Raw genomic sequence first — 115,343 nt, 5'->3', positions numbered from 1 at the left:
AACAACTCCACTGGATCGGCCGCACCGAATCCTTCGCCCCCATGGAGTACTCCAAACTCGGCCTGGAGCACTTCACCCCCGACTACACCCGCTACTTCCACGCCCTCGACCAGCCCACCCGCGACCGGCTCGTCGCCTCCCAGTGGCAACTCCACAAGGGCATCGACACCGACACCATGGCCCACATCCACGACGAGCTCTACCGGCGCACCCTGCACGGCGGCTGGCCCGACACCGTCCTCACCCCCGGCGTCCACGTCCGCACCGCCGGACGCATCGCCACCTCCAAGATCGAACTCCACCTCGAACACGTCCAGCAGGGCACCCGCTCACGCCTCACCACCGACGCCGTCGTCCTCGCCACCGGCTACCGCGAACGCCCCCTCGACCGCCTCCTCGCCGGCCTCGACCCCTACCTGCGCCGCGACAACGGCGAACGCCCCCGCGTCGACGAACACTTCCGGATGATCCTCGACCCCCGCGTCACCGGAACCGTCTACGTACAGAACGCCGAACTCCACACCCACGGCGTCGGCACCCCCGACCTCGGCCTCGCCGCCTGGCGCAGCGCCACCATCCTCAACACCCTCACCGGCAAGGACCCCTACCCCCTGCCCGCCCGCACCGCCTTCACCACCTTCGGCCTCGACCAGCCACCCCACGTCCCCGACACCCGCCGCCCCCTCACCACCCTCACCCCCCTCATCGACGGCCGCTAGGGACCCCCGGGCCGGCAGGAACCCCCGCCGACGACGGGGATCCCCAGCCCACGACACCTCCAGCGCACCACTAGAAGACAGGTGTGCCGTTCCGCGTCAGCTTCCAGTCCACCGACGCGAAGTCCTGCGGATCCAGCACACCCTTCGCGGTCACCCACTCCGCGATCCGGGTCCGGATCTCCGTCGACTCCGACCACAACTCCTTCGCCGAGGCCACGAACGGGAACGCACCACCGCCATTGGCCCGGTAGTTGTTCACCGCCAGCACGAACTGCTGCGCGTCGTCCAGAGCAGCACCACCGAAGGTCAGGTTCCTGATCCGGGAGCCCGCGGGCTGCGCGATGTCGATCTCGTACCGGAAACCCGAGACATAGTCGTAGTTGTAGTCCGGGCGCCCGTTCGCATTCGTCAGCTTCTCCACATCGACCACCGCGTCCGCGGCCGTCTGCACGAAGTACTCCGCCGAGTACTCCAGGTACGCCCGCAGCTGCGCCCCCGTCATCAACTTCGCGACCAGCGTGTTGTCGTACACGTACAGGCTGGAGAGATCCCGGATCGTCACCTCGCCGGCCGGGACCTCCGAGGTCCGCGAGAACGGCGAGGCCTGCGCGACCACCGGTAGCGAGGCGTATTCCGTGCCCGCCAGCGCCGCCTTCACCACGTCCTCCTGGACCTTGGTGATCAGGTCGATGATCGGGGCGTCCTTGACGCGGGCCTCGACCGTCGTCAGCGTCGCGGTGGCGGTACCGACGACCTGGTTGACGTACTCGACGACCTTCGCGTGCTCGTCCGTCAGCAGCTTGGTGATCTTCGGGTCGTCGGCGACCGAGCCGGAGTCCAGCAGCGAGGCGCCGACCGACTCCACCTCCCACCTGCCCTTGCTGAACACCAGCTCGATGTCGAACAGCGTGAGCCGCTCCGCGAAGCACAACGGCTCCGACAGCACGACCGTCCTGCCGGTGGCCTCGTTGGTGACCTTCAGCTCCGGGATCTCCACATGCGCGTGCCCGACCAGGATCGCGTCGATGCCCGGCACCTGCCGGGCGACGTTGGCGGCCGCGTTCTCCACGTACGGCACCTGGTCACCGTACGACGACGTGCCCGAGGTACCGCTGTGCGCCGACACCACCACCACGTCCGCACCCATCGAACGCAGCTTCGGCACCCACTTCGCCGCCTGCTCCTCCAGACCCGGGAAGGTCAGCTTCCCCTGCACGAACGCCTTGTCCCAGATCGCGATACCCGGATTGGTCAGACCGAGCACGGCGACCTTCACCGGCGGGGCGCCCGGCACATGGAACTTCTTCATGAAGTACGGCGGGAACGCCGGCCGCTGCGTCTTCGCGTCCAGCGCGTTCGCCCCCAGCAGCGGGAAGTGCAGCTGCTGCTCGAACCTCCGCAGCGTCTCGATACCGTAGTTGAACTCGTGGTTGCCCAGGGCCGCCGCGTCATAGCCGATCGCGTTCATCGCCTGCGCCATCGGATGCACCGGCCCGCCCTTGGCGGTGATCGGATCCACCTTCGCGTAGTAGTACGTCAGCGGAGTGCCCTGGATCGTGTCGCCCGCGTCCAGCAGCAGCGTGTTGCAGCGGCCCCGCTCCTCACGCACCCGGTTCACCAGGGTCGAGATCCGCGCCAGGCCCACCGCGTTGCCCGCCTTGTCGGCGTACTCCGCGTCCTTGAAGTAGTCCCAGTTGAAGACGTGCCCGTGCAGGTCCGTCGTACCCATCACGGTCAGCGCGTACCGCTTCGGCCGCTTCGCGGGCTTCCCCGCCCGCGCCGCCTCGGCCGCCTGCGCCGCCGGAGCCGACGCCGCACCGGCGACCGCCACCCCCGCCCCGGTCACGGCGGACTTCTTCAGGAACTTCCGGCGGTTCAACGGCATGTCTCTTCTCCTCGGGAAACGGGCAACAACGCGCGTAGATTCTGACCCGTTCATGACGTACCGCAACAGATACGGCAGGTTTCGATCTGATGACCTAAGCGGTCAACTCCCGCCCCACAACCAGAAAAGACCTGACACAGTAGGACGTATGACCACCCCTCACACCCCCCACGGCACCCCCGAAGCCCCCCTCCTCACCGTCCGCGGCGAAGCCGAACTCGAAACCGAACCCGAAATCGCCCGCATCACCGTCACCCTCACCGCCCGCGGCCGCGACCGCCGCACCACCCTCGACGACCTCACCCGCCGCAACACCACCGCCCTCGACCTCATCAAGTCCTACGGCGACACCGTCGAACGCCTCACCACCGGCACCCTCTCCCTCACCCCCGAACTCAGCGAACGCGGCCGCGGCGAACGCGTCCACGCCTACCACGGCCGCGTCCACCTCACCGCCGACCTCACCGACTTCACCCACCTCGCCGAACTCACCACCCGCCTCGCCGACCTCGAACTCACCCGCGTCGACGGACCCTGGTGGCTCCTGCGCCCCGACTCACCCGTATACCGCCAAGCCCGACAACACGCCGTACGAGAAGCCGTCCAGCGCGCCCACGAATACGCCGCCGCCCTCGGCACCACCGTCACCGCACTGACCGAACTCGCCGACACCGGCACCGACCGCCCCCAGCCCACCCGAGCCCCCCTCACCCGCGGCCTCCACCGCGCCACCCTCACCGGCGCCGCCGAACCCCCCGAACCCCTCGACCTGGAACCCGAACGCCTCCACGTCAGCGCACAGGTCAGCGCGCATTTCACCATGGCACCACCGACACTGTGACCACGAAACCGAAAAATGCTCGTCGGAGCACCCGGCCGCACCATTCAATACTTGTCAACAAGCCTTCACCCAAAGAACGTTGAGCAGACACGCCCCGCCAAGCCCCTACCCACGGGTAAGGCCTAGGCTCGAAACATGCGCCGAGCAAAAATCGTCTGCACCCTAGGGCCCGCCACCGACACATACGACCAGATCAAGGCGCTGGTCGACGCCGGAATGGACGTCGCCCGCTTCAACCTCAGCCACGGCGGCCACGCCGAGCACGAGGAGCGCTACCACCACGTACGCAAGGCCGCCGACGAAACCGGCCGCAGCATCGGAACCCTCGCCGACCTTCAGGGACCGAAGATCCGACTCGGCCACTTCACCGAAGGCCCCGTACTCCTCGAACGCGGCGACACCTTCACCATCACCGTCGAACCAGGCGCCGAAGGCGACCAACACCAGAGCGGAACCACCTACCCCGGCCTCGCCGACGACGTCACCCCCGGCGAACGCATCCTCGTCGACGACGGAAAAGTCTGCCTCGAAGTCACCGCCGTCGACGGCCCCCGCATCCACACCACCGTCCGCGAAGGCGGCATCGTCTCCGACCACAAAGGCCTCAACCTCCCCGGCGTCGCTGTCTCCGTCCCCGCCCTCTCCGAAAAGGACGAAGCCGACCTGCGCTGGGCGCTGCGCACCGGCTTCGACGTCATCGCCCTCTCCTTCGTCCGCAGCGGCAAGGACATCGAGGACGTCCACCGGATCATGGACGAGGAGGGCCGCCACCTCCCGGTCATCGCCAAAGTGGAGAAACCGCAGGCCGTCGACTCCATCGAGGACATCGTCGCCGCCTTCGACGGCGTCATGGTCGCCCGCGGCGACCTCGGCGTCGAGATGCCGCTCGAACAGGTCCCGATCGTCCAGAAGCACGCGATCAAACTGGCCAAGCGCAACGCCAAGCCGGTGATCGTCGCCACCCAGATGCTGGACTCCATGATCGACAACTCCCGTCCCACCCGCGCGGAGGCCTCCGACGTCGCCAACGCGGTCATCGACGGCACCGACGCCGTGATGCTGTCCGGCGAGACCAGCGTCGGAAAACACCCCGTCGACACGGTCCGTACCATGTCCAGGATCGTCGAGGCCGCCGAGGAAGACCTCCTGGCCAGGGGCCTCCCGCCGCTCACCGGGAACAACAAGCCCCGCACCCGGCCGGGCGCCGTCGCCCGCGCGGCCGCCGAGATGGGCGACTTCCTCGGCGCCAGGTTCCTCGTCGCCTTCACCCAGTCCGGCGACACGGCTCGCCGCCTCTCCCGCTACCGCTCGCCGATCCCCCTCCTGGCCTTCACCCCGGAACCGGCGACCCGCTCCCAGCTCAGCGTCACCTGGGGTACGGAGACCTTCCTCGTCCCGGACGTCGGCTCCACCGACGCGATGGTCGCCCAGGTGGACGAACTGCTCCTGCGGTACGGCCGCTGCCGGCCGGGCGACGTCGTGGTCATCACGGCCGGCTCACCGCCCGGCGTCTCCGGCTCGACGAACATGGTGCGGGTGCACCACATCGGCGAGGACGACTGCTGAGCTTGCGGTCCCCTCGGTCAGTGCTTGGGTCCCACGTGGGCGTCCATGAGGGCTACGGAGGCTTTGCGGGCTACGGAGATGTTGAAGGGGTCGCTGCCGCGAGCCAGGGTGGTCCACTGGACGCCCACTTTGTCGAGGCTGTCCTTGAAGAGCTTCCGGATGTCGTCGGACTTGTTGGAGAAGAAGTACCGGGGGTACTCATAGCGCTTCCGCTCGCCGGCGATGATCTTCTCGGTCCAGTTGGTGTGCGGCAGCCGTCGGAGTGGCTGCCTCACAGTCGTCCATGAGCCCCGGCCACGACTCCGTGCAGGTGATCATGAGGTTAGGTACGCGGTGTTCGGAGTAGTGACTGATGTGGCCGTCGCCCAGGTAAAGCCCCAACAGGTAGCTGTAAGCGGGGGCGTCGAGTTCCCGCCCGTCGCACCTAGGGCATCTCGGGTCATGCTTGTCGGGACACTCTCCGCGTTTCGCACGGTCCACGTGCTTCCAGTGGCTGATCGTTCCCGGCGGCACCTCGAGCTTGCGAGCTACATCCGCGTTTCTGGCGCCGCCTCGCAGGAGGGACAGCGCACGCATTCGCACTTCAGTGCTGTGGTAGTACATGTAGCCACTCTGCGTCACCTGTCGTGACGCCGTGCGCAAAAAGCGGAGGACCACGCGAACGTGATCCTCCGTTTCCGCGGTGCCGGGTGCGGGACTCGAACCCGCAAGCCCTCTCGGGCAGATGTGTTTGAGACATCCGTGTATGCCATTCCACCAACCCGGCAGGACTGGCTGCTCGGAAGCATACCGGGTCAACACAGCGCCCCGCCCCTAGGTAGGCTGCATAGGCAGCAGCACCTGCCCGGCCCGTACCAAGGAGCCCCCGTGACCGCCCCCGAGTCGCCCCAGCCCGTAGACGTGCCCGATGACGACAAGTCGCACGTGCCTCCGCTGACGACCCGTGTCGTCATCGCCGAGGACGAGGCCCTGATCCGGCTCGATCTCAAAGAGATGCTGGAGGAGGAGGGCTACACCGTCGTAGGCGAGGCCGGTGACGGGGAGCAGGCCGTGGAGCTGGCCCGTGAGCACCGGCCGGACCTGGTGATCCTGGACGTGAAGATGCCGAAGCTGGACGGTATCTCCGCGGCGGAGCGGATCGCCGAGGAGTCGATCGCGCCGGTGCTGATGCTGACGGCGTTCTCGCAGCGGGATCTCGTGGAGCGGGCCCGGGACGCGGGTGCGATGGCGTATCTGGTGAAGCCGTTCAGCAAGAGCGATGTCGTGCCGGCGATCGAGATGGCCGTTTCGCGTTTCAATGAGTTGCGGCAGTTGGAGAAGGAGGTCGCGGACCTCACGCAGCGGCTGGAGACGCGCAAGCTGGTGGACCGGGCGAAGTCGGTGCTCCAGACGGAGTACGGGTTGACGGAGCCGGCGGCGTTCCGGTGGATTCAGAAGACGTCGATGGACCGTCGGATGTCGATGCAGCAGGTGGCGGAGGCGGTCATCGCGGACAGCGAGGAGAAGAAGTCGGCCAAGGGCTGACCCTGACCGGCTGCCTCAGGCATGCGGCGAGGCCCGCGCCCCGGAGAAGCGGGCGCGGGCCTCGTCGTGTGAGTACGCACGTGGGGTGTGCGTGGCTCGGTGGGTCAGTCTTCGCCGAGGTAGGCCTTGCGTACGGATTCGTCGTGGAGGAGGTCCTGTCCGCTGCCGGAGAGGACGATCTTGCCGACTTCCATGACGTGGCCGTGGTCGGCGAGGGAGAGTGCGGCCTGGGCGTTCTGCTCGATGAGCAGGATGGTGGTGCCGGCGGCCTTGAGTTCCTGGATGGTGGCCATGATCTTCTGCATCATGATCGGGGAGAGGCCCATGGAGGGTTCGTCGAGCATGAGCAGTTTGGGACGGGACATGAGGGCGCGTCCCATGGCGAGCATCTGCTGTTCGCCGCCCGAGAGGGTGCCTGCGGGCTGTTTGCGCCGTTCTCCGAGGATGGGGAAGAGGTCGTAGGCGCGCTGGATGTCCTTTTCGATGCCGTCCTTGTCGGTGCGGAGGAAGGCGCCGAGGCGGAGGTTGTCCTCGATGGTCATGCGGGGGAAGATGTGCCGGCCTTCGGGGGAGTGGGCCAGTCCCAGCGAGACGATCTTGTGGGCGGGGATTTTGTTGAGTGTCTTGCCGTCGAATTTGATCTGTCCGGCGAGGGGCTGGAGGAGGCCGGAGAGTGTCCGCAGGGTGGTGGTCTTACCGGCGCCGTTGGTGCCGATGAGGGTGACGACTTCGCCGGCTTCGACCTTGAACGAGATGCCTTTGACGGCCTCGATCTTGCCGTAGGCGACCCTGAGGTCTTCGACCTCGAGCAGTGCGGTCACTTGGCGTCTCCTTCTGCGGTGCTGCTCTCTGCCTCGGCGGTCGCGGTGTGGGCTTCCGCTTCGGCGGCCTCGACCTCGGCGGCTTCGTCGGTGCCGGGGGCGCCTTCGAAGGGTGTGCCGAGGTAGGCGGCGATGACGCGTTCGTCGGCCTGGACGACTTCGGCGGTGTCTTCGACGATCTTCTCGCCTTGGACGAGCACGGCGACGCGGTCGCAGAGGTTCATGATGAACCGGATGTCGTGCTCGATGACGAGGATGGCGGTGCCCTGGTCGCGGATGGCGAAGACGAGTTCCTCGGTGGCCCGGGTTTCCTGGGGGTTCATGCCCGCGGTGGGTTCGTCGAGGAGCAGCAGGCCGGGTTCGCTGGCGAGTGCGCGGGCGATTTCCAGCTTGCGCTGTTCGCCGTAGGGCAGGTTGCGGGCGAGGTGGTCGGCTTTGGCTGCGAGGCCGGTGAACTCGAGGAGTTCCATGGCGCGTTCGCGTGATTCGGCTTCGGCTTTCTTGAAGGCGGGGAGGCGCAGGAGCGCCGACCAGAGGCCTTCGTTGGTTCTGGTGTGGCGTCCGACGAGGACGTTTTCCAGGACGGTCATGTTGGCGAAGAGCCGGATGTTCTGGAAGGTGCGGGCGATGCCGGCCTGGGTGACGAGGTGCGGTTTGGGCGGCAGGACGGTGCCTTTGTAGGTCACTGTGCCGCTGGTGGGGACGTAGAGGCCGGTGAGGCAGTTGAAGAAGGTGGTTTTGCCTGCGCCGTTGGGTCCGATGAGGCCGACGATCTCTCCGCTGTTGACGGTGAGGTCGACGGAGCGTACGGCGGTGAGGCCGCCGAAGCGCATGGTGACGTCGTTGGCGTCGAGGACGGCGGTGGTGGTGGCGGTTGTGGTGGTGGTCATGGTGGTCACGCACCTGCCTTGGCGACGCCGGTGGCACCTTCGGGCAGTGCTGTGTCGTCGGGTACGTCGAGTTGTCCGGTTTCGTGGAATTCGAGCTGTTTCCTGCGGTCGGCGACGAGGCCTTCGGGCCTGAAACGCATGAGGAGCATGAGTGCGATGCCGAAGAGGAGCAGCTGGTAGTCGGCCATGAACTGGAGTTTGGCCGGGATGAGGTAGAGGAGGGCGGCGCCGATGAGGGGTCCGCTGATGGTGCCCATGCCGCCGAGGATGACGGCGGCGAGGAGGAAGGCGGAGTTGGGGGGTACGGAGCCGGCGAACTGGTATTGCTCGGGGGTGACGCTGTAGGAGACGTGGGCCTGGACGGTGCCGGCGAAGCCGGCGAGGGAGGCGCCGAGGGCGAAGGCGAGGAGTTTGAGGCGGAAGCCGTTGATGCCCATGGCGGTGGCGGCGGTCTCGTCTTCGCGGATGGCGACCCAGGCGCGGCCGATGCGGGATTCCGCGGAGCGGCGGAAGACGGTCACGACGACGGCCGTGAACAGGAGCATCAGCAGGTAGTAGTTGGCTGAGCGGGTGAGCTGGTGGCCGAGGACGTCGTGGGGCAGTCCGAGGTTGAATCCGAAGATCTCCAGGTCGGGGATGTTCGGGATGCCGTTGGAGCCGTTGGTGACGTCGGGTCCGCTGTTTCCGTTCAGGTTGTTCATGGTGATGCGGAAGATCTCACCGAAGCCGAGGGTGACGATGGCGAGGTAGTCGCCGCGCAGCCGCAGGGTGGGGGCGCCGATGACGACGCCGAAGATGAGTGAGGCGGCGGCGCCGGTGAGGACGGCGGCCCAGAAGGGGAAGTGGACGCCGATGGTGGACTGGGGGGAGCCGGAGACGAGGGCGGCGGCGTAGGCGCCGACGCCGAGGAAGGCGACGTATCCCAGGTCGAGGAGGCCGGCGAGGCCGACGACGACGTTGAGGCCGAGGGCGACGGTGGCGAAGATGAGGATGTTGGCGCCGATGAGGGCGAACTGGTCGTTGGTCTGGGTGAAGGGGAAGCAGATCGCGGCGGCGAAGGCGGCGCCGATGGTGACCTGGCGGTGTTTGGCGGTGAGGGCGGAGAGTCGTTTGAGGAGGCCGGCGCGGGTGACGGCGGTGAATCCGAAGGCGGCGATGATGAGGAAGCCGACGAACAGTTCGGAGTATTCGGTGCCGATGCCGTAGGCGAAGACCCAGAGGCCGGTGCCGAAGCCGGCGGCGATGATGAGGATCTCGGCCCAGGAGGGGAGTTCCTTGGCGCGGCCGGGTTCGGGGGCGGTGAGGGTGTGCCGGAGTCTGCCCCAGAGGCCGGGGTTGGGTTCGCTGTCGTCGTAGGGCTGGTCGACGGGGAGGCCGAGGGCGGCGATGGCTGCGATGAGGGAGCCGATGCCGGAGACCCAGGCGCCGGGTTCGAGGTTGACGAGGCCGCCGAGTTCGTCGCTGATGGCGCCCATGGCGTAGCCGGTGGTACCGAAGGTGCCGAGGGCGAGGAGGGCGACGGGGCTGTTGGTGCCGCCGGGGGTGAGCCAGCGCAGTCCTCGGATGCCGTAGCCGGAAAGGGCGAAGAGCAGGGTGAGGAGCGAGCCGATGAGGGTGAGGACCTGGAGGCCGCCGGGGTAGCCGGTGACGGTGAGGTCGCCGGGGAATTCCGCGGTCCAGGTCCAGGCGAGGAAGGTGCCCACGAGTGCGACGGCGGAGCCGGCGAGGGTGGTGATGCGGGCGGCGGCCGGGGGCAGCGGGACCAGCGGGGTCGCCCTGGTGGGCGACTGGGTGCTGTCGGTGGTCTCGGTCGGGGTTTTGGTGGTCATGGGTATCACGCCCGATCCGCGACGCGCTCGCCGAGGAGGCCTTGGGGTCGGAAGAGGAGGACGAGGATGAGGAGGGCGAAGGCCCAGACGTCCTTCCAGGCGCCGCCGCCGAAGAGGTCCATGCCGGGGATGTCGCCGATGTAGCCGGTGGCGAGGGATTCGGCGACGCCGAGGACGAGGCCGCCGAGCATGGCGCCGTAGATGTTGCCGATGCCGCCGAGGACGGCTGCGGTGAAGGCTTTGAGGCCCATGATGAAGCCCATGCGGAAGCCGACCTGGCCGTTGTGGAGGCCGTAGCCGACGGCGGCGACGGCGGCGAACGCGGCGCCGATGGCGAAGGCCATGACGATGATGCGGTCGGTGTTGATGCCCATGAGTTTGGCGGTGTCCGGGTCCTGGGCGGTGGCTTGCATGCCGCGTCCGGAGCGGGTCTTGGTGACGAAGAGGCCGAGGGCGATCATGCAGAGGGGGGCGGCGATGATGACGAAGAGGTCGCCGCGCTGGATGTTGGCGCCGAAGACGTCGAAGGGGCCGCCGTCGAACTGGGGGAAGGGGCGGTCCTTCTTGGCGTCGGGGTACCACTTCCAGACGATCTGCTGGAGGACGATGGACAGTCCGATGGCGGTGATGAGGGGTGCCAGGCGGGGTGCGTTGCGCAGGGGGCGGTAGGCGAAGCGTTCCGCCGCGGTGGCGACGCCGACGGAGACGATGACGCCGCCGAGGATCATGAGGGGGATGGCGATGCCGAGGGCGAAGTCCTTGGGCAGCCAGAGCCAGACGGTGAGGGCCCCGAAGCCCCCGACCATGAAGATCTCGCCGTGGGCGAAGTTGATGAGCTGGACGATGCCGTAGACCATCGTGTAGCCGATCGCGATGAGTCCGTACATCGCGCCGAGGATGAGTCCATTGGCCAGCTGTTGCGGCAGTTCGTGCACCGCAGGGCCTCCGTGGAGTGGTTCGGATACGGCGCCGCGCGGGAGGGCTGGTGGGCACTCCCGCGCGGCCTGATCAATGCGTGCAGTGGTGAGGAACGGGTGTTGTTTCCTCGCTCAGCCGATCTTGGGCACCCCGCTGTATTCCGGCGTCCACGCGTTGCTCTTGACCTTGTAGGCGGTCATGGTGTGGTTGGTGGTGTCGCCGTACTGGTCGAAGGAGATGGTGCCGGTGACGCCGTCGAACTTGACCTTGCTCATGGCGTCGAGGACCGCCTTGCGGCCGTCGGAGGGGAGCTTGCCGTCGTTGTTCTCGACGGCGAGCTTCACGGCCTCGATGATGGACCAGGCGGCGTCGTAGGTGAGGCCGCCGTAGGCCTCGTAGGCGTCCTTGTAGCCGGCGTTCTTGTAGTTCTCGATGAACGTCTTGGCGGAGGGAAGCTGCTCGACGGGCTTGCCGACGGAGGTGGCGAGGTCGCCCTCGGCCTTCTTGTTGAGCTTGGGGAAGTCGCCGGAGTAGATGCCGTCGCCGCCCATGAGCGGGATCTTCTGGCCGCTGTCCTTGAGCTGCTGGCTCAGGGGGGCGGCGGCGGGGTACTCGCCGCCGTAGTAGAGGGCCTGGGCGCCGGTCTTCTTGATCTTGGCGACGACGGCGTTGAAGTCGCGGTCGTCGGGGTTGACGTGGTCGCTGCCGACTATCTTGCCGCCGAGCTTGGTGAAGTTGGTCTTGAAGGAGGCGGCGAGGCCGGCGCCGTAGGTCTTCTGGTCGTCGATCAGGTAGGCCTTCTTGACCTTGGCCCGGTTGTAGAGGTAGTCGGCGGCGAAGGCGCCCTGGATCTCGTCCGTGGTGGCGGTACGGAAGAAGGTCTTGAACTGGCGGACCCGGTTGCCGGTCTTCCAGCCGTCGCCCTGGGTGAGTTCGGTGCCGGTGTTGGCGGGGGAGACCTGGGTGAGGCCGGCGTCGTTGAACGGCTTCTGCATCTGCTGGGAGACGCTGGAGTTCAGCGGGCCGACGACGCCGAGGACGTCTTTCTCGCTGATGAACTTCTGGGCGTTCTGCTGGCCGACGGAGGGCTGGGCCTGGTCGTCGAGGGCCTCGACCTTGAACTCGACGCCCTTGACGAATCCCTGCTTGTTGGCCGTCTTGGCGGCCAGGTCGGCGGAGTTCTTGATGCCGAGGCCGAGGGCCGAGAGGTCGCCGGTGAGCGGGGCGTCGACACCGATCACAACCGTGGTCTTGTCGCCGCTGCTGCTGCCGCCCTTGTCGTCGCGCGACCCACAGGCGGTGAGTGTCAGCGATCCCGCCGCGAGCGCGGCGGTGATAGCGATGATCGAACGTTGACGCACGAATCAGGTCCTTTCCCTGGCGCGGCGGCTCCCCGTGGAACGCACCGAGTCCGGCGCCGTGGTGGTGTGGCTGGCTGTGAATTCCATGGCGCGGTGACTGGCCGTGACTCTAAGCGTGTGCGGGGAAGGTGGAGGAGTGTCTGGCCAAGGCTGTGACGCTCTTGTTATGACACGACGTAATGCAGAGCGGTACTGGGTGGGGGGATGTGTGGAATTCCAGCCGATTCGCCCCGTCCGCATTGTGAGAACCCGCAGGACGCGCGCTCGGCTTTTCAGCAGCGTCCCACTGTTTTGGTGATGACCATATTTTGTTGCCGCAGGCGACCGGAGTGCTCTCCGAGGGGGGTGGGGACGGCGTGCGCACCGCGGTGGGGACGGGCGGCTTGCATTGCGTGCGTATTACGCAGAGTTACGTTTGGGAAAGGGAGGCGGTCGTCGGCCGGTGCTTTCCCGCATTCCGTGCCGAGGGCGGCGCTCAGTGCCATGGGCCTTTGCCCGGGCCGCCCGTCCGGTACCACTGCGCGCAGCCCTCGCGGGCCTTGCGGTCGATGAGCCGGTCGGCCGCGCCGCGGTGGCCGCGTCCGAGTTCGGCGCGGGCGGCGTGCACGACGTCCCTGAGGATGTCGTACTGGCCGTCGGACAGGCCCATTTCCTGGTAGTCGCCCACGGTGTCGTCCTTGAGCTGTCTGCGCGACCAGTACGCGACGACCCGCGTGCACAGTTCCCCGGGCGAGGTGGTGCGGGGTGAGGGGGCGCCGGTGTGGGTCGCCGGGCTGCTCCGGGCCGCCGTCCCGCCCGTGGTGCCGGAGCCCGCGCATCCGGCGGCCAGCGGGCCCGTCAGGAGGGCGAGCCCGAGTCCGCATGCGAGTGCCGCCCCCGGCGCGGAGGCCCGTCCCGTAGCCATGCCCCGACGCTATGTGGCCGGGTGCGGGACATCAACTGCCGGGGGACTGCGCCCCGTTGGCGGCGAGCCGGCCGGTGGCGAGCCGGCCGGTGGCGGGTCGGCCGGTGGCGGGTCAGCCGGCCGTGCGCACGTGGTCCCCGTCGGTGGGCCGCACGTCGCGGAGCAGACAGGTCAGCCGCGCGGTGCACACCCGCCGGCCCTCCTCGTCGCTGATCACGATCTCGTACGTCGCCGTCGACCGGCCCTGGTGCACGGGGGTGGCCACGCCGGTGACGAGGCCGGAGCGCACTCCGCGGTGGTGGGTGCAGTTCAGGTCGACGCCGACCGCGATCTTCTTGCTGCCGCCGTGCAGCATCGAGCCCACCGAGCCCAGGGTCTCCGCCAGCACCGCGGAGGCGCCCCCGTGCAGCAGCCCGTACGGCTGGGTGTTGCCCTCCACCGGCATGGTGCCGACGACCCGGTCCGCCGATGCCTCCGTGATCTGCACGCCCATCCGGGTGCCGAGGTGCCCGGCGGAGAACAGCGCCTGGAGGTCGACGCCGAGCGCGGCGTACTCGTCGATGACCTCCTGCGGGAACTTCACGTGCTGCTGCTCGCCCATCGGCCCGGCTCCGTCCGTCGTACCTGTGTCTGTCGGCTGAGCAAACGCTCAGTCGGTCGCCGATTGTTCCAGACGCACGACGACGGACTTGCTGGCCGGGGTGTTGCTGATGTCCGCCGTGGCGTCCAGCGGGACCAGGACGTTGGTCTCCGGGTAGTACGCCGCCGCACAGCCCCGCGCGGTCGGGTAGTGCACGACCCGGAAGCCGGGTGCCCGCCGCTCCACGCCGTCCCGCCACTCGCCGACGAGGTCGACGTACGCCCCGTCGGCCACGCCGAGCCTGCGCGCGTCCTCGGGGTTGACGAGGACGACCCGGCGGCCGTTCCTGATGCCCCGGTAGCGGTCGTCCAGGCCGTAGACCGTGGTGTTGTACTGGTCGTGCGAGCGCAGGGTCTGGAGCAGCAGGCGGCCCTCGGGCAGGTCGGGGTACTCCACCGGGGCCGGGGTGAAGTTCGCCCTGCCCGTCGCCGTCGGGAAGCGGCGCTCGTCGCGCGGGGCGTGCGGCAGGGCGAAGCCGCCGGGGCGGGCCACGCGGGTGTTGAAGTCCTCGAAGCCGGGGATCACGCGCGCGATGCGGTCGCGGACGGTGGCGTAGTCCTTCTCGAACTCCTCCCACGGCACCTTGCTGTCCGCGCCGAGCACACGGCGTGCCAGGCGGCAGACGATCGCCGGCTCGGACAGCAGGTGCGGGCTCGCCGGCTCCAGACGGCCGCGCGAGGCGTGCACCATGCCCATGGAGTCCTCGACCGTGACGAACTGCTCGCCGCCGCCCTGCTCGTCCCGTTCGGTGCGGCCCAGTGTCGGCAGGATCAGGGCCCGCGCGCCCGTGACCACGTGCGAGCGGTTGAGCTTCGTGGACACGTGCACGGTCAGCCGGGCCCGCCGCATGGCCGCCTCGGTGACCTCGGTGTCGGGGGAGGCGGAGACGAAGTTGCCGCCCATGGCGAAGAAGACCTTCGCCTCGCCGTCGCGCAGCGCGCGGATGGCCCGCACGACGTCGAAGCCGTGCTCGCGCGGCGGCGCGAAGCCGAACTCCTTCTCCAGGGCGTCCAGGAAGGCCGGGGCGGGGCGTTCGAAGATGCCCATCGTGCGGTCGCCCTGCACGTTCGAGTGACCGCGCACCGGGCACACGCCCGCCCCCGGGCGGCCGATGTTGCCGCGCAGCAGCAGGAAGTTGACCACCTCGCGGATGGTCGGCACGGAGTGCTTGTGCTGGGTGAGGCCCATGGCCCAGCAGACGATGGTGCGCCGGGAGGCCAGGACCATGCCGAGGGCCTTGTCGATCTCCGCGCGGGTGAGGCCGGTCGCGGTGAGGGTCTCGTCCCAGTCGGCGGCGCGGGCGGCCTCGGCGAACTCCTCGAAGCCATGGGTGTGTTCGCGGACGAACTGCTCGTCGACCGCGCCCTCCGTCTGGAGGATCAGCTTGTTGAGGAGGCGGAAGAGGGCCTGGTCGCCGCCGATGCGGATCTGCAGGAACAGGTCGGTGAGGGCGGCGCCCTGGAGCACGCCCTGCGGGGTCTGCGGGTTCTTGAAACGCTCCAGGCCCGCCTCGGGCAGCGGGTTCACGCTGATGATCTTCGCGCCGCCGGCCTTGGCCTTCTCCAGGGCGGAGAGCATGCGGGGGTGGTTCGTGCCGGGGTTCTGCCCGGCGACGATGATCAGGTCGGCCGTGTGGAGGTCCTCCAGCAGGACGCTGCCCTTGCCGATGCCGATGGTCTCGTTCAGCGCCGAGCCCGACGACTCGTGGCACATGTTCGAGCAGTCGGGCAGGTTGTTCGTGCCCAGCTCGCGGGCGAACAGCTGGTAGAGGAACGCGGCCTCGTTGCTCGTCCGGCCCGAGGTGTAGAAGACCGCCTCGTCGGGGGAGGCGAGGGCGGTGACCTCCTCGGCGATGATGTCGAAGGCGCGCTCCCAGCTGACCGGCTCGTAGTGCTCGCCGCCCTCGGGCAGGTACATGGGATGCGTGAGCCGCCCCTGCTGGCCGAGCCAGTAACCGCTGCGGCCGGCGAGGTCGGCGACCGGGTGCGCGGCGAAGAACTCGGGGGTGACCCGGCGCAGGGTGGCCTCCTCGGCCACCGCCTTCGCGCCGTTCTCGCAGAACTCCGCCTTGTGCCGGTGGTCCGGCTCGGGCCAGGCGCAGCCCGGGCAGTCGAAGCCGTCCTTCTGGTTGACCCGCAGCAGTGTCAGCGCGGTGCGCCGCACACCCATCTGCTGCTGGGCGATGCGCAGCGTGTGCCCCACGGCCGACAGACCCGCCGCCGCGTGCTTCGGCCCCGTGACCTGCGGCGCGTCCTGGACCGGATCCCCCATGGGCGGCTTCGTCGCCATCGCGCGCTCCTCTTCACCCGCGTGTGTGCCGTGCGGGACCGATCCTCGCACGGCACGGTGACAATGCCTCCGGCCGGGCGGAAGACAGGACGCCGGCCGTACCCCGGGGTGAATGTGCCGACCCCGTCACGCCGCGCTCGGCGGGCGGCCTGCACGGCGGTGCCTTCGGCCCTGCTCGGCGGGTGGTCCGGGCGGCGGTGGCATCGGCCGTGCTCGGCGTGTGGTCCCTCGGCGGTGTCTGCGGGTTCGATGGTCCGGAGCTCCCGGAGCTCCCGGAGCGCTCGGCACGCTGCGGCCGGGGAGTGCGCGGCGGCTCGGCGCGGTAGCCACCGTGCCGGGAGGGGCAGCCGCAGGCCGGCCGCGCCTACCAGGTACGCCCCGGGCCGTCGAGCGGGTGGCCCGGCGGGTGAGGGTGTGGGTGAGGGCGGCAAGGGTGCACGGTGTCGGCGGTGGCGGCCTCCGTGGTGCTCGGAGGGGCCGTCCCCCGCGGTGACGGCGGATCCCGGGGCCGGTAGCCGGCTCCGCGGGGCGCTTCCTTCGCCACTCGCCGCCGTCGCGCCTCCTGATCCCCGGCCGCCTGATCCCCGGCCCTGCTTCGTCCCCGGCCGAAGCAGGCGCGGCGCTCTCGCTGTCAGTGGGGCGTGGCAGGATCAGGGGCGTGGCAGAAACAGCATCGAAGACGACCGACAAGACCCCCGGCGGCACCCGTCCCCGGCTGATGCTCATGGACGGGCACTCGCTGGCCTACCGCGCGTTCTTCGCGCTGCCCGCGGAGAACTTCACCACCGCGACGGGCCAGCCGACGAACGCGATCTACGGCTTCGCCTCGATGCTGGCCAACACCCTGCGTGACGAGGCGCCCACGCACTTCGCGGTGGCGTTCGACGTGTCCCGCAAGACCTGGCGGTCGGAGGAGTTCACCGAGTACAAGGCGAACCGCTCCAAGACGCCGGACGAGTTCAAGGGCCAGGTCGAGCTGATCGGTGAGCTGCTCGACGCGATGCACGCGCAGCGCTTCGCCGTCGAGGGCTTCGAGGCGGACGACGTCATCGCCACCCTCGCCACGCAGGCCGAGGCCGAGGGCTTCGAGGTGCTGATCGTCACCGGCGACCGTGACTCCTTCCAACTGGTCTCCGAGCACACGACGGTGCTGTACCCGACGAAGGGCGTCTCGGAGCTCACCCGGTTCACTCCGGAGAAGGTTGCCGAGAAGTACGGGTTGACGCCTGCCCAGTACCCCGACTTCGCGGCGCTGCGCGGCGACCCGTCCGACAACCTGCCCGGCATCCCCGGCGTCGGCGAGAAGACCGCCGCGAAGTGGATCAACCAGTTCGGCTCCTTCGCGGAGCTGGTCGAGCGCGTCGACGAGGTCAAGGGCAAGGCCGGGCAGAACCTCCGCGACCACCTGGAGGCGGTCAAGCTGAACCGCCGGCTCACCGAGCTGGAGCGCCGGGTCGAGCTGCCCAAGGCGGTCGCCGACCTGGAGCGGGCCGCGTACGACCGCAAGGCCGTCGCGATGGTCCTGGACACCTTGGAGATCCGCAACCCGTCCCTGCGTGAGCGGCTCTTCGCCGTCGACCCGGGCGCGGAGGAGGCCGAGGTCACCCCGATCACGACGGACGGCGTGCAGGTGGACGGCACGGTCCTCGGCACGGGCGAGCTGGCCCCGTGGCTCGCCGCGCACGGCACGGAGCGGCTCGGCGTCGCCACCGTCGACGCCTGGGCGCTGGGTGCCGGCTCGGTCGCCGAGGTCGCGCTCGCCGACGCCGACGGTGCCGCCGCCTGGTTCGACCCCGCCGAGCTGGACGAGGCCGACGAGCAGGCGTTCGCGGCCTGGCTCGCCGACGCGGACCGGCCCAAGGTCCTGCACAACGCCAAGGGCGCCATGCGCGTCCTCGCCGAGCACGGCTGGTCCGTCGAGGGCGTGACCATGGACACCGCGCTCGCCGCCTACCTGGTCAAGCCGGGCCGCCGCTCCTTCGACCTGGACGCGCTGTCCATGGAGTACCTGCACCGCGAGCTGGCCCCCGCCGCGGCCGCCGACGGCCAGCTGGCCTTCGGCGCGGACGACGGCGCCGAGGCCGAGGCCCTGATGGTCCAGGCCCGTGCGGTCCTGGACCTGGGCCAGGCCTTCGAGGCCCGCCTGGAGGAAGTGGGTGCGGCGGACCTCCTGCGGGACGTGGAGCTGCCCACCTCCGTGCTGCTGGCCCGCATGGAGCGGCACGGCATCGCGGCCGACCGTGCGCATCTCGAAGCAATGGAACAGATGTTCGCTGGTGCGGTGCAGCAGGCGGTGAAGGAGGCGCACGCGGCGGCGGGTCACGAGTTCAACCTGGGCTCGCCCAAGCAGCTCCAGGAGGTCCTCTTCGGCGAGCTGGCCCTGCCGAAGACGAAGAAGACCAAGACCGGCTACACCACGGACGCCGACGCCCTGGCCTGGCTCGCCACCCAGACCGACAACGAACTCCCGGTGATCATGCTCCGGCACCGTGAGCAGGCAAAGCTCCGGGTCACGGTCGAGGGCCTGATCAAGACGATCGCGGGCGACGGCCGCATCCACACCACCTTCAACCAGACGGTGGCCGCGACCGGCCGCCTGTCCTCCACGGACCCCAACCTCCAGAACATCCCGGTCCGCACGGACGAGGGCCGGGCGATCCGCCGCGGCTTCGTCGTCGGTGACGGCTTCGAGGCCCTGATGACCGCGGACTACAGCCAGATCGAACTGCGCGTGATGGCACACCTCTCCGAGGACGCGGGCCTCATCGAGGCGTTCACCTCCGGCGAGGACCTGCACACGACGGCGGCGGCCCAGGTGTTCGCGGTGGACCCCTCGGCGGTGGACGCGGAGATGCGCCGCAAGATCAAGGCGATGTCGTACGGCCTGGCGTACGGGCTGTCGGCCTTCGGCCTGTCCCAGCAGCTCAACATCGAGGCGGCCGAGGCCCGCGCCCTGATGGACGCGTACTTCGAACGCTTCGGCGGCGTGCGGGACTATCTGCGCCGGGCGGTCGACGAGGCGCGGGCGACGGGCTACACGGCGACGCTCTTCGGGCGCCGCCGCTACCTCCCCGACCTCAACAGCGACAACCGTCAGCGCCGCGAGGCGGCCGAACGCATGGCCCTCAACGCGCCCATCCAGGGCACGGCGGCGGACATCGTCAAGATCGCCATGCTGAAGGTGGACGGCGCGCTGCGGGCGGCGGACCTGCGGTCCCGCATGCTCCTCCAGGTCCACGACGAAATCGTCCTGGAGATCGCCCCCGGCGAGCGCGAGGCCGTGGAGGAGATCGTCCGCCGCGAGATGGCGGGCGCGGTCCACCTCAGGGCCCCCCTCGACGTCTCCGTCGGCGTCGGCCCCGACTGGGAATCCGCCGCGCACTGACCTCCGACGGTCCGCCAAGAGACGGGGCTCGGCCAACAGGGCCGAGCCCCGAGCCCCCGGCGGTCGCGCAACCACAACGGCGCATGCCGGCGGTGCCGAACCAGCCGATCCTGTTCACCGGGCCCACCCGCATCACCCGGCCCGCCGGAGCCCCGCCGAAGGCTCGCCGCAGCCCCGCCGAAGCCCGCAGGGCCCCGCACGGGGCCGTCACTCACGTGGCCCCCGCCAGAACGCCTCCGCCGCCCCCGCCCGTAAAGATGCGGACATGGGTATACGCACGCTCCACCGCCGGACGGCCCACGCACGGCCCCCGAGCCGGCCGGGCACCCCCGAGGCGCCGGACACGTCGCCCCCGCCGGTTCCGGCCCTCTCGGCCGAGGCAAGCACCGCCCGCATCCCCGCCGACCCGGCCGGAGCCGTCCGCAGGACGGCGGCAGACCTCGGGCGCAGACTCACCGGCCGGCTCACCCGGGCGAGAAATGCGGCCGCAGGCCTCGGCCGCGGCTACTTCGCGCTGCTCCTCGCGCGGCTCCCGAGAACCCGCCCCGCACGCACGATCACCGTCTTCGTGGCACCCCTCACCGAGCGGCCGACGGGGTCCGCCGCGCATCGGCCCCGCCCGGACCGGCGGCATCCGGGGCCGGACGCCACACCCTGACCCCGAGGGCGTACGCGAGCAGCCCCGGCACCAGTCCCGCGCCCAGCCCGAAGCACAGTGTCGGCACCAGCTCCCACGGCTTCGCGGCGGCATTCCCGTACGCCCACCGCAGCGCCCGCTGCGCGGCTCCGGCGACCGCGCAGCCGCCGATCACCGCGGCGGCCCACCACCGGTCCCGCGCCGACAGCGGCGGAACCCCCACCGGCCCGCTCGACGGCATCCGCCGTACCGCCCGCCCCACCCACGCCGCGGTCACCAGGGCGGCCACGAGCGAGCTGCCGTACTGGAGGTACCAGTGCACCGGCACCCCCGCCGCGGACCGGCCGAGAACCGGGAACAGCCGTACCCCCCAGCGGTCGTGATGCGTGAACGCGTCCCACACCACGTGCGTCGACGCGCCGAGCACCGCGGAGACGTACCACAGGCCGACCGAGGCGGGCCGCACGCGCGCGCGTGGCGTCCCGCACCGCAGCAGGGCCGCCCACCGGCCCTGGCGGTCCCGCGGCAGCTGCGCCACCAGCGGTTCGCGCAGTACCAGCCACAACCCCACCAGGCCCCAGGACACCAGTACGTCGACGCTCAGCACACCGGCGAAGGAGTGGGTGACGTTCCCGAACCGCATCGCCCCGGGCAGCAGACCGGCCGCGTAGTAGGTCATGTCGGGCGAGAAGGAACCCGCCACGAGCACCGCCGGTACCAGTCGGCCCCGGCCGGACCCGTCCCCGCGGACCGCGGGCAGCACCGCCGCCGCGTGGCTGAGAGTGAACGGCAACTCGGCTCCCTTCACCGGACGTTACGGGGTGGATGGCCCGTGATCGCGTGGCCCAGTATGCGGGAGCGCGCCCCGGACCAACGGGACGTGGCCGACTGGTGAAAACCGGGCGGCACCGGGTGCCCCCGCAAAGGAAGTTGTCGTAGGGTCACCTGGGTCACAGTGCCGGGGCACCGGTCGCACACATCGACGTTTCAGTGGAAAAGCGCAACGGGGGCAACCACAGCCACAGGTCATCCGTCACAACAGGGCGAGCGGGAAGAGCGGAAAGACTTGAGACGGGCGCTCGGGCGTCCATGGGAGGGGTTCACTCTATGGCGGCGCATTTCGGCAGTCGGCTGCGCAAAGGGGCGGCGACCACCGCCGTGGCCGCGGCGGCGGTGGCGGCTCTCTCCGGGTCCCAGGCACCGGGAGTGACGGCCGACGACCCGGGCAGACAGGCCGCCGCCGGCGCCACCGCCGCGCCGGAGGCGATGTCCGACGACAACGCCACCGGCAACTCGCCTTACTACACGGACCTGCCGCCGCTGAACAGCCCCGAACCCAGCGCCAGTCCGTCGCCGACCATCGGCGCGCCCGCCTCGGTGGGAACGGCCGAGGCGGGCATACCCGCGACCGTCCTCGACGCCTACAAGAAGGCCGCGGCCGAACTGCGCGACTCCAAGCCCGGCTGCAACCTGCCCTGGCAGCTCCTCGCCGCCATCGGCAAGGTCGAGTCCGGTCAGGCGCGCGGCGGGCGCGTCGACGCGAACGGCACGACCATCGGCCGCATTCTCGGCCCGCAGCTCGACGGCAACGGCTTCGCGCTCATCAAGGACACCGACAACGGCGAGTACGACGGCAACAGCTCCTACGACCAGGCCGTCGGACCCATGCAGTTCATCCCGTCCACCTGGGCCTGGGCCGGGCGCGACGGCAACGGCGACGGCGTGAAGGACCCCAACAACGTCTACGACGCCGCCCTCGCCGCCGGCCACTACCTGTGCCGCAACGACTGGGACCTGTCCCAGCAGAGCGGCCTGCACAGCGCCATCCTCAGCTACAACAACTCGCAGGACTACCTGAACCTGGTCCTGTCGTGGCTGGAGTACTACCGCAAGGGCACCCACTCCGTCCCCGACGGCACCGGTTCGGTGCCCTCGCACCGCAGCGACGACCACACGAGCGGGGCCGGCCCCACCCCGAAGCCGTCGACGCCGTCGACGCCGCACACGTCCACGCCGAGCCCGAAGCCGACCGAACCGGGCGACGGCCACACCGCCGGCCCCAGCCCCGAGCCGGGCACCCCGACACCGTCGCAGACACCCACCGACACGGTGGACCACCTCGAGGACGCGGGCACCGCCAAACTCACCACGATGGCCGGGGACGCCTTCACCAAGCGGATCAGCACGCGCGCCGAGACCAAGGCCGGCAAGGCCGTCGGCAAGGTCAGGATCCGGTTCACGATCACCGGTGACACGGACGCCGTCTTCACCGGCGGTGAGAAGGTCGCCACCGTGGCCACCGACAGCACCGGCACCGCCGTCGCGCCCATGCTCCAGGCGGGCGAGAAGACCGGCGACTTCACCGTCCACGCGGCCGTCGCGGGCCGCCCGGTCACCGGCGTCGACTACCGGGCGACCGTCACGGCACGGGCCGCCGACACCCTCGCCCGCACCAGTGACACCGCGCTGACCTGCACGCCGGGCGGCGAGTTCGCCGACCAGGTGGAGGTGAAGGCCACCTACAAGGGCGCCGTCGCCGACAAGGTCGCGGCCACCGCGACCCTGATCAAGTCCGCCGACGACCCGACCGTGGACGACAAGGGCCCCTACTTCAAGGACGCCGACGGCAAGGCCGTCCGCACCCTGACGGGCCTGGAGACGGACGCCAAGGGCCTGCTGAAGCTGCCGAAGCTGTACGCGGACGACACCACCGGCACGTTCCTGCTCCAGGTCACCACCACCGGTGGTGCGACGCTGACCGTCGAACTCGAGGTCGCCGCGGCGGACTCGTCGGCGAGCCCGTCACCCAGCGGCACCGAGAGCCCCTCCGCGTCCCCGAGCCCCTCCGCGTAGGGACCGGCCGCACCCGACGAGGGCGCCCCTCCGCTCCGGCGGAAGGGCGCCCTCGTTCCGTGTGCGCGACGTGTTCTCATCTCGCGCCGCCGTTGCTACCGTGCCCGGACCTGACGATGTATCAGTTCCGTACGGCCCGGGGGAGGTCCCGCATGCGAGCCCTGATCGCCGCCGCGACCGGTTTCGCCCTCGCGTTCGTCCTCGTCCTCGCGATCACGGCGATGGGCTCCCCGGCCGGCAGCACGTCCCCCAGACCGCTGCTCACCACGGTGCCCCCGCACCCGTGACCGCCCGCCCGGGAGGGAGGCCGAGATGCGCCGCAAGGCCAGTCTGATCCTGCTCGCCCTCGCCGTGTTCTTCGCGGCGCTGTCCCCGCTGCTGCGCTGGTACGCCTTCCCTCGCCTGGCCAAGATCCCCGCGAACCAGTACCAGGACATGGTCCTCGAGGCGAGGAACGCCACCCTCCTCGACTACGGCACGATGAAGGCGAGGAAGGTCTCCAAAATCACCATCGTGCAGACCCTCAAGGGCGACGTGGCGGCCGCCCGGCGGATCGAGAGGACGGCGGGGCGGGACGTGGTCGTCTGGGACGGACTGTCCTACGTGCAGGGCCCCGACGGCAAGATGGTCTCCAAGGTCCCCGAGCGCTACATCTTCGACGCCCACTCCCAGGAACCCGTCCACGCCACCGGCGAGATGGTCGACGGCGATCCCGTCAGGCGGGACGGCATCGAGTTCAAGTGGCCCTTCCTCACGCAGAAGCGGGACTACGAGTACTTCGACGCGCAGACCCGCACCACCAGCCCGATCCACTACGAGGGCACCCGGACGTTCCGTGGCGTGAAGGTCTACTACTTCGAGCAGACCGTCCCGTGGACCAAGGTGAAGATGCCCCGGACCATGCCGGTCAAGGGCATCACACCCGAGTCGGTCGCCAGGACCGGCACGACCCGCTGGTACACCACCGTCCGCAGGTTCTGGGTCGAACCCGTCACCGGCGCCCCCGTCTACGGCGAGGAACTCCACAAGGAGGAACTGCGCGGCGGCACCCTGCTCGGCGGACGGGCCAGGGTGACGGCGTTCGCCGGGGACGTGAAGATGCGCGAGGACTACATCCAGCACACCGTGGCCCTGGTGAAGCACAACCGCACGATCATCCTGCTGCTGACGTCGTACCTGCCGTGGGGCTTCCTCGTCCTGGGCACCCTGCTCCTGGCACTGTCCCTGTACCTGGAGGCACACGGCCGCGAACCATCGCCCCCAAAACCCTCGAAGCCCACCGCCCCGCAGCCGGCCACCGCCTGACGTGCCGCGCCGCAGTGGGGCCGCGCGGGCGCCGGACGGCGTTCGTCAGCGGCTGGGGCGGGCGTTGGTGTGACGGGTCGGTTCGGCGGTGAGCGGGTCCTCGGGCCACGGGTGCTTCGGGTACCGCCCGCGCAGTTCGGCCCGTACGCCCTTGTAGCCGTCCTTCCAGAAGGACGCGAGGTCCGCGGTGACGGCGGCGGGCCGCCCGGCGGGGGAGAGGAGGTGGACCAGCAGCGGCACGCCCGCCACGACGGGCGAGACCCGCAGTCCGAACATCTCCTGGAGCTTCACGGCGAGGACGGGCCGTTCCGGGTCGCCGTAGTCGATCCGGATCCTGGACCCACTCGGTACGGTGATCCGCTCGGGGGCGAGTTCGTCGAGCCGCGCGGCTTCCCCCGAGGCCCAGGGCAACAGCCGCCCGAGCGCCGCCCCGGCGTCGATCCGCGCCAGGTCCGCGCGTCGCCGGGCCCGGCCCAGCTCGGGCTCCAGCCACTCGTCCACGCGCGCGTACAGCGCCTCGTCGGACACGTCCGGCCAGGGCTCGCCGGCCCGCAGCCGCAGGAAGGCCAGCCGCTGCCGCAGCCCGACGGCCTCCGCCGGCCACCGCAGCAGCCCGAACCCCTCCTGCCGCAGCCCCTCGAGCAGCGCCTGGCGTACGAGGCCGGGATCGGCGTCCCTCAGCGGGCGCACCGCCAGCTCGACGGCCCCCAGCCGTTCCACCCGGCGCGCGACGACGTCGCCGTCCGCCCAGCGCACCTCGTCCCGCTCCTCGTACAGCGCCCGCGCCGCGAACCGCGCCAGTTCCTCGTCGACCACCGCCCCGAGCCGCACGCGCGCGTGCCCCTTGCCGAGCGCCCGGCCGGCCGAGGCGACGGCGATCCAGGGCGCCCCGTGCAGCGGGGACCCCTCGGCAAGCTCGGCCCGCGTCCCGGAGACCATGAGGTAGGACCCGCCCTCGAGCCTGGCCACCCGCTCCGGGAACGCGAGAGCGGCGACGAGCCCGGCGATCCGGTCGTCGCCGGCGTCCGTCCCGATCCCGGCGTCCACGTGAGACCGGGAGTCACGGCCGGCCGGGCGGGAAACCCCCTCCGGAACGACCGCCCGCAGCCGCCGGACCTCAGCGGCCCACCGCTTGGCGTAGACGTCACCCCCGCGCCGCGCGACACGCACGGCCGACGCCAGGTCGTCCCCGTACTCCCTCGGCGCCTCCTCGCTCAGCAGCGCGACGACCTCGGCGCCCGCGCCGGAGGTGTCCAGCAACGCCCTCCCCAGCCGGGGATGCAGGCCCAGCCGGGACAGCCGTACCCCCCGCTCCGTGGCCGAACCGGCGGAGTCCACCGCCCCCACGGCCGCCAGCGCGGAGCGCGCCGTCGCCATCGCCCCGCCCGGCGGAGCGTCGAGCAGCGCCAGCCCCGAGGCGTCCGGATCCCCCCAGCAGGCCACCTGGAGGGCGAACGCGGTCAGGTCGGCCACCTTGATCTCCGGCGACGGGAAACGCGGCAGGCGCCCCTCCTCGGCCTCCGCCCAGCAGCGGTACACCGTCCCCGGCGCCTCACGCCCGGCCCGCCCGGCCCGCTGCCGTCCGGCCGCGTGCGACGCCCGTACCGTCGTCAGCGCGCTCAGCCCGCGGGCGTGGTCCACCCGCGGTTCCCGGGCCAGCCCCGAGTCGACGACCACCCGCACCCCGGGCACCGTCAGCGACGACTCCGCCACGGAGGTGGCCAGCACCACCCGGGGCCGCTGCCCGGGCACCAGCACGGCGTCCTGCGCCGCGGCCGGTGCCCGCCCGTGCACCTGGAGCACGTCCACGTCGCCCAGGTCCCCCAGCAGCCCGGCGACCCGCCGGATCTCGCCCGTGCCCGGCAGGAAGCACAGCACGTCCCCGGCGCACTCCGCCAGCGCCCGCCGCACCACCGACGCCACGTGCGCGAGCAGGACCGGATCCACCCACATGCCGTGCGACGGCCGTACCGTACGCGCCGGGGGCGCGTAGACGACGCCGACCGCGTGCGCGGAGCCCCGGGCCTCGACGACGGGCGCCCCGCCGAGCAGCCGTGACCACTCCTCCGGGTCCGTGGTCGCCGACGCGGCCACCAGGCCCAGCTCCGGCCGCAGGTTCTCCCGCACGTCCCACAGGAACGCGGCCACCGTGTCCGCGTCCAGGTGCCGCTCGTGGCACTCGTCGAGCAGGACCACGTCGACACCGGTCAGCTCCTGGTCCCGCTGGAGCCTCTGCAGCAGTACACCGGTCGTGACGACCTCCACGCGCGCGTGCCGGCCCACGACCCGCTCGCCGCGCACGGTGTAACCGACGCTGCCGCCGGTCTTCTCGCCCAGCAGCCAGGCCATCCGTCGGGCGGCGGCCCGGGCCGCGATCCGCCGTGGCTCGGCCACGACGACCCGCCGCGCGGGCCCGTCCCCGAGCAGCCCGGCCAGCGCGAGCGGCACCAGCGTCGTCTTGCCGGTGCCGGGCGGCGCTCCGAGGACGGCGGTGCCGTGCTCCTCCAGGGCGTCGTTCAGCGCGGGCAGCGCGCCGCGTACGGGCAGGGCGTCCAGGGCGTCGTAACGGATCACACGCTCAGTCTCGTACGCACACGAAGATCGCCGTCCCCGGGATGAGGCTGCCCCGCAGCGGCGACCACCCGCCCCACTCCGAGGTGTTCCAGGCCGGCCACTCCGGCTCGACCAGGTCCACCAGCCGGAAGCCCGACGCCGCGACGTCCCGGACCCGGTCGCCGAGCGTCCGGTGGTGTTCGACGTACACCGCCCGGCCCTCGTCGTCCTGCTCGACGTACGGCGTGCGGTCGAAGTAGGAGGCGGCCACGGACAGGCCCTCGGGGCCGGGCTCGTCCGGGAACGCCCAGCGCAGGGGGTGCGTCACCGAGAACACGAACCGGCCGCCCGGCCGCAGCACCCGGCACACCTCGCGCAGCACCAGCCGCGGGTCGGCGACGAACGGCAGCGCCCCGTACGCCGAGCACGCCAGGTCGAAGGAGCCTTCGGCGAAGGGCAGCGCGCAGGCGTCGGCGCACACCAGCGGAAACGAGCCGCCGATGCGCAGGGCGTGCTGGAGCTGGCGGTGCGAGAGGTCCAGGGCCACCGGGCGGGCTCCCTGGGCGGCCAGCCAGCGCGAGCACTGGGCGGCGCCCGCGCCGATCTCCAGGACGTCCCGGCCCTTGAGGTCCTCGGGCGGCCCGAGCAGCTCGGCCTCCACCTCGTCCAGGCCCTCGGGGCCCCACACGAAGCGGTCGTCGCCGAGGAACGTGCCGTGTTCGACCTGGTAGTCGTCCGCGTTCCGGTCCCACCAGCCCCGGTTGGCCCGGGAGCTCTCCGTCACCCCGGCGTCACGCCGGGTGGCTTCCGGTTCGAACGGTTCGGGCTCTTGGATGATCGGCTCCCTCGTCGTAATCTTCCGTGCAACCCGTTCGGGCCGTGTCGTCACGGGAGAGGTCCCCCGGGCCTGCGTGGCCTCGTGGGACGGTTCTTGTGCCGGTTATGCGGCGATCCGCCCCGGGTGTGCGGCTTCGCGCATTGACCCTGCCCGGCTGCCCCCGTATGCTACAAGTTGCGCTGCGGGCCTGCGCACCTCAGACGGAGCAGGCTGCGCTCGCATCTGTTGTATGTCCCCTCGGTTGTCGAGGCGTCATCACCCATATCGGTGGGGCGCTTCCTTGGCTGTCCGGCTTCTGCAGAGCGAAACGGGCTCCCGGCGTAAGCAGTGCCTACGACTTCAATGTCCGTACCGGAGCCCTTTCCCACATGACGAGCAGCACCGAGACCACCGCCACCACCCCGCAGGTAGCGGTCAACGACATCGGTAACGAGGAAGCCTTCCTCGCCGCGATCGACGAGACGATCAAGTACTTCAACGACGGCGACATCGTCGACGGCGTCATCGTGAAGGTCGACCGGGACGAGGTCCTGCTCGACATCGGTTACAAGACCGAAGGTGTCATCCCGAGCCGCGAGCTCTCGATCAAGCACGACGTCGACCCGAACGAGGTCGTCGCCGTCGGCGACGAGATCGAGGCCCTGGTCCTCCAGAAGGAGGACAAGGAAGGCCGCCTGATCCTCTCGAAGAAGCGCGCCCAGTACGAGCGTGCCTGGGGCACCATCGAGAAGATCAAGGAAGAGGACGGCATCGTCACCGGTACCGTCATCGAGGTCGTCAAGGGTGGTCTCATCCTCGACATCGGCCTCCGCGGCTTCCTCCCCGCCTCCCTGGTCGAGATGCGTCGTGTCCGCGACCTCCAGCCGTACGTCGGCAAGGAGCTCGAGGCCAAGATCATCGAGCTGGACAAGAACCGCAACAACGTGGTCCTGTCCCGCCGCGCCTGGCTGGAGCAGACCCAGTCCGAGGTCCGCCAGACGTTCCTCACCACCCTCCAGAAGGGTCAGGTCCGTTCCGGCGTCGTCTCCTCGATCGTCAACTTCGGTGCCTTCGTGGACCTGGGTGGCGTCGACGGTCTGGTCCACGTCTCCGAGCTGTCCTGGAAGCACATCGACCACCCCTCCGAGGTCGTCGAGGTCGGCCAGGAGGTCACGGTCGAGGTCCTGGACGTCGACATGGACCGCGAGCGCGTCTCCCTGTCGCTGAAGGCGACCCAGGAAGACCCGTGGCAGCAGTTCGCCCGCACCCACCAGATCGGCCAGGTCGTGCCCGGCAAGGTCACGAAGCTGGTGCCGTTCGGTGCGTTCGTCCGCGTGGACGAGGGCATCGAGGGTCTGGTCCACATCTCCGAGCTGGCCGAGCGCCACGTGGAGATCCCGGAGCAGGTCGTCCAGGTCAACGACGAGATCTTCGTCAAGGTCATCGACATCGACCTCGAGCGCCGTCGCATCAGCCTCTCGCTGAAGCAGGCCAACGAGGCCTTCGGCGCCGACCCGGCCTCGGTCGAGTTCGACCCGACCCTGTACGGCATGGCCGCGTCCTACGACGACCAGGGCAACTACATCTACCCCGAGGGCTTCGACCCCGAGACCAACGACTGGCTCGAGGGCTACGAGACCCAGCGCGAGGCGTGGGAGCACCAGTACGCCGAGGCGCAGTCCCGCTTCGAGCAGCACCAGCAGCAGGTCATCAAGTCCCGCGAGGCGGACGCCCAGGCCGCTGCCGAGGGTGGCGAGGCCGCCGCTCCGGCCGCGTCCGGTGGCGGTTCGTACTCCTCCGAGGGCCCGGACACCTCCGGCGCGCTGGCCTCGGACGAGGCGCTGGCCGCGCTCCGCGAGAAGCTGGCCGGCGGCCAGAGCTGATCGCTGACCGCTGGGCTTAGCGGGTAGTCCTGCTGAGGGGCCGTACCTTTCGAGGTGCGGCCCCTCAGACGTGTTCGGTTCCCCGCGCCCCTTGGGGGCGCAAGCGGGCCTCGTCGTCACGGGGCCTTTCCTGATCATGGGCGCGGCGTGGGAATGCCCGCGCCTCAGGGCACGTTGACCATGACGGACACGAGGAGGGGCGGTCACTGTGCTTGATCCGCAGGGTTTGTACGCGTGGGAGCCGAAGGGGCTGGCCGTCGTCGACATGGCGCTGGCCCAGGAGTCGGCGGGGCTCGTCATGCTCTACCACTTCGACGGATACATCGACGCCGGGGACACCGGCGACCAGATCGTCGACCGGCTCCTCGACTCGCTGCCCCACCAGCTGGTCGCCCGCTTCGACCACGACCGGCTCGTGGACTACCGCGCGCGCCGCCCGCTGCAGACCTTCAAGCGCGACCGCTGGACCGACTACGAGGAACCCGCCATCGAGGTCCGGCTCGTCCAGGACACCACCGGTGCGCCCTTCCTGCTCCTGTCGGGCCCGGAGCCGGACGTGGAGTGGGAGAGGTTCGCCGCGGCCGTCCAGCAGATCGTGGAACGCCTGGGTGTCCGGCTGTCCGTGAACTTCCACGGCATCCCCATGGGCGTCCCGCACACGCGGCCCGTCGGCCTCACCCCGCACGGCAACCGCACCGACCTGGTCCCCGGTCACCGCAGCCCCTTCGAGGAGGCGCAGGTGCCCGGCAGCGCCGAGTCGCTGGTCGAGTACCGCCTCATGGAGGCGGGCCACGACGTCCTGGGCGTCGCCGCGCACGTGCCGCACTACATCGCGCGCTCCCCCTACCCGGACGCGGCGCTGACCGTCCTGGAGTCCATCACGGGCGCGACCGGCCTGGTCCTCCCCGGCATCGCGCACTCCCTGCGCACGGACGCCCACCGGACCCAGACCGAGATCGACCGGCAGATCCGCGAGGGCGACGAGGAACTCACCGCCCTCGTCCAGGGCCTCGAGCACCAGTACGACGCCGCGGCGGGTGCCGAGACCCGCGGCAACATGCTCGCCGAACCGGCCGACATCCCGTCCGCGGACGAGATCGGCCGCGAGTTCGAACGCTTCCTGGCGGAGCGGGAGGGCGACAACTGAGCCGCCGGGGGAGGGCCTAAGCTTCCGCTCATGCTGACAGTGGGCCTGACCGGCGGCATCGGCGCCGGCAAGAGCGAGGTGTCACGGATGCTCGTCGAGCACGGGGCCGTGCTGATCGACGCGGACCGCATCGCGCGCGAGGTCGTCGCGCCCGGTACCGAGGGTCTCGCGGCCGTCGTCGAGGCCTTCGGCGACCAGGTGCTCGCCGAGGACGGCGGCCTGGACCGGCCGAAACTCGGCTCGATCGTCTTCGCCGACCCGGCGCAGCTGGCCCGCCTCAACTCGATCGTGCACCCCTTGGTGGGCGCTCGCTCCCGCGAACTGGAGAACGCGGCGGCCGAGGACGCCGTCGTCGTCCACGACGTCCCCCTCCTCGCGGAGAACGGCCTCGCACCGCTGTACGACCTGGTGATCGTCGTCGACGCCGACCCCGGGACCCAGCTCGACCGGCTGGTCCGGCTGCGGGGCATGAGCGAGGAGGACGCACGCGCGCGCATGGCCGCACAGGCCACCCGCGAGAAGCGCCTGGAGATCGCGGACGTCGTCATCGACAACGACGTGCCCCTTCCGGTGCTGCGCCGGCGGGTCGGCGAGGTCTGGGACGACCTGGTGCGCAGGGCGCACGCGCCGCGCGGCGACGCCGGGACGCCGCACGAGGAATAGCGGCCCAAGATCCGGGCGTTGAACCCCTCCAGTGAGGGAAGGACTGTGCCGTGCCCGAGACCAGCGGTTCCACCGGACGTACGCCAAAAACGCATGTCATCGACTTCCGTGCCGCCGAGCAGTTGCTCAACGCACGGGACCCGCGGGGCGCGGTGAAGCTGCTCGACGGGGTCATCGCCGCCCACCCGGAGAACACGGCCGCGCGGCTGCTGCGCGCCCGTGCCTTCTTCGCCGCCGCGCAGCTGCGGCCCGCGGAACTCGAGTTCACCATCGTCCTGGAGCGCGAGCCGGACAACGCCTTCGCGCACTTCGCGCTCGCCCGCACCTACGAACGTCAGGGACGGCACGACCAGGCCAAGCGCCACTTCCGGCTGGCGGCCGCGCTGGACCCCAAGCCGCAGTACCTGAAGGCGGCCCGCTTCGACTCCTGACCGCCCGTCCCTGACCGCCTCCCGGACCGCCGGTTCTTGGCCGTCCGCCCATGACCGCCGTCCCTGGCCGCCGTCCTCGGCCGTCCGTCCCGGGCGGCCGGTCACGTATGCCGGTGCCGCGACGGCCGGAACGGCGGGTGACGCCGTGGCGGGCGGCGGGCCGGCGGCTCATCCAGCGGAGCGTACGGCGGGACGTCCCGGCCCGGCTGGTAGTGCGGGCCCTGCCGGATGTGCCGGACGATCACGGTCAGGTCGACGGCGGCCACCAGCCACAGCACCCCGCACGCCGCCGCCCATCCGGGGCGTCCGGCGAACGCGAAGGCCGCCGTGCCGACGATCGCCCAGGCCACACCCCACACGCTCAGCCACAACCGCGCCCGCAGTGCACTGCGCGCGGTCACCGGTTCACTGCCCGTACGCATCGCCGTTCACTCTCCTGCCTCTCACGTACCCTGCCATGAGGGCCTTCACCCAAGGGGGACCGCACCGTGCTGCCGGACGCCGACGACCTGCCCGAGCTGCTCCTCGACCTCGCCGTACCGCACGAGGACATCAACGAACTGGTCCTGCTGCGGAACACCGTGACGGGCGACCCGGGCGTGCTGCGGCTGCTGGCGGAATGCGTGGAGGAGCTGGTCCGGGACATCGGGGAGATCGGCCGGACACCGGAGATCGACGAGCGGATCGCCGCCGCTCCGGCCGTCCTGGAACGGTACTTCCCCGTGTACGTGTTCCTCGCCGCGGTGCCGCACACGCGCGCGTACCACCGTGAGCGCGGCATCCCGGCCGGCGTCTCCCGCCGCACCCTCGCCGACCTCGGCCGTAACATCGCCACCGGCCGCAGGCGGCACGGCACCACGGGCCTGCTGAACCCGAGCTGGCTCGCCCGCCACTTCCGCGGTGAGCTGTACCAACTGGGGCGCCTTCAGTTCGAGCGTACGGTGCTCGGGCAGCGCACCGCGCCGGCGCTGGCGGCGGCCGGGCTGCGGGCGGCACCGGGCGATCCCTGCCTCGCCGTCCACATACCCGGCTTCCACGGCCCCCTGACCCCGGCGGCCTGCGACCGCTCCGTGGCGCTGGCGTGCGAGTTCTTCGCCCTCCACTTCCCCGAGGAGCCGCACCGGGCCGCGGTCTGCCACTCCTGGCTGCTCGACCCACAGCTGAAGCGGTACCTGCCCGCGCGGTCCAACATCGTCCGCTTCCAGGACCGGTTCCGCACCGCCCGCGAGGACACCGAACCGGCCGACCGGGAGCCCGTGCGGTTCGTCTTCGGCGACCCGGACCTGCCGTTCGCCGAGCTGCCACGCCGGACCTCCGTGGAACGGGCGATCGGGGACCACCTGCGGGCCGGAGGACACTGGTACCTCGGGCACGGCTGGTTCCCGCTGCGGGCCGAATGAGGTGTACGCCGGACCGGGAGCCGGTGCGGCGATGAGTTCCCGGCCCGGGGCGGGTCTACCTCGGTGACAGCAACCGGGACCGCTTCACCCAGGAGAACCGCATGTCCGAGACCACCGCCTCCGTCACCCCCGCCGACTCCGCGCCGGCCCGTGACCGCCGTGCCCGGGTCACCCGGATCGCCCTGCGCACGGTGCAGGTGCTGCTCGCCCTCTTCTACGGGATCGCGAGCGCGCTGCCCAAGCTGATCGCCCATCCGTCGGCCGTCGAGTCCTTCGACCGGATCGGCTGGGGCAGCGCGGCCATGTACACGATCGGCGCGCTGGAACTCGCCGGGGCCGTGGCCCTGCTGGTGCCGGTCCTGCAGTCGCTGGCGGCGACGGCGCTGGGCGCGCTGATGGTGGGAGCCTTCATCGTCCAGATCACCGCCTTCGACGGACAGAACGCCGCGACCCCCCTGATCCTCATCATGCCGCTGGCCGTGATCGCCTGGGCCCGGCGGGGCCACAACGCGGACCTGCGGCTGCTGCTGCGGCCGGCCCGGCGGCGGGCAGCGTGACGTCACCGGCCTCCGGGACGCCCCCTGAGCCCGTTCAGCGCCCGCAGGCGCTCCAGCTCGCGGCGGTCGCGCTTGGTGGGGCGGCCGGTGCCGGGGTCGCGGAGACCGGCGGGCGCCACGACCTCGCGGGGCGGGGGCGGCGGGGAGTTGTCGATGTAGCACTGCTGGGCCACCGGGGCGCCGACCCGCTTGCGGATCAGCCGCTTGACGATCACGACCCGTTCCCGGCCCTCGTGCCGCAGACGCACCTCGTCGCCGACGCGCACGGAGTACGCGGGCTTGACGCGCTCGCCGTTCACATGGACATGTCCGCCGCGGCAGGCGGTGGCCCCGAGGGAGCGGGTCTTGATCAGCCGCACGGCCCAGATCCAGCTGTCGATGCGGACGGTCTCACCGCCGGCCGGACCGGCCGCCTCGGCCGCGGCCACGGCGGCGGCGATCTTAGGGTCGACGGCGGCCGCCGCACCCGGACCCGGGCCGGCGCCTGCGGTGCCTGTGCTGCCGCCGGTGCCGCGGCTGGTGTCCTCGTCCGCATCCTGGGAAGCCATGCTCCCGACCTTAGCTCGACGGACCGGGGCAACCGGACCCGATTTTCCACCTGGGGAACCGGTCCCGGCGCAGCCCCTACGGTGGAGACATGAACACCAGCGGCCTCGCCCGGCTCGACCGGCGCGTCGCGGACTGCCGCGCCTGCCCCCGTCTGGTCGCCTGGCGGGAGGAGGTGGCCCGGACCAAGCGCGCCGCCTTCGCCGACTGGACGTACTGGGGCCGCCCGGTGCCGGGCTTCGGCCCGCCGGACGCCCGGCTGCTGATCATCGGCCTCGCGCCCGCCGCGCACGGCGGCAACCGCACCGGCCGCATGTTCACCGGCGACCGCTCCGGGGACGTGCTCTACCAGGCCCTGCACGACGTAGGGCTGGCTTCGCAGCCCACGTCCGAACGCGCCGGTGACGGGCTGGAGCTGTACGGCGTCCGCGTCACCTCACCCGTACACTGCGCCCCGCCCGCCAACAAGCCGACCCCCGGGGAACGGGACACCTGCCGTCCCTGGCTCGTGCGGGAGCTGCGGCTGCTGCGCCCGACACTCCGGGCCGCCGTCGTCCTCGGCGCCTTCGGCTGGCAGGCCGCGCTGCCCGCGTTCGCCGAGGCGGGCTGGAACGTGCCCCGCCCCCGGCCGGCCTTCGCCCACGGCACCCGCGTCGCGCTCGACGGCCTGGGCCTCTTCGGCTGCTTCCACGTCAGCCAGCGCAACACCTTCACCGGCCGGCTCACCCCCGAGATGCTGCGCGAGGTGCTGCGCACGGCGGCACAGGCGGCCGGGCTGTGACCCGCGGGCCCGCCGCCGGCACGTACCGCACGCAGCGCACGCACCTCACATTCACGGCCGCCACACGTACCGCACGTCCGGCTCCCGCTCCTCGTTACCGCTGCCGTCCGTGAACTCCACGGCGACGAAGCCGTGCCGCTCGTAGAACCGGTGGGCGGGCTCGTTCACCTGAAAGGTCCGCAGCTGAAGTCCCCCGGGACTGCGCTCCTTGGCCAGCGCGACGAACCGGTCCCCGATGCCGAACGCGAGCTTGGTGCCCGCCTCGACCACAGTGGCGTGCGAGGAGGCGGGCGGCGGGAAGAGACCGGGGGCGGTGACGCGCCGGATCATGGGGGAGGCTCCTGGTGCGGACGATCGGATGATCGGGTGGCGGGCAACCATCCGATCATCCGAGCGGTACCTCCTCGTCGCATCCCGATGTCCAGGGTGCGCGGAGGCCGTTCGTCACGGAATGATCACCAAATCTTCACACCCCTTTTATGTGGCTCCTACATGGACTTACCGTCGTCCAGCTGAAGGAACCTCAGGGGGGACGACATGAACAGCCCGTACTCGACGACGCCCGCTCCACGCCCCGTGGACAACCGGCGCTGGTACAAGCGCAAGCGCGTCTGGGCGGCCGGCGTGGTCGTGTTCGGCCTGGGTGCCATCGGTGGCACCCAGAGCGCGCAGGACGAGGTCAACGCGGCGAACGCCGCCGCCGCCAAGCCCCGGCCGGCGGTCACGGTGACGGCCACGGCGACGGTGACCGACGTACCGAAGGCGGCGCCCGCGCCCACGGTCACCCGGACCAAGACGGTGAAGAAGCCCGGCCCGACCGTCACGGTCACCAGGACCGCGCGGAGCGTCTCCGGAGCCGGCACCAGCGACAACAGCGGCGGCGGCTACAGCGGCAGCAGCGACACCGGCACCTGCTCGATCACCTCCAACGCGGGCAACTGCTACCAGGCCGGCCAGTACTGCCGGAACAGTGACCACGGCGCCACGACGACCACCGCCGGCGGTACGGGGATCAGGTGCAGCTACAGCTCGGGCGCGTGGCGGTGGACCTACGCCTGACGGCGCACGCATCACGCCGTGCCGCGGGAGCGCCTCCTCGGGGGGTACGTGGGTCCGCGGTGACCGCCGTCGGCGTTCAGTGCTGGGCGAACTGGACGCGGGTCGCCTGGACGGTGTCCGGGCGGACGGCGAGGCCGCTGACGGTCAGCTGCTGGCCGTAGATGTCGGTGAGCCTCAACCGGCCGCCGCAGCCGGTGCCGTCCTCGGAGAGGAAGTAGTTGTAGGTCTCGCGGGTCAGCCGGCGCCAGCCGCCTGCGGTGCTGACCTCCAGGCGGGCCAGCGGGTTGCGGTGGCCGAGGGCCTGGATGCCGCACCAGTTTGCGCTGGAGCCGGTCTTGTAGCGGATCGAGACCTCGGCGGAGGTGCCGGGGCTCAGCAGGGTCCAGGAGACCGGGACGCGGCCGGTGTCGAGGGCGGCGAGTTTCGCGAAGGCCTGCTCGCTGAGGTCGAGTGCCCCGGGTGCGCACTCGGGGCACTCGTTGGTGACCCGCACCGTGACCGAGGCCCCGCCCGCGCGCACGCTGAGGTACGCCCCGCACGCCTCGGCGGTCTCGTAGTCGGTGTGGTTCATCGCCACGATCATCAGGTCGGAGGTCGGGCCGTACGTACAGGCGCCGTTGCCGTCCGCCGCGTCGTAATGGGTGGCGACGCCGGTATAGGTGACCCCTGGCTTGATCCGTCCCGCCAGCGGGGCCGCACCCGAGGCCGACCGGGCATCGGCCACGGCGGTGCGGGTGGGCGACGGCCGCGCCCCCGATCCGGTGGGCTTCCTGGTGGGCTTCGGGCTGGTCCTGGTGGGCTTCGGTGTCGGGGACGCCGTGGACGGCTTCGATTTTTCCGGCTTCGGTTTCGACGTCGGTGCCGCGGACGGGATGTTCGTCGTCCGGGTGCTCGCGGCGGGCGTGGCCGCGGCTCCCACGGTGTGGGAGCCGCCGTCGGGGCGGAACGCCATCACCAGGGATATGAGGAGTCCCGCGGCCGCCAGGGCGACGGCGGAGACCAGGGCCGTACGTCGCCTGGGGGCGGGGCGGCGGTGGGGTGACGATGCCACGGGTGACTCCTTTGAGTCCTTCGAGTCCCCCTGTGATACGCGAGGACATGCGCTTCCGACTCACCAGTGGTCGCAGTGGCCGGAAAAGTTGCCGGGAGTTCGGTGGCCATGTGGCGGGTGGAACTCCGCCCACACCGCCTTGCCCGGCGTGGAGGGCGGCCACGAGGAGGAGACCTTGGCCCGATCGAGACCGCGTGGGCCGCGTTCGTCGGGTTCGCGGCGGTGCAAGGGGAGCACGCCCCCAGGATTGCGTTCATGAAGGACGCGGCTGCCGGGACATCCGTCACACGGGCGAAACGCGTGAGTCCGCTTCCGTGCGGGAACCCGATTTAAGCTTGAAGCACCGAGCAGCCCGGCCACCGTCGCCCGAAGGCGCGCCCAGCCCCGCCCTCGTCCGCACAGGAGCCCAGTGATCCGCGTCCTCCCCGCCCGCCCCGCCCTGCCCCCATGGCTCGCGCACGCCTTCCGTGCCCAGCGCGGACCCGTGCCCTGGAGCGCGGTCACGCGAGGGGCGCTGGCCGCCGGCCCGCTGCTCCTGGCCGCCGTGCTCGCCGACCGCGTCTCCCTGGGCGTCTTCGCCGCCATCGCCGCCATGCTGGCCGGGACCAACGACCGGCCGGGCAGTCGGCGGGCCTCGGTCAAGCGGCTCGGGGTGCCCGCGCTCGCCGGGGCCGTGGGGCTGCTCACCGGGACGTACAGCGGGCAGCACCTCGCGGCCGTCCCGCTGACGCTGCTGCTCACCGGACTCGGCCTGCTCGCGGGCTGTGCGGTCGCCGTCGGACCCGCGGCCAGCGCCGCCGGCTCGCAGCTGCTGGTCGGCGCCGCCATCGGCGCCGGGATGCCGCTGCCCGAGCCGGGGTGGCTGCGGGCCCTCGCCTTCCTCGCCGGAGCCGGATGGCTGCTCGCGCTGCGGCTGGCGCTGCCCACGCCCGGCTCCCTCGCCGGTGACTTCCGCTTCGACGGGGAGCGGGCCGCCGTCGCCGGGGTGTACGACGCGATCGCCGACCTGCTCGACGCCGTGGGGACCGACGACGCCCTGGCCCGCCGGGCCGCGCTGACCGCCGCCCTCGACCATGCGCAGGACGCCCTCGCCGGACCCCGGCTGCGGCGCCACGCCAGCTCCGCGGCCGAGCGCCGGCTGCACGCCCAGTACGCCGCGGCGCTGCCCCTCGCCGAGGCCGCGACCGCCCTCGCCTGGGCCGGGGAGGCCGTGGGCGAGCGGGCCTCGGAGGGGCCCCGGCGGCTCGCCGGGGCCGTACGCGCCAACAGCGGCACCGGGCCGCTGCCCGCACCCCACCGGTCCGCCCCCGCGCTGCGCGCCCTCGACGACGCCCTGCTGCGCGCCGCCGAGACCTTCGACCGGGCCGGGAACGCCCAGCAGCGGCCCCCCACCCGGCGCCGCACCGCGAAGGACCTGCTCCGGGCCGCCCTCGGCAGCGGTGGACGGGAGTACGGCCTCAGGGTCGCCCTGTGTTTCGGCGCCAGCGCGGCCATCGCCCAGGCCCTGCACCACGCCCGCTGGTACGGTCACCAGCACTGGTACTGGCTGCCCGTGACCGCTGTGTGGCTGGTCAAGCCCGACCTCGGGCCGCTGGCCTCCCGGGTGCTGTCCAGGGCCGCCGGAACCGTGCTGGGCGCCCTCGTCTTCGCCGGCCTCGCCGCCGTACTGCCCCGGCCGGAGGGGCTCATCGCGATCGTGACCGTCTGCGGGGCGCTCATCCCCGTCGCCGCCCGGCACTTCGCCGCCCAGACCACCGTCTTCACGCTGCTCGTCCTCGCCCTCGTCATGGTCGCCGGGGAACCGCAGGCTTCCGCCGGCCGGATCGGCGAGACGCTGCTGGCCTGCGCCCTCGTGCTGATCGTCGGGCACCTGCCGATGCCGGGGGCGCGCGGTGGGGGCGTACGGCAGCGGCTCGCGGCGGCCGAACGCGCCGCGCACGCCTATCTCACCCACGTGCTCAGCGAGTCCGGCGACCACGCCGAACGGTGGGTGCTGCGCCGCGAGGCCTACCGCGCCCTCTCCGAGGCCCGCACCGCCATCGCCCTGTCCGCCGCCGAACTGCCCGCCCTCGCCCGCCACACCGAGGGCACGGACAGCGTGGCCGCCGTCCTCGAACGGCTTGTCGACACCACCACGGCGAGTGCCGTGTACCTCGACGACACCGGCCACCTGACCCCGGAACAGACCCGGCTCCTCACCGAACTCGTCGGCGAACTGGAACGGGGGCGCGCCGAAACGGTTCCTCCCAGGGCGGGTTCTCTTTCTTCGCAGTAGCGGGTCCCGTTCTTCATAGGGTGGGTCCCATGGACCCTGCCGACGGCCTCATCGACCAGCCCTACGACGTCTACCGGCGCCTGCGCGAGGACGCGCCCGTGCACCGCATCACCGGACCCGACGGGACGCCGGCCTGGCTGGTGACGCGGTACGAGGACGTGCGCGAGGCCCTCGCCGACCCCCGGCTGTCGCTCGACAAGAAGCACGCCACGGCAGGCACGTACAAGGGGTTCGCCCTGCCGCCCGCCCTCGACGCCAACCTCCTCAACATGGACCCGCCCGACCACACCCGCATCCGGCACCTGGTCGGCAGGGCCTTCACACCGCGCCGCGTCCAGGATCTGCGCGGGCCCATCCGGCGCACCGCCGACGAACTCCTCGCCGCGCTCGGCCCGCACGGCACCACCGACCTGGTCGCCTCCTACGCCGCCCCACTCCCCATCACCGTCATCTGCGACCTTCTGGGCATCCCCGAGCACCACCGTTTCGACTTCCGGATCTGGACCGACGCCCTCCTCGCCCCCGACCCCGCACGTCCGGACGCGGGACGGGAGGCGGTGGTCGCCATGCTCGGCTTCTTCACCCGCCTCCTGGCCGACAAGCGCCGGGAGCCCGCCGACGACCTGCTCTCCGACCTGATCGCCGTGCGCGACGAGGGCGACCGGCTGAGCGAGGACGAACTGATGTCCCTCGCCTTCCTCATCCTGATCGCCGGATACGAGAACACGGTGCAGCTCATCGGCAACGCCGTGCTCGCCCTGCTGAGCCACCCCGGCCAGCTGGCCGCCCTGCGCGAGGAGCCCGCGCTGCTCCCGGCGGCCGTGGAGGAGGCCGCCCGCTACGAGGGGCCGGCCCTGCTCGGCATCCGGCGTTTCCCGGTCGAGGACGTCACCATCGGCGGGGTCACCGTGCCCGCCGGGGAGACGGTCTGGGTGTCGCTGTCCGCCGCCAACCGCGACCCCGCCCGCTTCCCCGGCCCGGACCGCCTGGACCTCACCCGCGACACCGGCGGTCACCTCGCTCTCGGCCACGGCATCCACTACTGCCTGGGCGCCCCACTGGCCCGCGCCGAGACCGAGATCGCGCTGGCCGCGCTGCTGGAGCGGTTCCCGGACCTCGCGCTCGCCGAGGGCACCTTGCGCTGGCGGCCCTCCCTGCGGGCCCGGGGGCTGGTCACGCTTCCGGTGACCTATGCGATCCGTGCCGAACCGGACACGATCGGTGCTCCTGGTGCCGCACAGTGCACGGACTCTCACCTACCGCGGTGAAAGCGTGCCAACAATGTCTCAGTCCGGTCACCGAGCGAGGCCTTTCCCCTTTCCAGGGCGTTGACTCCAACAAAGTTCGACGCTCTCTGGAGGTGCGAGATGGTGAACGGGCGAACGGTGCTCGAACGCTTTCCCGCGGGCGGGCCGCGGGGATCGTGGCCGGCCGAGGAGTTCGCGCACGCGCGGCGCCTCGAAGGGCTGCCCGCCGAGGTCGTGATGGATCTCGCGACCGACACGTTCCTGGTGATCGTCCGGGGTGCCGACGGCGTCGAGTGAGCGGGTTCAGCCCGCCTTCGGGGCGGGCAGCCCGCCCGTGAACTGTTCGGCCTGGAGCGCGTACAGCTCCGCGTAGAGGCCGCCGGTGGCCAGCAGTTCCTCCGGGCTGCCGGACTCCACGACCCGGCCCTGGCCGAGGACGTGCACCAGGTCCGCGTGGCGCACCGACGCCAGCCGGTGGGTGATCAGCACGACGGTCTGGCCGCTGCCCGCCAGCGCGCGGATCCGCTCGAAGACCTCCAGCTCGGCCCGGGCGTCCAGGGCCGCGGTCGGCTCGTCCACGATCAGGATGCGGCCGCGCCGGTACGCGGCCCTGGCGATGCCCAGGCGCTGCCACTGACCGCCGGAGAGCTGGTGCCCCCCGCTGAAGTTGCGGGCCAGCAGGGTGTCCAGGCCGCGCGGCAGATCGGCGACCACCTCCTGCGCGCCGGCCTCCTCGATCGCGTCGGCCAGGTCTTCCTCGGTGAGGGGCGCGGAGGAACGGCCGACGGCGACGTTGACCCGGGCGGTGAACGGCCAGCGCTTGAAGTCCTGCGCCACCATCGCGATCCGCTCGGCCAGCTGGTGCCGGTCGGCCCCCGCCGCGTCGACGCCGTCCCACAGGATCCGGCCCCGGTCCGGCCGGTACAGGCCCGCGAGCAGCTTGACCAGGGTCGTCTTGCCCGAGCCGTTCTCACCCACCAGCGCCACGATCCGGCCCAGCGGGAAGGTGAGCGTGACGTCGTCCAGGGCGGGACGGCTGGACTCACCCGGGTAGCTGAAGGTGACGTTCTCGAAGCGGATCTCGCGCGGGTCCTCGGGCAGGGCCTCGCCGCCGACCGGGACGGCGCGCTCGGCCGCCTCGGCGTACAACCGCTGGAGATCGCTCACGAACAGGGCCTCCTCATGCAGCGTGTTGATCTCCAGCACCAGCGTGTCGAGGCTCGCCGAGCCGGTGCGGATCGCGATCACCGCGGTGCCCGCCACGGACAGCGCCATCGCACCGGACAGCAGCAGCGCACCGAGCGTCGCGTACGTCGCCACCGTCGCCAGGCCCGTCCAGGCCGCCGCGATCAGCCCCGTACGGGCCGCCAGCCGGGCCAGCCGTTCCTGCTCCGCCTCCGCGTTCTCCGACATCGCCCGGAAGTGCCGCAGCAGGAACGGCCCGACGCCGTGCACGCGGATCTCCGGGGCTGCCTCCGGTTCGGTGAGCAGATTGCTGATCAGGTGCCCGGCGCGGGCGTGCTGCACCCAGGTGTGGAAGGACTCGTAGCGGCGCCGGGCGTTGGTCAGCGCGCCCCAGGCGCTCGGCAGGGTCATCGTGATCAGCAGCGGGAGCAGCGCCGGGTGCAGCACGGTCAGCACGCCGGCCGCCGCGATCAGCGAGATCAGCGCGTTGATCACCCGTGTGCCGTACATGATCATGCGTCGCGCCGACGACGCCCCGTACTGCGCGGTGTCGAGCAGCTTGTGGAAGGCGTGGTCCTCGATCGCGGACAGTTCCACGGCCGCGGCCCGCTCCAGGTACCGCTCGGTGGCCACCCGCTCGACCTTGGGCTCCAGCCGGCCGGTCGCCCATGTCGACGCGGCGCCCAGCAGCGTGGCGACCAGCGCCACCGCGGCCATGGCGATCAGGGCGGGGGCGGCGCCGCGCAGCCGCTCCTCCAGGGAACCGCCGCCGATCAGCCGGCCCAGCACGCTGTTCACCGCCAGCAGGCTCACCGCCTGGGCCAGACCCCGGCCCGCCTCCGCGGCCAGCACGGTCCGGGCGGCGCCCCGGTCGGCCTCCCGGGCCAGCCGGAAGCTGGATGTGAGCATGCCGGGCAGCCGGGTCACCATCGCCCGGAAGTCCAGCTCCAGGAAGGCGTCCGTGTGCTGGTTCCACCCCATGTCGTAGCGCAACGGTCCGCCGAACAGCAGCCGCTCCGAATCGGACACCTCGGGCCCCGCCGAGTCGTGCCTCTTGCCCACCGTCAACCTCCCCCGGGTCATGACCGACGGCCACTATCCCGGGCGCGAACGCCGCGGGGCAGGGCGCGAGCCACATCACCTCAGGCGCGCGGGGCGTACACCGGGGGCTTCGCCACCGCTCACCACAGCTGGGGCGCAGCTCCCGGAGGACGGCACGGGCGCGGGCGTATCCCCGGACCGATCGCACCGCCCGAGCCCGAGCCCGACTCCCGCACTCCGCGGAGCGCTACGCGCTGATGGGGCGCGACCAGTCCGGAGTGGTCCCGGTGACCCGGCACAGCGCGAGGTACAGCGGGATCGGCGGGGTGTACGGAATCGTGCCCTCCGGCCGGTGGATGAGGCGGGCGGTCCGGGGGACCGGGGCGCCGGGGGCGTAATGGGCGGGAACCGGCCACGACAGGGCGTAGTCGGAGTCCGACGGGACGATCCACCACCAGTGCGCGCCGTCGGTGTACACGCACCCCACGCGCGGCAGCCGGGGCACGATCACCGGTCCGAAGCGGGCGGGGACGGCCACCGCGTCGCAGCCCAGCGGGGCCGTCATGCCTTCGGGGAGGGCCGAGGCCGTGGTGCCCCCCGGGGTCCAGGCGCGCCCCGAGGGGCCCTGCTCACGCCGGATGCGCACCAGAGTGTCGAGGCCCATGGCCCGGCCGGGGCGCGGACCGCCGGTCACGGCCTCCCCCACGTCCGGTCCCGCTCGTGCGGGATCCTTCCCAGGGCGTCGGCGCCGTGCCGGGCCTTCGCCTGCTCGTCCTCGCCCGGACCGCGCCCCGAGTCGTGGCCGCCCGTGCCGTGGCCCGTGCCGTGCGGTGCGGCCGGCTTGGAGCGGGCGCCCCAGCCGAGGTCGTTGCACGGTTCACCGGCGCCGTCGTCCGGTGTGTCGCCGCTGTGCGGCAACTCGGCCCAGACCAGCAGTCCGGGCCCGAGCTCCTGCGCACCCCACGCCCGGCACAGGGCGTCGACGAGAAGCAATCCCCTCCCGTGCTCCTCGTCGGGCCGCTGCGGCGACGGATGCGGCTCACCTGGGGCACAGCCCTCGTCCTGCACGGCTATGCGCACGGTGCCGTCGCGGTCGTGCAGTTCGCACACGACACGGCTGCTCGCCGTGTGCACGATCGCGTTGGTGACCAGCTCGGTCACCACCAGAGCCGCGGTGTCACAGGTGTCCGCGCAGACCTGCCAGCCGGTCAGCCGGGCACGCGTCAGACGTCTCGCCTGTGCGGGCGAACCCGGATGTGCGGCCAACTCGAAGCGGAACCGGCGCCCGGCAGTGCCCCCACCTGGGGCGACTCCCGTGGCGGCACCGAGACCGAATCGGCCTGCGGCGGCGTCTGTTCCTAAGGGCGCGGACGGAATCACGCTTGCCACTATCGTCCTGCCGTGAACACTTGGCAAGAGTCACTCTGAAAATTACAGAGTGCTGTGTGACTCGGTCGGACGCCGTGGCACACTGCTCGCAACAGCACGTTGAGCGGCGCCAGTTGGGATCGACGAGGATTCATACGATCTTCGAACGTGATTTCGAATGGCGCCGTAGGTCTGTCGGCTTTTGTTCGCGAACAGGTGCGTTGAGGCGCCTTGAAGCGCGTTGCGGCGTGTTGGGGTGCATTGCGGCGTGTTGAGGTGCGTCTCAGGCGTGTCGAGGCGTGTTGCGGCGCGTTGAGTGGTGTTGAGCCGTCATTCGTCCGTGGAGGTGGGAGCGTGAGCGAGCCGCGGTCCGCGCCGACGGTCGGTCAGGTGGTCCTCGGTCGACGCCTGCTGGACCTGAGGGAACGCGCCGGGCTCAAGCGGGAGGAGGCCGCCCGGATCCTCCGCGTCGCCCCCGCCACCGTCCGCCGTATGGAGATGGCCGAGGTCGGCCTCAAGATCCCGTACCTCCAACTCCTCCTCAAGGCCTACGGAGTCGGCGACGAAGAGGCCGAGGTGTTCGTCCAGCTGGCCGAGGAGGCCAACAGGCCCGGCTGGTGGCAGCGGTTCCACGACATCCTGCCTGGCTGGTTCTCGATGTACGTCAGCCTCGAGGGCGCGGCAAGTCTCATCCGGTCGTACGAACCGCACTTCGTGCCCGGCCTGCTGCAGACCGAGGACTACGCACGCGGGGTCCTGAAGGCGGGCGCCGTCGGCCAGACCCGGCCCGAGGACATCGAGCGGCACGTCGCGCTGCGCATGCAACGCCAGCAACTGCTCACCCGTTCCGACGCGCCCCGGTTCTGGGCCGTCATGGACGAGACCGCCCTGCGCCGCCCGGTCGGCGGCCCGGAGGTGATGCGCGCGCAGCTCGACAGGCTGATCGAAGTCACGAAGCTGCCCAACGTGACCCTCCAGGTCGCCTCGTTCGCGAGCGGACCGCATCCCGGCACGTACGGGCCTTTCGTGCTGTTCCGATTCGCCATGCCCGAACTGCCGGACATGGTCTACAGCGAGTACCTGACCGGCGCGGTCTACCTGGACGCGCGCGCCGAGGTGGCGACCCACCTCGAGGTCATGGACCGCATGGCGGCGCAGGCCGCTACGGCACAACGCACGAAGGAGATCCTCCGGGATCTCCGCAAGGAGTTCTGAATGGATCGCATGAAGCCGCGCAGTCGCGTCTACAACGGCATGCCCGCGCGGGAGTTGGGCAGCGAGGGGTGGCACAAGCCCTGGAGCGGCGGCAACGGCGGGAACTGCCTGGAGGCGATGAAGCTCGCCGACGGCCGGATCGCCGTACGCCAGTCGACCGACCCGGACGGTCCGGCGCTGATATACACCACGGACGAGATGACCGCCTTCATCGAGGGCGCCAAGGCGGGGGAGGCCGACTTCCTGCTCTCCTGAGCCGCCTCGTGCGACCGCCTGTTGACTATGTCTCTTGCTGAACATCCCCCTTCGGGTAATGACTTGAACACCTTACGGAGTGCCTCATGACCGGGCAGGACCCCACGGACCCCGTCCAGATCGACACCAGCAGGCCACACCCCGCTCGCATGTACGACTGGTACCTCGGCGGCAAGGACAACTACCCCGTCGACGAGGAGATGGGCCGGCAGATGCTGGCCCTCGACCCCCGGGTGCCGGTGATGGCCCGGGTCAACCGCGCGTTCATGCACCGCGCCACGCGGTGGCTGGCCGGGCAGGGCGTACGGCAGTTCCTGGACATCGGCACCGGCATCCCGACCGAGCCGAACCTGCACCAGATAGCCCAGCAGGTGGCACCGGACTCGCGGATCGTCTACTGCGACAACGACCCGATCGTGCTGGCCCACGCGGCGGCCCTGCTGCGCGGCACGCCGGAGGGCGCCACCGAGTACCTTCAGGCCGACGTGCGCGAGCCGGCCGCCATCATCGAGGGCGCGAAGCGGGTCCTGGACCTCGACCGTCCCGTCGCCCTCTCGCTCGTCGCCCTGCTGCACTTCGTCTCCGACGAGGACGGCGCGCACGAGCTCGTCGACCGGCTGCTGTCCGAACTGCCGTCCGGCAGCTACCTGACGATGACCCACGCCACCGCCGACTTCACCCCGGAGGAGGCCGCGGCGGCCACCGAGAAGCTCAAGGCGGCGGGCGTGACGCTGGCGCTGCGCTCCCGCGAGGAGTTCACCCGCTTCTTCGACGGCCTCGAACTGGTCGATCCCGGTGTCGAGATCGTCCACAAGTGGCACCCCGAGCTGGGCGACCCGGTTCCCGGGCAGGACGACGGGGTGATCCCGGGGTACGGGGCGGTCGCCCGCAAGGCGTAGCTGCGCGGCCCCGCTTCACCGGCCTTGGCCCTGGCCTCGGCGCCTGCATCGGTCCTGGCTCCAGTCCGGCCTCGGCCTCGCTCACGGCGGCGGCAGTACGGCGCACAGCGCGTCCACTGCCGCCGCGTACGCGTGTTCCGGCGGCGTCGCGTAGCCCACGACGAGGCCGTCCCGGGCGGCCATGTCCGTCTCCGGGTGCCGGAAGGCGCCGAGGCCGTCGAGGGCCACGCCGTGCCAGGCGGCGGACTTGACGGCGGACGGCTCGGTGCCGGGCGGGAGCCGGAGCACCGCGTGCAGCCCGGCCGCGACGCCGGTGACCTCGATGTGCGGGGCGTGCGCGGCGAGGGCCGCCACGAGCCGGTCCCTGCGGCGCCGGTAGCGCTGCCGCATGCGCCGCACATGACGGTCGTACGACCCCGCCGCAATGAAATCGGCCAGCGCCAGCTGCTCCGGCACGCTAGCCCACGCCTCGCGCTCGCCTTTGGCGGCCGGCACGGCGTCGGCGAACCGCTCCGGCAGGACCATCCATCCGAGGCGCAGCGCGGGCGACAGGCTCTTGCTGACCGAGCCGATGTGGATCACTCGCTCGGGATCGAGACCCTGGAGCGCGCCGACCGGCTTGCGGTCGTACCGGAACTCGCCGTCGTAGTCGTCCTCCACGACCACCCCGCCACGCGCGCGTGCCCAGTCGACCACGGCGGCGCGGCGCTCCGCGTGCAGCGGGCCGCCGGTGGGGAACTGGTGTGCGGGCGTGAGCAGCACGGCCCGTTCGCGCCCCAGCCGGTCCACCCGCGCGCCGCGTTCGTCGAGGGGGAGCGGGACGGTCCGCGCACCGGCCGCGGTGAGCACCTGCCGGTGGAAGTCCAGGCCGTACGCCTCCACCGCCAGCGGACCGCGCAGCACACCGCCGCCGGTCAGCCCCTGGCCGAAGAGGAGCCGGAGCGCGTGCGCGAAGCCGGAGCAGATCACGATCCGGCCCGGCTCGGTGCGCACCCCCCGCGCGCGTGCCAGGTACTCCGTGAGCGCCTCCCGCAGTTCCGGCCGCCCCGCGGGGTCGCCCGGCCCGAACGCCTCGCCGGGAGCGGCCTGGAGGGCCCGCCGGTACGACGCGCTCCAGGCCGCCCGGGGGAACGCGGACGTGTCGGGAGTGCCCTGCCGCAGGTCGTGCCGGGGGCCACGCGCGCGTGCGGGTGCCTTCTTCGGCGTCCGTACGGCCGGCCGCAGCGGCTCGGCCCGGTCGGCGACACGGGTGCCCGAGCCCTGGCGGGCGGTCAGCCAGCCCTCGGCGACGAGTTCCGCGTACGCGTCGGCCACCGTGTTGCGGGCGACACCCAGGTCGGCCGCGAGCGAGCGGTACGGCGGCAGCCGGGTGCCCGGAGCCAGCCTGCCGCCGCGCACGGCCTCGCGCAGCGCCCGGATCAGCGCGGCCCGCCGCCCGCCCGGACCGGACAGTTCCACCTGAAGGTCCACGTACAGGTCCGAGCCCCGTCGGGCCGCCGGATCGACCCACGATTCCGCCATGGGAATGCACCCTACAACCGGTCTTTACGGCCCGTAGGTTGAAGAACATGACGACGGACACCACAGCACCCGCCCCGACCGGCTCCCTGACCGGCGTCCCGGCCGACGGCCCGGCGGCCGCCGGGACCGGACGCATCCGCCTCGACTTCGCCAAGTCCGCGCCGAAGGTCTTCCGCGCCCTCGTCGGCTTCGACGCCGCCGCCCGCGAAGGCCTCGACCCCGCCCTGGTCGAGCTGGTCCAGATCCGCAGCTCGCACCTCAACCACTGCGCCTACTGCCTGCACATGCACACCAACGACGCCCGCAAGGCGGGCGAGTGCGAGGATCGGCTGCACATGGTCGCCGTGTGGCGCGAGGCCCGCCACTTCTTCTCCGAGAAGGAGCAGGCCGCGCTCGCCCTCACGGAGGCGGTCACCCTGGTCGCCGACGGCGGCGTCCCCGACGACGTCTACGCACAGGCGGCGGCCCACTTCGACCAGACCGAACTGGCCAACCTGCTCGCCCTGATCTTCGCGATCAACACCTGGAACCGGCTGGCCCTGTCGACGGCCAAGGTGGCGGGCACGGACGAGCGACGCCGCTGACCCGGGGCACCGCTGACCCGCTGACCCGGGGACCCGGGGTTCTGGGGTTCTGGGGTTCTGGGGATTAGGGGCAGCGGGCCGGGGTCACACCGCCATGGGCCGGTCGTAGGGCGATATCGGCGCCGGCAGCCGCGAACTGCCCGTCAGATGACGGTCGACGGCCGCCGCCACCGCCCGCCCCTCCGCGATCGCCCACACGATGAGCGACTGCCCGCGCGCGGCGTCCCCGGCGGCGAACACGCCGGGGACGTTGGTGGCGAAGCCGGCGTCCCGGGCGATCGTGCCGCGCGGCTCCAGCGCCAGCCCCAACTGGTCGGCCAGGCCGTCTCCGCGGTCGGGTCCCGAGAAACCGAGGGCCAGCAGGACGAGATCCGCGGGGATGTCCCGCCCGGTGCCGGGCAGCGGGCGACGCAGCGCGTCCACCTCGACCAGGTGCAGCGACCGCACGTGCCCGTCCGCGTCACCGGTGAAATGCAGAGTCGACGCGGCGAACAGCCGCGCGTCGGCGTCCGCGGCCGGCGCGGTCTCCAGGTCGCGCGCCTCCTCGTGCGCGGCCGACAGCCGGTAGATCTTCGGATAGGTCGGCCAGGGCTCGGTGTCCTCGTCGCGTTCGGCACCCGGCTGGGCGTAGATGTCCAGCTGGGTGACGGACGCCGCCCTTTCCCGCACCGCCGTGCCGAGGCAGTCGGCGCCCGTGTCACCGCCGCCCACGATGACGACGTGCTTCCCGGCGGCCGACAGCGGCGACACCTCCAGGTCGCCCTCGCACACCCGGTCGGCCAGCGGCAGGTACTCCATCGCCTGGTGTATCCCGGCCAACTCTCTTCCCGGGACGTCCAGTTCCCGCCAGGCCGTGGCTCCCGTGGCGATGACGACGGCGTCGTACCGTGCGCGCAGCTCGGCCGCGTCGACGTCCCGTCCCACCGTCGTCGACGTGCGGAACTTGGTGCCCTCGGCGCGCATCTGCTCCAGCCGCCGCTCCAGATGCCGCCGCTCCATCTTGAACGCGGGGATGCCGTAGCGCATCAGCCCGCCGATCCGGTCGTTCCTCTCGTACACCGCGACGGTGTGCCCGGCCCGCGTGAGCTGCTGGGCCGCGGCCAGCCCGGTCGGGCCCGAACCGATCACCGCGACGGTCCGCCCGGACAGCCGTTCCGGAGGCCGTGGCGGCGCGAAACCCTCCGCCCAGGCCCGGTCGGCGATCGCGCACTCGACGTTCTTGATGGTGACGGCCGGCTGGTTGATGGCGAGCACACATCCCGCCTCGCACGGCGCCGGACACAGCCGCCCGGTGAATTCGGGGAAGTTGTTCGTGGCGTGCAACCGGTCGCTCGCCGCCCGCCAGTCCTCGCGCGAGACCAGGTCGTTCCACTCGGGGATCAGATTCCCCAGCGGGCAGGCGTCGTGGCAGAAGGGGACACCGCAGTCCATGCAGCGGTCGGCCTGCTTGCTGATGATGGGCAGCAGGGCTCCCGGGACGTACACCTCGTCCCAGTCCTGTACGCGCTCGGCCACCGGCCTGCGTGGCCACTCCTGGCGGGGCGTGTTCATGAAACCCTTGGGATCGGCCATGGCCGTCTTCCTCGCTCGGGCGTAGAACGGGGCCGTACGTCATCGGTCGGCACACTCTTCCGGTCACTTTACGTCGCCTCCGCCCCCTCCGCAGAGGGGTGGACAGCGCTTTCCGCAGGGGGTTCTCACAGGCGTCGGCGGTGTGCCGCTCAGGCGCGCTCAGGCAGGGGCCGGATCCGCCGGGGAATCCCCGAAGTCTGCCCGAGGCCTCCCTCAGGTGAGAGCCAGCACGTACAGCAGCGCGGCGGCGCCCGAGGCGACCGTGCGGAGGTGGTTCCAGAAGGTCCACTCGCGCACGTACCCGGGCCAGTAGGCGGCCGCCTCGGCCGTCCCCGGGTCCAGCCGCAGCAGCGTCTCGTTGCGCGGCACGTTCGCCACCACGGTCAGCCCGAACGAACCGAACAGGTACAGCGCACTGCCCAGCAGCAGCTCCACCGTCCCGTCGTCCGGCCACAGCACGAAGGTCACCACGGCGATCACCGCACACAGCACCGCCGATCCCGCGAAGAGGCTCATGAAGGCCGGTGTCACCGCCGCCACGTTGATCGCGTTCATCGCGGCGACGCCCTGTGCCGGCGGCAGCGCGGCGAGCCCCCTCATCACGAACGTCGAGAACGCGCAGAAGACCCCGGCCACCAGCCCGGTCCCCAGTACACCCAGCACGACCAGCACCAAGTACGGTCCGTGGATCATGCTCCGGCCACCTCCCCTCCGTCTCGTCCCGCACCGGGCGCCGTCTGCGCCCGCCCGTCACGACCGCGGCCCGCCACGGGCCCACCGGCACCTGTCCCCACCTCAACCGACCTCCGTCCCGGCCTCCCGCCACCCGCCCAGCACTGTCTCCACGGCCGCCGCGATCCGCCGCCGCGCCTCGTACCGCGGCACCCCGCTCATCAGCAGCCGGTCGTACGGAGTGTCCAGGTGCCGTACGGACGCCACGACCGCCGAGATCACCGCGCCCTCGGTCAGCGCCCGCCCGGCCGCGCTCCGCCCGACCCGCCCGCTGCCGCGCAGCGAGGCGTGCGCGGCGATCGCCCCGGCCCGCTCGGCCGGACATCCGGGAAAGAGCCGCCGGACCTCCGCCGCGAACGTCTGGGCGAACCGAGTGTCCTGCGCCGACCTGCGCCGCGCGTCCCGCGCCCGGCGCCGCCGCCGCGCCTCGGTGTCCGCCAGGCACCGCTCCTCGGCCCGCGCCAGCGCCTCCTCCTCGACGAGGACGCCCTGCCGCTCGTACCGGCTCTTCCGCCGGTTGTAGCGCACGACCACCGCCGACAGCGTGCTCTCCTCGCGCGATCTGCGCGTCAGCGCGGTGTCGCCGCGCGGCAGGAAGACCAGATGCCCGAGGTCGGCGCAGTCGAGGCAGCGCGGCACGCCCTCCTCCAGCACGAGCAGCGACAGCTGCCCGCGCCGGCACACGGCACAGTGCTTGCGCCGCAGCGGCTGGATGACGAGAAGTCCGGCGTGGGACGAGGCGGTCGCGGGTCGCACCATATCCGGTTCTTTCCCCCCGGGGCCCGGCTGCCACGCCGCAGGGGTGGGACCACGCGGCATCATGGGCCCTGTGCGACTCGAAGCGATCACCTGGGACCGGCTCGGTGAGCTGCTCGCCGACCGGCTGGCCGAGCTCAAGCCCGCCGACGGCGGCCCCTGGCCACGCGTCGCCTTCGACGGTGCTCCGGCGGCCCGGCCGGGAGACCTCGCCGAACGCGTCGCGCAGGCCCTGCGGGTACGCGGTCGCCCCTCGCTGGTGGTGGGGACCGAGGGTTTCCTGCGCCCGGCCTCGCTGCGGCTGGAGTACGGCAGGCGGGACGTGGAGTCGTACTACAACGGATGGTTCGACACCGGTGCCCTGTGGCGCGAGGTCTTCGGCCCGCTCGAACCCGGCGGCACCGGCCGTGTCCTGCCCGATCTGTGGGACCCCGCCACCGACCGGGCCACCCGCAGCCCCCACGTCCAGCTCCCGCCCGGCGGTCTCCTGCTGCTGCACGGCCCCCTCCTGCTGCGCCACTGGTTCCCGTTCGACCTCACCGTCCATGTCCTCCTCTCCCCGGGCGCCCTGCGGCGCCGCACTCCCGACGCCGACCACTGGACGCTCCCCGCCTTCGAGCGCTACCTGGCCGAGGTCGACCCCGCCGGGACCGCCGACGTCCTGGTGCGCGCCGACGATCCCCGGCATCCGGCGTGGAACGGCTGACCAATTTTATATGCACGTGCATGTAACTTGTGTATGCTGACGGCATGACGATCTCCACAGACGACACGGTCTCCTTCGACGACTCCGTACGCGCCCTCCTCGACGGCCGGAACTTCGCCAGTGTCGCCACCCTCGGTCCCGACGGGGCGCCGCAGAACTCGGTGGTCTGGATCAAGCGCGAAGGCGACACCGTGCTCTTCTCGTCCATCGCCGGACGCCAGAAGGTGCGCAACCTCCGCCGCGACCCCCGCGTCAGCCTCACGGTGTTCGACCTGGCGAACCCGTACACCTCGGCCGAGATCCGCGGCACCGCCGAGATCCTTCCCGACGAGGGCAAACGGCTCCCGTACGAGCTGTCGCACAAGTACCTCGGCACCAACCCGCCGGAGGAGAAGGACGACGAGGTCCGCGTGATCGTCAGGATCGTCCCGGCGAAGGTCGTGGCCTTCTCCGCCTGACCGGTCAGAGCCAGCCGTTGCGCCGGAAGCCGCGGTACAGCGTCAGACACGCCCCGGATATCACGGCGATGACGAGCGGATAGCCGAACCGCCAGTGCAGCTCCGGCATGTGCTCGAAGTTCATGCCGTACACACCGCACACCATCGTCGGCACGGCGATCACCGCCGCCCACGCCGTGATCTTCCGCATGTCCTCGTTCTGCGCGACCGTCACCTGCGCGAGGTGCGCCTGCAGAATGGAGTTGAGCAGTTCGTCGAAGGACGCGATCTGCTCCTTGGCCCGCATCAGATGGTCGAGCACGTCACGGAAGTAGGCCTGTATCTCCGGCGCGACCACTCGGATCGGCTTGGTCGCGAGGTCCTCGACGGGACGGCCCAGGGGTGCCACCGCCCGCTTGAGCTCGAGGAGTTCACGCTTCATCTGATAGATGCGGCCCGGATCCACCCGCGCGCCGTTCTCCGCGAACACATCCGTCTCGACCTGGTCGATGTCGGCCTGCAGCGAGTCCGTGACGGTCAGGTAGTCGTCAACCACGTGATCCGCGATCGCGTGCAGCACCGCCGCCGGGCCCTTGGCGAGCTGCCGCGGATCCGACTCCAGCTCCTCGCGCAGCGGACCCAGGGAGCCGTGCCTCCCGTGCCGCACCGTCACCACGAAGTCGTGGCCCACGAACACCATGATCTCGCCGGTGTTCACCACCTCACTCGTCGCCGTCAGCTGCTCGTGCTCCACGTAGCAGACCGTCTTGAACACCGCGAACAGCGTCTCGCCGTACCGCTCCAGCTTCGGACGCTGATGGGCCTCGACCGCGTCCTCGACCGCCAGCGGGTGCAGGTCGAACAACTCGGCGATACCCGCGAACTCACGGTCCGTCGGCTCGTGCAGCCCCAGCCAGACGAAGCCGTCGCCGCTCTTGCGCACCCGCTCCACGATGTCCACCAGATCGCCTTCCCCGGGGACCCGGGCGCCGTCCCGGTACGTCACGCAGTTCACCACCGAGGAGCCCAGCGGGGAGCGCGCGGGGTGACTCAGGTCGACCTTCGGCCTCCGCCGGGCCAGCCGCGCCACCCTGCGCAGACCACCCACCCTGCCGAGGCCCGTGACCTTCCGCAGATTCCCAGCCATGGACATCTGGATCTCCTTGCGTGGATCTCCTCGCGTAGCACTGCCGCGCCTTGCCGAGCCAGTCTGCCAGCCGGGCGCCGGCGGCGGGTAAGCCTGTGGAAACGGGTGATTCCGCTTGGTTCCCGGCTGTGGACGGAGCAACGGAACGTCGGATGATCGTGATATGACCCCATCCGACATGACGCCGTCCGACGGGTACCTCCTCGACAACCGGCAGGACGAGGCGGGACAGCGCTTCGACGCCTTCGCCACCCTCTTCGACCCCACCACCTTCCGCCATCTCGAGGCGCTCGGCATCGGCCCCGGCCTGCGCTGCTGGGAAGTGGGTGCCGGCGGCACCTCAGTGGTGTCCTGGCTGGCCGGGAAGGTCGGCCCCACCGGCACGGTGGTCGCCACCGACATCGACATCTCGCGGGTCGCCCCGGCCGCCCGCCCACCGGTGGAGGCGCGCGTCCACGACGTGGGCGCCGAGGAGCCGCCGGGGGAGGGTTTCGACCTGGTGCACGCCCGGCTCGTCCTCGTCCATGTGCCGGACCGGGAAAGAGCGCTGCGGTCGATGGTCCACGCGTTGCGGCCCGGCGGCCGGCTCCTGGTCGAGGACGCCGATCCGGCCCTGCAGCCGCTGCTCTGCCCCGACGAGCACGGCCCCGACCAACAGCTCGCCAACCGGCTGCGGCACGGCTTCCGCAAGCTGCTCGCCGACCGCGGTGCCGACCTCTCCTACGGCCGCAAGCTTCCCCGCCTGCTGCGCGAGGCCGGCTTGCGCGACGTGCGGGCCGAAGCCTGCTTCCCCGTCACCTCACCCGCCTGCTCCACTCTGGAGTCCGCCACCGTGCGCCAGATCCGCGAGCAGCTCGTGCACGCGGGTCTCGCCACCGACGAGGACATCGACCGGCACCTGTCCAACGTCGCCTCCGGCTCCATGGACCTGGCCACGGCACCGATGATCTCGGCGTGGGGACGGAAGGCGTAGCGCGTCTGACGGGCAGTGCCCCGCCCGTCACCCCGGGTGTGGGCGGCCTGCCGTCCACCGGCTCGACCGCCCGGGCTCCCGCCCGGCAGCCGGCGGCCCCGCTCGTCGAGGGTGCTGGTGCCGGCTTGCCGTAGTGGTGCCTCATCCGGGCGTGGGCGGCCTGCCGCCCACCCGCTCGACCGCCCGGGCTCCCGCCCGGCAGCCGGCGGTCGCCGCCTCCTCGGGGGACGCGCCCGCGGCCAGCGAGGCGAGGAACGCGCCGGAGAAGGCGTCCCCGGCGCCGGTGGTGTCCCGCGGTGTCGCCGGTGCGGCCGGGACCCGGGCGAGCAGGGCGCCGGACCGGGCCACCCACGCACCGTCCGCGCCCGCCTTGACCACCACCAGCGGGACATGGCGGCTCAGCTTGACCGCCGCGTCCGCCGGGTCCGGCAACCCGGTCAGCAGGGCCGCCTCGTCCCGGCTGGGCAACAGCACCTCCACCCGCTCGGTGAAGGCCAGGAACCGGTCCACCCCCAGCCGCCCGAGGAACCCCGCCGACGCCGGATCCAGGCTCACCGGCACACCACGCGCCCGAGCCGCCTCCCGGGCCACCGCCGCCAGCGCCCGGCTCGCCTCGGAGAACAACAAGTAGCCCGACAGATGCAGCCGGGCGACCCCGTCCAGCAGCGCGTCGGACCAGTCGGCGGGTTCCAGCCGCAGCGACGCGCCGCTGTCCGTGAGGAACGTACGCTCGGCCGACGCCCCCGTGTCGACCAGACAGACCACCGTCCCCGTGGCGGCCTCCGGGTCGACGACGAGCCGCGGCCGCACTCCGGCCGCGATCAGCTGCCGCTCGTGCCAGGCCGCCGCGTCCACGCCGACCCGCCCCAGCAGCCGTACGTCCGCACAGCCCGTGTGGGCGGCCCAGCAGGCCACGTTGGCGCCCGCGCCACCCGGCACCGTCCGGATCGCGGCCGCCGTGTCGGTGCCGGCCGCGAGCGGCCCCCGGTGCCGGGCGACGACGTCCGTGACCACGTCCCCGACCACCAGCAGCGCCCCGCCGCCCGCCGGGCCTTGGGAGTCCGCCGTCACCCCCGCGCCCACGCCGCCGCGATCCGCGCCGCCAGCCGGACGTTGCCGCGCACCGCCGCGAGGTTGGCGTCCAGCGAGGCCCCGTCCGTGTGCCGGACCAGGTGGTCGAGCAGGAACGGGGTGACCGCCTGACCGGTGACGCCCTCCGCCTCGCAGGCGTGCAGCGCGTCGGCGAGCACGCGCGCGTGCAGCGCGGGGTCGAGCTGTTCCTCCTCGGGGACGGGGTTCGCGACGATCAGCGCCGACTCCGGCACACCGAGGCCGTCCTGCGCCCGCATGACCTCCGCCACCTGCTCGGGGGTGTCCAGCGTCCAGTCGACCGGCTGCCCGGAGTCCGACAGGTAGAAGCCGGGGAAGCGGTCCGTGCGGTATCCGGCGACGGCCACGCCCAGCGTCTCCAGGCGCTGCAGGGTGGCCGGCACGTCCAGGATCGACTTCACCCCCGCGCACACCACCGTGATCCGCGTCCGTGCCAGCAGCCCCAGGTCGGCTGACTCGTCCTGGGTGACCGTCCACTCCCGGTGCACACCGCCCAGCCCGCCCGTCGCGAACACCCGGACGCCCGCCAGCGCGGCCAGCAGCGCGGTCGCCGACACCGTGGTCGCCCCACTCGCCCCGGCCGCCACGGCGAGCGGCAGGTCCCGGTGACCCAGCTTGCGGATCCCGTCCTCGTTCGCGATCCGCTCCAACTGCTCCTTGTCGAGGCCGACACGGGGCCGCCCGTCCAGCACCGCGATCGTCGCCGGTACGGCACCCTCCCGCCGTACCACCTCTTCCAGCTCCAGGGCCACCTGCAGGTTGCGCGGGCGCGGCAGCCCGTGCGCGATGATCGTGGACTCCAGCGCCACCACGGGCCGACGCGCGTCGATCGCCTCACGTACTTCCTCGGACACCACCAGCACCACGCGCCTGCCTCCTGTCAGTCCGTCTTCCCTCATCCCTGGCGGGCCGTGCGCCCGGATAAACGCTTGCCGCCTGTGGTGGTCACCACCAGCCTTGGCCGTATGACCGACAACGGCACACGCCTCGACCACGTCGTCCTGTGGGTGAGTGATCCGGCCGCCTCGGCCGGCTTCTACGAGCAGGCGGTCGGCCTCGAGCCCCTCAGGGTCGCCGAGTTCACCGCGGGGACGGTCTCCTTCCCCTCCGTGCGGGTCAACGACGAGACCATCCTCGACCTCGCGCCCCTCACCCTCGCCGAACGCATGAACATGCTCCCCGGTTCCGCCGACAGCGCGGGCCACCCCGTCAACCACGTCTGTCTCTCCCTGCCGTCGGACGCGTTCGACGCGCTCCGCGCCCGGCTCGAGGCGCACGCCGTCCCGATGTCCGAGATCGCGCACGACTCCTACGGCGCCCGCGGCAAGGCCCCGCGCAGCTTCTACTTCCGCGACCCCGACGGCAACGTCTTCGAAGCCCGGCACTACGCGTGAGCCGCTCGGCCCGGGCCGTCAGAACAGCGGCTCGGGCAGCACGCCCTCCAGGGCGAGCAGCTTGCGCTTGGTCTCCAGCCCGCCCCCGAACCCGCCGATGCCCCCGTCGCTCTCCACGACCCGGTGGCACGGCACGACGACCGGCAGCGGATTGGCGCCCATCGCCGCCCCCACGGCCTGCGCCGCGCCCGGCTGGCCCACCCGCCCGGCCAGGTCGCCGTACCCCACGACCGTGCCGTACGGGACGGCGCGGACCAGTTCGCGCAGCACCTGCCGGTTGAAGCCGGAGATCAGCGACCAGTCCAGCGGCAGCTCGAAGGCGTGCCGCTCACCCGCGAGATACGCCCGCAACTGGCGTATCGCCTCGGCCAGCAGTGGGGAGCCGGGCGCCTCGACGGGCTCGGTGCCCAGCCGGGCCGCCAGCCGGGCCAGCGCCCGGTCGCGCACCGTGTCGGTGGCGTGGAACACGACGTTGACCAGGCCGTCGCTGGTCGCCGCCAGCAGCAGGGGGCCGATGTCGCTGCCGACGAGGGCCCACACGACCCGCTGCTCGTACTGCCCATGGCTGTCCATGCGCCCACGGTACGACCCGCCACTGACAGTGACACCCGGACGCGGGTTCCACCGCCCGCGGGCTCAGGATCCGCCCAGTGCCGTCCGCACGACGTCGGGCCTGTTCGTGATGATGCCGTCGACGCCGCAGCGGGCCACGCTCCGGGCGGTGGCCGCGTCGTCGACGGTCCAGGCGAACACCCCCATGGGCCTGTCGTGCGGCCCGTCGAGCGCGTGTACGGCAGCGACGTAGTCGCTGGTGACCGATCCGTACGAGGGGTTGATCAGGTCGGCGAAGCCCGCGTACCGCCGCAGGGTGTCCACCGACGGCGCGCCGAGGAAGCCGGTCGTGATGCCGGGCTTGAGGTCGTGGACGATGCGCAGGCTGTCAGCGCTGAAGCTCTGCACGATCAGCCGTCCCTGGTGCCGCCGGTCCAGCCAGCCCTCGTTGCCCAGCAGCTTCAGGGTCTGCCGCTCGATGTCCGGGTACAGCTCGGGATTCTTGATCTCCAGGAGCAGCTTCTGGTGGTTGTGCTCGACCCGCCCCATGTACTGCTCCAGCGTGGGCACGCGGGTTCCCCGGTAGGCGGGGGCGAACCAGCTGCCCGCGTCCAGGCGGGCGATCTCGGCGGCGGTGAAGTCCTTCACCTTCCAGGGCGCCCGGCCGGGGAAGACGTCCTCGGCGTCCGTGGTGCGGGCGAGGCTGTCGTCGTGGATGACGACCAGCTCCCCGTCCCTGGTGCGCTGGACGTCGTTCTCGACCCAGGAGAAGCCCAGGGCGGCCGCCTCGTCGATGGCGGGCAGGGTGTTCTCCGGGGCGTAGGCGGCGCCGCCCCGGTGGGCGATGACCTCGGGGTGCCCGCCGACGTCGTCCGTCCGGGCGTGCGAGGTGGGGGTCAGCAGGGCGGCCGCCCCCAGGAGTGCGGTGGCCGTTGCGGCGACTGCGCGCGCGTACATGCGTACTCCTCGCGTCAAGGCGTCAAGACGGATGCCGACGGGTGCCCGCTCATACTGATCAATGCGGACAGCTCCAGCCTGACAGCAGAGAGCCGACAGCGGAGGGCGCGTGATGGCCAGGGATGGGACTGACTCGTCCAAGTCCGCTCACCGGTGCCGCACAAGTGGGGCAAGTGTGTGTTTCTTTGTCGGAAAGTCGTTCGACCATTCCGGTGGAGGTCATACTCTCAGCGACAGCCTTGGCCGCTGACGCGGTCCTGGGCGGGGGCGCTTGTCATACATTCCGGAACGCAAGAGGGCGGAAGGGCAGCCGCGCATGCAAGGCACGGTCGACGGTTTCAGCTACGGGGTCGTGACCCCGTTGGTGGCCTATCTGATGGCGTGCCTGGGTGGTGCCCTCGGTCTGCGCTGCACCACGCGTTCGATGCTGGTGGCCCACTCCTGGCGCCCCGCCTGGCTGGCCCTCGGATCGGCCGCGATCGGTTCCGGCATATGGACCATGCACTTCGTCGCGATGATGGGCTTCACCGTCAAGGAGACGCCGGTCCACTACGACAAGCCGTTGACGTACGCGAGCCTCGGCCTCGCCATCGTCATGGTCGGCGTCGGGATCTTCATCGTCGGCTACCGGGGCGCCACCGGCACGGCCCTGTTCACCGGCGGCACGATCACCGGTCTGGGTGTCGCCTCGATGCACTACCTCGGCATGGCCGGCATGCGCCTCAACGGCACGCTCGAGTACGACACGCCCACCGTCGCCGCCTCGGTGGTGATAGCGGTCGTGGCCGCCACCGCCGCCCTGTGGGCCGCCGGACAGGTCCGGGGATTCCTGTGGAGCGTGGGCGCGAGCCTCGTCATGGGCCTCGCGGTCAGCGGCACGCACTACACCGGCATGGCCGCTCTCACCGTCCACCTGCACGCCACCTCGGGCCCGCCCGGCGGCGAGTCGCCCGCCGCTCTGCTGGCGCCCATGCTGGTCGGCCCCCTCGCCTTCCTCCTCATCGCGGGCGTCGTCGTGATGTTCGACCCGCTGATGGTCGTGGGCAAGCCCGACTGGACCCGCGTCGAACACAAGCCGGGCATCCCGGCCGGCGCCATGGCCCACTCCGCCCGCCGCCCGCCGCCGCGGCCGGTCCGCCCGCAGGCCCACCGAAGCCACCGCACCCCGCAGAACCGCTGATCAGGCCCCGTTGTCAGTGCGGGGTCGTACGGTTGATGTCATGCGGCCCGTTTCCCACATCGAACGCACGGTGGCGCCCTTCGAGGTCGTCAGCCCCTACCAGCCCAGCGGCGACCAGCCGACGGCCATCGCCGAGCTGGCCCGACGCATCGAGGCAGGTGAGAAGGACGTCGTCCTGCTCGGCGCGACCGGCACCGGCAAGTCCGCCACCACCGCGTGGATGATCGAGAAGCTCCAGCGCCCCACGCTCGTGATGGCACCGAACAAGACGCTGGCCGCCCAGCTGGCCACCGAGTTCCGCGAGCTGCTCCCGAACAACGCCGTCGAGTACTTCGTCTCGTACTACGACTACTACCAGCCCGAGGCCTACGTCCCGCAGTCGGACACCTACATCGAGAAGGACTCCTCGATCAACGAGGAGGTCGAGCGACTGCGCCACTCGGCGACGAACTCGCTGCTCACCCGCCGCGACGTCGTCGTGGTCGCCTCGGTGTCCTGCATCTACGGCCTGGGCACCCCGCAGGAGTACGTGGACCGGATGGTTCCCCTCCGGGTCGGTGACGAGATCGACCGGGACGAGCTGCTGCGCCGCTTCGTGGACATCCAGTACACGCGCAACGACATGGCGTTCAGCCGCGGCACCTTCCGGGTCCGCGGCGACACCATCGAGATCTTCCCGGTGTACGAGGAGCTGGCCGTCCGCATCGAGATGTTCGGCGACGAGATCGAGGCGCTGTCCACGCTCCACCCCGTCACCGGGGAGATCATCAGCGACGACCGGCAGCTGTACGTCTTCCCGGCCTCCCACTACGTCGCCGGCCCCGAACGCATGGAGCGGGCCGTCAACGACATCGAGAAGGAGCTGGGGGAGCGCCTGGCCGAGCTGGAGAAGCAGGGCAAGCTCCTGGAGGCGCAGCGCCTGCGGATGCGTACGACGTACGACCTCGAGATGCTCCGCCAGATCGGCAGCTGCTCCGGTGTCGAGAACTACTCGATGCACTTCGACGGCCGTCTGCCCGGTTCGCCCCCCAACACCCTGCTGGACTACTTCCCGGACGACTTCCTGCTCGTCATCGACGAGTCGCACGTCACGGTTCCGCAGATCGGCGCCATGTACGAGGGCGACGCGTCCCGCAAGCGCACCCTGGTCGACCACGGCTTCCGGCTGCCCTCCGCACTGGACAACCGCCCACTGAAGTGGGAGGAGTTCCAGGAGCGCATCGAGCAGACCGTCTACCTGTCGGCGACCCCGGGCGCCTACGAGCTGTCGCGCGGGGACGGTGTCGTGGAGCAGATCATCCGCCCCACGGGCCTGGTCGACCCGGAGGTCGTCGTCAAGCCCACCGAGGGCCAGATCGACGACCTGGTGCACGAGATCCGCAAGCGCACGGAGAAGGACGAACGGGTCCTCGTCACCACGCTCACCAAGAAGATGGCCGAGGACCTCACGGACTACTTCCTGGAACTCGGCATCCAGGTGCGTTACCTGCACAGCGACGTGGACACGCTGCGCCGGGTCGAGCTCCTGCGCGAACTGCGCTCGGGCGAGTTCGACGTCCTGGTGGGCATCAACCTCCTCCGTGAGGGTCTGGATCTGCCCGAGGTGTCCCTGGTGGCCATCCTGGACGCCGACAAAGAAGGCTTCCTGCGCTCCGGCACCTCGCTGATCCAGACCATCGGCCGCGCGGCGCGCAACGTCTCCGGCGAGGTCCACATGTACGCCGACAAGATCACCCCGGCCATGGAGCGGGCCATCGAGGAGACCAACCGCCGCCGGGAGAAGCAGGTCGCCTACAACAAGGCCAACGGGATCGATCCGCAGCCGCTGCGCAAGAAGATCAACGACATCGTCGCCCAGATCGCCCGCGAGGACATCGACACCGAACAACTGCTCGGTTCCGGTTACCGCAAGCTGAAGGACGGCAAGGGCGCCAAGGCCCCGGTGCCGGCGCTCGGCGACAAGACGTCCAGGGGCGCGACGGCCGCCAAGTCCGCGAAGTCCGCGAAGGGCAAGGCCAAGGACGCGGTGCCCACCGACCGTCCCGCGGCCGAACTCGCCGAGCAGATCGAGGAGATGACCGAGCGCATGCGCGCCGCAGCCGCGGACCTGCAGTTCGAGATCGCCGCCCGGCTGCGTGACGAGGTCTCCGAGATGAAGAAGGAACTGCGTCAGATGAGGGAGGCGGGCCTGGCCTGAGCCCGGGCCGCCCCGACGGACCCCGGTGTTCGCGTGACGTGCGGAGTGTTGCAACAACGACACAAAGCGCGGGCCCGGGGTCGGCTCTGTCAGTGCCCCTGCGTAGGGTTTTGGTCAACCGCGCGCTCCGCGGCAACAGGGGAAATCCGAGAGGGGACACCGCCGTGACCGTCAACATGACCAAGGGTCAGGCCATCAGCCTGGAGAAGAAGGACGGGGGCAGCCTGACCGCGGTCCGCATGGGTCTCGGCTGGCAGGCGGCTCCCCGACGCGGTCTGTTCGGCTCGCGCACCCGGGAGATCGACCTGGACGCCTCCGCCGTGCTGTTCGCCGACAAGCAGCCCGTCGACGTCGTGTTCTTCCGCCATCTCGTCAGCGACGACGGATCCGTGCGGCACACCGGCGACAACCTCGTCGGCGGTGTGGGCCAGGGCGGCGACGACGAGGCCATCCTCGTCGACCTGCAGCGCGTCCCCGTCCACATCGACCAGATCGTCTTCACCGTCAACTCCTTCACCGGCCAGACCTTCCAGGAGGTGCAGAACGCCTTCTGCCGCCTGGTCGACGAGACCAACGGCCAGGAGCTGGCCCGCTACACGCTGGCGGGCGGCGGCGCGTACACCGCCCAGATCATGGCCAAGGTGCACCGTTCGGGTACGGGCTGGACGATGACCGCTCTGGGCACCCCGTCCAACGGCCGTACCTTCCAGGACCTGATGCCGGCGATCCTGCCGCACCTGTAGTCCGGCCCGGCGACCGGCGCACGACACCACGACCAGGGGGGACAGGCGATGACGGCCGAGCTGGTGCGGGGGCAGAACCACCCGCTCTCGCAGGTCCGGCTGGAGATCCGGATCGCGGCCGGGGTGCCGGTCGTGGCCGGGGCCACGCTCGGCGACGACAGCGGCAAGGTGCGGGGCGTCGAGTGGGTGGCCCACCCGGGCTCCCCGACCCTGCCCGGCCTGGAGGTCTCCCGTCAGGCGGCCGCCGAGCACCGCCTCGCGGTGGACCTCGCCGCCGTGCCCGAGCAGGTGCACCGCGTCCACGTGCTGCTCGCCCTGCCTACGGGGACGGGCGGGCCGCTCCGCTTCGGTGCCGTCGCCGCCCCCTCCGCCGCCGTCACCGGCCTCGACGGCACCGAGGTCGCGCGCTACACGATCAACGGCCTGGACGCGGAATCGGCTGTCGTCGCCCTGGAGCTGTACCGCAGACAGGGCGCCTGGAAGGTGCGTGCCGTGGGCCAGGGCTACGCGGGCGGCCTCGCCGCGCTCCTCACCGACCAGGGTCTTGCCCAGGCCGACGCGCTCGCCGACCGCATCCAGGAGGCGGTGGCGCGAGGCCTGGCACGTTCCATACCGGCGCCCGAGCCGCGTACGGCGGACGGGGACCTGGCGCGGCAGGCGACGGCCCCGGCGCCCGGCTCCGGCCAGTCCCGCCCCGCACCCCGGGACGTCCCGGAACAGGCGCCACCGTGGACCGCGCGGCCCTGCGACGGACGGCCGGCGGCCGCCGGTGCCGACCCGTCCGGCGGCCCCCTCGACTACACCCATCCCCGGCGCCACGCGGCCCCGCCGCCTCCCGCCCCCGAAGCGCCCCCCGTCCCGCCCGGGCAGCCCGCGGTGCCCGTCGCGGGCGACGCGGTCGGCTGGTCCATGGACGAACGGCTCTACAACCAGGTCTGGGGCATGTTCGAGGACCTGGCCCGCACCACGGCCGCCTACCGCAGCGCCGTCGACTTCGCCGAATCGCGCATGGACAAGGAGCTCGACCAGGTCCTGTCCGACCCGCGCAGCCGGCTCGGTTCGGCGGGCGAAGCGGCGCGCGAGGCGGCCCGCGCCAAGCGCGACCGGATCGTCGGTCAGGCACGGGCGGCACTCGACCGCGACCTCGCCCAGCTCACCGCCGAGGCCGAGGTCGTCGAGCCCGCCCTCCCGCCGGCCTGCGCCCGCTGGGACAACCCCGTCTGGCACGGCTACCAGGTCCCCGCGGAGCGGCCGCTGGCCGTGCGCCTGGGCGACCTCCATCTGCCGGAGAGCGCCCCGCTGCGCGTCCCGATGCTGGTCCGGCTGCCGCTGGAGCGTGGCCTGTGGATCGACAGCGGCCGCGTGACGGCACCCGACGGCACCGTTTTCGAGCCGGGCGAACTGCGGCACCTCGCCATGGAGGCGGCGGTGGCGCTCGCGACCCGGCTGTTGGCCGCGCACCCCGTGGAGGAGTTCGGCGTCCAGGTGATCGACCCGGCCGGTTCGGCGGCCCGGGCGCTGGCACCACTGGTGCGCAGTGGTGTCCTCGCCGCACCGCCGGCGGCCGGCGCCGCGGGAGTGACGGAGGTCCTGGAACGCCTTGTCCGGCGTGTCGACCTGGTGCAGATGGCGGTGCGTGGTGACGCGACCGCATCACTGCCGCCCGGCCTGGACACGGCCCGGCAGCTGCTGGTCGTGACCGACTTCCCGCACGGTTTCGACGACCGGGCCGTGACCGCGTTGCGGTACCTCGCGGACGAGGGCCCCGAGGTGGGCGTGCACCTGCTGGTGGTCGCCGACCGCGAGGACGCCGCTGCCTACGGTCCTTTGCTCGACCCCTTGTGGCGTTCCCTCATGCGACTCACCCCGGTGCCCGACGACCACCTCGCGGACCCGTGGGTCGGCCATGCCTGGACGTACGAGCCCGCGTTGGTGCCGCCGGGCAGCGAGGTGCTCCACCATGTGCTGGCCAAGGTGGCGGCCGCTTCTCCCAAGCAACAGTAAAGCTGCTCTGAGCAGCGATTTTGACCTTTCTTTTGCCAATCACTTTACCTTTCCTTGGTGAATGGGGTACTGTTTTCCGTGCGGAGGGGAGTACTCCCTGAATGCGGCGTACCCGTCAATACGGATCGGACGAGATCCCGGGGCGCCGGCCCGTCCCGGGTGGAAGAGACCTCCGGCAGCGATGACGCTGACCGTTTGCCCTTACGTCCTTCCGGAGGCGCAGTGGACGTTTCCACCACCCTGTGGGCCCTGACCATCGTCGGCCTCGCGGCTCTCATCGCGGTGGACTTCTTCATCGGGCGCAAGCCCCATGACGTGTCCATCAAGGAAGCCGGGATCTGGACCGTCGTCTGGATCGCCCTGGCCGGGCTCTTCGGTACCGGCCTGCTCGTCTTCGGCGGCGGACAGCCCGCCGGAGAGTTCTTCGCCGGCTTCATCACCGAGAAGTCGCTGAGTGTCGACAACCTCTTCGTCTTCGTCCTGATCATGGCGAAGTTCGCCGTGCCCTCGCAGTACCAGCAGCGAGTACTGCTCATCGGCGTGCTCATAGCCCTGGCCCTGCGGGCCGTCTTCATCGCCGCCGGAGCGGCGATCATCGCCAACTTCTCGTGGGTCTTCTACCTCTTCGGCGCCTTCCTGATCTGGACCGCCTGGAAGCTCATCCAGGAGGCCCGCGCCGACGAGGAGGACGAGACGTACGAGGAGAACAAGCTGCTCAAGGCAGCCGAGCGCAAGTTCGGCGTGGCCGACCGCTATCACGGCACCAAGCTGTGGATCCGGCAGAACGGCAAGCGCGTCATGACGCCGATGCTCGTCGTGATGCTCGCGATAGGTACGACGGATGTGCTGTTCGCGCTGGACTCGATCCCCGCGATCTTCGGCCTGACGCAGGACCCGTACATCGTCTTCACCGCCAACGCCTTCGCCCTGATGGGCCTGCGTCAGCTGTACTTCCTCATCGGCGGTCTGCTGAAGAAGCTGGTCCACCTCTCGTACGGGCTGTCCGTCATTCTCGGCTTCATCGGCGTGAAGCTGGTGCTCCACGCGCTGCACGAGTCCGGGGTGCACGTCCCGGAGATCAGCATCCCGGTCTCGCTCGGCGTGATCTGCGTGGTCCTGGTCGTCACCACCGTCACCAGTCTCATGGCCTCCAGGAAACAGGCGGCGCTCGAGACGGCGCAGGCAGGCGGCGAGAGCGCGCCGAAGGACAGCACCGGCGCCTGACGCCGTCCGACGTAGGAACGACCAGCACGGGGAGCGGTGCGTTGAGAATGGCCCGACCACCGCTCCCCGTGCTTCGTCGGGTGCCGAGCGCGTCCCCGGCCCGCCAGCGAAAGGACTGGAATGCGAACCGTGTACACCTCTGACACCATCACCACATGATCGCCAGGCTCAGGTCGCTCACTGTCCAGTGGACGTTTCTCGTGCCGGTTCTCGCGGTCGTCCTCCTCGTCCTGACCTGGGGCAGAAATCTGCCCGGCGCGCTCGTCGCGCTCGCCACCGCGGTCCTCGCCGGGGCCGTGCTGGCGGCGGTGCACCACGCCGAAGTGGTCGCCCATCGCGTCGGTGAACCCTTCGGTTCCCTGGTGCTCGCCATCGCCGTGACGATCATCGAGGTCGCCCTCATCGTCACCCTCATGGCCGACGGCGGCGCCAAGAGCGCGACGCTGGCCCGGGACACGGTCTTCGCGGCCGTGATGATCACTTGCAACGGCATCGTCGGCCTGTGCCTGCTGGTCGCCTCGCTGCGGCACGGCACGGCGGTCTTCAACCCCGAGGGCACCGGTGCGGCCCTCGCGACCGTGGCCACCCTGGCCACGCTCAGCCTCGTGCTGCCGACCTTCACCACCAGCAAGCCCGGCGCGGAGTTCTCCTCCGTGCAGCTCACCTTCGCCGCGGTGTCCTCGCTGATCCTCTACGGCCTGTTCGTGGCCACCCAGACCGTGCGGCACCGTGACTACTTCCTGCCGATCGCCCGGCAGGGAGGGGTGATGGAGGAGGACGGCCACGCCGACGCGCCGACCGCCCGTACCGCGTGGATCAGCCTGACCCTGCTCGGCCTCGCCCTGATCGGCGTGGTCGGCCTGGCCAAAGGGGTGTCACCCGCCGTCGAGTCCGGGGTGTCGGCCGCCGGTCTGCACCAGGCGGTCGTCGGTGTGATCATCGCTCTGCTCGTGCTGCTCCCCGAGACGATCGCCGCCGTTCGCGCGGCCCGCCGCGACCGCGTGCAGACCAGCCTCAACCTCGCCCTCGGCTCGGCGATGGCCAGCATCGGCCTCACCATCCCCGCCGTCGCGCTCGCCTCCGTCTGGTTCTCCGGTCCGCTCGTCCTCGGCCTCGGCGCGACCCACATGGTGCTGCTCGCCCTGACGGTGGTGGTCGGCTCCCTCACGGTGGTGCCCGGCCGGGCCACACCGCTGCAAGGAGGCGTCCACCTGGTGCTGTTCGCCGCGTACCTGGAGTTGGCGGTCAACCCGTAACGGGTCGGCCGGTGACCGGTTCCACCGCCGCCACCGGCACCGGACGCGTCTCGGGCAGCACCGCGAAGCACCCGAGGCTGAACAGCGCGACCCCGGTCAGATAGGCGCCGACGGCCCAGGGCACACGCCCCGAGTGCTCGGCGAGCGCGGTGGCCACCAGGGGGGTGAGCGCACCGCCGAGCACCCCGCCGAGGTTGTAGCCGACCGAGGCTCCGGTGCAGCGCACCCTCGGCTCGTACAGCTCCGGCAGGTACGCGGCGATCACGGCGAACATGGTGACGAAGGCGAGCAGCGCCCCGAGGAAGCCGAGGAACATCAGCGCGGGCGCGCCGGTCGCCAGGAGCGCGACCATCGGGAACATCCACAGCGCGGTCGCCGTACACCCCGCCAGGCACAGGGGCCGTCGCCCGAACCGGTCGCCGAGCACCGCCATCAGGGGGGTGAACGCACCCTTCACCGCCACGGCGGCCATGACACAGGCCAGCATCACGGTGCGGCTCACGCCCAGCCGCTCCGTCGCGTAGGCCAGGGACCAGGTCGTCACCGCGTAGAACACCGCGTAGCCGACCGCGAGCGCGCCGGCCGTCAGCAGTACCAGCCGCCAGTGGTGCCGTACGACCTCGGCGAGCGGCACGCGCGCATGGTCGTCGATCTCCAGGAACCGGGGACTCTCCACCAGCGAGCAGCGCAGCCACAGCCCGGCCGCGGCCAGCACCCCGGCGGCCCAGAACGGCACACGCCATCCCCACTGCGCGAACTGCGCGTCGGAGAGCACCGCCGACAGCGCCAGCGTCAGCCCGTTGGCCAGCAGGAAACCCAGAGAGGGCCCCACCTGCGGGAAACTCGACCACAGCCCGCGCCGCCCGGCGGGCGCGTGCTCGGCCGTCAGCAGCACCGCCCCGCCCCACTCCCCGCCGAGCCCCAGCCCTTGCAGGAAGCGCAGGAGGAGCAGCAGCAGGGGCGCGGCCACACCGATCGTGCCGTACGCCGGCACACAGCCGACCGCGACCGTGGAGGCGCCGGTCAGCAGCAGCGAGACGACGAGGACCGGCCGGCGCCCGTGCCGGTCCCCGATGTGACCAAACAGCACCGAGCCCAGCGGCCGGGCCACGAAACCCACCCCGAAGGTCCCGAAGGCCGCCAGGGTCCCCGCCATCGGCGAGAACGTCGGGAAGAACAGCGGCCCCAGGACCAGCGCCGCCGCCGTCCCGTAGGCGAAGAAGTCGTAGAACTCGATCGCCGTCCCGGCGAGGGAGGCGGCCCCGAGTCGCAGCATGGAGGGTGCCCTTACGGTGCGTACGTTGTCCATGCCGCGTCAACCACCCACGGTGACAAGTGGTTACGGGGGCGTGCGGGGGCGCGTTGCGGGTCACCCCGGACCACCGTGATAGACCGGGTGCGAGCAGCGGCCCCGGCGGGCCGCCCACCCCGAACGGACCGGAGGAACCGTGCCCCGCACCCTGGCCAACGCCCCGATCATGATCCTGAACGGGCCCAATCTGAACCTGCTCGGCCAGCGCCAGCCCGAGATCTACGGCTCCGGCACGCTCGCCGACGTCGAGACGCTGTGTGCCGAGGCGGCGGCCGCGCACGGCGGCACGATCGACTTCCGGCAGTCCAACCACGAGGGGCAGCTGGTCGACTGGATCCACGAGGCGAGGCTCGGGCACTGCGGGATCGTCATCAATCCGGGCGCCTACTCGCACACGTCGGTCGCGATCCTGGACGCGCTCAACACCTGTGACGGCATGCCGGTGCTGGAGGTCCACATCTCCAACATCCACCAGCGCGAGTCGTTCCGGCACCACTCGTACGTCTCCCTGCGCGCCGACGGCGTCATCGCCGGCTGCGGCGTGCAGGGCTATGTCTTCGGCGTGGAGCGGGTCGCGGCGCTGGCGGGGGCGGCGCGGAACGCCGGGTGAGCCCCGGGCGCCCTCGCGCTACAGGCGGCCCGCCTCCACGATCCGCCGCAGGAAGCGCCGCGTGCGCTCCTGCTGCGGATCGCCGAGGACCTGCTCCGCGGTGCCGCGTTCCAGCACGACGCCTCCGTCCAGGAAGCAGACCTGGTCCGCGACGTCACGGGCGAAGCCCATCTCGTGCGTCGCCAGCACCATGGTCATGCCGTCGTCCTTCAGATCGCGCACCACGCTGAGGACCTCGCCGACCAGTTCCGGGTCGAGGGCCGCGGTGATCTCGTCGAGCAGCAGCAGCCGGGGGCGCACCGCCAGGGCGCGCACGATCGCCACCCGCTGCTGCTGACCGCCGCTCAGCCGGTCCGGGTAGGCGTCCGCCCTGCCCCCCAGCCCGAGCCGCTCCAGCAGCTCCCTGGCACGCCCCTCGGCCTCCGCACGGGGCACGCCGTGCACCCGGCGCGGGGCCAGCGTGATGTTCTCCAGCACGGTCATGTGCGGGAAGAGGTTGTACGCCTGGAAGACCACGCCGATCCGGCGCCGTACCGCGTCCTGGTCGGCCCGCGGGTCGGTGATCTCCTCGCCGTCCAGCCAGATCGCGCCGTCGTCGACCTCCTCCAGCAGGTTGGCGCACCGCAGCAGGGTGGACTTGCCGGAGCCGGAGGCACCGATCAGCGCCGTCACCGTGTGCGGGGCGACCTCGAGGTCGACGTCCCGCAGCACGACCGAGCCGCCGAAGGTCTTGCGGACGGACTCCATCCGCAGCACCGGAGCGTCGCTCATACCGATCCTCCCTGGGCCCGCCGGCGGTCCATCCTGGCCGTCACCCAGTCCGTGAAGCGGGTCATCGGGATGGTCAGCGCCACGAACGCCAGGCCCGCGACGATGTACGGCGTGTAGTTGAGGCTGCGGCCCACGATGATGTCCGCCGCCCGGACGGCGTCGATCGCGCCGCCGATGGAGACGAGCCCGGTGTCCTTCTGGAGGGACACCAGGTCGTTGAGCAGCGGCGGCACCTGGCGGCGCACCGCCTGGGGGAGCACTACGTGGCGCAGCGCCTGCCGGTTGGTCAGCCCGAGCGAGCGGGCGGCGGCGCGCTGCGAGGGGTGCACCGACTCGATGCCGGCGCGGAACACCTCGGCCACGTACGCCGAGTACGTCAGGGTCAGCGCCGTACCCCCGAGCAGCACCGGGTCGACGGTCACGCCCTGCAGTCGCAGCGCCGGCACACCGAGCACCACGATCATCAGGTTGATGATCAGCGGCAGTCCCCGGAAGAAGTCGGTGTACGCCGCCGCCAGTACCCGCAACGGGAAGAACACCGGCCCGCGCAGGGTGCGAGCGACGGCGATCAGCATTCCGAGGACCAGCACGGCGGCGCCACAGACGAGCAGCAGCCGGACGTTCAGCCACAGCCCCTCCAGGACCTTCGGCAACGCCTCGCGCGCGTACTGCCCGTCGAAGAACGTCTCCCTCGTGCGCGGCCAGCCCGGCGCGCCGACGACGACGAGACAGAGGACGGCGCCGGTGACCAGGGTCGACAGCGCCGCGACCGCCGTGGCGCGGCGGGCCCGGGTGCGCTTGAAACGCTCGCGCTCGAGCCGCCGCCGCGAGGGGGCGTAGCCGTCGTCGACCGCGACGGCGCCGGCCATGTCCCCCTTGTCGTCCGCGCCCTCCTGGCCGGGCTCGTCCTTGGTGACCGTCACTTGAGCACCGGTGCGTCGACGGCGTCGGACAGCCACTGCTTCTCGATCCCCGCCAGCGTGCCGTCCTCCCGAAGACCGTCCACCGCTTCGGAAACGCACGAGGTGAGCGCGCTGCCTTTGTCGAGCACCAGCCCGAACTGCTCCGGCGTACCGCCCTGGTTCTCGAACTGACCGACGATCCTGGCGTTCGTCACCTCGGCCGCCGTGATGTAGAACGCGGTCGGCAGGTCGGTGACGACGGCGTCGACCTGACCGTTCTTCAGAGCTGACTTGGCCTGGTCGTTCTTTGCGTACACGGCCGCCTGCTGCTTCGGCTTCACCACGTCGTCGATGTAGTCGAGGCTGGTGGTGCCCACCTGGGCGCCCAGCTTGAGACCCTTGAGGTCCGCGATGCCCGTCGCTTTCGCGGCCTTGCTGCCCTTGAGCGCGATGACGGCCTGGCGGACGTCGTAGTAACCGGAGGAGAAGTCCACGGCCTTCTTGCGCTCGGCGCTGATCGACACCTGGTTGATGTCGAAGTCGAAGCTCTTCACGCCGGGCGCGAACGCCTTGTTGAAGGGGACGCTCTGCCAGACGACGGCGTTCTTGTCATAGCCGAGCCGTTGTGCCACGGCATAGGCCACCGCGGACTCGAACCCCTTGCCGTTGGCGGGCTTGTCGTCCTTGAACCAGGGCTCGTACGCGGGCTCGTCGGTGGCGATCGTCAGCTTGCCGGAGGTCTTGGTGGCCAACGTGCCCTTCCCGCAGCTCTTCCCGGCCGATGCGGACGGAGTGCCGGCGGCCTTCTCCTCCGGCTGCGGGGCGCAGCCGACGGCGGTGGCGAGCAGGGTTATGGTCGCGGCGGTGACGGTGCGGCGCAGTGCGTGAGGGGCGGATCGCATGGCGGGAGAGTGGCAGCACGGCGCCCGTTTGTCGAGGTCAAGGGGCCAACTGTCCGCATATTGGGAACGGGTGTTGCGTTCTCGTGAACACGTCCCCTGTGGGGCTCGCCTGGGCCGCCGGCCGAGGGCGGGGAAAGACAGGCCGACGGCCCGTTCCGCGCGGGTGCCGTCATCCCGCGCGTGGCTCCTACCAGTTGAGCGCGCAACAACGCGCCCCCGCGAGCGCGCACGCGCCATCGGTACGGGTGCACGATTCACACGGGGCGCGCAAGAGGCTCGTGCGGGGCGCTCGTACGCACTCGCGCGGAGCGTGCAGCGGCGCGCAGGGCGCGCGGGTGCGGTGAACGCACCGCCGGCCGGGCGGGTCTCACCACCCGCGCGCGTGCCACTCCGGCAGATGAGGTCGCTCGTCGCCGAGGGTGGTGTCGTTGCCGTGTCCCGGGTAGACCCAGGTCTCGTCCGGCAGCACGTCGAAGATCTTCGTCTCCACGTCGTGGATCAGGCTGGCGAACGCCTCCGGGTCCTTGAAGGTGTTCCCCACGCCACCCGGGAAGAGACAGTCGCCGGTGAAGACGTGCGGGTGGCCGTGCGGGTCGTCGTAGACCAGCGCGATCGAGCCCGGGGTGTGTCCGACCAGATGGCGTGCGGTCAGCTCCACGCGCCCCACCCGGACGGTGTCGCCGTCGTCGAGGAGGACGTCCGTCGGTACGGGGATGCCGGCGGCGTCCTCGCGGCCCGCGTACGTCCGGGCGCCGGTGGCCGCGACGACCTCGGCGAGCGCCTGCCAGTGGTCACCGTGCCGGTGCGTGGTGACGACGGACGCGATGCCGTCGTCACCGATCGTCCCCAGCAGCGCCCGCGCCTCGTTGGCGGCGTCGATCAGCAACTGCTCGTCCGTGGCCCGGCAGCGCAGCAGATAGGCGTTGTTCGCCATGGGACCGACCGCGATCTTGGTGATCATCAGGTCCTTGAGCTCGTGCACGTCGGCCGGTCCGCCGACCGTCACCTCTCCGCTGTACGTCATGACGATCAGCCTATAGCGGGAGAGCGGTGCGCAGGCCGTTCGCGCGCTACAGCGGGGGCAGCGACGGCAGCGCGCCGCCCTTCACCGCGAGTCCCGAGCCGTCGCGGCGGCCGGCGAGCCAGCCGAGCAGGTCGGCGGCCGTCCCCTCGACCTCGACCGGGCCGCCTCGTGCGCCGCCCCCGGTGGTGGTCCGGATCCGGCCGTCCCCGGTGCGCAGACCGGTCGGGGGCACGTCCCGGTGCCCCGCGAAGCGCTCCGCGAGGAAGCCGATCTCCCGCTCCGTGAACTCCGCGGGAAGGTCCTCCAGCTCGTATCCGATCCCGAGGTCCACATGGTGCAGCTCGACCTCGATCCAGCGCCGGAAGGGCACCCGGGCCGCCGAGTCGGTGACGCCGTTGCGCAGTTCCACCGTGCGGGACCAGTCAGCGGGCGCGGTGCCCGTCTCCTGGAAGCGGGCGCCACTCGCGCGCAGGTCGGCGAGCTGGAGGTCCAGGGGGCGCGGGGCGTCCCGCTCGATGTCGGTGTCCCGGGCGGTCGCCGACTCGTACATGGGACGTCCCTGAAGGACGTTGACGAGAGCGTCCGCGTTGCGGGCGAGGTGGGCCAGGATGTGACCGCGGGTCCAGCCGGGCAGCCGTGACGGCTCGGTCACAGCCGCGTTGTCCAGTCGGGCCGCTGCGGTGAGGAGCCGCTCGGTCGCCTCCTGTACAGAGGCCAGGTCATGTGCGTGATCAATCATGCTGCTGACACTAGCTCTGCCACCCTTTCGGGTGAAGGTGGTGAAGCCGTGCCGTAAATCGAATGCACGTGCTATATGGTCGGGTGCGGCGTCGGGCATGCTGGATGGCCGGGGATTGTTATGCCACCGGGAATCCGACCGGCGTTGTCAGTGGCTCCCCCTAGTCTGAAGAAGGACGGGGGCCCCGCCCCTGTCACTTCTCTCAAGAAAGGTGCGGACCGGCGTGGCCGACCGTCTCATCGTCCGTGGCGCGCGCGAGCACAACCTCAAGAACGTCTCGCTCGACCTGCCTCGGGACTCGCTCATCGTCTTCACGGGCCTGTCCGGGTCGGGCAAGTCCTCCCTGGCCTTCGACACCATCTTCGCCGAGGGCCAGCGGCGGTACGTGGAGTCGCTCTCCTCGTACGCCCGCCAGTTCCTCGGCCAGATGGACAAGCCGGACGTCGACTTCATCGAGGGCCTCTCCCCGGCCGTCTCGATCGACCAGAAGTCGACCTCGCGCAACCCGCGCTCCACGGTCGGCACCATCACCGAGGTGTACGACTACCTGCGGCTGCTCTTCGCCCGCATCGGCAAGCCGCACTGTCCCGAGTGCGGCCGCCCGATCTCGCGCCAGTCGCCGCAGGCCATCGTCGACAAGGTCCTGGAGCTGCCGGAGGGGAGCCGCTTCCAGGTGCTCTCGCCGCTGGTGCGCGAGCGCAAGGGCGAGTTCGTCGACCTCTTCGCCGACCTCCAGACCAAGGGTTACAGCCGGGCGCGCGTGGACGGACGGACCATCCAGCTGTCCGACCCGCCCACCTTGAAGAAGCAGGAGAAGCACACCATCGAGGTGGTCATCGACCGCCTCACCGTCAAGGACTCCGCCAAGCGCCGGCTCACCGACTCCGTGGAGACCGCCCTCGGCCTCTCCGGCGGCATGGTCGTGCTGGACTTCGTCGACCTCCCCGAGGGCGACCCCGAGCGCGAGCGCATGTACTCGGAGCACCTGTACTGCCCGTACGACGACCTGTCCTTCGAGGAGCTCGAGCCCCGCTCCTTCTCCTTCAACTCACCCTTCGGCGCCTGCCCCGAGTGCACCGGCATCGGCACGCGCATGGAGGTCGACCCCGAGCTGATCGTCCCCGACGAGGACAAGTCCCTCGACGAGGGCGCCATCCACCCCTGGTCGCACGGGCACACCAAGGACTACTTCGGCCGTCTGGTCGGCGCCCTCGCGGACGCGCTGGGATTCCGGACGGACATCCCCTTCGCCGGTCTGCCGCAGCGCGCCAGGAAGGCTCTGCTGTACGGCCACAAGACGCAGATCGAGGTCCGCTACCGCAACCGGTACGGGCGCGAACGCGTGTACACCACCCCCTTCGAGGGCGCCGTCCCCTTCGTCAAGCGCCGGCACAGCGAGGCCGAGAGCGACGCGAGCCGCGAGCGCTTCGAGGGCTACATGCGCGAGGTGCCCTGCCCCACCTGTGAGGGCACCCGCCTGAAGCCGATCGTGCTCGCCGTCACGATCATGGGGAAGTCCATCGCCGAGGTCTCCGCGATGTCCATCAGCGACTGCGCGGACTTCCTGGGCGAGCTGAAGCTGAGCGCCCGCGACAAGAAGATCGCCGAGCGCGTGCTGAAGGAGGTCAACGAGCGGCTGCGGTTCCTGGTCGACGTCGGCCTGGACTACCTCTCGCTCAACCGCGCGGCCGGCACCCTCTCCGGCGGCGAGGCCCAGCGCATCCGCCTGGCCACCCAGATCGGCTCCGGCCTCGTCGGCGTCCTGTACGTCCTCGACGAGCCGTCCATCGGCCTGCACCAGCGCGACAACCACCGGCTGATCGAGACCCTGGTCCGGCTGCGCGACATGGGCAACACGCTGATCGTCGTCGAGCACGACGAGGACACCATCAAGGTCGCCGACTGGGTGGTCGACATCGGCCCCGGCGCCGGCGAGCACGGGGGCAAGGTCGTGCACAGCGGCTCCCTGAAGGAACTGCTCGCCAACACCGAGTCGCAGACCGGCCAGTACCTGGCCGGCAAGAAGTCGATCCCGGTGCCCGGCATCCGGCGTCCGCACGACCCGTCCCGCCGGCTCACGGTGCACGGCGCCCGGGAGAACAACCTCCAGGACATCGACGTGTCCTTCCCGCTCGGAGTGTTCACGGCCGTCACGGGCGTGTCCGGCTCCGGCAAGTCGACGCTGGTCAACGACATCCTGTACACGCACCTCGCCCGCGAGCTGAACGGCGCGCGCAACGTTCCCGGCCGGCACACGCGCGTGGACGGCGACGACCTGGTCGACAAGGTGGTGCACGTCGACCAGTCACCCATCGGCCGCACCCCACGGTCGAACCCGGCGACGTACACCGGTGTCTTCGACCACGTCCGCAAGTTGTTCGCGGAGACGACCGAGGCCAAGGTCCGCGGTTACCAGCCCGGCCGCTTCTCCTTCAACGTCAAGGGCGGCCGCTGCGAGAACTGCGCCGGCGACGGCACGATCAAGATCGAGATGAACTTCCTCCCGGACGTCTACGTCCCGTGCGAGGTCTGCCACGGCGCCCGGTACAACCGGGAGACCCTGGAGGTGCACTACAAGGGCAAGTCCATCGCCGACGTCCTGAACATGCCGATCGAGGAGGCCACGGACTTCTTCGAGGCCGTCCCGGCGATCGCCCGTCACCTCAACACGCTGAAGGACGTCGGCCTCGGCTACGTCCGTCTCGGACAGTCCGCGACCACGCTGTCCGGCGGTGAGGCGCAGCGCGTGAAGCTCGCCAGCGAGCTGCAGCGCCGCTCCACCGGCCGCACGGTCTACGTGCTGGACGAGCCGACCACCGGCCTGCACTTCGAGGACATCAGCAAGCTGCTCAAGGTCCTGTCCGGGCTGGTCGACAAGGGCAACACGGTCATCGTCATCGAGCACAACCTCGACGTGATCAAGACCGCGGACTGGGTCGTCGACATGGGCCCCGAAGGCGGCGCCGGCGGCGGCCTCGTCGTCGCGGAGGGCACTCCGGAGCAGGTGGCCGGGGTCCCGGCCAGCCACACCGGCAAGTTCCTCCGGGAGATCCTCCAGCCGGAGACGATCAGCGACGCCACACCGCCGACGGCGACGGCGACGGCGAAGAGGAAGGCGGCTCCCGCCAAGAAGGCCGCTCCCGCGAAGAAGGCGGCTCCCGCGAAGAAGGCGGCACCCGCGAAGAAGACGACGCGGGCACCCAAGGCCTGACAGACGCGAGGAACGGTGCCCTGCGGGAACTCCCCGCGGGGCACCGCCCGTTCCACCGTCAAACGTCCCCCAGCTCGGCGGCGAACGGCGGCTCGGCTCCCGCCCGTGAGCAGGTGATCGCCGCCGCGCGCGCCGCGTACCGCAGCAGCCGCGTCCAGCCGTCCGCGCCCAGCGAGGCGATGGCCCCGGGGGAGAGGGCGTCCTGGCCGGCCAGTCCGTGCAGCAGGGCGGCGTTCACCGTGTCACCGGCACCGATGGTGTCCACGACGTCGACCTTCACACCGGGCACGGAGTGCTCCGCGCCGCCTTGGGTGTGGACGGTGAGACCGTCGTCGCCCCGGGTGACCACGACCGCCGAAGGGCCCTCGGCCAGCCATTCGCCCGGGGTGCCCCCCAGCCACCGGGCGTCCTCCTCGGAGAGCTTGAGCAGGGTCACCGACGGCAGCCAGCTCTTGAAGCGCGCCCGGTAGGCGTCCGGGTCGGGGATCAGGCCCGGCCGGATGTTCGGATCGAGCGCGGTGAACAGGCCCTGCCCGGCCGCGGACCGCATCAGCTCCTCGTAGGCGCTCGCCCCCGGTTCCAGGACGAGCGAGCAGGTGCCGAACGACACCGCGCGGGTGCCGGCGGGGAGACGGGCGGGGGCGGTGAAGAGGCGGTCGGCGGTGCCCTCGACGTAGAACGAGTAGACGGCCGAGCCGTCGGCGTCGACGGTGGCGACCGCGAGCGTGGTCGGCTCGGTGCCGCGCTGCACGGCCGAGACGTCCACGCCCGCCTGCCGCAGGCCGTCGAGCAGGGCCTCTCCGAAGGCGTCGGAGGAGGTGCGGGAGCAGAAGGCGGTGGGGGAGCCGAGGCGGCCCAGCGCCACCGCCGTGTTGTAGGGGCCGCCCCCGCGCGCCGGCTGCAGCCCCGCGAGCGGCCCCGGGCCCCGCGGTACCAGGTCGATCAGTGCCTCACCGGCGACGACGATCACGAGTCGGTTCCTTTCTCGGGGCACCCGCACGACGTGCGATGGACGAAGGAGCAGGGCAGCCGGACGGTCCGGGCGGGACCGTCCGGCGCGGCCAGGCGGTCGAGGAGCACCCGGACGGCCCGGGCCCCGATCTCCCGGCTGGGCTGGGCGACCGCGGTGAGCCGCGGGGAGAACAGATCGGCCCACGCGAAGTCGTCGAAGCAGCACAGCGCGATGTCGCCGGGTACGGACAGGCCCCGCTCGCGCAGGGCGCGCAGGGCGCCGATGGTCATCGCGTTGTTGGCGGTGACGAGCGCCGTCGGCGCGGGGGTGAGCGCCAGCAGGGCCGCGGTGGCCCGCTCGGCACCGGCCGACTCGGAGTTGCCGCACACCTCCAGGCGTTCGTCGCGGGGCAGCCCGGCCGCGGCCAGGCCGTGCCGGTAGCCGGCGATCCGCTCGCTGGTGGTGCTCAGCCCGGGCAGACCGGCTACCAGCCCGATCCGGCGGTGGCCGAGGCCGGTGAGGTGGGTCACGAGCCGGGTCATCGGTTCGGTGTTCTCCGCGCAGACCTGGTCGAAGCGCGGGCCGGTGCCGGTGCCGGTGCCGGTGCTGGTGTCGATGCCCGCCCGGGTGCCCGCGCCGGTGCCGCCGTCGACCACCCGGTCCAGGAAGACGGCCGGTACGTCGTGCCGGCCGAGGTAGGCGACGAGGTCGCGGGGGTCTGCGGACGGGGCGACGATCATGCCGTCGACGCGGCGCTCGTGGAGGAGCTGGACGACCTTGCGTTCGTGCTCGGGGTCGTCGTGCGGATCGGCGATGAGGAGGCTGTACCCCTCCTCCAGGGCGGCCGCCTCGACGCCCTGGAGTATCTCCGTGAAGTACGGGTTGCTGATCGCCGACACCGCGAGCCCGATGGAGCGGGTGCGGGAGGTCACCAGGGAGCGGGCGAGGGTGTTGGGCGTGTAGCCGAGCTCGTCGACGGCGTCCAGGACCGCCCGGCGCGTGTGCGGCAGGACGGGGCGCGTGCCGTTGAGCACGTGCGAGACGGTCGCCACCGATACTCCGGCGCTCCGGGCGACGTCGGCCATGGTCGGCATGGGACGGGTTCCCTCCCGGGCCGTGGCGGCCCGCCCGGCCGCTCTCCTGAGCGGGAACGTATCCCATCCCGGGCCCGACGTAAACGCTTGCGCAAACGCTTGCGTCCCTTCACCACAGCCCAGGTGCCCGGCTCAGTCCCAGTCCCAGCAGATCCCCACGATGCCCGGCCGGGTCCGCGGCTCGACCAGGTGCACCGAACGGTGCAGCCCGCTGAGCGGCAGCTCCTGCCGCCCGCCGCGCGGGGCGGCCGTCGAGTGCTGGGTGAACCGGTGGCACCGCACCGGCACCGCCCCCGCCGCGAAGCACACCTGGAGGGCGTACTGCCCGCCGGGGAAGCCGAAGCCGCGCGCGTACTCGCGTGAGACCCCGGCCGTGCCGTCCTCGACGCCGTACCGGAAGAGGAAGGTGTCGCCGGACCGCAGCCGGGTGCCGAAGAGCAGCTCCGCGACGAGCAGCCCGCTGTCCTGGTCCGAGCGGATCCGGCCGGTACGGCAGTTCTCCAGGGCGTGCACCGCCATGCGCCGCGGCGCGCAGCCCGGGTCCCCGTGGTGGACGGCCACGAAGCGGTCCACGCCGTCCCGGTGGGCGCGCACGATGTGGTGCGACTCGCGGGCAACCAGTTCACGGCGCCCGCCGATCCGTATCCGCTCGTGGTGGCCGAGGGTGTGCAAGCCGCCGTCGAGGGCCCAGCCGAGGTCGGCCTGGAGCCGTTCCAGGACATCGGAGGCCTCGACCAGGGAGCGGTACGACCGGGCCGCCGCCGGGTGTGCGGCGGCCCGGCTCTCGCCGGACTCGGCGAGCAGCCGGATCAGCGACTCCTCCGGCAGTTGGAGGATCTCCTCCAGTGCCCGCACGGCCCGCAGCGACTCGGGACGCTGCGGGCGCCGGGCGCCCTGCTGCCAGTAGCTCAGGCTGGTCACGCCCACCTTGACCCCGTGGCGCGAGAGGTGGTGCTGCACGCGCTGGAGCGGAAGGCCGCGGGCGGCGATCGCGGCGCGCAGGGCGACATGGAAGGGGCCGCCCCGCAGGGCCGTGTCCAGTTCCGCGGTGGCGACGTCCGCGCGCTGTGTGACGTGCGGCATGCAGAGGGGCCTTTCTGTGAAGGTTCACTACGGCTGGTCAGACCGTTCGTGCGGGCCTCGGGCGCGAGAATCCTGGGGCCCGGTCGGGGCGACCCCGTCGGCGCCGGGGCGTTCGCACATTTGTACGCTCTGTCCGCGCGCCGTCGTTCACGGCCCCCGAGTTCTCCCGCATTGAAGCGTGTCGATCTTGCTCCGACAACACCTCGCGTCCGCTCGCCGCGCCCACCTGGCCGAGGCGCGACCCCCGGGCGGCCGGGAGGCGCACGGCGTTGTCCACAGGCCCGTCGCCCTGTCGGTCCTCGCCAGTAGGGTGTGAGACATGGCCGACCCCTCCAGCTACCGCCCCAAGCCGGGAGACATCCCGGACTCTCCCGGGGTCTACAGGTTCCGTGACGAGCACCGCCGGGTGATCTACGTCGGAAAGGCGAAGAGCCTGCGTCAGCGTCTGGCGAACTACTTCCAGGACCTGGCGAACCTCCACCCCCGCACCCGGACGATGGTCACCACCGCCGCGTCCGTGGAGTGGACCGTGGTGTCCACGGAGGTCGAGGCCCTGCAGCTGGAGTACTCGTGGATCAAGGAGTACGACCCCCGGTTCAACGTCAAGTACCGCGACGACAAGAGCTACCCGTACCTCGCGGTGACGATGAACGAGGAGTTCCCCCGGGTGCAGGTGATGCGCGGTCACAAGAAGAAGGGCGTCAGGTACTTCGGCCCGTACGCGCACGCCTGGGCGATCCGCGACACCGTCGACCTGCTGCTGCGCGTCTTCCCGGTGCGCACCTGCTCGGCCGGTGTCTTCAAGAACGCCGCCCGCACCGGCCGCCCCTGCCTGCTCGGCTACATCGGCAAGTGCTCGGCCCCCTGCGTCGGCCGGATCTCGGCCGAGGACCACCGCGAACTGGCCGAGGAGTTCTCCGACTTCATGGCCGGCCGCACGGGCACGTACCTGCGCCGCCTGGAGAAGCGGATGACGGCGGCGGCCGACGAGATGGAGTACGAGCGGGCCGCCCGGCTGCGCGACGACATCGAGGCCCTGAAGAAGGCCATGGAGAAGAGCGCGGTCGTGCTCGCCGACGCGACCGACGCCGACCTCGTCGCCGTGGCCGAGGACGAGCTGGAGGCGGCTCTCCAGATCTTCCACGTCCGTGGCGGCCGGGTGCGCGGCCAGCGTGGCTGGGTGACCGACAAGGTCGAGGAGGTCACCACCGGCGCCCTGGTCGAGCACGCCCTCCAGCAGCTGTACGGCGAGGAGAGCGGTGACGCGGTCCCCAAGGAGGTCCTGGTGCCCGCCCTGCCCGAGCCCGTCGAACCGGTCCAGGAGTGGCTGACGGGCCGCCGCGGCTCGAACGTGTCGCTGCGCATCCCGCAGCGCGGCGACAAGAAGGCACTCATGGAGACGGTGGCGCGCAACGCCCAGCAGGCGCTCGCCCTGCACAAGACCAGGCGCGCCTCCGACCTCACCACCCGCTCCCGCGCGTTGGAGGAGATCGCCGCGGCACTCGGCCTGGACAGCGCCCCCCTCCGGATCGAGTGCTACGACATCTCGCACTTCCAGGGCGACGACGTGGTCGCCTCCATGGTCGTCTTCGAGGACGGCCTCCAGCGCAAGAGCGAGTACCGGCGCTTCCAGATCAAGGGCCGGGTCGGAGACACGCAGATCTGGCACGGTGCCGGGCAGGACGACGTCCGGTCCATGCACGAGGTGATCAGCCGCCGCTTCCGGCGCTACCTCGCCGACAAGGAGAGGACCGGCGAGTGGGTGGACGGCGGCGGCTCCCCGGATGGCGGCCCCGTGGACGGCGGCTCCCTGGACGGCGGCCCCGTGGACGGCGAGGGGAGGGACGGCGGGCCGGGGCACGGCCTCAAGGACGACGACGGCCGCCCCAGGAAGTTCGCCTACCCGCCGCAGCTCGTCGTCGTCGACGGCGGACAGCCGCAGGTCGCGGCCGCCCAGCGGGCCCTGGACGAACTCGGCATCGACGACATCGCCGTCTGCGGCCTCGCCAAACGCCTGGAGGAGGTCTGGGTGCCGGGCGAGGACGACCCGGTGGTCCTGCCCCGCACCAGCGAGGGCCTGTACCTGCTCCAGCGCGTCCGCGACGAGGCGCACCGTTTCGCGATCACCTACCAGCGGACCAAGCGCGCCAAGCGGTTCCGCGCCGGCCCCCTCGACGACGTGCCCGGTCTGGGCGAGACCCGCAAACAGGCGCTGATCAAGCACTTCGGCTCGGTCAAGAAGCTGCGGGCCGCCACCGTCGAGCAGATCCAGGAGGTGCCCGGCATAGGTCGCAAGACCGCCGAGACCATCGCCGTGGCACTCGCGCGGGCGGTCCCGGCCGCACCCGCCGTGAACACCGCGACCGGAGAGATCATTGAAGACGAGGAGCCCGGCACGACGGCGGGCGACTCGGGGGAGCCCGTGCCCGCGGGCGCCCCGGACGAACGACGGGGGCAGGAGAGATGAACGAGCACGACACACAGCCCACAGCGGACCGAGATCCGGCACCCGAGGACACCGGTCAGGATCAGCCCCAGCAGCCGGTCCAGGACAACGGAGCACAGATGAGTACGGCCGGCGAGACAGCCGGGGCGCCCGACACGGCCATCCCCGAGCTGGTGATCATCTCCGGCATGTCCGGAGCCGGCCGTTCGACGGCCGCCAAGTGTCTGGAGGACCTCGGCTGGTTCGTCGTCGACAACCTTCCGCCCGCCCTGATCCCCACCATGGTGGAGCTCGGCGCCCGCTCCCAGGGCAACGTGGCGCGGATCGCGGTCGTCGTCGACGTACGCGGACGGCGTTTCTTCGACAATCTGCGTGAGTCCCTCGCGGACCTCGACACCCGGGGCGTCACCCGCCGGATCGTCTTCCTGGAGTCCTCCGACGAGGCCCTGGTGCGCCGCTTCGAATCGGTGCGCCGCCCGCACCCCCTCCAGGGCGACGGCCGGATCGTCGACGGCATCGCCGCCGAGCGGGAGCTGCTGCGCGAGCTGCGCGGCGACGCCGACCTGGTGATCGACACCTCCAGCCTCAACGTGCACGAGCTGCGCGCCAAGATGGACGCCCAGTTCGCCGGTGAGGAAGAGCCCGAGCTGCGGGCCACCGTGATGTCCTTCGGCTTCAAGTACGGACTCCCCGTCGACGCCGACCTGGTCGCGGACATGCGCTTCCTGCCCAACCCGCACTGGGTCCCGGAGCTGCGCCCGTACACCGGCGTCAACGAGGAGGTGGCCGCGTACGTCTTCAACCAGCCCGGCGCCAAGGAGTTCCTCGACCGGTACGCGGAACTGCTGCGGCTCATCGCGGCCGGCTACCGCCGTGAGGGCAAGCGCTATGTGACCATCGCGATCGGCTGCACCGGCGGCAAGCACCGCTCGGTCGCCATGTCGGAGAAACTCGCCGCGCGCCTCGCGGCCGAGGGCGTGGAGACGGTGGTCGTCCACCGGGACATGGGACGGGAATGACGGCACGTTCACCGCGGCTGAGCCGGCTGCGCCGGATGGTGCCCGAGGCCAGGGCCGGCCGGCCCGCGGAGGCCCGCGGCGGCCGGCCGCGCCGCCGCGGCGCCCAGCCCAAGGTCGTCGCCCTCGGCGGCGGCATGGGCCTGTCCGCCTCGCTCGCCGCACTGCGCCGGATCACCGGCGACCTCACCGCCGTCGTCACCGTCGCCGACGACGGCGGCTCCAGCGGGCGCCTGCGCGACGAGCTCGGCGTGCTGCCGCCCGGCGACCTGCGCAAGGCGCTGGCCGCGCTGTGCGGCGACGACGACTGGGGGCAGACCTGGGCCCGGGTCATCCAGCACCGCTTCCAGTCCCAGGGCGAGATGCACGGTCACGCGGTGGGCAACCTGCTGATCGTCGCCCTGTGGGAGCAGCTCGGCGATCACGTGCAGGCCCTGGACCTGGTCGGCAAGCTGCTGGGCGCGCACGGGCGCGTGCTGCCCATGTCCGCCGTGCCGCTGGAGCTCCAGGCCCTGGTCAAGGGGCACGACCCGGAGCGCCCGGACGAGGTCGGCACCGTGCGCGGGCAGGCCACCGTGGCCCTCACCCCGGGCGAGGTGCAGTCCGTGCACCTGGTGCCGAACGACCCGCCGGCCGTCCCGGAGGCCGTCGACGCCGTCCTGGACGCCGACTGGGTGGTCCTCGGCCCCGGCTCCTGGTTCTCCTCCGTCATCCCGCACCTGCTCGTGCCCGAACTCCTGGACGCCCTCACGGAGACGAAGGCACGCCGGGTACTCTCCCTGAACCTCGCTCCGCAGCCCGGAGAAACCGAGGGCTTCTCCCCGCAGCGTCATTTGGAGGTTTTGGGGCGACACGCCCCTAAACTCGCCCTGGACGTGGTGCTGGCCGACGAGGCCGCCGTGCCCGACCGTGACTCGCTCACCGAGGCCGCCGAGCGGCTGGGAGCCGCGGTCGAGCTGGCGCCCGTGGCCCGGACCGACGGGACCCCGAGGCACGACCCGGAGCTGTTGGCCGCCGCGTACGACCGTATTTTTCGGATGCATGGAAGGATCGGCCCATGGCGATGACGGCAGCGGTGAAGGACGAGATCTCCCGGCTCCCCGTCACCCGGACCTGCTGCAGGAAGGCGGAGGTCTCCGCCGTTCTGCGGTTCGCCGGCGGCCTCCACCTGGTGAGCGGGCGCATCGTGATCGAGGCGGAGCTGGACACCGCGATGGCGGCCCGCCGCCTCAAGCGGGACATCCTGGAGATCTTCGGCCACAGCTCCGAGCTGATCGTGATGGCCCCGGGCGGGCTGCGCCGCGGTTCACGGTACGTGGTGCGGGTGGTCGCCGGCGGTGACCAGCTGGCCCGGCAGACCGGTCTGGTGGACGGCCGGGGCCGCCCGATCCGTGGCCTGCCCCCGCAGGTGGTCTCCGGTGCGACCTGCGACGCCGAGGCGGCCTGGCGCGGAGCCTTCCTGGCACACGGTTCGCTGACCGAGCCCGGCCGCTCCTCGTCGCTGGAGGTGACCTGCCCGGGACCCGAGGCCGCGCTGGCGCTGGTCGGTGCCGCCCGCCGGCTGTCCATCGCCGCGAAGGCCCGCGAGGTCCGGGGCGTGGACCGGGTGGTGGTCCGGGACGGCGACGCGATCGGCGCCCTGCTCACCCGGCTCGGCGCGCACGAGTCCGTGCTGGCCTGGGAGGAGCGCCGGATGCGCCGCGAGGTGCGGGCGACCGCGAACCGGCTCGCCAACTTCGACGACGCCAACCTGCGCCGCTCGGCCCGCGCCGCCGTCGCCGCCGGTGCCCGCGTCCAGCGCGCCCTGGAGATCCTCGGCGACGACGTCCCCGAGCACCTCGCGGCCGCCGGACGGCTGCGCATGGAGCACAAGCAGGCCTCCCTGGAGGAACTGGGGGCTCTCGCCGACCCGCCGCTCACCAAGGACGCCGTCGCCGGCCGTATCCGCCGTCTGCTGGCGATGGCCGACAAGCGCGCCTCCGACCTGGGCATCCCGGGGACCGAGGCCAACCTCAGCGAGGAACTGGCCGACAACCTGGTGGGGTGAATGACGGTTCATCAGATCGCCGGTGCATGAGCCCACTCGGGTGATCGGCACCGGCGTTTTGCTGTCCTTGAGGTGCCCTTGACTCGATCACGATGTGTCATGAGCCTGGCAGATGTTCGCCGCTGTGGCGGACCACGGCAAGGGGGGTTCATGAGACACAGAGCGAGATCGATCCTCGCTGTCGGCGCGCTCCTGCTCGGCGGAGCGAGCCTCGCACCCATCGCCCAGGCACAGAGCGGCACCTCGACCACAGCTGACGCCAACAGCGACGACGAGGTCAAGGTGTTCCGCGCCGAAGTCACCCAGAAGCAGGTACCGCTGCTCCTCGCGGCCGGACAGGACGGCAACGAACTCGGCGCACAGACGGCCGGCCCCGGCAAGCACACCGTCGAGGTCTACCTCACCGACCGGCAGGCGAAGAAGCTCGAGAAGCAGGGCGTCGACCTCACCGAGCACACACTTTCCGCCAGGGCCGCGACCCGCGTCGAGGACGCCGCCCAGGGCGTGTTCCGCCCGTACAGCGGCAACGGCGGCCTGAAGGAGGAGATCCTCCGCACCGCCCGGCAGCACCCCGGCCTCACCAAGGTCGAGTCCATCGGCAGGACCGTGGGCGGCCAGGACATCCTCGCGCTCAAACTGACCAGGAACGCGAAGAAGTCCAAGGACGGCTCCAGGCCCTCCGTGCTGTACATGTCCAACCAGCACGCGCGCGAGTGGATCACGCCGGAGATGACCCGGCGGCTGATGCACTACTACCTGGACAGGTACCGGACGGACAAGCGGATCAAGAAGATCGTCGACTCGACCGAGCTGTGGTTCGTCCTCTCGGCCAACCCCGACGGCTACGACTACACCTTCAAGAATTCCGCCACCCGCCTGTGGCGCAAGAACCTGCGGGACGTCAACGGCGACGGCGTCATCTCCACCGGCGACGGCGTCGACCTCAACCGTAACTTCGCCTACAAGTGGGGCTACGACGACGAAGGTTCGTCCCCCAACCCCAACAGCGAGACCTACCGCGGCGCCCGCCCGGAGTCCGAGCCCGAGACCAGGGCCCTGGACGGCTTCGAGAAGCGCGTCGGCTTCACGTACGGCGTCAACTACCACTCCGCCGCCGAACTGCTCCTCTACGGCGTCGGCTGGCAGGTCGCCACCCCGACCCCGGACGACGTCCTCTACAAGGCGCTGGCCGGAACCCCGGACAACCCGGCGATCCCGGGCTACCACGCGCAGGTCTCCTCGGAGCTGTACACCACCAACGGCGAGGCCGACGGCCACGCCTCGAACGTCAACGGCATGGCGATGTTCACCCCCGAGATGTCGACCTGTCAGACCGCGTCGAACCTCGACCCGGACGACGCCTGGAAGGCCACCGACTGCCAGTCGGGCTTCAACTTCCCCGACGACGAGAAGCTGATCCGGCAGGAGTTCACCAAGAACATCCCGTTCGCGCTCTCCGTCGCCGAGACCGCCGCCCACCCCGACCGGCCGGCCTCCGCGGTCGGGCTGAGCGCGGCCGACTTCACCCCGGCGGCCTTCCGGACGTCGTACGCGCGCGGCGCCGGCCAGCAGGTCTCCGTGGTCGTCCGCAAGTCCGTGCGGGACAAGAAGCTCGAGTACCGCGTCAACGGCGGCCGCACGCGGGAGGGGGCGCTTCGGCCCTGGAAGGGCGGCGAGACCTACGGCGGTGAGGACAACCTGTACTTCGACGAGTACCGGGCCGAGGTCCGGGGCGGCAGGCCCGGCGACAAGGTCGAGGTGTGGTTCACCGGCAGGACGAGGAGCGGCAAGCGCACCTCCAGCGCGCACTTCACGTACACCGTGGCCGAGCGGCCCGCGGCGGACACCCTCGTGGTCGCCGAGGAAGGCGCGCCCGCCACGCAGGCGCGGAAGTACGTGGACGCGCTGGAGGCGGCCGGCCGCAGGGCGGTCGTCTGGGACGTCGCCACGCAGGGAGCGCCCGACGCGCTCGGCGTGCTGAAGTACTTCAGGACGGTCGTGCACTACTCCGGCACGAGCGGCCCGGGCAATCCCACCCAGCTCCAGCTGCGCGCCTACCTCAACGAGGGCGGCAAGCTGATCGAGGCCGGCGAACTGGCCGGCGGCAACGTCGCCCTCGCCGACGGCACCCCGTCGGACGACTTCAGCCAGTACTACCTCGGCGCCTACTCACGCACGTCGCTGGCCGGGGCCACCGGCTTCACCGGCTCCGACGCGCTGGCCGGCTACACCGGCGCCCTCGGTGACGCGCCCGGCAACCCGCTCGACAAGGCCGGCACCTACTCCGTCACCTCCGACGAGCTGTCCACCGCCACCCACCCGCAGTTCGCCGGCGCGGGGGCGGGCCGGTTCGCCGGGACCACCAACCCGTACGGACCGTACACGGGTGCCTACATGGCCGCGGCGGTGCACACCGACGACGCCTACAAGCGGCTCACCCGCACCATCGACCTCACCGGTGTCAGCGCGGCCGACAGGCCGAGCCTGCGGACCCACCTCCTGTGGGACACCGAGCCCGGTTACGACCACGCGGTGGTCGAGGCGCACACCACCGGCGCCGACGACTGGACGACACTGCCCGAGGCGGGCGGTGCCACCTCCACGGCGGTGCCGGCCGACTGCGAGGCCGGGTTCCTGGTCAACGAGCATCCGTGGCTGCGGCATTACCTGACCGTCACGACCGGGGGCTGCACCGCGACCGGCAGCAGCGGCTCCTGGAACAGCCTCACCGGCAGCTCGGACGGCTGGCGGTCGGTCGACTTCGACCTGAGCGCCTACGCCGGCAAGTCCGCAGAGGTCACGGTCTCCTACATCACCGACCCGAGCAGCGGCGGCCGAGGCGTCCTCGCCGACGACGCCTCGCTCGTCGTCGGCGGCACGGCCAGGGAGACCGAGGGCTTCGAGACGTCACTGGGCGCCTGGCGCGTGTCCGGACCGCCCCCGGGCAGCCCGGCGGTCCTGAAGGACTGGACGCGCACCGGAGCCTTGTTCAAGACCTACGGAGCGGTCACCACGCGCCGCACCGTGCTGCTCGGCTTCGGTCTGGAACAGGTCCCGGCGGCCGCCGACCGGAAGTCGCTGCTGAAGAAGGCTCTTGAGGCACTCGACAAGTGAGCCGACGCGCTCACGAACGAGTGATCCCGGTGGCCGGCCGGCCCTGACACTCCACGGCGAAACGGGGTGATCCCGGCGCAGAACCGGGGCGGTCCGTACCCCTACTGGCGGGTACGGACCGCCGTGCCGTCTATGGGGCATCTGGATGTCACCACCGGGGCCCCAGGGAGGTAGGGTCGGGGGTGGTCGGGGACATCCCAATACAGCTCGCCGGCGACAAGAGCCGGCGTACCAACGAGGAGATCGGTTCGTGACGATCCGCGTAGGCATCAACGGCTTCGGCCGCATCGGGCGTAACTACTTCCGTGCGCTGCTGGAGCAGGGTGCGGACATCGAGGTCGTGGCTGTCAACGACCTGGGTGACACCGCGACCACCGCCCACCTGCTCAAGTACGACACGATCCTGGGCCGCCTCAAGCAGGAGGTGTCCCACACCGCCGACACGATCACCGTCGACGGACACACCATCAAGGTGCTCTCCGAGCGCAACCCGGCCGACATCCCGTGGGGCGAGCTGGGCGTCGACATCGTCATCGAGTCGACCGGCATCTTCACCAAGAAGGATGACGCCGCGAAGCACATCGCCGGCGGCGCGAAGAAGGTCCTCATCTCGGCCCCGGCCAAGGACGAGGACATCACCATCGTGATGGGCGTCAACCACGACAAGTACGACCCGGCGAACCACCACGTCATCTCCAACGCCTCCTGCACCACCAACTGTGTGGCGCCGATGGCGAAGGTCCTCGACGAGAACTTCGGCATCGTCAAGGGCCTGATGACGACGGTGCACGCCTACACGAACGACCAGCGCATCCTGGACTTCCCGCACAAGGACCTGCGCCGCGCCCGTGCCGCCGCCGAGAACATCATCCCGACCACCACGGGTGCCGCCAAGGCCACCGCGCTGGTCCTGCCGCAGCTCAAGGGCAAGCTGGACGGCATCGCGATGCGCGTCCCGGTCCCGACCGGCTCGGTCACCGACCTCGTCGTCGAACTCGGCCGTGAGGTCACCAAGGAAGAGGTCAACGCCGCCTTCCAGAAGGCCGCCGAGGGCGAGCTGAAGGGCCTCCTCGACTACACCGAGGACCAGATCGTCTCCTCCGACATCGTCAACGCCCCGGCGTCCTGCACCTTCGACTCCTCCCTGACCATGGTCCAGGAGGGCAAGAACGTGAAGGTCATCGGCTGGTACGACAACGAGTGGGGCTACTCCAACCGCCTCGTCGACCTGACGGTCTTCGTCGGCAACCAGCTCTGATCGCCGAAGCAGGCGTCCCGGTGTGAGGACAGGGCTCGGGCAGCGCACGGTCGCGCTGCCCGAGCCCTGACTCACGTGCGGATCAGGCCCTCTTTACGATCACGAGCATCACGAGCCCTCCTCCAGGAGCCCTTCCATGAAGACGATCGACGAACTTCTCGCCGACGGCGTGGACGGCAAGCGGGTCTTCGTCCGCGCCGACCTCAACGTGCCGCTCGCCGACGGCACCATCACCGACGACGGCCGTATCCGCGCCGTCCTGCCCACCGTCAAGGCCCTCGCCGACGCGGGTGCGAAGGTGGTCGTCGCCTCGCACCTGGGCCGCCCCAAGGGCGCCCCGGACCCGGCCTTCTCCCTCGCCCCCGCCGCCTCGCGCCTCGGTGAACTCCTCGGCTCCGCCGTGGCGTTCGCGACCGACACGGTCGGCGAGTCCGCCCGGGCCACCGTCGCGGGCCTGACCGGCGGCCAGGTCGCCGTCATCGAGAACCTCCGCTTCAACGCCGGCGAGACCAGCAAGGACGACGCCGAGCGCGGCGCCTTCGCCGACCAGCTGGCCGAGCTCGCCGACGTCTACGTCGGCGACGGCTTCGGCGCGGTCCACCGCAAGCACGCCTCCGTGTACGACCTGCCGGCCCGCCTGCCGCACTACGCCGGCCACCTGATCGCCACCGAGGTCGGCGTCCTGAAGAAACTCACCGAGGACGTCAAGCGGCCCTATGTCGTCGCGCTCGGCGGCGCCAAGGTCTCCGACAAGCTCGCCGTCATCGACGAGCTGCTCGGCAAGGCCGACCGGCTACTCATCGGCGGCGGCATGGCCTACACGTTCCTCAAGGCCAAGGGGTACGAGATCGGCATCTCCCTCCTCCAGGAGGACCAGGTCCCGGCCGTCACCGAGTACGTGGAGCGCGCCGAGAAGCAGGGCGTCGAGCTGGTGCTCCCCGTCGACGTCGTGGTCGCCCGGCAGTTCCCGGACCTGAAGGCCAAGGCGCCCACCGGGCACACCGTGGTCGACGCGGACAAGATCCCCGCCGACCAGCAGGGCCTGGACATCGGCCCGAAGACCGGCGAGCTGTACGCCGCGAAGCTCGCCGACGCCGCGACCGTCTTCTGGAACGGTCCGATGGGCGTCTTCGAGCACCCCGACTACGCCGAGGGCACCAAGGCGGTCGCCCGGGCCCTCGTCGACTCGAACGGTTTCACCGTCGTCGGTGGCGGTGACTCCGCCGCGGCCGTGCGTACGCTCGGCTTCGACGAGAACGCGTTCGGCCACATCTCGACCGGTGGCGGCGCCTCCCTCGAATACCTCGAGGGCAAGACGCTCCCCGGCCTCGCCGCACTGGAGGACTGACCCCGCATGACCACTCGCACGCCGATCATGGCGGGCAACTGGAAGATGAACCTCAACCACCTCGAGGCCATCGCCCACGTCCAGAAGCTCGCCTTCGCCCTCGCGGACAAGGACTACGAGGCCGTCGAGGTCGCCGTCCTGCCGCCCTTCACCGACCTGCGCTCGGTGCAGACCCTGGTCGACGGGGACAAGCTGAAGATCAAGTACGGCGCCCAGGACATCTCGCAGCACGACTCCGGTGCCTACACCGGCGAGATCTCGGGTCCGATGCTGGCCAAGCTCAAGTGCACCTACGTGGTCATCGGCCACTCCGAGCGCCGCCAGTACCACAACGAGACCGACGAGCTGGTGAACGCCAAGGTCAAGGCCGCCTACAAGCACGGCCTGACCCCGATCCTGTGCGTCGGTGAGGAACTGGACGTGCGCGAGGCGGGCGACCACGTCTCCCACACCCTCGCGCAGGTCGAGGGCGGTCTGAAGGACCTCCCGGCCGAGCAGGCCGAATCCGTCGTGATCGCCTACGAGCCCGTCTGGGCCATCGGCACCGGCAAGGTCTGCGGCGCCGAGGACGCCCAGGAGGTCTGCGCCGCCGTCCGCGGCAAGATCGCCGAGCTGTACTCGCAGGAGGTGGCCGACAAGGTCCGCATCCAGTACGGCGGCTCCGTGAAGTCCGGCAATGTCGCCGAGATCATGGCCAAGGCCGACATCGACGGTGCCCTGGTCGGCGGTGCCTCGCTGGACGCGGACGAGTTCGTCAAGATCGTGCGTTTCCGCGATCAGTGAGCCCGGCCGTGAGTAGGCGGTAGCGGCGATCCGTCGTACTCTTGCGGGGGCACGGCCCGAGCGCTGTGCCCCCGTCGTCCATCCGCATCCGAGGAAGTTGGTCCAGCCGTGGTTTTGGGGTTCTCGATCGCCCTGATCGTCTTCAGCCTGCTGATGATGCTGCTGGTGCTGATGCACAAGGGGAAGGGCGGCGGCCTCTCCGACATGTTCGGTGGCGGCATGCAGTCCTCCGTCGGCGGCTCCTCGGTCGCCGAGCGCAACCTCGACCGGATCACGATCGTGGTCGGTCTGCTGTGGTTCGCGTGCATCGTCGTCCTCGGCCTCCTGATGAAGACGACCAGCTGACCGACCAGCCGATCAGCGTCCCACAAGCACACATATTCCGTACGCGAGGCCCCATGTTCGGTACGCGCTCCTGAGCGCGGCCTATCATGGGGCTTGCGTCTGCAGGGAGCGGGGGGCTTGTAACTCCAATCACTGGACGCGCGTTGGGCCTTACGTAGACTGAGGCGCTCGCGGCGAAGCGGAACGCCGACTCGCTTCGCGGCACCATCACGCAGGGAGTTACGACCGTGGCAAGTGGCAACGCGATCCGAGGTAGCCGGGTCGGGGCGGGGCCGATGGGCGAGGCCGAGCGCGGCGAGTCCGCGCCGCGTCTGCGCATCTCCTTCTGGTGCTCCAACGGGCACGAGACACAGCCCAGCTTCGCCAGCGACGCGCAGGTGCCCGAGACCTGGGACTGCCCGCGCTGCGGCTTCCCGGCCGGTCAGGACCGGGACAACCCGCCGGACCCGCCGCGCACCGAGCCCTACAAGACGCACCTCGCGTACGTCAGGGAGCGGCGCAGCGACGCGGACGGTGAGGCGATCCTCGCCGAGGCGCTCGCGAAACTGCGCGGCGAGATCTAGGAGTTGAGACCGGCCGGGTGCCTGCGAGCGCCTGGCCGGAGCCGTCTCACCCGCCGGCCGACGGCCGATTGTCAGTGGTGTCCCCTATGGTCCGTGTCAGGTCGACCGTGAGGGGGAGTCGTGACGACGGTGCACAGCGCGGGCCGGGCCGCGCCCGCGTGGCGTGGGGGTTTCGGACGGCTGTGGACGGCCGCGGTGGTGTCCCGGTTCGGGGACGCGTTACGGACGTCCGCGCTGCCCCTGCTCGCCGTGCGCCTCACCGACGATCCGCTCGTCATCGCCTCGGTGACCGCCTGCGGGTACCTGCCCTGGCTGCTGTTCGGACTGCTGGGCGGCGCGGTCGCGGACCGGGTGGACCAGCGGCGCGCCATGTGGGCGGTGGACACGGTACGGGGACTGCTCGTCGCCGGTTTCGCCCTCGCCGTGGGGCTCGGACATGCCTCGGTCCCCCTGCTGCTGGCCCTCGCCTTCGCGCTGACCACCCTGCAGACCCTCTTCGACAACGCCTCCACAGCCCTGCTTCCGTCCCTGGTGGACAGCGCGGCCCTGGCCGGCGCCAACGCCCGCCTGATGACCGGCCAGCAGCTCGCCGGCGGCCTCCTGGCGGGCCCGTTCGTGCCGCTGCTGCTGACCGTGGGGGCCTTCATGCCGTTCGCGGCCGACGCGGGCACGTACCTGCTGGCCGCCGCCCTCGTCGCCTCCCTGCGGATACGGCCGCCCGAGCGGGAGCCGCGCCCGGCCGGCAGCACACTGCGCGCGGAGATCGGCGCCGGCCTGCGCGCCCTGTGGCGGGACCGGGCACTGCGGGCGGTCTGCGTGGCCACACTGCTGTGCAACATCGGCATGGGTGCCCTGATCGCCACGCTGGTGCTGCACGTGACCCGCTGGCTGGACGCGGGCGACGCGGGATTCGCGGCCGGGATGACGGCGTACGCGGCCGGAAGCCTGCTCGGTGGCTTCGCCGCCCAGCGGATCGCGCTGCGCACCGGCCGCGTGGGGGCACTGCTGGTCGCGGGCGGCGTGCAGACCTCGTCGCTGGTCCTCATGGGCACCGTCCGGCACCTCGGCGCCCTCCTCGCCGGGATGGTGCTGCTGGGCGCGATGGGCATGGTGTGGAACGTCAACCAGGTCACGCTGATGCAGCAGCGCAGCCCCGCGGCGATGGTGGGGCGCATCGCGTCCGCCTTCCGTACCGCCTCGACCTCCGGCGCGCCGCTCGGCGCCCTGCTCGGCGGCGTCGCGGCCCGGGCCTACGGACCGAACGGGCCGGCCCTGGGCGCGGCCGTGCTCTTCGCCCTGGCCGCCACCTCGTTGATACCGGCGCGTCGGCCGGACGTACCTGTTGTTGCCGCGGCCGACGGTGCGACGACCGCTCACGTCACCCGCTGATCAACTAGGTTGGAACCGGCAGCGGGGCAAGGTACGCAGCAGGGACAGGTAGGAAAGAAGGCTGAAGTCCGAAATGAACGCAGACGGCCGTACCAGGCTCAACCAGACGCCCGAGTGGACCGCTCTCGCCAAGCACCGGGAGGAACTCACCGACACCCATCTGCGGGACCTGTTCGCCGCGGAGCCGGGGCGCGGCACCGGGTACACCCTCCAGGTCGGTGACCTGTACGTCGACTACTCCAAGCAGCTCGTCACCGACGAGACGCTCCGGCTGCTGCGCGAGCTGGCCGCCGCCACCGGCGTCTTCGGCCTGCGGGAGGCGATGTTCCGCGGGGAGAAGATCAACACGACCGAGGACCGGGCGGTCCTGCACCTGGCGCTGCGGGCCGCGCGCGACGCGGTGATCGAGGTCGACGGGGAGAACGTGGTCCCGGCGGTGCACGCCGTGCTCGACAAGATGAGCGACTTCGCCGAGCGCGTCCGTTCGGGAGCGTGGACGGGGCACACCGGCAAGCGCATCAAGAACGTCGTGAACGTCGGCATCGGCGGCTCGGACCTGGGTCCGGCGATGGCGTTCGAGGCGCTGCGCGCCTACACCGACCGCGGTCTCACCGTCCGCTTCGTGTCCAACGTCGACGGGGCGGACCTGCACGAGGCCACGCGTGACCTGGACGCGGCGGAGACGCTGTTCGTCATCGCCTCCAAGACGTTCACCACCATCGAGACCATCACCAACGCCACCTCGGCCCGTGACTGGCTGCTGGGCGAGCTGAACGCCGGTCAGGAAGCCGTCGCCCAGCACTTCGTGGCCCTGTCGACGAACGCCGAGAAGGTCGGCGAGTTCGGCATCGACACCACCAACATGTTCGAGTTCTGGGACTGGGTCGGCGGGCGGTACTCGTACGACTCGGCGATCGGTCTGTCGCTGATGATCGCCATCGGCCCGGACCGGTTCCGGGAGATGCTGGACGGTTTCCGGATCGTCGACGAGCACTTCAGGACCGCGCCGGCCGAGTCCAACGTGCCGCTGCTGCTGGGGCTGCTGGGCATCTGGTACAACAACTTCTTCGACGCCCAGTCGCACGCGGTGCTGCCGTACTCGCACTACCTGTCGAAGTTCACCGCCTACCTGCAGCAGCTGGACATGGAGTCCAACGGCAAGTCCGTGGCGCGGGACGGGCAGGAGGTCGGGTGGCAGACCGGGCCTGTGGTGTGGGGGACACCGGGCACCAACGGGCAGCACGCCTACTACCAGCTGATCCACCAGGGTACGAAGCTGATCCCGGCGGACTTCATCGGCTTCGCCGAGCCGGTCGCGGAGCTGCGTGACGAGCTGAAGGCGCAGCACGATCTGCTCATGGCCAACTTCTTCGCCCAGACCCAGGCGCTCGCCTTCGGCAAGACGGCGGACGAGGTGCGGGCCGAGGGGGTGGCCGAGGAGTTGGTGACGCACAAGACCTTCCAGGGCAACCGGCCGACGACCACGATCCTCGCGCGTGAGCTGACGCCGTCCGTGCTCGGTCAGCTCGTCGCGCTGTACGAGCACAAGGTGTTCGTGCAGGGCGCGGTGTGGAACATCGACTCCTTCGACCAGTGGGGCGTGGAACTCGGCAAGGTCCTCGCCAAGCGGGTCGAGCCCGCGCTGACGGAGGGGGCCGAGGTGCCGGGGCTGGATGCGTCGACGACGGCGCTGGTCGCCAAGTACCGGGCGCTCCGCGGGCGCTGACTGTCCGGGGGAGAGGTGACCCCCGCCTCTGGGCTCCGCTGCGGGCCCGGGCGGGGGCTCCGTCCCCTGTGCCTCTGGGGTCGCCGCCCCTCCCAGCCGTTGCCGTCGGCCGGTGGGTTGACCATCGTTCTGGGGCTCCGCCCCGGACCTGGGCGGGAGCTTCGCTGCCTGTGCTCCGCCGGGGGCTCCGCTCCCCGCGCCCCGGCAGGGGCTTTGCCCTCTGCGCCCCGGCGGGACTCCGCCGCCGGCGCCCCGGGTGGGGGCCCCGTCGCCCGGGTCCTCGGGTTTGGGCTCCGTAGCCCGCGTCCCTGGGGGGCCGCTGACCGTGCCCCGCGGACTTCGCCTCTCCGTCCCCGTGAGGTCCCTCAGGCCACCGCGCTCAACGTGTCCGCCAGCCTTCGGCGAGCCGCCCGGGCCGCCGGGAGGACGGACAGGGTGGCGGCGCCCAGGATCGCGGCCAGGGCGAACGGCACGAGGAGCAGCGGGGACGGTGTCTGGGCGATCCCCGCGCCGATGCCGCTGGAGCGGCCCTGGGTGTCGATCAGCCAGTGGGCCAGGGGGAGGCCCAGGGCCGTGCCGGTGAGGACCGCGGCCAGGGTGGTGCAGCTCGTCGCCGTCACGGTGATCGCGGTGATCTGGCGCGGGGACATGCCGATCGCCTTCAGAGCGAGCAGGTCCCGCTCGCTCTCGCGGACCGTGCCGCCGATCGCGGTCAGCACCTCGATCAGGCCGATCAACGCCAGGACGGCGATCAGACCGACCACGACGCCGCCCAGCGCGGACAGGCCGTCGGCCGGGTTGGTGACGGCGTGCACGTCGAGGTGGCCGCGTCCGGCCGCCGCGAGGGCGGTGGCGACCCGGTGCGGGTCGGCGCCCGGCTCCAGGCGCAGCTGGTAGAGGGCCGGGACCAGGCCGGGATCGTTCTCGCGCAGGGTGTCCACGGAGGTGGAGATGACCCGGCCGGCGTTCTCCGGCTCGATGCTGCGGCCCACGATGTGCAGGATCTGCGGCTGGTCGCCGACCGTCATCCGCACCCAGTCGCCGACACGCACGTCGAGGAGGTCGAGCAGGCCCTGACCGGCCACCGCCTCGTCGGGACCGCGTGCGGGGCGGCCCGTGGCGAGCGGGTAGGGGTAGGGGTCGTGGCGGGTGCCGAGGCCCCGCAGGGCGATGGTGGCGGTCTGGCCCGGGACGAGGGCGGCCACCTCGAGGCCCGGGTAGACGGCGGCGACCCGGGGGTCGCGCTCCAGCAGGGTCCGGGCCTCCCCGTCGCTCATGCCGCTGTCCGCGCGCACGGTGAGCGCCGCCGGGAGGCCCATCCGCTCGGGACTGCGGTGGAAGCGGTCGATGGTGGTCCAGGCGCTCATCGCCACCACGATCAGCAGCAGGGGCAGCGCCAGTCGCCCGATCGTGGCGAGCGTACGCGGACGGCGGGTGAAGGCCCGGTGCCAGCCCAGGACGAGGGCGGGCGGCAGCCGCAGGCCGAGGGCCCGGCGCGCCAGCCCTGTCAGACGCCCCCCGGCCGGGGCGGCGGGGCGGGGCACCGGCACCGGGGGCACCCGTCCCGCCCGCCAGGCGGCGAGCCCGGTGACCGCGCCGATGAACAGCACCGCGCCGACCGGCACCGTGAACAGGGCGACCGTGTGCCCCGGCAGGCCCTGCCACACACCGGCCGCGTCGCCGAGCCGGCCGGGGATCGAGGTGCCGAGCCCCTGGATCAGCCCGGCGGCGGCCACGGCGCCCAGCAGGGCGTACGCGACGTGCTGGAGCAGGAAGATCCGGACGACCTGGGCAGGGGTGAAGCCGATCGCCTTCAGCACCGAGATGTCCCGCAGATGGCCGCGGATACGGGTGCCGATCGCGCCGTGCACCGCGAACCCGGCGGCGACCAGCGCGCCCAGGCCGAACAGGCCCAGCACCTGCCCGAGCAGCCGGTTGTCGCCCTGCGCCTCGGCCCGCGCCTGCTGCCAGGTGGAGACCTCGCCGACCGCGCCCGCGCCGAGCACGGTGACGGCGCGCTGGACCGCGTAGTCGGTGTCGGTGGGATCGGCCAGCCGCAGCCCGATCACCCGGCCGCCCGGCCCGCGCAGGGCGGCCGGCGGGGCCCAGACCAGTCCGGGCTGCTCGCCCGCCCGGTAACGGGGTTCGGCGCTGTCGGCGACTCCCACGACGGTCAGTCTCCGGGAGGTGCCGGGCACGGTGAGCGTGTCCCCGGGCTCGGCCAGCAGCGCCCGGGCGAGGCGGCTCTCCAGGACGACACCGTCGGGGTCACCGGTACCGGGCCAGTGGCCCGAGGTGAGCAGCGGACGGCCCACGGCGGGCTGCCCGGATGTGGCACGCAGTTCCACCGAGGCGCGGGTGCCGCGCGAGGAGACGGTGACGGACTCGGTCCGGTAGGGGCCGGCGACGGACGTCACGCCGTCGAGCGAGGCGAGGCGGCCGGTGTCGGCGGACCGTACGGTGTGGATCCACACGTGGGCGCCGCGGGACTGGGTGAAGACCCGCTGCCAGGGGTTGGTCGCGTAGCCGAACAGCGCCGTGGCCAGCAGCAGCGCGCCGACGATGCCGGCGGTGGCCAGCACGATGAACAGCGCCTCACCGCGGTGCGTGCGCAGGTCGGAGTGCGCCCAGCGCAGGGTGGCTCGCACGGGTGGTCAGTCCTTCAGTTCCAGCACGCCGGCCGTCCCCGTACGCCGGCGCGACGGCGTGCCGTCCAGTACCGCGTCGTCGGCGATCCGCCCGTCGAAGAAGCTGATCACGCGGTCGGCGGCGCTCGCCAGCCGGGCGTCGTGGGTGACGAGCACGATGCTCTGCCCGCGCTGGTGGAAGCGGGAGAGCAGTCGCATCACCTCGCGGGTTCCCTTGCTGTCCAGGCTGCCGGCGGGCTCGTCGGCCAGCAGCAGAGGGGGGTGGTTGACCAGGGCGCGGGCGAGCGCGACCCGCTGCTGCTCGCCGCCGGACAGCTCGCCCGGCATGCTGCGTTCCTTGCCCTCGAGACCGAGTTCGGCGAGCAGTTCCTCCCGCTCGGCCCGTGCCCGCTTCGGCGAGCGGCCGACCAGCAGTGCGGGCAGCTCGACGTTGTCGGCGACCGACAGGTTGGAGACCAGGTTGAAGAACTGGAAGACGATCCCGATCCGCGTCCTGCGCTCCTCGGCCCAGCGCGCCTCGCCGTAGCCGTCCGTGCACCGGCCGTCCAGCCAGATGCTGCCTTCGTCGGGCCGCTGGAGTCCGCCCAGCAGGTGCAGCAGCGTCGACTTCCCGGCCCCGGACGGGCCGGTGACCGCGACGAACTCGCCCCGCCGCACGGACAGGTCGACCCCGCGCACGGCACGGGCGGGCGCGCCCTCGCCGTGGTGGGTCTTGACCAGGCCCTCGGCGCACAGCAGCGGAGCGGGGCTCTCGCTCACTCCAGCTCCTCCAGTTCCTCCTGGCACCGCTCCAGCCAGTCGAGGTCGGCCTGCAGATGCAGCATCGCGCCCTCGATCAGCAGATGGGCGATTCGGTTGTCCCGGTTCTCGGCCGCGGCCAGCTTCGACAGATCACGCATGGTGTTGAGGTACTGGCGCCGCTGCTTGTTGATGAGGGCGATCTGGTCGGCGAGACCGGTCTGCGGGGCGAGGGCGAGCTTCATGAAGAACTCGTCCCGCACCCGCGGCTCGTCCTCGGGCTCCTCGAACCAGACGCGCAGCGCCGCACGCCCGGCTTCGGTGAGGTGGTAGACCTTCTTGTTGGGCCGGCTGGACTGCTCGACGTCCTCGCCCTCGATCAGTCCCGACTTCTCGAGGCGGCCGAGGGTCACGTAGATCTGGCCGACGTTCGGCTGAGGGTACGCGGAGCCCAGGAGTTGCTCAAGGCCCTGCTTCAACTCGTAGCCGTGGGCGGGGCCGCGCGCGAGGAGTGCCAGGAGGGGCAGGCGCACTCGTGCTCTCCTCCTAGTCCGCGGGTGCCTGATGTGCTCCAGGCCCTAGTATCGCCCATACCTAACAGGTATACATGGCCTCTGACCCGCGGGCGAGGGTGCCCGCGGTGCCGGTGCACAGGGAGGAACCTATGCGGTGGATGCGCGCCGCCGGTAGGGGCCTTCTCGTCCTCGCCGTGGTCATGACCGGGTACGCCGTCTCGGGCGTCCACGCCGACGACAGCGACGCCGCGGGCCGCGGCCCGCTCACCCTGGCCACCGCGGGGGACCTGACCGGCTATCTCGGCCCGCTGCTCCAGGGCTGGAACCGCACCCATCCCGGGGAGCGGGTCACCCTCGTCGAGCTGCCGGACTCCGCCGACGAGACCTATGCGCAGATGGTCACCGACCTGCGCGGCGGCGACCGCAGCCGGTTCGACGTGCTCAACATCGACGTCAACTGGACCTCGGAGTTCGCCGCCGCCGGCTGGATCCGGCCCCTGCCGAGGAACCACTTCCCGCTCGACACGTTCCTGCCCTCGGTCGTCGACACGGCCACCTACGACGGCCACCTGTACGCCGTCCCGTACGTCACCAACGCCGGCCTGCTCCTGTACCGCAAGGACATCCTGGACAAGGAGGGCGTGCCGCCGCCGCGCACCTGGGCCGAGCTGGAACACGACGCGAAGACCATCGCGCCGAAGTACGGGCTGGACGGGTACGCGGGGCAGTTCCTGCCGTACGAGGGCCTCACGGTCAACGCGGCCGAGGCCGTGTACTCGGCGGGCGGGACCATCCTCGGTGACGAGGGCGAACGCGTCACCGTCGACTCCGCCGCCGCCCGCGAGGGCATCGGGTTCCTGGCGCGCGGGTTCCGTGAGGGCTGGATCCCGAAGCAGGCGCTGACGTACAAGGAGGAGGAGTCCAAGGACGCCTTCCAGGACGGCCGTCTGCTCTTCCTGCGCAACTGGCCCTATGCGTACGCCGTCGCCTCGGCCCAGGGCTCCAAGATCGCCGGGAAGATCGGCGCCGTGCCGCTGCCCGGCCGGGACGGGCCGGGCCGCAGTGTGCTCGGCGGCTCCAACCTGGCCGTGAACACGCATGCCCGGCACCCCGATTCCGCCGCGCGCCTCATCGCCTACCTCACCAGCGAGCGCGTCCAGCGGCAGGTTCTCACACGCGGCGCGCTGCCGCCCGTACGCGCCGCGCTGTACCAGGACCCCGCTCTGGTGCGGAAGTTCCCGTACCTGCCGACCCTGCGCGCCGCCCTGGGCGCCGCCAAGCCGCGGCCCAAGAGCCCGCACTACGACCAGGTCAGTCTGGTGGTGCAGGCGGTCGTGCACGACGCGCTGACCGGGCAGCAGACGCCCGCGGCGGCGGTGCGGCGACTGGCGCGGGAACTCGACGCCGTCGCCCGTCGATAGTTACTTGTTAAGTAACGCGGACATCTCATCTGAGCCCATAGTGGCAGGATAAGTCCTAATTTATCTCCCAACTCTGCGGTAGCTTCTGTTCTTTTCATTGACACCTCTCTGAAGCGTCTACCTAACATGCATGCATAACTTCTGCCCTTCACAGAGACAGGCCACAGGGTTGAACAGGCATCATTGGTGGCGTGACGCGGTGATCTACCAGGTCTACGTCCGCAGCTTCCTCGACAGCACCGGCGACGGAGTCGGCGATCTGGCCGGCGTCCGGGCCGGGCTGCCGTACCTGAAGAAGCTCGGTGTCGACGGAATCTGGCTGAGCCCCTTCTACCCCTCGCCCCAGCACGACCACGGCTACGACGTGGCCGACTACTGCGACGTCGACCCGCTCTTCGGCGACCTCGCCGAGTTCGACCGTCTGGTGGCCGCGGCCCGGCGGCTGGGCATCAAGGTGCTCCTCGACATCGTCCCCAACCACTGCTCCAGCGAGCACCCGTGGTTCCGCGAGGCGCTGGACAGCGCACCCGGCAGCCCGGCCCGCGCCCGCTTCCACTTCGCGGACGGCCGTGGCCCGGACTGCAGCGAGCCGCCCAACAACTGGCACGCGATGTTCGGCGGCCCGGCCTGGAGCAGGGTCGGCGACGGCCAGTGGTACCTGCACATGTTCACGCCCGAGCAGCCCGACTGGAACTGGCGCGACCCAGAGGTGCCCGCCGAGTTCGACCGGATCCTGCGCTTCTGGCTGGACCGGGGCGTCGACGGCTTCCGCATCGACGTCGCCGCCGGCCTGTTCAAGCACCCCGACCTGCCCGACTCCCCGGACCCGGAGGCCGACGCCCGCACCCGCGACTCGGTCAACCCGCTCGCCTGGAACCAGCCGGAGGTGCACGAGGTGTGGCGGCGGTGGCGCGCCACCTGCGAGGAGTACACCTCCCGCGACGGCCGCGAGCGCCTCCTCGTCGGCGAGGTCTCGGTCCCGACCGCCCGCGAACACGCCCTGTACGTCCGCCCCGACGAGCTCCACCAGGCCTTCTTCTTCGACCTGCTCAGCGCCCCCTGGGACCCCGGAGCCTTCCGCAAGGTCATCTCCGAGGCCATGGCGGACATCGCCGGCACGGGCTCCACGGTCACCTGGGTCCTCAACAACCACGACCAGGTCCGCACCGTCACCCGCTACGGCGAACCCGCGACCGAGGGCAGCGGCCTCGGCACCGCCCGCGCCCGCGCCGCCGCGCTGCTGATGCTGGCGCTGCCCGGAGCCGCGTACATCTACCAGGGCGAGGAACTGGGCCTGCCCGAGGTCGTCGACCTGCCCGACGACGTGCTCACCGACCCGATCTTCCGGCGCACCGGCAGCCGTGCCCGCATCCGCGACGGCTGCCGGGTGCCGCTGCCGTGGTCCGGGCAGGCCTCCCCGTTCGGCTTCACGTCCGGAGCCCAGAGCGCCAAGCCGTGGCTGCCGCAGCCCGAGTACTTCGCCGAGTACGCCACCGACCGCGCCCTCGCCGACACCCGCTCCTTCTGGCACCTCTACCGCGACGGCCTCCAGCTGAGGGCCGCGCTGCCCCAGTTGGGCGAAGGCTCGCTGCGCTGGCTGGACACCCCGCCGGGTGTCCTCGGCTTCGTCCGCGGCGACGGCCTGGTCTGCGCCGTCAACTTCGGTACGGCACCCACGCCCTCGCCGGTCTCCGGCACCCCCCTGCTGTCCAGCGGCCCCTGCCCCGCCGGGGTGCTCCCCGGCTCCACGGCCGCCTGGTGGATCGACGAGCTCTGATCGCCCGTCACCTCCCCACCCCTCGCTTCACCCCGTGCTTCACCTCTCGTTTCACCCCTCGAAGGGACATCAACGATGATGCGACGACGCACCACCCTGCTCACCGGCTGCACCGCCCTCGTCCTGGCGCTCGGCGCGACCGCCTGCGGCAGCGGCGACCCGGTCTCCGCCGGCGGCGGCGACAAGGCGCTCAGCGGCCAGACCGTCACCGTGGCCGGTGTCTGGTCCGGCAGCGAACAGAAGAACTTCCAGAAGGTGCTGGACGCGTTCACCGCGAAGACCGGCGCCAAGACGCAGTTCGTGTCCACGGGCGACAACGTCTCCACCGTCGTGGGCAGCAAGATCGAGGGCGGCAACGCGCCCGACGTGGTGATGGTCCCGCAGGTCGGCGTGCTCCAGCAGTTCGCGAAGAAGGGCTGGCTGAAGCCGCTGTCCGCCACCACCGAGAAGTCCGTGGACGCGGGCTACGCGCCGGTCTGGAAGAAGTACGGCAGCGTCGACGGCACCCTCTACGGCCTGTACTTCAAGGCCGCCCACAAGTCGACCGTCTGGTACAGCCCCGACGCCCTCGCCCAGGCCGGGGTCGAGCCGCCGAAGAGCTATGCCGAGCTGCTGAAGGCGGGGCACACCGTCTCCGACTCCGGGCTCGCCGCCTTCGCGGTCGCCGGGCAGGACGGCTGGACCCTCACCGACTGGTTCGAGAACATCTACCTCTCCCAGGCCGGGCCGGAGAAGTACGACGCCCTCGCCGCCCACAAGCTGAAGTGGACCGATCCGAGCGTGGTGGAGGCGCTCACCACGCTCGGCAAGCTGTTCAAGGACAAGCAGCTGATCGCGGGCGGCCAGAAGGGGGCCCTCAACACCGACTTCCCGGGCTCGGTGGAGAAGGTCTTCGGCCCCAAGCCCGAGGCGGGCATGGTCTACGAGGGCGACTTCGTGGCCGGCGTCGCCCACGACCAGTTCGGCAAGGTCATCGGCAAGGAAGCGGACTTCTTCCCGTTCCCGGCGGTCGGCGGCGGCAAGGCGCCGGTCGTCAGCGGCGGTGACGCGGCCGTGGTGCTGAAGGACGGCAAGAACTCCGCGGCGGGCATGAAGCTCCTGGAGTACCTGGCCACCCCCGAGGCCGCGGCGGTGTGGGCGAAGGCGGGCGGATTCCTGTCCCCGAACAAGGCACTCGCCCTGACCTCCTACGGCGACGACGTCACCCGCGCCACCGCCAAGTCCCTGATCGCGGCGGGCGACTCGGTCCGCTTCGACATGTCCGACCAGGCACCCGCCTCCTTCGGCGGCACCAAGGGCGTGGGCGAGTGGAAGCTGCTCCAGGACTTCCTGCGCGACCCGTCCGACCCGAAGGGGACCGCGGCGAAGCTCGAGACCGCGGCGGCCAAGGCCTACCAGGACTGAGCCGGCAGATGACCATCACCGCACTCGTGAAGGAGAAGAGGGTGAGCTCCCCGCCGCCGCCCGGCATGCTCGCCGAGCGTGCCCGGCGCGCACGGCGGCGCGGCCGGATCGTCGCCCTGCTCTTCGTCTTCCCCGCGCTGCTCCTGCTCGGCGCGCTCGTCGTCTACCCGGTGCTGTTCTCCGTCGGCCGGAGCTTCTTCGACGCCTCCGGCACGCGCTTCGTCGGTGGGGACAACTACACGGAGATGTTCCGCGACCCGGCGACACTGAAGGCCATCCGCAATACGACCATCTGGGTGGTCGTCGCCCCGGCCCTGCTGACCGGGCTCGGTCTGATCCTCGCCGTCCTGGTGGAGAAGGTCCGCTGGGCCACGGCGTTCAAGCTGCTGCTGTTCATGCCGATGGCGGTGTCCTTCCTCGCGGCCGGGATCATCTTCCGGCTCGCCTACGACGAGGACCCCGACAAGGGCGTGCTGAACGCCGCGGTGGTCTCGGTCCACGACGCCTTCGCGGGCACCTCGTCGTACCCGACGGCACGGGCCCGTCCGGGACAGGACCTGACCCGTGAGCACGACGGCTCGTACGCGACGAGGACCGGGGTGTCACCGGGTGAACTGGTGACGCTCCCCATGGTCGGCGTCCTGCCCGAGGACCTGCCCCGGGGCGCCGCGCCCGCGTACCCGGCGGCCCGCGGCAAGGCCCCGGCCGGTGAGCTGCGCGGCGTCGTCTACCTGGACTTCACGCCCGGCGGCGGAGGCAGCCAGGGCAAGGTCGACCCGAAGGAGAGCGGACTGCCCGGCATGAAGGTCGAGGCGGTGAGCGGCGCACGGACGGTCGCGAGCACGACGACCGCGTCCGACGGCTCCTTCCGCTTCCCCGGCCTGCACGCGGGCTCGTACACGCTGAAGCTGCCCGGGTCGAACTTCGCGCCGCCCTACCAGGGCGTCTCCTGGCTCGGTCCGACCCTCGTCACCCCCGCGATCATCGGCGCGTACCTCTGGATCTGGACCGGGTTCGCGATGGTGCTGATCGGCTCGGGCCTGGCGACCCTGCCACGGGACGCGCTGGAGGCGGCCCGGATGGACGGCGCGAACGAGTGGCAGATCTTCCGCAGGATCACGGTCCCGCTGCTGGCCCCCGTGCTGACCGTCGTCTTCGTGACCCTCGTCATCAACGTGATGAAGGTCTTCGACCTCGTCTACATCATCGCGCCCGGCCCGGTGCAGGAGGACGCGACCGTCCTGGCGACCCAGATGTGGCTGGTGTCCTTCGGTGGCGGCAACAACCAGGGGCTGGGCAGCGCACTCGGTGTGCTCCTCCTGCTCCTGGTGGTCCCCGCGATGGTCTTCAACGTCCGCCGTTTCCGAAGGAGTCAGCGATGAACGCGGTCAGGCGTGGCCTGGGCAGCGGCTTGGTCCAGGCGTTCCTCGTGGTGATCGGCCTGGTCTGGCTGACCCCGCTGGCGGGCCTGTTCCTCTCCTCCCTGCGTTCGGCGCGGGACACCGCCGAGGGCGGCTGGTGGACGGCGCTGGCGAGCCCCGGGCAGCTGTCCTTCGACAACTACTCGGCCCTGTTGAAGAACTCCGGGATGACACAGGCGTTCTGGAACACGGTGCTGATCTCGGTGCCGGCGACGACTCTGGTCGTCGTCATCGCGGCGCTCGCCGGATACGCCTTCGCCTGGCTGGACTTCCCGGGACGGGAGCCCGTCTTCCTGCTCGTGGTGGCGCTGCTGGTGGTGCCGGTACAGATCGGCCTGCTGCCGGTCGCCAAACTCTTCGGGCAGCTCGGCCTGTTCGGCACGATCCCCGGCGTCGTCCTCTTCCACGTCGCCTACGGTCTGCCGTTCGCGGTGTTCCTGCTGCGCAACTACTTCGCCGAGATGCCCAAGGAGATGCTGGAGGCGGCCCGCATGGACGGCGGGAGCGAGTGGCGCATCTTCACCCGTCTCGTCCTGCCCGTGGGCCGGCCGGCCATCGCCAGCCTCGCCATCTTCCAGTTCCTCTGGGTCTGGAACGACATGCTGGTGGCCCTGCTGTTCGCCGACAGCTCCTCCCAGCCGCTGACCGTGCAACTCCAGTCCCAGATCAGGCAGTTCGGCAGCAACATCGACGTCCTCGCACCGGGCGCGTTCCTGTCGCTGATCGTGCCGGTGGTCGTGTTCTTCGCCTTCCAGCGGCACTTCGTGCAGGGGGTGATGGCGGGATCGGCGAAGTAGCGGCGCGAAGACGCGAGGGGGCGGCACGGGCGATGCCCGCGCCGCCCCCTCGTTCACGGCGTAACCGGTCTCACGGCGAGACCGGTCTCACGGCGAAGCCGGCGGATACAGCGACCGGGGCAGCTGGGAGGCCGCCGCCGAGTCCAGCAGCCACAGGGTCCGGGAGCGGCCCCGGGCACCCGCGGCCGGGGCCTGGATCTCACCCGCACCCGAGAGGGCGATCGCGGCGGCCCCGGCCTTGTCCTCGCCGGCCGCCAGGAGCCAGACCTCGCGGGCCGCGCGGATCGCCGGCAACGTGAGGGTGATCCGGGTCGGGGGCGGCTTGGGGGCGCCGTGCACGCCGACCACCGTGCGCTCGGTCTCCCGGACGGCCGGCAGCTCGGGGAAGAGCGAGGCCACATGGGTGTCCGGGCCGACGCCCAGCATCAGGACGTCGAACACGGGCACACTGCCGTGGTTCTCGGGACCCGCGGCCCTGGCCAGCTCCGCCGCGTACGCCTCGGCCGCCGCCTCCACGTCGGCGCCGTACGGACCGTCCGAGGCGGGCATGGCGTGCACGCGCTCCGGGTCCAGCGGCACGGCGTCGAGCAGCGCCTCGCGGGCCTGGGTGACATTGCGCTCCGGGTCTCCCTCGGGGAGGAAGCGCTCGTCGCCCCACCACAGGTCCAGCCGCGCCCAGTCGACGGCGTCCCGGGCGGGGGCCGCCGCCAGCGCGGCCAGCAGGCCGTTGCCGTTGCGGCCGCCGGTGAGCACCACGGACGCGTAACCGCGCGAGGCCTGCGCGTCCACGATCCTGGTGATCAGCCGGGCCGCCGCGGCCTGCGCCATCAGCTCCTTGTCGTGGTGCACGACCAGCTGCGGGGCGCTCACTTCGCCGCCGCGTTCTTCAGCGGAGCCTGCGCCGCCGCTTCCTTCGCGGGAGCTTTCGCAGCGGCTTCGACCGGGGTGTCGACGGCGACCGGTTCTCCTTTGGGCGCCGCGTCCGGTGCCGGAGCGGCGGCCGGCGCCCGGTCGGGGCCGCCGTTCGAGGTGCCCAGCCGCTCCACCCCGTACCGCAGTGCCGACGCGTACGTGTCGTCCGGGTCGAGCCGGCGCAGTTCCTCCCCGATCAGCTCGGCGGTGTCACGGCGCTTCAGCGCCACCGCCCGGTCCGGCTGGCCCTCGATGGACAGCGTGGCCAGCGAGCCGTCCGCGCGGTCCAGCGTGATCGGGCCGCCGCTGGTGTCCATGCGGACGGCGGTGAGCCCGGGGCCGGACGACAGGGAGCGCCTGACGGGGACGTCCAGCCGGTCCGCGAGCCACATCGCCAGCAGCTCGCAGCTCGGGTTGAACTCCTCGCCCTCCACCTCGACGGCCTTGACCTCGCACACGACCTGGTCCAGGGCCGCGGCCAGCATGGAGCGCCAGGGCGTGATCCGGGTCCAGGACAGGTCCGTGTCGCCGGGCGTGTAGGCGGCGGCGCGGGCGGCCAGGTCCCGCACCGGCTGCTCGGCGGCGTAGGTGTCGGTGACCCGGCGCTGGGCGAGGGCGCCCAGCGGGTCGTTGGCGGGGTCGAGCGGCGCCTCCACCGGCCACCACACGACCACCGGGGCGTCGGGGAGCAGCAGCGGCAGCACCACGGAGTCGGCGTGGTCGGACACCTCGCCGTACAGCCGCAGCACCACCGTCTCGCCGGTGCCCGCGTCCGCGCCCACCCGCACCTCGGCGTCGAGCCGGGACTGCGTGCGGTCGCGGGGGGAGCGGGAGACGCGCTTGATGACCAGCAACGTCCGCGAGGGGTGCTCGTGGGAGGCGTCGCTCGCCGCCTTCAGCGCGTCGTAGGCGTTCTCCTCGTCGGTGACGATGACCAGGGTGAGCACCATGCCCACGGCGGGCGTGCCGATGGCCCGGCGGCCCTGCACCAGCGCCTTGTTGATCTTGCTGGCCGTGGTGTCCGTGAGGTCTATCTTCATGGCCGGCGCCAGCTCCGTCCGTCTCGTGCGAGCATCTCGTCGGCCTCCGCGGGACCCCACGTGCCCGACTTGTACTGCGCGGGCCTGCCGTTCTTGTCCCAGTACTCCTCGATCGGGTCGAGGATCTTCCAGGACAGCTCGACCTCCTCCGTACGCGGGAAGAGGTTGGAGTCGCCCAGCAGGACGTCCAGGATGAGGCGCTCGTACGCCTCCGGGCTGGACTCCGTGAAGGACTCGCCGTACGCGAAGTCCATGGACACGTCCCGGATCTCCATCGAGGTGCCGGGCACCTTCGAGCCGAAGCGGACCGTGATGCCCTCGTCGGGCTGGACCCGGATGACGACCGCGTTCTGACCCAGCTCCTCCGTCGCCGTGTGGTCGAAGGGGGAGTGCGGGGCCCGCTGGAAGACGACCGCGATCTCGGTGACCCGGCGGCCCAGCCGCTTGCCGGTGCGCAGGTAGAAGGGGACGCCCGCCCAGCGGCGGTTGTCGATCTCCACCTTGACCGCCGCGTAGGTGTCGGTCTTCGACTTCTTGTCGATGCCGTCCTCTTCGAGGTAGCCGATGACCTTCTCGCCGCCCTGCCAGCCCGCCGCGTACTGCCCGCGCACGGTGGAGGCACCCAGGTCCTTGGGGAGCCGGACCGCGCCGAGCACCTTGGTCTTCTCCGCGGCCAGCGCGTCAGCGTCGAAGGAGGACGGCTCCTCCATGGCCGTGAGGGCCATGAGCTGGAGCAGGTGGTTCTGGATCACGTCACGGGCGGCGCCGATGCCGTCGTAGTAGCCGGCCCGGCCGCCGATGCCGATGTCCTCGGCCATCGTGATCTGCACGTGGTCCACGAAGGACCGGTTCCAGATCGGCTCGAACATGGTGTTGGCGAAGCGCAGCGCCAGGATGTTCTGGACGGTCTCCTTGCCGAGGTAGTGGTCGATCCGGAACACCTGCTCCGGCTCGAACACCTCGTGCACGACCCTGTTCAGCTCCTCGGCCGACTTCAGGTCGTGGCCGAACGGCTTCTCGATGACCGCGCGCCGCCAGGAACCGCCCGTCTGGTCGGCGAGCCCGTGCTTCTTGAGCTGCTGGATCACCACGGGGAAGGACTTCGGCGGCACCGACAGGTAGAAGGCGAAGTTGCCGCCCGTGCCCTGTGCCTTGTCGAGCTCCTCGATGGTGGAGCGCAGCCGCTCGAAGGCGTCGTCGTCGTCGAAGGTGCCCTGCACGAAGCGCATCCCCTGGATGAGCTGCTGCCAGACCTCCTCCCGGAACGGGGTCCGGGCGTGCTCCTTGACGGCGTCGTGGACCTCGGCGGCGAAGTCCTCGTGCGCCCACTCGCGGCGGGCGAAGCCGACCAGGGAGAAGCCCGGCGGCAGCAGACCCCGGTTGGCGAGGTCGTACACGGCCGGCATCAGCTTCTTGCGGGAAAGGTCGCCGGTGACACCGAAGATGACCAGGCCCGACGGCCCCGCGATGCGCGGGAGCCGTCGGTCGGCGGGGTCACGAAGCGGGTTCGCCCCGGAACCGGAAGCGCCTGATGAGGGGGACAATTCAGCCCTCCGAGGGAGCGAGGCGCTGGAGCTCCGCCTCGGTCGACTTGAGCAGGTCGTTCCAGGACGCCTCGAACTTCTCGACGCCCTCCTCCTCCAGCACCTGGACCACGTCGTCGTACGAGATCCCGAGCGCCTCGAGCGCGTCGAGGTCGGCACGCGCCTGCTCGTAGGTGCCGGTGACGGTGTCGCCGGTGATCTGGCCGTGGTCCTCGACGGCCTCCAGCGTGGCCTCCGGCATGGTGTTCACCGTGTTCGGCGCCACCAGGTCGGTGACGTACATGGTGTCCTGGTACGCCGGGTCCTTCACGCCGGTCGACGCCCACAGCGGACGCTGCTTGTTGGCGCCCGCGCTCTCCAGCGCGGCCCACCGCTCGGAGCCGAAGACCTCCTCGTACGCCTGGTAGGCGAGCCGGGCGTTGGCGACGGCGGCCTTGCCGCGCAGCGCCTTGGCCTCGTCCGTGCCCAGCGCGTCGAGCCGCTTGTCGATCTCGGTGTCCACGCGGGACACGAAGAAGGACGCCACGGAGTGGATCTTCGACAGGTCCAGGCCGCGCTCCTTCGCCTTCTCCAGGCCGCTGAGGTACGCGTCCATGACCGCGCGGTAGCGCTCGAGCGAGAAGATCAGCGTGACGTTGACGCTGATGCCGTTGGCGATGGTGGAGGTGATCGCCGGGACGCCCGCCAGGGTGGCCGGGATCTTGATCAGCGTGTTCGGGCGGTCGACCAGCCAGGCCAGCTGCCTGGCCTCGGCGACGGTCGCCTTCTCGTTGTGCGCCAGGCGCGGGTCCACCTCGATGGAGACCCGGCCGTCCTGGCCGCCGGTGGCGTCGAAGACCGGGCGCAGGATGTCGGCGGCGTCGCGGACGTCCGCCGTGGTGATCATGCGGATGGCCTCTTCGACGGTCACCTTGCGGGCGGCGAGGTCCGACAGCTGCTGGTCGTAGCCGTCGCCCTGCGAGATCGCCTTCTGGAAGATCGTCGGGTTGGTGGTGACGCCCACGACGTGCTGCTGGTCGATCAGCTCGGCGAGGTTGCCGGACGTGATCCGCTTGCGCGACAGGTCGTCCAGCCAGATCGCCACGCCTTCTTCGGAGAGGCGCTTGAGTGCGTCTGTCATGGAATTACATCTCCTACGTGTCGTGTATGGGCGTCAGCGCTGGGCGGCCGCGAGGGATTCCCGGGCCTTGGCGGCCACGTTCTCCGCAGTGAAACCGAACTCGCGGAAGAGGACCTTGCCGTCGGCGGACGCACCGAAGTGCTCCAGGGAAACGATGCGGCCGGCGTCCCCGACGTACTTGTGCCAGGTCAGACCGATACCGGCCTCCACCGCGACACGAGCCTTCAGGGACGGGGGCAGGACGCTGTCCCGGTACCCCTGGTCCTGCTGCTCGAACCACTCCACGGACGGCATGGACACGACGCGCGTGGGGATCCCGTCCGCCTGGAGCTGCTCGCGCGCCTCTACGGCGACGTGCACCTCGGAACCGGTGGCGATCAGCACGACCTGGGCGTCGCCGTCGGCCTCGAACAGGACGTAACCGCCGCGCGCGGCGTCCTCGTTCGGCTCGTACGCGGGCACGCCCTGACGGGTCAGCGCGAGGCCGTGCGGCTGGCCCTTGCCGAACTCCTTCGTCCAGCGCCTGAGGATCTCGCGCCAGGCGATGGCGGTCTCGTTGGCGTCGGCCGGGCGGACCACGTTCAGGCCCGGGATGGCGCGCAGCGAGGCCAGGTGCTCGACCGGCTGGTGGGTCGGGCCGTCCTCACCGAGGCCGATGGAGTCGTGCGTCCACACGTACGTCACCGGCAGGTGCATCAGGGCCGACAGGCGCACGGCGTTGCGCATGTAGTCGGAGAACACCAGGAAGGTGCCGCCGTAGATGCGGGTGTTGCCGTGCAGGGCGATGCCGTTCATCTCCGCGGCCATGGAATGCTCGCGGATGCCGAAGTGGACCGTGCGTCCGTACGGGTTCGCCTCCGGCAGCGGGTTGCCCGCCGGCAGGAAGGAACTGTCCTTGTCGATGGTGGTGTTGTTCGACCCGGCCAGGTCGGCCGAGCCGCCCCACAGCTCCGGGACGACCGCGCCGAGCGCCTGCAGCACCTTGCCGGACGCGGCGCGGGTCGCGACGGACTTGCCGGGCTCGAAGACCGGGAGCTTCTCCTCCCAGCCGGTGGGCAGCTCGCCCGCGGCGATGCGGTCGAACTCGGCGGCGCGCTCGGCGTTGTTCTCACGCCACAGCTGGAACGACTTCTCCCACTGCGCCTTGGCCTCCCGGCCCCGGTCGAGGGCCTGGCGGGTGTGGGCCAGCACCTCGTCGGCGACCTCGAAGCTCTTCTCGGGGTCGAAGCCGAGGACGCGCTTGGTGGCCGCGACCTCGTCGTCGCCCAGCGCCGAGCCGTGGGCTGCCTCGGTGTTCTGCGCGTTCGGGGCCGGCCAGGCGATGATCGAGCGCATCGCGATGAAGGACGGCCGGTCCGTGACCTGCTTCGCGGCCTCGATCGCGTCGTAGAGGGCGTGCGGGTCGAGGTCGCCGTCCGGCTTCGGGGCGACCCGCTGCACGTGCCAGCCGTAGGCCTCGTACCGCCGAGCCGTGTCCTCGGAGACGGCGGTCTCGGTGTCGCCCTCGATCGAGATGTGGTTGTCGTCCCACAGCAGGATCAGGTTGCCGAGCTTCTGGTGCCCGGCCAGCGAGGACGCCTCGGCGGAGATGCCCTCCTGGAGGCAGCCGTCACCGGCGATGCAGTAGATGAAGTGGTCGAAGGGGGACTCGCCCTGCGGGGCCTGCGGGTCGAACAGGCCACGCTCGTAGCGGGAGGCCATGGCCATGCCGACCGCGTTGGCGACGCCCTGTCCGAGCGGGCCGGTCGTGGTCTCGACACCCCTGGTGTGTCCGTACTCGGGGTGGCCCGGGGTCTTCGAGCCCCAGGTGCGGAAGGACTCCAGGTCCTCCAGCTCAAGGCCGAAACCGGCCAGGTAGAGCTGTGTGTAGAGGGTCAGGGACGAATGGCCGGCGGACAGCACGAAGCGGTCACGTGCCACCCAGTCGGGGTCGGCCGGGTCGTGCCGCATCACCTTCTGGAAGAGGGTGTAGGCGACGGGCGCCAGGCTCATGGCCGTACCCGGATGGCCGTTGCCGACCTTCTGTACGGCGTCGGCGGCCAGGACACGGGCGGTGTCCACGGCCCGCTGGTCCAATTCGGTCCACTCGAGGTCTGTGGTGGTCGGCTTGGTGCTCACCCTGAGTCAGGGCTCCTCTCCACATGATCGAATACCGGTGTTCTGGGCGCGCGCCCACCGGCTGCCGGTGCACTGGGTGCCCACCGGCCGCTGTCGAGCCTACCCCTGTAAGTACGTGCGTTTTTTCGAGCCGTTCCAGACTGCCGGGCATGTCGGCGATCCGCCCCCCGACTGGCCGGAACGGCACTCGGCACATGAATACGGAGCCGCTCATCTGACTGCTCAATCGAGCCACCGCGCGCACGCCGGGAGGTCCCCGCCAACACGAACGGACCCCCGCGAATGTCCGGGTCTGGGCAACGTCTACAGTGGCGTGGTACGCGCGAGCCTTTACCGACGGTTCACACCGTGGGCTCGCTGGGAGTCTCTTTCAGGGGTGTGCGTGACGGCCGTCGAATCCCGTCCAGCGGGGGTGCTAGGTGCGAGCGAGAGCACGATGCACCGGCCGTTCGGGGCCCGTGTCAAGGCGTTCGTGGCTCTGACCAAGCCGCGGATCATCGAGTTGCTGCTGATCACCACCGTCCCGGTGATGTTCCTGGCGCAGCAGGGCGTGCCCGACCTCGGTCTGGTGCTGCTGACCTGTGTCGGCGGCTACCTCTCCGCGGGCGGCGCCAACGCGCTGAACATGTACATCGACCGTGACATCGACGCGCTGATGGACCGCACCTCGCAGCGCCCCCTGGTCACCGGAATGGTCAGCCCGCGCGAGTGCCTCGCCTTCGGCATCGCCCTGGCGGTCGTCTCCACGCTGCTGTTCGGGCTCACGGTCAACTGGCTGTCGGCCTGGCTGTCGCTCGGAGCGCTCCTCTTCTACGTCGTCGTCTACACCATGGTCCTCAAGCGGCGTACGTCGCAGAACATCGTCTGGGGCGGCATCGCCGGCTGCATGCCGGTGCTGATCGGCTGGTCCTCCGTGACCGGCTCCATGTCGTGGGCGCCGGTCGTCCTCTTCCTCGTCATGTTCTTCTGGACGCCGCCGCACTACTGGCCGCTGTCCATGAAGGTCCGCGAGGACTACGCGCGCGTGGGTGTGCCGATGCTGCCGGTCGTCGCCTCCAACAAGGTCGTCGCCAAGCAGATCGTGATCTACAGCTGGGTCATGGTCGCCGTCTCGCTGCTGCTGACGCCGCTCGGCTACACCGGCTGGTTCTACACGGCGGTCGCGCTGCTCGCGGGCGGTTTCTGGCTGTGGGAGGCGCACGCGCTGCAGAACCGTGCCAAGGCCGAGGTGACGGGCGCGAAGCTCAAGGAGATGCGCCTGTTCCACTGGTCCATCACCTATGTGTCGATCCTCTTCGTCGCGGTCGCGGTGGACCCCTTCCTCCGGTAGCCCCTTCGTCCGGTGACTCCTTCCCGGTGACCCCCTCACCGGCCGGTACGGGCGGGGGGGGGGGGGCGCGGCCCCGCCCCCCCCCCCGTCTCTTGGCGGACCGTCGGAGGTCAGTGCGCGGCGGATTCCCAGTCGGGG

Annotated in this window: 97 protein-coding genes, 1 tRNA gene and 3 pseudogenes (1 of these 101 running past the window's edge); 53 read left to right on the top strand and 48 right to left on the bottom strand. The window is 71.3% G+C overall.

Annotated elements, in window-relative coordinates; translation table 11 throughout:
* On the top strand, positions 1 to 719 hold the 3' portion of the coding sequence (locus tag ABZX30_RS07705; protein ID WP_355930118.1) for a SidA/IucD/PvdA family monooxygenase. 694 nt of this gene lie to the left of the window's left edge; the window shows 719 of its 1,413 coding nt (coding positions 695-1,413); its start codon lies beyond the left edge, outside the window; it ends in the stop codon at positions 717 to 719.
* 70 nt (positions 720 to 789) lie between these two features.
* Here the strand turns inward: ABZX30_RS07705 and ABZX30_RS07700 are convergent, their stop codons facing one another.
* The gene (locus ABZX30_RS07700; protein WP_355930117.1) at positions 790 to 2,604 is read right to left on the bottom strand and encodes a 5'-nucleotidase C-terminal domain-containing protein; all 1,815 of its coding nucleotides are present in this window, start codon (positions 2,602 to 2,604) and stop codon (positions 790 to 792) included.
* 148 nt (positions 2,605 to 2,752) lie between these two features.
* Between ABZX30_RS07700 and ABZX30_RS07695 the strand changes: the two genes are divergently transcribed.
* Positions 2,753 to 3,445 (top strand): SIMPL domain-containing protein, encoded by a 693-nt coding sequence (locus ABZX30_RS07695; protein ID WP_355930116.1) that lies wholly within the window; start codon positions 2,753 to 2,755, stop codon positions 3,443 to 3,445.
* Between the two features lie 135 nt (positions 3,446 to 3,580).
* Positions 3,581 to 5,011 carry a pyruvate kinase gene (gene pyk, locus ABZX30_RS07690; RefSeq protein ID WP_355930113.1) on the top strand — a complete coding sequence of 477 codons (1,431 nt, stop codon included), beginning with the start codon at positions 3,581 to 3,583 and terminating at the stop codon, positions 5,009 to 5,011.
* Between the two features lie 17 nt (positions 5,012 to 5,028).
* Here pyk and ABZX30_RS07685 read toward each other — a convergent pair.
* Positions 5,029 to 5,614, bottom strand: a pseudogene (locus tag ABZX30_RS07685) (transposase).
* An 80-nt stretch (positions 5,615 to 5,694) separates the two neighbouring features.
* Positions 5,695 to 5,777 (bottom strand) — tRNA-Leu (locus tag ABZX30_RS07680).
* Positions 5,778 to 5,878: 101 nt separating this feature from the next.
* Here ABZX30_RS07680 and ABZX30_RS07675 point away from each other — a divergent pair.
* Complete coding sequence (locus ABZX30_RS07675) at positions 5,879 to 6,535, top strand: response regulator (RefSeq protein WP_355930111.1); 657 nt, start codon at positions 5,879 to 5,881, stop codon at positions 6,533 to 6,535.
* 104 nt (positions 6,536 to 6,639) lie between these two features.
* On the opposite strand, the gene ABZX30_RS07670 is transcribed toward ABZX30_RS07675, so the two are convergent.
* The 8 genes from ABZX30_RS07670 to ABZX30_RS07635 all read right to left on the bottom strand — a co-directional run bounded on the left by ABZX30_RS07670 (position 6,640) and on the right by ABZX30_RS07635 (position 16,187).
* Positions 6,640 to 7,356, bottom strand: coding sequence for an ABC transporter ATP-binding protein (locus ABZX30_RS07670; RefSeq protein WP_355930109.1), 717 nt, complete (start codon positions 7,354 to 7,356; stop codon positions 6,640 to 6,642).
* Positions 7,353 to 8,246 (bottom strand): ABC transporter ATP-binding protein, encoded by an 894-nt coding sequence (locus tag ABZX30_RS07665; RefSeq protein ID WP_355930107.1) that lies wholly within the window; start codon positions 8,244 to 8,246, stop codon positions 7,353 to 7,355. Before ABZX30_RS07665 ends, ABZX30_RS07670 begins: the two co-directional genes overlap by 4 nt.
* Before the next feature lie 5 nt (positions 8,247 to 8,251).
* The gene (locus tag ABZX30_RS07660; RefSeq protein ID WP_355930105.1) at positions 8,252 to 10,075 is read right to left on the bottom strand and encodes a branched-chain amino acid ABC transporter permease; all 1,824 of its coding nucleotides are present in this window, start codon (positions 10,073 to 10,075) and stop codon (positions 8,252 to 8,254) included.
* Positions 10,076 to 10,080: 5 nt separating this feature from the next.
* Positions 10,081 to 11,010: a branched-chain amino acid ABC transporter permease gene (locus tag ABZX30_RS07655; protein ID WP_355930102.1), complete on the bottom strand. Its 930-nt coding sequence runs from the start codon at positions 11,008 to 11,010 to the stop codon at positions 10,081 to 10,083.
* A 114-nt stretch (positions 11,011 to 11,124) separates the two neighbouring features.
* Positions 11,125 to 12,339 (bottom strand): branched-chain amino acid ABC transporter substrate-binding protein, encoded by a 1,215-nt coding sequence (locus ABZX30_RS07650; protein ID WP_355930193.1) that lies wholly within the window; start codon positions 12,337 to 12,339, stop codon positions 11,125 to 11,127.
* Between the two features lie 490 nt (positions 12,340 to 12,829).
* Entirely contained in the window at positions 12,830 to 13,258 is a 429-nt protein-coding gene (locus ABZX30_RS07645) for a hypothetical protein (protein ID WP_355930100.1), read from the bottom strand.
* Positions 13,259 to 13,370: 112 nt separating this feature from the next.
* A complete protein-coding gene (locus ABZX30_RS07640; protein WP_355930097.1) occupies positions 13,371 to 13,859 on the bottom strand; it encodes a hotdog fold thioesterase in 489 nt (162 codons plus the stop codon).
* Positions 13,860 to 13,907: 48 nt separating this feature from the next.
* On the bottom strand, positions 13,908 to 16,187 hold the full coding sequence (locus tag ABZX30_RS07635) for an FdhF/YdeP family oxidoreductase (protein ID WP_355930094.1): 2,280 nt from the start codon (positions 16,185 to 16,187) through the stop codon (positions 13,908 to 13,910).
* Between the two features lie 658 nt (positions 16,188 to 16,845).
* Here ABZX30_RS07635 and polA point away from each other — a divergent pair.
* A complete protein-coding gene (polA, locus tag ABZX30_RS07630; RefSeq protein ID WP_355930092.1) occupies positions 16,846 to 19,572 on the top strand; it encodes a DNA polymerase I in 2,727 nt (908 codons plus the stop codon).
* A gap of 578 nt (positions 19,573 to 20,150) precedes the next feature.
* On the opposite strand, the gene ABZX30_RS07625 is transcribed toward polA, so the two are convergent.
* Positions 20,151 to 21,002 (bottom strand): DUF4184 family protein, encoded by an 852-nt coding sequence (locus ABZX30_RS07625; protein ID WP_355930090.1) that lies wholly within the window; start codon positions 21,000 to 21,002, stop codon positions 20,151 to 20,153.
* Between the two features lie 314 nt (positions 21,003 to 21,316).
* On the opposite strand from ABZX30_RS07625, the gene ABZX30_RS07620 reads away from it, so the two are divergent.
* From ABZX30_RS07620 to ABZX30_RS07610, 3 genes are all read left to right on the top strand, one after another.
* Complete coding sequence (locus ABZX30_RS07620) at positions 21,317 to 23,062, top strand: lytic murein transglycosylase (RefSeq protein WP_355930087.1); 1,746 nt, start codon at positions 21,317 to 21,319, stop codon at positions 23,060 to 23,062.
* Positions 23,063 to 23,214: 152 nt separating this feature from the next.
* Positions 23,215 to 23,349 (top strand): SPW_0924 family protein, encoded by a 135-nt coding sequence (locus tag ABZX30_RS07615; RefSeq protein WP_355930084.1) that lies wholly within the window; start codon positions 23,215 to 23,217, stop codon positions 23,347 to 23,349.
* 25 nt (positions 23,350 to 23,374) lie between these two features.
* Complete coding sequence (locus tag ABZX30_RS07610; RefSeq protein WP_355930082.1) at positions 23,375 to 24,367, top strand: DUF3068 domain-containing protein; 993 nt, start codon at positions 23,375 to 23,377, stop codon at positions 24,365 to 24,367.
* Positions 24,368 to 24,412: 45 nt separating this feature from the next.
* Here ABZX30_RS07610 and hrpB read toward each other — a convergent pair whose 3' ends face one another.
* Together hrpB and ABZX30_RS07600 are read right to left on the bottom strand one after the other, a co-directional pair.
* Entirely contained in the window at positions 24,413 to 26,941 is a 2,529-nt protein-coding gene (hrpB, locus tag ABZX30_RS07605; RefSeq protein WP_355930080.1) for an ATP-dependent helicase HrpB, read from the bottom strand.
* 4 nt (positions 26,942 to 26,945) lie between these two features.
* Positions 26,946 to 27,809, bottom strand: a complete 864-nt coding sequence (locus ABZX30_RS07600) for a class I SAM-dependent methyltransferase (RefSeq protein WP_355930077.1) — start codon at positions 27,807 to 27,809, stop codon at positions 26,946 to 26,948.
* 317 nt (positions 27,810 to 28,126) lie between these two features.
* On the opposite strand from ABZX30_RS07600, the gene rpsA reads away from it, so the two are divergent.
* From rpsA to ABZX30_RS07580, 4 genes are all read left to right on the top strand, one after another.
* Positions 28,127 to 29,620: a 30S ribosomal protein S1 gene (rpsA, locus tag ABZX30_RS07595; protein WP_355930075.1), complete on the top strand. Its 1,494-nt coding sequence runs from the start codon at positions 28,127 to 28,129 to the stop codon at positions 29,618 to 29,620.
* Positions 29,621 to 29,828: 208 nt separating this feature from the next.
* Positions 29,829 to 30,767, top strand: coding sequence for a PAC2 family protein (locus ABZX30_RS07590; RefSeq protein WP_355930072.1), 939 nt, complete (start codon positions 29,829 to 29,831; stop codon positions 30,765 to 30,767).
* Positions 30,768 to 30,797: 30 nt separating this feature from the next.
* The gene (gene coaE, locus ABZX30_RS07585) at positions 30,798 to 31,430 is read left to right on the top strand and encodes a dephospho-CoA kinase (RefSeq protein WP_355930069.1); all 633 of its coding nucleotides are present in this window, start codon (positions 30,798 to 30,800) and stop codon (positions 31,428 to 31,430) included.
* Between the two features lie 50 nt (positions 31,431 to 31,480).
* On the top strand, positions 31,481 to 31,861 hold the full coding sequence (locus tag ABZX30_RS07580) for a tetratricopeptide repeat protein (RefSeq protein ID WP_355930067.1): 381 nt from the start codon (positions 31,481 to 31,483) through the stop codon (positions 31,859 to 31,861).
* 101 nt (positions 31,862 to 31,962) lie between these two features.
* Here ABZX30_RS07580 and ABZX30_RS07575 read toward each other — a convergent pair whose 3' ends face one another.
* Positions 31,963 to 32,283, bottom strand: a complete 321-nt coding sequence (locus tag ABZX30_RS07575; protein WP_355930064.1) for a DUF6343 family protein — start codon at positions 32,281 to 32,283, stop codon at positions 31,963 to 31,965.
* Positions 32,284 to 32,349: 66 nt separating this feature from the next.
* Between ABZX30_RS07575 and ABZX30_RS07570 the strand changes: the two genes are divergently transcribed.
* On the top strand, positions 32,350 to 33,261 hold the full coding sequence (locus ABZX30_RS07570; RefSeq protein WP_355930063.1) for an acyltransferase domain-containing protein: 912 nt from the start codon (positions 32,350 to 32,352) through the stop codon (positions 33,259 to 33,261).
* A gap of 101 nt (positions 33,262 to 33,362) precedes the next feature.
* Positions 33,363 to 33,818, top strand: coding sequence for a DoxX family protein (locus ABZX30_RS07565; RefSeq protein WP_355930060.1), 456 nt, complete (start codon positions 33,363 to 33,365; stop codon positions 33,816 to 33,818).
* Between the two features lie 2 nt (positions 33,819 to 33,820).
* Here the strand turns inward: ABZX30_RS07565 and ABZX30_RS07560 are convergent, their stop codons facing one another.
* Positions 33,821 to 34,366, bottom strand: coding sequence for an RNA-binding S4 domain-containing protein (locus ABZX30_RS07560; protein ID WP_355930058.1), 546 nt, complete (start codon positions 34,364 to 34,366; stop codon positions 33,821 to 33,823).
* An 89-nt stretch (positions 34,367 to 34,455) separates the two neighbouring features.
* Between ABZX30_RS07560 and ABZX30_RS07555 the strand changes: the two genes are divergently transcribed.
* Entirely contained in the window at positions 34,456 to 35,145 is a 690-nt protein-coding gene (locus tag ABZX30_RS07555) for a uracil-DNA glycosylase (RefSeq protein ID WP_355930055.1), read from the top strand.
* Between the two features lie 51 nt (positions 35,146 to 35,196).
* Here the strand turns inward: ABZX30_RS07555 and ABZX30_RS07550 are convergent.
* Positions 35,197 to 35,385 (bottom strand): annotated as a pseudogene (locus tag ABZX30_RS07550) (GNAT family N-acetyltransferase); the annotation flags it as partial.
* Positions 35,386 to 35,475: pseudogene (locus tag ABZX30_RS07545) on the bottom strand (RidA family protein); the annotation flags it as partial.
* A 207-nt stretch (positions 35,476 to 35,682) separates the two neighbouring features.
* Between ABZX30_RS07545 and ABZX30_RS07540 the strand changes: the two are divergent.
* Positions 35,683 to 36,204, top strand: a complete 522-nt coding sequence (locus ABZX30_RS07540) for a hypothetical protein (RefSeq protein WP_355930053.1) — start codon at positions 35,683 to 35,685, stop codon at positions 36,202 to 36,204.
* 76 nt (positions 36,205 to 36,280) lie between these two features.
* On the opposite strand, the gene ABZX30_RS07535 is transcribed toward ABZX30_RS07540, so the two are convergent.
* Complete coding sequence (locus ABZX30_RS07535) at positions 36,281 to 37,255, bottom strand: expansin EXLX1 family cellulose-binding protein (RefSeq protein ID WP_355930051.1); 975 nt, start codon at positions 37,253 to 37,255, stop codon at positions 36,281 to 36,283.
* A gap of 409 nt (positions 37,256 to 37,664) precedes the next feature.
* Here ABZX30_RS07535 and ABZX30_RS07530 point away from each other — a divergent pair, with 409 nt between their 5' ends.
* The 3 genes from ABZX30_RS07530 (at position 37,665) to ABZX30_RS07520 (ending at position 41,074) form a co-directional block, all read left to right on the top strand.
* Positions 37,665 to 39,530, top strand: coding sequence for an FUSC family protein (locus ABZX30_RS07530; protein ID WP_355930049.1), 1,866 nt, complete (start codon positions 37,665 to 37,667; stop codon positions 39,528 to 39,530).
* Between the two features lie 29 nt (positions 39,531 to 39,559).
* On the top strand, positions 39,560 to 40,798 hold the full coding sequence (locus ABZX30_RS07525; protein WP_355930046.1) for a cytochrome P450: 1,239 nt from the start codon (positions 39,560 to 39,562) through the stop codon (positions 40,796 to 40,798).
* Positions 40,799 to 40,897: 99 nt separating this feature from the next.
* Positions 40,898 to 41,074, top strand: a complete 177-nt coding sequence (locus tag ABZX30_RS07520; RefSeq protein WP_355930044.1) for a hypothetical protein — start codon at positions 40,898 to 40,900, stop codon at positions 41,072 to 41,074.
* 6 nt (positions 41,075 to 41,080) lie between these two features.
* Here the strand turns inward: ABZX30_RS07520 and ABZX30_RS07515 are convergent, their stop codons facing one another.
* The 3 genes from ABZX30_RS07515 to ABZX30_RS07505 all read right to left on the bottom strand — a co-directional run bounded on the left by ABZX30_RS07515 (position 41,081) and on the right by ABZX30_RS07505 (position 44,419).
* A complete protein-coding gene (locus tag ABZX30_RS07515; RefSeq protein WP_355930191.1) occupies positions 41,081 to 42,943 on the bottom strand; it encodes an ABC transporter ATP-binding protein in 1,863 nt (620 codons plus the stop codon).
* A gap of 307 nt (positions 42,944 to 43,250) precedes the next feature.
* Positions 43,251 to 43,697 carry a hypothetical protein gene (locus ABZX30_RS07510; RefSeq protein WP_355930041.1) on the bottom strand — a complete coding sequence of 149 codons (447 nt, stop codon included), beginning with the start codon at positions 43,695 to 43,697 and terminating at the stop codon, positions 43,251 to 43,253.
* On the bottom strand, positions 43,694 to 44,419 hold the full coding sequence (locus ABZX30_RS07505; protein ID WP_355930039.1) for an ATP-binding protein: 726 nt from the start codon (positions 44,417 to 44,419) through the stop codon (positions 43,694 to 43,696). The genes ABZX30_RS07510 and ABZX30_RS07505 overlap by 4 nt, the downstream gene beginning before the upstream one ends.
* A gap of 306 nt (positions 44,420 to 44,725) precedes the next feature.
* Between ABZX30_RS07505 and ABZX30_RS07500 the strand changes: the two genes are divergently transcribed.
* The 3 genes from ABZX30_RS07500 (at position 44,726) to ABZX30_RS07490 (ending at position 46,740) form a co-directional block, all read left to right on the top strand.
* Complete coding sequence (locus ABZX30_RS07500) at positions 44,726 to 45,586, top strand: helix-turn-helix transcriptional regulator (protein WP_355930036.1); 861 nt, start codon at positions 44,726 to 44,728, stop codon at positions 45,584 to 45,586.
* Positions 45,587 to 45,841 (top strand): DUF397 domain-containing protein, encoded by a 255-nt coding sequence (locus ABZX30_RS07495; RefSeq protein ID WP_355930033.1) that lies wholly within the window; start codon positions 45,587 to 45,589, stop codon positions 45,839 to 45,841.
* 86 nt (positions 45,842 to 45,927) lie between these two features.
* Positions 45,928 to 46,740, top strand: a complete 813-nt coding sequence (locus ABZX30_RS07490; RefSeq protein ID WP_355930030.1) for an SAM-dependent methyltransferase — start codon at positions 45,928 to 45,930, stop codon at positions 46,738 to 46,740.
* Positions 46,741 to 46,821: 81 nt separating this feature from the next.
* Here ABZX30_RS07490 and ABZX30_RS07485 read toward each other — a convergent pair whose 3' ends face one another.
* Entirely contained in the window at positions 46,822 to 48,261 is a 1,440-nt protein-coding gene (locus ABZX30_RS07485) for a PLP-dependent aminotransferase family protein (RefSeq protein WP_355930029.1), read from the bottom strand.
* Between the two features lie 47 nt (positions 48,262 to 48,308).
* On the opposite strand from ABZX30_RS07485, the gene ABZX30_RS07480 reads away from it, so the two are divergent.
* The gene (locus tag ABZX30_RS07480) at positions 48,309 to 48,845 is read left to right on the top strand and encodes a carboxymuconolactone decarboxylase family protein (RefSeq protein WP_355930027.1); all 537 of its coding nucleotides are present in this window, start codon (positions 48,309 to 48,311) and stop codon (positions 48,843 to 48,845) included.
* A gap of 84 nt (positions 48,846 to 48,929) precedes the next feature.
* On the opposite strand, the gene ABZX30_RS07475 is transcribed toward ABZX30_RS07480, so the two are convergent.
* The 3 genes from ABZX30_RS07475 to ABZX30_RS07465 form a co-directional block, all read right to left on the bottom strand.
* Positions 48,930 to 50,417 (bottom strand): glutamate synthase subunit beta, encoded by a 1,488-nt coding sequence (locus ABZX30_RS07475; protein WP_355930025.1) that lies wholly within the window; start codon positions 50,415 to 50,417, stop codon positions 48,930 to 48,932.
* Positions 50,418 to 50,630: 213 nt separating this feature from the next.
* Positions 50,631 to 51,110 carry an anthrone oxygenase family protein gene (locus ABZX30_RS07470; protein WP_355930023.1) on the bottom strand — a complete coding sequence of 160 codons (480 nt, stop codon included), beginning with the start codon at positions 51,108 to 51,110 and terminating at the stop codon, positions 50,631 to 50,633.
* 102 nt (positions 51,111 to 51,212) lie between these two features.
* Positions 51,213 to 51,908, bottom strand: a complete 696-nt coding sequence (locus ABZX30_RS07465) for a DUF2293 domain-containing protein (protein ID WP_355930021.1) — start codon at positions 51,906 to 51,908, stop codon at positions 51,213 to 51,215.
* Positions 51,909 to 51,969: 61 nt separating this feature from the next.
* On the opposite strand from ABZX30_RS07465, the gene ABZX30_RS07460 reads away from it, so the two are divergent.
* Together ABZX30_RS07460 and ABZX30_RS07455 are read left to right on the top strand one after the other, a co-directional pair.
* Entirely contained in the window at positions 51,970 to 52,611 is a 642-nt protein-coding gene (locus ABZX30_RS07460; protein ID WP_355930018.1) for a uridine kinase, read from the top strand.
* A gap of 44 nt (positions 52,612 to 52,655) precedes the next feature.
* Positions 52,656 to 53,069, top strand: a complete 414-nt coding sequence (locus ABZX30_RS07455) for a PPOX class F420-dependent oxidoreductase (RefSeq protein ID WP_355930015.1) — start codon at positions 52,656 to 52,658, stop codon at positions 53,067 to 53,069.
* Between the two features lie 4 nt (positions 53,070 to 53,073).
* Here ABZX30_RS07455 and ABZX30_RS07450 read toward each other — a convergent pair whose 3' ends face one another.
* Positions 53,074 to 54,201, bottom strand: coding sequence for a magnesium and cobalt transport protein CorA (locus ABZX30_RS07450; RefSeq protein ID WP_355930014.1), 1,128 nt, complete (start codon positions 54,199 to 54,201; stop codon positions 53,074 to 53,076).
* A 172-nt stretch (positions 54,202 to 54,373) separates the two neighbouring features.
* Here ABZX30_RS07450 and ABZX30_RS07445 point away from each other — a divergent pair, with 172 nt between their 5' ends.
* Entirely contained in the window at positions 54,374 to 55,168 is a 795-nt protein-coding gene (locus ABZX30_RS07445; protein ID WP_355930188.1) for a methyltransferase domain-containing protein, read from the top strand.
* 141 nt (positions 55,169 to 55,309) lie between these two features.
* On the opposite strand, the gene ABZX30_RS07440 is transcribed toward ABZX30_RS07445, so the two are convergent.
* Positions 55,310 to 56,251 (bottom strand): PfkB family carbohydrate kinase, encoded by a 942-nt coding sequence (locus tag ABZX30_RS07440; protein ID WP_355930011.1) that lies wholly within the window; start codon positions 56,249 to 56,251, stop codon positions 55,310 to 55,312.
* Positions 56,236 to 57,144, bottom strand: a complete 909-nt coding sequence (locus ABZX30_RS07435) for a pseudouridine-5'-phosphate glycosidase (RefSeq protein WP_355930009.1) — start codon at positions 57,142 to 57,144, stop codon at positions 56,236 to 56,238. Before ABZX30_RS07435 ends, ABZX30_RS07440 begins: the two co-directional genes overlap by 16 nt.
* 99 nt (positions 57,145 to 57,243) lie before the next feature.
* Between ABZX30_RS07435 and ABZX30_RS07430 the strand changes: the two genes are divergently transcribed.
* Entirely contained in the window at positions 57,244 to 57,672 is a 429-nt protein-coding gene (locus tag ABZX30_RS07430) for a VOC family protein (protein ID WP_355930007.1), read from the top strand.
* 18 nt (positions 57,673 to 57,690) lie between these two features.
* Here ABZX30_RS07430 and ABZX30_RS07425 read toward each other — a convergent pair whose 3' ends face one another.
* Both ABZX30_RS07425 and ABZX30_RS07420 read right to left on the bottom strand, forming a co-directional pair.
* Positions 57,691 to 58,245, bottom strand: a complete 555-nt coding sequence (locus ABZX30_RS07425) for a methylated-DNA--[protein]-cysteine S-methyltransferase (RefSeq protein WP_355930005.1) — start codon at positions 58,243 to 58,245, stop codon at positions 57,691 to 57,693.
* Between the two features lie 63 nt (positions 58,246 to 58,308).
* A complete protein-coding gene (locus ABZX30_RS07420) occupies positions 58,309 to 59,181 on the bottom strand; it encodes a glycerophosphodiester phosphodiesterase family protein (protein WP_355930002.1) in 873 nt (290 codons plus the stop codon).
* A 316-nt stretch (positions 59,182 to 59,497) separates the two neighbouring features.
* On the opposite strand from ABZX30_RS07420, the gene ABZX30_RS07415 reads away from it, so the two are divergent.
* The 6 genes from ABZX30_RS07415 (at position 59,498) to ABZX30_RS07390 (ending at position 67,785) form a co-directional block, all read left to right on the top strand.
* Complete coding sequence (locus ABZX30_RS07415) at positions 59,498 to 60,361, top strand: MHYT domain-containing protein (RefSeq protein WP_355929999.1); 864 nt, start codon at positions 59,498 to 59,500, stop codon at positions 60,359 to 60,361.
* 40 nt (positions 60,362 to 60,401) lie between these two features.
* Positions 60,402 to 62,558 (top strand): excinuclease ABC subunit UvrB, encoded by a 2,157-nt coding sequence (uvrB, locus tag ABZX30_RS07410; RefSeq protein ID WP_355929998.1) that lies wholly within the window; start codon positions 60,402 to 60,404, stop codon positions 62,556 to 62,558.
* A 164-nt stretch (positions 62,559 to 62,722) separates the two neighbouring features.
* On the top strand, positions 62,723 to 63,301 hold the full coding sequence (locus ABZX30_RS07405) for a TerD family protein (protein ID WP_355929996.1): 579 nt from the start codon (positions 62,723 to 62,725) through the stop codon (positions 63,299 to 63,301).
* A gap of 48 nt (positions 63,302 to 63,349) precedes the next feature.
* A complete protein-coding gene (locus ABZX30_RS07400) occupies positions 63,350 to 65,305 on the top strand; it encodes a TerD family protein (protein WP_355929993.1) in 1,956 nt (651 codons plus the stop codon).
* 222 nt (positions 65,306 to 65,527) lie between these two features.
* The gene (locus ABZX30_RS07395; protein ID WP_355929991.1) at positions 65,528 to 66,529 is read left to right on the top strand and encodes a TerC family protein; all 1,002 of its coding nucleotides are present in this window, start codon (positions 65,528 to 65,530) and stop codon (positions 66,527 to 66,529) included.
* A gap of 155 nt (positions 66,530 to 66,684) precedes the next feature.
* Positions 66,685 to 67,785 (top strand): ionic transporter y4hA, encoded by a 1,101-nt coding sequence (locus ABZX30_RS07390; RefSeq protein ID WP_355929990.1) that lies wholly within the window; start codon positions 66,685 to 66,687, stop codon positions 67,783 to 67,785.
* Here ABZX30_RS07390 and ABZX30_RS07385 read toward each other — a convergent pair.
* Entirely contained in the window at positions 67,775 to 69,061 is a 1,287-nt protein-coding gene (locus ABZX30_RS07385; RefSeq protein WP_355929987.1) for an MFS transporter, read from the bottom strand. The genes ABZX30_RS07390 and ABZX30_RS07385 overlap by 11 nt on opposite strands.
* Before the next feature lie 172 nt (positions 69,062 to 69,233).
* Here ABZX30_RS07385 and aroQ point away from each other — a divergent pair, with 172 nt between their 5' ends.
* Complete coding sequence (aroQ, locus tag ABZX30_RS07380) at positions 69,234 to 69,707, top strand: type II 3-dehydroquinate dehydratase (RefSeq protein ID WP_355929984.1); 474 nt, start codon at positions 69,234 to 69,236, stop codon at positions 69,705 to 69,707.
* 18 nt (positions 69,708 to 69,725) lie between these two features.
* Here aroQ and ABZX30_RS07375 read toward each other — a convergent pair whose 3' ends face one another.
* The 5 genes from ABZX30_RS07375 to ABZX30_RS07355 form a co-directional block, all read right to left on the bottom strand.
* Positions 69,726 to 70,478 carry an amino acid ABC transporter ATP-binding protein gene (locus ABZX30_RS07375; protein WP_355929982.1) on the bottom strand — a complete coding sequence of 251 codons (753 nt, stop codon included), beginning with the start codon at positions 70,476 to 70,478 and terminating at the stop codon, positions 69,726 to 69,728.
* Positions 70,475 to 71,401 (bottom strand): amino acid ABC transporter permease, encoded by a 927-nt coding sequence (locus ABZX30_RS07370; RefSeq protein ID WP_355929979.1) that lies wholly within the window; start codon positions 71,399 to 71,401, stop codon positions 70,475 to 70,477. Before ABZX30_RS07370 ends, ABZX30_RS07375 begins: the two co-directional genes overlap by 4 nt.
* The gene (locus ABZX30_RS07365; RefSeq protein ID WP_355929977.1) at positions 71,398 to 72,282 is read right to left on the bottom strand and encodes an ABC transporter substrate-binding protein; all 885 of its coding nucleotides are present in this window, start codon (positions 72,280 to 72,282) and stop codon (positions 71,398 to 71,400) included. The genes ABZX30_RS07370 and ABZX30_RS07365 overlap by 4 nt, the downstream gene beginning before the upstream one ends.
* Positions 72,283 to 72,649: 367 nt before the next feature.
* Positions 72,650 to 73,306: an MBL fold metallo-hydrolase gene (locus ABZX30_RS07360; RefSeq protein WP_355929974.1), complete on the bottom strand. Its 657-nt coding sequence runs from the start codon at positions 73,304 to 73,306 to the stop codon at positions 72,650 to 72,652.
* Positions 73,307 to 73,352: 46 nt separating this feature from the next.
* Positions 73,353 to 74,045: a maleylpyruvate isomerase family mycothiol-dependent enzyme gene (locus ABZX30_RS07355; RefSeq protein ID WP_355929972.1), complete on the bottom strand. Its 693-nt coding sequence runs from the start codon at positions 74,043 to 74,045 to the stop codon at positions 73,353 to 73,355.
* Positions 74,046 to 74,268: 223 nt separating this feature from the next.
* Here ABZX30_RS07355 and uvrA point away from each other — a divergent pair, with 223 nt between their 5' ends.
* Complete coding sequence (uvrA, locus tag ABZX30_RS07350) at positions 74,269 to 77,256, top strand: excinuclease ABC subunit UvrA (RefSeq protein ID WP_355929970.1); 2,988 nt, start codon at positions 74,269 to 74,271, stop codon at positions 77,254 to 77,256.
* Between the two features lie 58 nt (positions 77,257 to 77,314).
* Here uvrA and ABZX30_RS07345 read toward each other — a convergent pair whose 3' ends face one another.
* The 3 genes from ABZX30_RS07345 to ABZX30_RS07335 form a co-directional block, all read right to left on the bottom strand.
* Positions 77,315 to 78,226 carry a carbohydrate kinase gene (locus ABZX30_RS07345; RefSeq protein ID WP_355929967.1) on the bottom strand — a complete coding sequence of 304 codons (912 nt, stop codon included), beginning with the start codon at positions 78,224 to 78,226 and terminating at the stop codon, positions 77,315 to 77,317.
* Entirely contained in the window at positions 78,223 to 79,302 is a 1,080-nt protein-coding gene (locus ABZX30_RS07340; protein ID WP_355929965.1) for a LacI family DNA-binding transcriptional regulator, read from the bottom strand. The genes ABZX30_RS07345 and ABZX30_RS07340 overlap by 4 nt, the downstream gene beginning before the upstream one ends.
* 132 nt (positions 79,303 to 79,434) lie before the next feature.
* Positions 79,435 to 80,385: a hypothetical protein gene (locus tag ABZX30_RS07335; protein WP_355929963.1), complete on the bottom strand. Its 951-nt coding sequence runs from the start codon at positions 80,383 to 80,385 to the stop codon at positions 79,435 to 79,437.
* A 319-nt stretch (positions 80,386 to 80,704) separates the two neighbouring features.
* Between ABZX30_RS07335 and uvrC the strand changes: the two genes are divergently transcribed.
* The 12 genes from uvrC (at position 80,705) to pgi (ending at position 96,420) form a co-directional block, all read left to right on the top strand.
* Positions 80,705 to 82,852, top strand: coding sequence for an excinuclease ABC subunit UvrC (gene uvrC, locus ABZX30_RS07330; RefSeq protein ID WP_355929960.1), 2,148 nt, complete (start codon positions 80,705 to 80,707; stop codon positions 82,850 to 82,852).
* Complete coding sequence (rapZ, locus tag ABZX30_RS07325) at positions 82,849 to 83,850, top strand: RNase adapter RapZ (protein ID WP_355929959.1); 1,002 nt, start codon at positions 82,849 to 82,851, stop codon at positions 83,848 to 83,850. Before uvrC ends, rapZ begins: the two co-directional genes overlap by 4 nt.
* Positions 83,847 to 84,914, top strand: coding sequence for a uridine diphosphate-N-acetylglucosamine-binding protein YvcK (gene yvcK / locus ABZX30_RS07320; protein WP_355929957.1), 1,068 nt, complete (start codon positions 83,847 to 83,849; stop codon positions 84,912 to 84,914). Before rapZ ends, yvcK begins: the two co-directional genes overlap by 4 nt.
* Positions 84,905 to 85,894 carry a DNA-binding protein WhiA gene (whiA, locus tag ABZX30_RS07315; protein ID WP_355929956.1) on the top strand — a complete coding sequence of 330 codons (990 nt, stop codon included), beginning with the start codon at positions 84,905 to 84,907 and terminating at the stop codon, positions 85,892 to 85,894. Before yvcK ends, whiA begins: the two co-directional genes overlap by 10 nt.
* A 150-nt stretch (positions 85,895 to 86,044) precedes the next feature.
* Positions 86,045 to 89,008, top strand: a complete 2,964-nt coding sequence (locus tag ABZX30_RS07310; protein ID WP_355929953.1) for a M14 family zinc carboxypeptidase — start codon at positions 86,045 to 86,047, stop codon at positions 89,006 to 89,008.
* A 250-nt stretch (positions 89,009 to 89,258) separates the two neighbouring features.
* Positions 89,259 to 90,266 carry a type I glyceraldehyde-3-phosphate dehydrogenase gene (gap, locus tag ABZX30_RS07305; RefSeq protein WP_355929950.1) on the top strand — a complete coding sequence of 336 codons (1,008 nt, stop codon included), beginning with the start codon at positions 89,259 to 89,261 and terminating at the stop codon, positions 90,264 to 90,266.
* 136 nt (positions 90,267 to 90,402) lie between these two features.
* Complete coding sequence (locus ABZX30_RS07300; protein WP_355929948.1) at positions 90,403 to 91,614, top strand: phosphoglycerate kinase; 1,212 nt, start codon at positions 90,403 to 90,405, stop codon at positions 91,612 to 91,614.
* Between the two features lie 6 nt (positions 91,615 to 91,620).
* A complete protein-coding gene (gene tpiA, locus ABZX30_RS07295; RefSeq protein ID WP_355929947.1) occupies positions 91,621 to 92,397 on the top strand; it encodes a triose-phosphate isomerase in 777 nt (258 codons plus the stop codon).
* 108 nt (positions 92,398 to 92,505) lie between these two features.
* Positions 92,506 to 92,742 (top strand): preprotein translocase subunit SecG, encoded by a 237-nt coding sequence (gene secG / locus ABZX30_RS07290; RefSeq protein WP_355929944.1) that lies wholly within the window; start codon positions 92,506 to 92,508, stop codon positions 92,740 to 92,742.
* Positions 92,743 to 92,969: 227 nt separating this feature from the next.
* Positions 92,970 to 93,305 (top strand): RNA polymerase-binding protein RbpA, encoded by a 336-nt coding sequence (locus ABZX30_RS07285; protein WP_003976875.1) that lies wholly within the window; start codon positions 92,970 to 92,972, stop codon positions 93,303 to 93,305.
* Positions 93,306 to 93,425: 120 nt separating this feature from the next.
* The gene (locus ABZX30_RS07280; RefSeq protein ID WP_355929942.1) at positions 93,426 to 94,694 is read left to right on the top strand and encodes an MFS transporter; all 1,269 of its coding nucleotides are present in this window, start codon (positions 93,426 to 93,428) and stop codon (positions 94,692 to 94,694) included.
* 73 nt (positions 94,695 to 94,767) lie between these two features.
* Positions 94,768 to 96,420, top strand: coding sequence for a glucose-6-phosphate isomerase (gene pgi / locus ABZX30_RS07275; protein WP_355929940.1), 1,653 nt, complete (start codon positions 94,768 to 94,770; stop codon positions 96,418 to 96,420).
* 365 nt (positions 96,421 to 96,785) lie between these two features.
* On the opposite strand, the gene ABZX30_RS07270 is transcribed toward pgi, so the two are convergent.
* From ABZX30_RS07270 to ABZX30_RS07260, 3 genes are read right to left on the bottom strand one after another with little or no spacing between them, the layout of a single operon-like run.
* Positions 96,786 to 99,068, bottom strand: a complete 2,283-nt coding sequence (locus ABZX30_RS07270; protein WP_355929938.1) for an FtsX-like permease family protein — start codon at positions 99,066 to 99,068, stop codon at positions 96,786 to 96,788.
* 6 nt (positions 99,069 to 99,074) lie between these two features.
* Entirely contained in the window at positions 99,075 to 99,827 is a 753-nt protein-coding gene (locus ABZX30_RS07265; RefSeq protein WP_355929935.1) for an ABC transporter ATP-binding protein, read from the bottom strand.
* A complete protein-coding gene (locus tag ABZX30_RS07260) occupies positions 99,824 to 100,339 on the bottom strand; it encodes a PadR family transcriptional regulator (protein ID WP_355929932.1) in 516 nt (171 codons plus the stop codon). Before ABZX30_RS07260 ends, ABZX30_RS07265 begins: the two co-directional genes overlap by 4 nt.
* Before the next feature lie 131 nt (positions 100,340 to 100,470).
* Between ABZX30_RS07260 and ABZX30_RS07255 the strand changes: the two genes are divergently transcribed.
* The 5 genes from ABZX30_RS07255 to ABZX30_RS07235 all read left to right on the top strand — a co-directional run bounded on the left by ABZX30_RS07255 (position 100,471) and on the right by ABZX30_RS07235 (position 107,141).
* The gene (locus ABZX30_RS07255) at positions 100,471 to 101,742 is read left to right on the top strand and encodes an ABC transporter substrate-binding protein (protein ID WP_355929930.1); all 1,272 of its coding nucleotides are present in this window, start codon (positions 100,471 to 100,473) and stop codon (positions 101,740 to 101,742) included.
* 130 nt (positions 101,743 to 101,872) lie between these two features.
* A complete protein-coding gene (locus ABZX30_RS07250; RefSeq protein ID WP_355929928.1) occupies positions 101,873 to 103,519 on the top strand; it encodes an alpha-amylase family glycosyl hydrolase in 1,647 nt (548 codons plus the stop codon).
* Positions 103,520 to 103,594: 75 nt separating this feature from the next.
* Complete coding sequence (locus tag ABZX30_RS07245) at positions 103,595 to 104,923, top strand: ABC transporter substrate-binding protein (RefSeq protein WP_355929926.1); 1,329 nt, start codon at positions 103,595 to 103,597, stop codon at positions 104,921 to 104,923.
* Positions 104,924 to 104,931: 8 nt separating this feature from the next.
* Positions 104,932 to 106,305, top strand: coding sequence for an ABC transporter permease subunit (locus ABZX30_RS07240; protein WP_355929924.1), 1,374 nt, complete (start codon positions 104,932 to 104,934; stop codon positions 106,303 to 106,305).
* Positions 106,302 to 107,141 carry a carbohydrate ABC transporter permease gene (locus ABZX30_RS07235; protein ID WP_355929921.1) on the top strand — a complete coding sequence of 280 codons (840 nt, stop codon included), beginning with the start codon at positions 106,302 to 106,304 and terminating at the stop codon, positions 107,139 to 107,141. The genes ABZX30_RS07240 and ABZX30_RS07235 overlap by 4 nt, the downstream gene beginning before the upstream one ends.
* 87 nt (positions 107,142 to 107,228) lie before the next feature.
* Here the strand turns inward: ABZX30_RS07235 and pgl are convergent, their stop codons facing one another.
* The 5 genes from pgl to tkt are packed head-to-tail and all read right to left on the bottom strand — an operon-like array spanning position 107,229 to position 113,875.
* Positions 107,229 to 108,011: a 6-phosphogluconolactonase gene (gene pgl / locus ABZX30_RS07230; protein WP_355929918.1), complete on the bottom strand. Its 783-nt coding sequence runs from the start codon at positions 108,009 to 108,011 to the stop codon at positions 107,229 to 107,231.
* Positions 108,008 to 109,093, bottom strand: a complete 1,086-nt coding sequence (gene opcA / locus ABZX30_RS07225) for a glucose-6-phosphate dehydrogenase assembly protein OpcA (RefSeq protein ID WP_355929916.1) — start codon at positions 109,091 to 109,093, stop codon at positions 108,008 to 108,010. The genes pgl and opcA overlap by 4 nt, the downstream gene beginning before the upstream one ends.
* Entirely contained in the window at positions 109,090 to 110,637 is a 1,548-nt protein-coding gene (gene zwf / locus ABZX30_RS07220; RefSeq protein ID WP_355929914.1) for a glucose-6-phosphate dehydrogenase, read from the bottom strand. The genes opcA and zwf overlap by 4 nt, the downstream gene beginning before the upstream one ends.
* Before the next feature lies 1 nt (position 110,638).
* Positions 110,639 to 111,757: a transaldolase gene (gene tal, locus ABZX30_RS07215; RefSeq protein ID WP_355929912.1), complete on the bottom strand. Its 1,119-nt coding sequence runs from the start codon at positions 111,755 to 111,757 to the stop codon at positions 110,639 to 110,641.
* 33 nt (positions 111,758 to 111,790) lie between these two features.
* Positions 111,791 to 113,875 (bottom strand): transketolase, encoded by a 2,085-nt coding sequence (tkt, locus tag ABZX30_RS07210; protein ID WP_355929909.1) that lies wholly within the window; start codon positions 113,873 to 113,875, stop codon positions 111,791 to 111,793.
* 376 nt (positions 113,876 to 114,251) lie between these two features.
* Here tkt and ABZX30_RS07205 point away from each other — a divergent pair, with 376 nt between their 5' ends.
* Positions 114,252 to 115,205 (top strand): heme o synthase, encoded by a 954-nt coding sequence (locus tag ABZX30_RS07205; RefSeq protein WP_355929907.1) that lies wholly within the window; start codon positions 114,252 to 114,254, stop codon positions 115,203 to 115,205.
* Positions 115,206 to 115,343: the final 138 nt, after the last annotated feature.

This window comes from Streptomyces sp. NPDC004542 (assembly GCF_040610035.1).
Classification (GTDB): domain Bacteria; phylum Actinomycetota; class Actinomycetes; order Streptomycetales; family Streptomycetaceae; genus Streptomyces.
Note: the sequence above shows the minus strand (reverse complement) of the source record. Positions and strands in the feature narration are given on the sequence as shown.

Excerpts from the sequence above, each read along its gene's own strand:
- ABZX30_RS07615 (WP_355930084.1), top strand. The coding sequence starts at position 23,215 with ATGCGAGCCCTGATCGCCGCCGCGACCGGTTTCGCCCTCGCGTTCGTC.
- coaE (WP_355930069.1), top strand. The coding sequence starts at position 30,798 with ATGCTGACAGTGGGCCTGACCGGCGGCATCGGCGCCGGCAAGAGCGAG.
- ABZX30_RS07385 (WP_355929987.1), bottom strand. The coding sequence starts at position 69,061 with ATGCTGCGACTCGGGGCCGCCTCCCTCGCCGGGACGGCGATCGAGTTC.
- ABZX30_RS07565 (WP_355930060.1), top strand. The coding sequence starts at position 33,363 with ATGTCCGAGACCACCGCCTCCGTCACCCCCGCCGACTCCGCGCCGGCC.
- ABZX30_RS07495 (WP_355930033.1), top strand. The coding sequence starts at position 45,587 with ATGGATCGCATGAAGCCGCGCAGTCGCGTCTACAACGGCATGCCCGCG.
- ABZX30_RS07695 (WP_355930116.1), top strand. The coding sequence starts at position 2,753 with ATGACCACCCCTCACACCCCCCACGGCACCCCCGAAGCCCCCCTCCTC.
- ABZX30_RS07490 (WP_355930030.1), top strand. The coding sequence starts at position 45,928 with ATGACCGGGCAGGACCCCACGGACCCCGTCCAGATCGACACCAGCAGG.
- opcA (WP_355929916.1), bottom strand. The coding sequence starts at position 109,093 with ATGAAGATAGACCTCACGGACACCACGGCCAGCAAGATCAACAAGGCG.
- ABZX30_RS07460 (WP_355930018.1), top strand. The coding sequence starts at position 51,970 with ATGGGCCCTGTGCGACTCGAAGCGATCACCTGGGACCGGCTCGGTGAG.
- ABZX30_RS07475 (WP_355930025.1), bottom strand. The coding sequence starts at position 50,417 with ATGGCCGATCCCAAGGGTTTCATGAACACGCCCCGCCAGGAGTGGCCA.
- ABZX30_RS07520 (WP_355930044.1), top strand. The coding sequence starts at position 40,898 with ATGGTGAACGGGCGAACGGTGCTCGAACGCTTTCCCGCGGGCGGGCCG.
- ABZX30_RS07640 (WP_355930097.1), bottom strand. The coding sequence starts at position 13,859 with ATGGGCGAGCAGCAGCACGTGAAGTTCCCGCAGGAGGTCATCGACGAG.
- ABZX30_RS07555 (WP_355930055.1), top strand. The coding sequence starts at position 34,456 with ATGAACACCAGCGGCCTCGCCCGGCTCGACCGGCGCGTCGCGGACTGC.
- ABZX30_RS07485 (WP_355930029.1), bottom strand. The coding sequence starts at position 48,261 with ATGGCGGAATCGTGGGTCGATCCGGCGGCCCGACGGGGCTCGGACCTG.
- ABZX30_RS07255 (WP_355929930.1), top strand. The coding sequence starts at position 100,471 with ATGCGGTGGATGCGCGCCGCCGGTAGGGGCCTTCTCGTCCTCGCCGTG.
- ABZX30_RS07620 (WP_355930087.1), top strand. The coding sequence starts at position 21,317 with ATGGCGGCGCATTTCGGCAGTCGGCTGCGCAAAGGGGCGGCGACCACC.
- ABZX30_RS07465 (WP_355930021.1), bottom strand. The coding sequence starts at position 51,908 with ATGGTGCGACCCGCGACCGCCTCGTCCCACGCCGGACTTCTCGTCATC.
- ABZX30_RS07575 (WP_355930064.1), bottom strand. The coding sequence starts at position 32,283 with ATGCGTACGGGCAGTGAACCGGTGACCGCGCGCAGTGCACTGCGGGCG.
- ABZX30_RS07340 (WP_355929965.1), bottom strand. The coding sequence starts at position 79,302 with ATGCCGACCATGGCCGACGTCGCCCGGAGCGCCGGAGTATCGGTGGCG.
- ABZX30_RS07515 (WP_355930191.1), bottom strand. The coding sequence starts at position 42,943 with ATGGGGTGGAACCAGCACACGGACGCCTTCCTGGAGCTGGACTTCCGG.
- tpiA (WP_355929947.1), top strand. The coding sequence starts at position 91,621 with ATGACCACTCGCACGCCGATCATGGCGGGCAACTGGAAGATGAACCTC.
- ABZX30_RS07560 (WP_355930058.1), bottom strand. The coding sequence starts at position 34,366 with ATGGCTTCCCAGGATGCGGACGAGGACACCAGCCGCGGCACCGGCGGC.
- ABZX30_RS07400 (WP_355929993.1), top strand. The coding sequence starts at position 63,350 with ATGACGGCCGAGCTGGTGCGGGGGCAGAACCACCCGCTCTCGCAGGTC.
- rapZ (WP_355929959.1), top strand. The coding sequence starts at position 82,849 with ATGAACGAGCACGACACACAGCCCACAGCGGACCGAGATCCGGCACCC.
- ABZX30_RS07445 (WP_355930188.1), top strand. The coding sequence starts at position 54,374 with ATGACGCCGTCCGACGGGTACCTCCTCGACAACCGGCAGGACGAGGCG.
- ABZX30_RS07335 (WP_355929963.1), bottom strand. The coding sequence starts at position 80,385 with ATGCCGCACGTCACACAGCGCGCGGACGTCGCCACCGCGGAACTGGAC.
- uvrB (WP_355929998.1), top strand. The coding sequence starts at position 60,402 with ATGCGGCCCGTTTCCCACATCGAACGCACGGTGGCGCCCTTCGAGGTC.
- ABZX30_RS07310 (WP_355929953.1), top strand. The coding sequence starts at position 86,045 with ATGAGACACAGAGCGAGATCGATCCTCGCTGTCGGCGCGCTCCTGCTC.
- ABZX30_RS07635 (WP_355930094.1), bottom strand. The coding sequence starts at position 16,187 with ATGGCGACGAAGCCGCCCATGGGGGATCCGGTCCAGGACGCGCCGCAG.
- ABZX30_RS07540 (WP_355930053.1), top strand. The coding sequence starts at position 35,683 with ATGAACAGCCCGTACTCGACGACGCCCGCTCCACGCCCCGTGGACAAC.
- ABZX30_RS07415 (WP_355929999.1), top strand. The coding sequence starts at position 59,498 with ATGCAAGGCACGGTCGACGGTTTCAGCTACGGGGTCGTGACCCCGTTG.
- whiA (WP_355929956.1), top strand. The coding sequence starts at position 84,905 with ATGGCGATGACGGCAGCGGTGAAGGACGAGATCTCCCGGCTCCCCGTC.
- ABZX30_RS07250 (WP_355929928.1), top strand. The coding sequence starts at position 101,873 with ATGCATAACTTCTGCCCTTCACAGAGACAGGCCACAGGGTTGAACAGG.
- ABZX30_RS07645 (WP_355930100.1), bottom strand. The coding sequence starts at position 13,258 with ATGGCTACGGGACGGGCCTCCGCGCCGGGGGCGGCACTCGCATGCGGA.
- ABZX30_RS07240 (WP_355929924.1), top strand. The coding sequence starts at position 104,932 with ATGACCATCACCGCACTCGTGAAGGAGAAGAGGGTGAGCTCCCCGCCG.
- ABZX30_RS07300 (WP_355929948.1), top strand. The coding sequence starts at position 90,403 with ATGAAGACGATCGACGAACTTCTCGCCGACGGCGTGGACGGCAAGCGG.
- ABZX30_RS07610 (WP_355930082.1), top strand. The coding sequence starts at position 23,375 with ATGCGCCGCAAGGCCAGTCTGATCCTGCTCGCCCTCGCCGTGTTCTTC.
- ABZX30_RS07375 (WP_355929982.1), bottom strand. The coding sequence starts at position 70,478 with ATGAGCGACGCTCCGGTGCTGCGGATGGAGTCCGTCCGCAAGACCTTC.
- ABZX30_RS07430 (WP_355930007.1), top strand. The coding sequence starts at position 57,244 with ATGACCGACAACGGCACACGCCTCGACCACGTCGTCCTGTGGGTGAGT.
- ABZX30_RS07700 (WP_355930117.1), bottom strand. The coding sequence starts at position 2,604 with ATGCCGTTGAACCGCCGGAAGTTCCTGAAGAAGTCCGCCGTGACCGGG.
- ABZX30_RS07420 (WP_355930002.1), bottom strand. The coding sequence starts at position 59,181 with ATGTACGCGCGCGCAGTCGCCGCAACGGCCACCGCACTCCTGGGGGCG.
- ABZX30_RS07355 (WP_355929972.1), bottom strand. The coding sequence starts at position 74,045 with ATGATTGATCACGCACATGACCTGGCCTCTGTACAGGAGGCGACCGAG.
- ABZX30_RS07480 (WP_355930027.1), top strand. The coding sequence starts at position 48,309 with ATGACGACGGACACCACAGCACCCGCCCCGACCGGCTCCCTGACCGGC.
- ABZX30_RS07245 (WP_355929926.1), top strand. The coding sequence starts at position 103,595 with ATGATGCGACGACGCACCACCCTGCTCACCGGCTGCACCGCCCTCGTC.
- pyk (WP_355930113.1), top strand. The coding sequence starts at position 3,581 with ATGCGCCGAGCAAAAATCGTCTGCACCCTAGGGCCCGCCACCGACACA.
- ABZX30_RS07660 (WP_355930105.1), bottom strand. The coding sequence starts at position 10,075 with ATGACCACCAAAACCCCGACCGAGACCACCGACAGCACCCAGTCGCCC.
- rpsA (WP_355930075.1), top strand. The coding sequence starts at position 28,127 with ATGACGAGCAGCACCGAGACCACCGCCACCACCCCGCAGGTAGCGGTC.
- ABZX30_RS07235 (WP_355929921.1), top strand. The coding sequence starts at position 106,302 with ATGAACGCGGTCAGGCGTGGCCTGGGCAGCGGCTTGGTCCAGGCGTTC.
- ABZX30_RS07365 (WP_355929977.1), bottom strand. The coding sequence starts at position 72,282 with ATGCGATCCGCCCCTCACGCACTGCGCCGCACCGTCACCGCCGCGACC.
- ABZX30_RS07425 (WP_355930005.1), bottom strand. The coding sequence starts at position 58,245 with ATGGACAGCCATGGGCAGTACGAGCAGCGGGTCGTGTGGGCCCTCGTC.
- yvcK (WP_355929957.1), top strand. The coding sequence starts at position 83,847 with ATGACGGCACGTTCACCGCGGCTGAGCCGGCTGCGCCGGATGGTGCCC.
- pgi (WP_355929940.1), top strand. The coding sequence starts at position 94,768 with ATGAACGCAGACGGCCGTACCAGGCTCAACCAGACGCCCGAGTGGACC.
- ABZX30_RS07525 (WP_355930046.1), top strand. The coding sequence starts at position 39,560 with ATGGACCCTGCCGACGGCCTCATCGACCAGCCCTACGACGTCTACCGG.
- ABZX30_RS07455 (WP_355930015.1), top strand. The coding sequence starts at position 52,656 with ATGACGATCTCCACAGACGACACGGTCTCCTTCGACGACTCCGTACGC.
- ABZX30_RS07470 (WP_355930023.1), bottom strand. The coding sequence starts at position 51,110 with ATGATCCACGGACCGTACTTGGTGCTGGTCGTGCTGGGTGTACTGGGG.
- ABZX30_RS07360 (WP_355929974.1), bottom strand. The coding sequence starts at position 73,306 with ATGACGTACAGCGGAGAGGTGACGGTCGGCGGACCGGCCGACGTGCAC.
- ABZX30_RS07390 (WP_355929990.1), top strand. The coding sequence starts at position 66,685 with ATGATCGCCAGGCTCAGGTCGCTCACTGTCCAGTGGACGTTTCTCGTG.
- tal (WP_355929912.1), bottom strand. The coding sequence starts at position 111,757 with ATGACAGACGCACTCAAGCGCCTCTCCGAAGAAGGCGTGGCGATCTGG.
- ABZX30_RS07665 (WP_355930107.1), bottom strand. The coding sequence starts at position 8,246 with ATGACCACCACCACAACCGCCACCACCACCGCCGTCCTCGACGCCAAC.
- ABZX30_RS07450 (WP_355930014.1), bottom strand. The coding sequence starts at position 54,201 with ATGTCCATGGCTGGGAATCTGCGGAAGGTCACGGGCCTCGGCAGGGTG.
- uvrC (WP_355929960.1), top strand. The coding sequence starts at position 80,705 with ATGGCCGACCCCTCCAGCTACCGCCCCAAGCCGGGAGACATCCCGGAC.